This window comes from Clostridium akagii DSM 12554, from assembly GCF_000686725.1.
GTDB classification, from domain to species: domain Bacteria; phylum Bacillota; class Clostridia; order Clostridiales; family Clostridiaceae; genus Clostridium_I; species Clostridium_I akagii.
This window is the reverse complement of record NZ_KK366007.1, coordinates 478,323-593,665: the sequence shown is the minus strand read 5'-3', so window position 1 is coordinate 593,665 and position 115,343 is coordinate 478,323. Positions and strand designations below refer to the sequence as shown.

104 protein-coding genes, 3 pseudogenes and 1 riboswitch are annotated in these 115,343 nt (G+C 31.5%); of the genes and pseudogenes, 24 read left to right on the top strand and 83 right to left on the bottom strand.

What is annotated here, in order from left to right; translation table 11 throughout:
* Window positions 1-97 precede the first annotated feature (97 nt).
* From BR66_RS0118285 to guaB, 6 genes are all read right to left on the bottom strand, one after another.
* A complete protein-coding gene (locus BR66_RS0118285; protein ID WP_026884205.1) occupies window positions 98-286 on the bottom strand; it encodes a hypothetical protein in 189 nt (62 codons plus the stop codon).
* Window positions 287-480: 194 nt separating this feature from the next.
* Window positions 481-627 (bottom strand): hypothetical protein, encoded by a 147-nt coding sequence (locus BR66_RS25830; protein ID WP_156946323.1) that lies wholly within the window; start codon window positions 625-627, stop codon window positions 481-483.
* 15 nt (window positions 628-642) lie between these two features.
* On the bottom strand, window positions 643-1,920 hold the full coding sequence (locus tag BR66_RS0118275) for a helix-turn-helix domain-containing protein (RefSeq protein ID WP_026884204.1): 1,278 nt from the start codon (window positions 1,918-1,920) through the stop codon (window positions 643-645).
* A gap of 267 nt (window positions 1,921-2,187) precedes the next feature.
* Window positions 2,188-3,312, bottom strand: coding sequence for a radical SAM protein (locus BR66_RS0118270; protein WP_026884203.1), 1,125 nt, complete (start codon window positions 3,310-3,312; stop codon window positions 2,188-2,190).
* Between the two features lie 258 nt (window positions 3,313-3,570).
* Window positions 3,571-5,103, bottom strand: coding sequence for a glutamine-hydrolyzing GMP synthase (gene guaA, locus BR66_RS0118265; RefSeq protein ID WP_026884202.1), 1,533 nt, complete (start codon window positions 5,101-5,103; stop codon window positions 3,571-3,573).
* A gap of 25 nt (window positions 5,104-5,128) precedes the next feature.
* On the bottom strand, window positions 5,129-6,583 hold the full coding sequence (guaB, locus tag BR66_RS0118260) for an IMP dehydrogenase (protein ID WP_026884201.1): 1,455 nt from the start codon (window positions 6,581-6,583) through the stop codon (window positions 5,129-5,131).
* Window positions 6,584-6,682: 99 nt separating this feature from the next.
* Window positions 6,683-6,780, bottom strand: a riboswitch (purine riboswitch).
* A gap of 281 nt (window positions 6,781-7,061) precedes the next feature.
* Between guaB and BR66_RS0118255 the strand changes: the two genes are divergently transcribed.
* Window positions 7,062-8,816 carry a GGDEF domain-containing protein gene (locus tag BR66_RS0118255; protein ID WP_026884200.1) on the top strand — a complete coding sequence of 585 codons (1,755 nt, stop codon included), beginning with the start codon at window positions 7,062-7,064 and terminating at the stop codon, window positions 8,814-8,816.
* Between the two features lie 74 nt (window positions 8,817-8,890).
* Here the strand turns inward: BR66_RS0118255 and groL are convergent, their stop codons facing one another.
* Together groL and BR66_RS0118245 are read right to left on the bottom strand one after the other, a co-directional pair.
* Window positions 8,891-10,522 (bottom strand): chaperonin GroEL, encoded by a 1,632-nt coding sequence (gene groL / locus BR66_RS0118250; RefSeq protein ID WP_026884199.1) that lies wholly within the window; start codon window positions 10,520-10,522, stop codon window positions 8,891-8,893.
* Window positions 10,523-10,564: 42 nt separating this feature from the next.
* Complete coding sequence (locus BR66_RS0118245; protein WP_026884198.1) at window positions 10,565-10,852, bottom strand: co-chaperone GroES; 288 nt, start codon at window positions 10,850-10,852, stop codon at window positions 10,565-10,567.
* A 358-nt stretch (window positions 10,853-11,210) separates the two neighbouring features.
* On the opposite strand from BR66_RS0118245, the gene BR66_RS0118240 reads away from it, so the two are divergent.
* Window positions 11,211-11,810 carry a TIGR01906 family membrane protein gene (locus tag BR66_RS0118240; protein ID WP_278246824.1) on the top strand — a complete coding sequence of 200 codons (600 nt, stop codon included), beginning with the start codon at window positions 11,211-11,213 and terminating at the stop codon, window positions 11,808-11,810.
* A 224-nt stretch (window positions 11,811-12,034) separates the two neighbouring features.
* Here BR66_RS0118240 and BR66_RS0118235 read toward each other — a convergent pair whose 3' ends face one another.
* The 7 genes from BR66_RS0118235 to BR66_RS0118205 form a co-directional block, all read right to left on the bottom strand.
* Window positions 12,035-12,913, bottom strand: coding sequence for a DNA-3-methyladenine glycosylase family protein (locus BR66_RS0118235; protein WP_026884196.1), 879 nt, complete (start codon window positions 12,911-12,913; stop codon window positions 12,035-12,037).
* A 74-nt stretch (window positions 12,914-12,987) separates the two neighbouring features.
* Complete coding sequence (gene gltA / locus BR66_RS0118230; RefSeq protein WP_026884195.1) at window positions 12,988-14,379, bottom strand: NADPH-dependent glutamate synthase; 1,392 nt, start codon at window positions 14,377-14,379, stop codon at window positions 12,988-12,990.
* 1 nt (window position 14,380) lies between these two features.
* Window positions 14,381-15,238, bottom strand: a complete 858-nt coding sequence (locus tag BR66_RS0118225; RefSeq protein ID WP_026884194.1) for a sulfide/dihydroorotate dehydrogenase-like FAD/NAD-binding protein — start codon at window positions 15,236-15,238, stop codon at window positions 14,381-14,383.
* Window positions 15,239-15,542: 304 nt separating this feature from the next.
* Window positions 15,543-16,547, bottom strand: coding sequence for a 3-dehydro-L-gulonate 2-dehydrogenase (gene yiaK / locus BR66_RS0118220; RefSeq protein ID WP_026884193.1), 1,005 nt, complete (start codon window positions 16,545-16,547; stop codon window positions 15,543-15,545).
* 49 nt (window positions 16,548-16,596) lie between these two features.
* The gene (locus BR66_RS0118215) at window positions 16,597-17,067 is read right to left on the bottom strand and encodes a NanQ anomerase/TabA/YiaL family protein (RefSeq protein WP_026884192.1); all 471 of its coding nucleotides are present in this window, start codon (window positions 17,065-17,067) and stop codon (window positions 16,597-16,599) included.
* 170 nt (window positions 17,068-17,237) lie between these two features.
* Window positions 17,238-18,557 carry an MFS transporter gene (locus BR66_RS0118210; protein ID WP_026884191.1) on the bottom strand — a complete coding sequence of 440 codons (1,320 nt, stop codon included), beginning with the start codon at window positions 18,555-18,557 and terminating at the stop codon, window positions 17,238-17,240.
* A gap of 122 nt (window positions 18,558-18,679) precedes the next feature.
* Window positions 18,680-19,150: a NanQ anomerase/TabA/YiaL family protein gene (locus tag BR66_RS0118205; protein ID WP_026884190.1), complete on the bottom strand. Its 471-nt coding sequence runs from the start codon at window positions 19,148-19,150 to the stop codon at window positions 18,680-18,682.
* A gap of 428 nt (window positions 19,151-19,578) precedes the next feature.
* Here BR66_RS0118205 and BR66_RS0118200 point away from each other — a divergent pair, with 428 nt between their 5' ends.
* Window positions 19,579-20,568 carry a LacI family DNA-binding transcriptional regulator gene (locus BR66_RS0118200; protein ID WP_026884189.1) on the top strand — a complete coding sequence of 330 codons (990 nt, stop codon included), beginning with the start codon at window positions 19,579-19,581 and terminating at the stop codon, window positions 20,566-20,568.
* 83 nt (window positions 20,569-20,651) lie between these two features.
* Here BR66_RS0118200 and BR66_RS0118195 read toward each other — a convergent pair whose 3' ends face one another.
* Window positions 20,652-21,443 carry a Cof-type HAD-IIB family hydrolase gene (locus tag BR66_RS0118195; protein WP_026884188.1) on the bottom strand — a complete coding sequence of 264 codons (792 nt, stop codon included), beginning with the start codon at window positions 21,441-21,443 and terminating at the stop codon, window positions 20,652-20,654.
* A 214-nt stretch (window positions 21,444-21,657) separates the two neighbouring features.
* Here BR66_RS0118195 and BR66_RS0118190 point away from each other — a divergent pair, with 214 nt between their 5' ends.
* A complete protein-coding gene (locus BR66_RS0118190; RefSeq protein ID WP_035796530.1) occupies window positions 21,658-22,314 on the top strand; it encodes a TrkA C-terminal domain-containing protein in 657 nt (218 codons plus the stop codon).
* A 64-nt stretch (window positions 22,315-22,378) separates the two neighbouring features.
* On the opposite strand, the gene BR66_RS0118185 is transcribed toward BR66_RS0118190, so the two are convergent.
* The 6 genes from BR66_RS0118185 to BR66_RS0118160 all read right to left on the bottom strand — a co-directional run bounded on the left by BR66_RS0118185 (window position 22,379) and on the right by BR66_RS0118160 (window position 27,807).
* The gene (locus BR66_RS0118185; RefSeq protein ID WP_026884186.1) at window positions 22,379-23,227 is read right to left on the bottom strand and encodes a 3-hydroxybutyryl-CoA dehydrogenase; all 849 of its coding nucleotides are present in this window, start codon (window positions 23,225-23,227) and stop codon (window positions 22,379-22,381) included.
* A gap of 27 nt (window positions 23,228-23,254) precedes the next feature.
* Window positions 23,255-24,271 carry an electron transfer flavoprotein subunit alpha/FixB family protein gene (locus BR66_RS0118180; RefSeq protein ID WP_026884185.1) on the bottom strand — a complete coding sequence of 339 codons (1,017 nt, stop codon included), beginning with the start codon at window positions 24,269-24,271 and terminating at the stop codon, window positions 23,255-23,257.
* A 24-nt stretch (window positions 24,272-24,295) separates the two neighbouring features.
* Window positions 24,296-25,078, bottom strand: coding sequence for an electron transfer flavoprotein subunit beta/FixA family protein (locus BR66_RS0118175; RefSeq protein WP_026884184.1), 783 nt, complete (start codon window positions 25,076-25,078; stop codon window positions 24,296-24,298).
* Window positions 25,079-25,094: 16 nt separating this feature from the next.
* Entirely contained in the window at window positions 25,095-26,234 is a 1,140-nt protein-coding gene (locus BR66_RS0118170; RefSeq protein WP_026884183.1) for an acyl-CoA dehydrogenase, read from the bottom strand.
* A 13-nt stretch (window positions 26,235-26,247) separates the two neighbouring features.
* A complete protein-coding gene (locus BR66_RS0118165; RefSeq protein ID WP_026884182.1) occupies window positions 26,248-27,033 on the bottom strand; it encodes a short-chain-enoyl-CoA hydratase in 786 nt (261 codons plus the stop codon).
* A gap of 141 nt (window positions 27,034-27,174) precedes the next feature.
* Entirely contained in the window at window positions 27,175-27,807 is a 633-nt protein-coding gene (locus BR66_RS0118160) for a redox-sensing transcriptional repressor Rex (RefSeq protein WP_026884181.1), read from the bottom strand.
* Window positions 27,808-28,046: 239 nt separating this feature from the next.
* Here BR66_RS0118160 and abc-f point away from each other — a divergent pair, with 239 nt between their 5' ends.
* Entirely contained in the window at window positions 28,047-29,963 is a 1,917-nt protein-coding gene (abc-f, locus tag BR66_RS0118155) for a ribosomal protection-like ABC-F family protein (protein ID WP_026884180.1), read from the top strand.
* A 48-nt stretch (window positions 29,964-30,011) separates the two neighbouring features.
* Here abc-f and BR66_RS0118150 read toward each other — a convergent pair whose 3' ends face one another.
* Complete coding sequence (locus BR66_RS0118150; RefSeq protein ID WP_026884179.1) at window positions 30,012-30,347, bottom strand: single-stranded DNA-binding protein; 336 nt, start codon at window positions 30,345-30,347, stop codon at window positions 30,012-30,014.
* A 236-nt stretch (window positions 30,348-30,583) separates the two neighbouring features.
* Between BR66_RS0118150 and BR66_RS24240 the strand changes: the two genes are divergently transcribed.
* The 4 genes from BR66_RS24240 (at window position 30,584) to rfbD (ending at window position 33,836) form a co-directional block, all read left to right on the top strand.
* Window positions 30,584-31,870: an exosporium glycoprotein BclB-related protein gene (locus tag BR66_RS24240; RefSeq protein ID WP_051624296.1), complete on the top strand. Its 1,287-nt coding sequence runs from the start codon at window positions 30,584-30,586 to the stop codon at window positions 31,868-31,870.
* Window positions 31,871-32,322: 452 nt separating this feature from the next.
* Complete coding sequence (locus BR66_RS0118140; protein WP_026884178.1) at window positions 32,323-32,643, top strand: YbjQ family protein; 321 nt, start codon at window positions 32,323-32,325, stop codon at window positions 32,641-32,643.
* A gap of 5 nt (window positions 32,644-32,648) precedes the next feature.
* Entirely contained in the window at window positions 32,649-32,885 is a 237-nt protein-coding gene (locus tag BR66_RS0118135; RefSeq protein WP_026884177.1) for a hypothetical protein, read from the top strand.
* A gap of 60 nt (window positions 32,886-32,945) precedes the next feature.
* Window positions 32,946-33,836 (top strand): dTDP-4-dehydrorhamnose reductase, encoded by an 891-nt coding sequence (rfbD, locus tag BR66_RS0118130; protein WP_026884176.1) that lies wholly within the window; start codon window positions 32,946-32,948, stop codon window positions 33,834-33,836.
* A 108-nt stretch (window positions 33,837-33,944) separates the two neighbouring features.
* Here the strand turns inward: rfbD and BR66_RS0118125 are convergent, their stop codons facing one another.
* The 4 genes from BR66_RS0118125 to BR66_RS0118110 all read right to left on the bottom strand — a co-directional run bounded on the left by BR66_RS0118125 (window position 33,945) and on the right by BR66_RS0118110 (window position 39,141).
* Window positions 33,945-34,541, bottom strand: a complete 597-nt coding sequence (locus BR66_RS0118125; protein WP_026884175.1) for a YdeI/OmpD-associated family protein — start codon at window positions 34,539-34,541, stop codon at window positions 33,945-33,947.
* A 111-nt stretch (window positions 34,542-34,652) separates the two neighbouring features.
* Window positions 34,653-35,498 (bottom strand): polysaccharide deacetylase family protein, encoded by an 846-nt coding sequence (locus BR66_RS0118120; RefSeq protein ID WP_026884174.1) that lies wholly within the window; start codon window positions 35,496-35,498, stop codon window positions 34,653-34,655.
* A 75-nt stretch (window positions 35,499-35,573) separates the two neighbouring features.
* Window positions 35,574-37,310, bottom strand: a complete 1,737-nt coding sequence (locus tag BR66_RS0118115) for an ABC transporter ATP-binding protein (protein ID WP_026884173.1) — start codon at window positions 37,308-37,310, stop codon at window positions 35,574-35,576.
* Window positions 37,311-37,407: 97 nt separating this feature from the next.
* Window positions 37,408-39,141, bottom strand: coding sequence for an ABC transporter ATP-binding protein (locus tag BR66_RS0118110; RefSeq protein ID WP_026884172.1), 1,734 nt, complete (start codon window positions 39,139-39,141; stop codon window positions 37,408-37,410).
* A 164-nt stretch (window positions 39,142-39,305) separates the two neighbouring features.
* Here BR66_RS0118110 and BR66_RS0118105 point away from each other — a divergent pair, with 164 nt between their 5' ends.
* Window positions 39,306-40,175, top strand: a complete 870-nt coding sequence (locus tag BR66_RS0118105) for a LysR family transcriptional regulator (protein WP_026884171.1) — start codon at window positions 39,306-39,308, stop codon at window positions 40,173-40,175.
* Between the two features lie 101 nt (window positions 40,176-40,276).
* Here BR66_RS0118105 and BR66_RS0118100 read toward each other — a convergent pair whose 3' ends face one another.
* Window positions 40,277-40,840, bottom strand: a complete 564-nt coding sequence (locus tag BR66_RS0118100; RefSeq protein WP_026884170.1) for a TetR/AcrR family transcriptional regulator — start codon at window positions 40,838-40,840, stop codon at window positions 40,277-40,279.
* A 212-nt stretch (window positions 40,841-41,052) separates the two neighbouring features.
* Here BR66_RS0118100 and BR66_RS0118095 point away from each other — a divergent pair, with 212 nt between their 5' ends.
* On the top strand, window positions 41,053-42,495 hold the full coding sequence (locus tag BR66_RS0118095) for a DHA2 family efflux MFS transporter permease subunit (protein ID WP_035796527.1): 1,443 nt from the start codon (window positions 41,053-41,055) through the stop codon (window positions 42,493-42,495).
* Window positions 42,496-42,750: 255 nt separating this feature from the next.
* Here the strand turns inward: BR66_RS0118095 and BR66_RS24235 are convergent, their stop codons facing one another.
* From BR66_RS24235 to BR66_RS0118065, 6 genes are all read right to left on the bottom strand, one after another.
* A complete protein-coding gene (locus BR66_RS24235; protein WP_423219387.1) occupies window positions 42,751-43,488 on the bottom strand; it encodes a serine hydrolase domain-containing protein in 738 nt (245 codons plus the stop codon).
* A gap of 70 nt (window positions 43,489-43,558) precedes the next feature.
* Window positions 43,559-45,847, bottom strand: coding sequence for an excinuclease ABC subunit UvrA (locus BR66_RS0118085; protein ID WP_026884168.1), 2,289 nt, complete (start codon window positions 45,845-45,847; stop codon window positions 43,559-43,561).
* A gap of 32 nt (window positions 45,848-45,879) precedes the next feature.
* The gene (locus BR66_RS0118080; protein ID WP_026884167.1) at window positions 45,880-46,809 is read right to left on the bottom strand and encodes an AraC family transcriptional regulator; all 930 of its coding nucleotides are present in this window, start codon (window positions 46,807-46,809) and stop codon (window positions 45,880-45,882) included.
* A 298-nt stretch (window positions 46,810-47,107) separates the two neighbouring features.
* Window positions 47,108-47,785: a fructose-6-phosphate aldolase gene (locus BR66_RS0118075; RefSeq protein ID WP_026884166.1), complete on the bottom strand. Its 678-nt coding sequence runs from the start codon at window positions 47,783-47,785 to the stop codon at window positions 47,108-47,110.
* Between the two features lie 67 nt (window positions 47,786-47,852).
* Window positions 47,853-50,258, bottom strand: a complete 2,406-nt coding sequence (locus BR66_RS0118070) for a glycyl radical protein (protein WP_026884165.1) — start codon at window positions 50,256-50,258, stop codon at window positions 47,853-47,855.
* 40 nt (window positions 50,259-50,298) lie between these two features.
* A complete protein-coding gene (locus BR66_RS0118065) occupies window positions 50,299-51,054 on the bottom strand; it encodes a DeoR/GlpR family DNA-binding transcription regulator (RefSeq protein ID WP_026884164.1) in 756 nt (251 codons plus the stop codon).
* Between the two features lie 245 nt (window positions 51,055-51,299).
* Here BR66_RS0118065 and BR66_RS0118060 point away from each other — a divergent pair, with 245 nt between their 5' ends.
* The gene (locus BR66_RS0118060; RefSeq protein ID WP_026884163.1) at window positions 51,300-52,202 is read left to right on the top strand and encodes a glycyl-radical enzyme activating protein; all 903 of its coding nucleotides are present in this window, start codon (window positions 51,300-51,302) and stop codon (window positions 52,200-52,202) included.
* A gap of 124 nt (window positions 52,203-52,326) precedes the next feature.
* On the opposite strand, the gene BR66_RS0118055 is transcribed toward BR66_RS0118060, so the two are convergent.
* The 5 genes from BR66_RS0118055 to BR66_RS0118035 all read right to left on the bottom strand — a co-directional run bounded on the left by BR66_RS0118055 (window position 52,327) and on the right by BR66_RS0118035 (window position 57,451).
* The gene (locus BR66_RS0118055) at window positions 52,327-52,977 is read right to left on the bottom strand and encodes an MBL fold metallo-hydrolase (protein WP_026884162.1); all 651 of its coding nucleotides are present in this window, start codon (window positions 52,975-52,977) and stop codon (window positions 52,327-52,329) included.
* Between the two features lie 21 nt (window positions 52,978-52,998).
* Window positions 52,999-54,195, bottom strand: coding sequence for a multidrug efflux MFS transporter (locus BR66_RS0118050; RefSeq protein WP_026884161.1), 1,197 nt, complete (start codon window positions 54,193-54,195; stop codon window positions 52,999-53,001).
* A 74-nt stretch (window positions 54,196-54,269) separates the two neighbouring features.
* Entirely contained in the window at window positions 54,270-55,100 is an 831-nt protein-coding gene (locus BR66_RS0118045; protein ID WP_026884160.1) for an AraC family transcriptional regulator, read from the bottom strand.
* Between the two features lie 273 nt (window positions 55,101-55,373).
* Complete coding sequence (locus BR66_RS25825; protein ID WP_156946322.1) at window positions 55,374-55,565, bottom strand: hypothetical protein; 192 nt, start codon at window positions 55,563-55,565, stop codon at window positions 55,374-55,376.
* A gap of 5 nt (window positions 55,566-55,570) precedes the next feature.
* Window positions 55,571-57,451, bottom strand: coding sequence for a carboxylesterase/lipase family protein (locus BR66_RS0118035; RefSeq protein ID WP_051624294.1), 1,881 nt, complete (start codon window positions 57,449-57,451; stop codon window positions 55,571-55,573).
* A gap of 177 nt (window positions 57,452-57,628) precedes the next feature.
* On the opposite strand from BR66_RS0118035, the gene BR66_RS0118030 reads away from it, so the two are divergent.
* The gene (locus tag BR66_RS0118030) at window positions 57,629-58,216 is read left to right on the top strand and encodes a TetR/AcrR family transcriptional regulator (protein WP_026884158.1); all 588 of its coding nucleotides are present in this window, start codon (window positions 57,629-57,631) and stop codon (window positions 58,214-58,216) included.
* Window positions 58,217-58,245: 29 nt separating this feature from the next.
* Here BR66_RS0118030 and BR66_RS0118025 read toward each other — a convergent pair whose 3' ends face one another.
* The 7 genes from BR66_RS0118025 to BR66_RS0117995 form a co-directional block, all read right to left on the bottom strand.
* Window positions 58,246-59,448: a multidrug efflux MFS transporter gene (locus BR66_RS0118025; protein WP_026884157.1), complete on the bottom strand. Its 1,203-nt coding sequence runs from the start codon at window positions 59,446-59,448 to the stop codon at window positions 58,246-58,248.
* A gap of 270 nt (window positions 59,449-59,718) precedes the next feature.
* Window positions 59,719-60,549, bottom strand: a complete 831-nt coding sequence (locus BR66_RS0118020; protein ID WP_026884156.1) for an AraC family transcriptional regulator — start codon at window positions 60,547-60,549, stop codon at window positions 59,719-59,721.
* Between the two features lie 253 nt (window positions 60,550-60,802).
* On the bottom strand, window positions 60,803-61,756 hold the full coding sequence (gene fmt, locus BR66_RS0118015; protein WP_026884155.1) for a methionyl-tRNA formyltransferase: 954 nt from the start codon (window positions 61,754-61,756) through the stop codon (window positions 60,803-60,805).
* 447 nt (window positions 61,757-62,203) lie between these two features.
* Window positions 62,204-62,344 (bottom strand): hypothetical protein, encoded by a 141-nt coding sequence (locus BR66_RS26175; RefSeq protein WP_169738174.1) that lies wholly within the window; start codon window positions 62,342-62,344, stop codon window positions 62,204-62,206.
* 68 nt (window positions 62,345-62,412) lie between these two features.
* Window positions 62,413-63,021, bottom strand: a complete 609-nt coding sequence (locus BR66_RS24230; protein WP_051624293.1) for an MFS transporter — start codon at window positions 63,019-63,021, stop codon at window positions 62,413-62,415.
* A gap of 160 nt (window positions 63,022-63,181) precedes the next feature.
* Window positions 63,182-63,760 carry a TetR/AcrR family transcriptional regulator gene (locus tag BR66_RS0118000; RefSeq protein ID WP_207641268.1) on the bottom strand — a complete coding sequence of 193 codons (579 nt, stop codon included), beginning with the start codon at window positions 63,758-63,760 and terminating at the stop codon, window positions 63,182-63,184.
* A 225-nt stretch (window positions 63,761-63,985) separates the two neighbouring features.
* Window positions 63,986-64,729 carry a hypothetical protein gene (locus BR66_RS0117995; RefSeq protein ID WP_026884153.1) on the bottom strand — a complete coding sequence of 248 codons (744 nt, stop codon included), beginning with the start codon at window positions 64,727-64,729 and terminating at the stop codon, window positions 63,986-63,988.
* Window positions 64,730-64,946: 217 nt separating this feature from the next.
* Between BR66_RS0117995 and BR66_RS0117990 the strand changes: the two genes are divergently transcribed.
* Complete coding sequence (locus tag BR66_RS0117990) at window positions 64,947-65,168, top strand: hypothetical protein (RefSeq protein WP_026884152.1); 222 nt, start codon at window positions 64,947-64,949, stop codon at window positions 65,166-65,168.
* A gap of 8 nt (window positions 65,169-65,176) precedes the next feature.
* Here the strand turns inward: BR66_RS0117990 and BR66_RS0117985 are convergent, their stop codons facing one another.
* The 3 genes from BR66_RS0117985 to BR66_RS0117975 all read right to left on the bottom strand — a co-directional run bounded on the left by BR66_RS0117985 (window position 65,177) and on the right by BR66_RS0117975 (window position 67,276).
* On the bottom strand, window positions 65,177-65,809 hold the full coding sequence (locus BR66_RS0117985; RefSeq protein WP_026884151.1) for a hypothetical protein: 633 nt from the start codon (window positions 65,807-65,809) through the stop codon (window positions 65,177-65,179).
* A 217-nt stretch (window positions 65,810-66,026) separates the two neighbouring features.
* A complete protein-coding gene (locus BR66_RS0117980; RefSeq protein ID WP_026884150.1) occupies window positions 66,027-66,206 on the bottom strand; it encodes a hypothetical protein in 180 nt (59 codons plus the stop codon).
* A gap of 614 nt (window positions 66,207-66,820) precedes the next feature.
* Complete coding sequence (locus BR66_RS0117975; protein WP_026884149.1) at window positions 66,821-67,276, bottom strand: hypothetical protein; 456 nt, start codon at window positions 67,274-67,276, stop codon at window positions 66,821-66,823.
* A gap of 408 nt (window positions 67,277-67,684) precedes the next feature.
* Here BR66_RS0117975 and BR66_RS24225 point away from each other — a divergent pair.
* Window positions 67,685-69,282 (top strand): annotated as a pseudogene (locus BR66_RS24225) (IS1182 family transposase).
* A gap of 190 nt (window positions 69,283-69,472) precedes the next feature.
* On the opposite strand, the gene BR66_RS24220 reads toward BR66_RS24225, so the two are convergent.
* From BR66_RS24220 to BR66_RS25355, 17 genes and pseudogenes are all read right to left on the bottom strand, one after another.
* Window positions 69,473-69,859: a glycosyl hydrolase family 18 protein gene (locus tag BR66_RS24220; RefSeq protein WP_278246823.1), complete on the bottom strand. Its 387-nt coding sequence runs from the start codon at window positions 69,857-69,859 to the stop codon at window positions 69,473-69,475.
* Between the two features lie 313 nt (window positions 69,860-70,172).
* Window positions 70,173-70,244 carry a hypothetical protein gene (locus BR66_RS26920; protein WP_479723155.1) on the bottom strand — a complete coding sequence of 24 codons (72 nt, stop codon included), beginning with the start codon at window positions 70,242-70,244 and terminating at the stop codon, window positions 70,173-70,175.
* A gap of 138 nt (window positions 70,245-70,382) precedes the next feature.
* Window positions 70,383-71,510 (bottom strand): annotated as a pseudogene (locus BR66_RS25820) (InlB B-repeat-containing protein); the annotation flags it as partial.
* 6 nt (window positions 71,511-71,516) lie between these two features.
* A pseudogene (locus BR66_RS26510) lies at window positions 71,517-72,602 on the bottom strand (Ig-like domain-containing protein); the annotation flags it as partial.
* Between the two features lie 542 nt (window positions 72,603-73,144).
* Complete coding sequence (locus BR66_RS25810) at window positions 73,145-73,300, bottom strand: hypothetical protein (protein ID WP_156946321.1); 156 nt, start codon at window positions 73,298-73,300, stop codon at window positions 73,145-73,147.
* 880 nt (window positions 73,301-74,180) lie between these two features.
* On the bottom strand, window positions 74,181-74,531 hold the full coding sequence (locus tag BR66_RS0117940; RefSeq protein ID WP_026884146.1) for a hypothetical protein: 351 nt from the start codon (window positions 74,529-74,531) through the stop codon (window positions 74,181-74,183).
* Between the two features lie 19 nt (window positions 74,532-74,550).
* Window positions 74,551-74,793 (bottom strand): ribbon-helix-helix protein, CopG family, encoded by a 243-nt coding sequence (locus BR66_RS0117935; RefSeq protein ID WP_026884145.1) that lies wholly within the window; start codon window positions 74,791-74,793, stop codon window positions 74,551-74,553.
* Window positions 74,794-75,413: 620 nt separating this feature from the next.
* Entirely contained in the window at window positions 75,414-75,869 is a 456-nt protein-coding gene (locus BR66_RS0117930; RefSeq protein ID WP_026884144.1) for a P-loop NTPase family protein, read from the bottom strand.
* A 165-nt stretch (window positions 75,870-76,034) separates the two neighbouring features.
* Complete coding sequence (locus tag BR66_RS0117925; RefSeq protein WP_026884143.1) at window positions 76,035-76,412, bottom strand: hypothetical protein; 378 nt, start codon at window positions 76,410-76,412, stop codon at window positions 76,035-76,037.
* A gap of 96 nt (window positions 76,413-76,508) precedes the next feature.
* Window positions 76,509-77,654, bottom strand: a complete 1,146-nt coding sequence (locus BR66_RS0117920) for a glycosyl hydrolase family 18 protein (protein WP_026884142.1) — start codon at window positions 77,652-77,654, stop codon at window positions 76,509-76,511.
* A gap of 139 nt (window positions 77,655-77,793) precedes the next feature.
* A complete protein-coding gene (locus BR66_RS0117915) occupies window positions 77,794-79,071 on the bottom strand; it encodes a hypothetical protein (protein WP_242841182.1) in 1,278 nt (425 codons plus the stop codon).
* Window positions 79,072-79,157: 86 nt separating this feature from the next.
* The gene (locus BR66_RS0117910; protein ID WP_026884140.1) at window positions 79,158-80,111 is read right to left on the bottom strand and encodes an acyl-CoA dehydratase activase; all 954 of its coding nucleotides are present in this window, start codon (window positions 80,109-80,111) and stop codon (window positions 79,158-79,160) included.
* Entirely contained in the window at window positions 80,092-81,192 is a 1,101-nt protein-coding gene (locus BR66_RS0117905; protein ID WP_026884139.1) for a 2-hydroxyacyl-CoA dehydratase, read from the bottom strand. The genes BR66_RS0117910 and BR66_RS0117905 overlap by 20 nt, the downstream gene beginning before the upstream one ends.
* Window positions 81,192-82,085 carry an acyl-CoA dehydratase activase-related protein gene (locus tag BR66_RS0117900; RefSeq protein ID WP_026884138.1) on the bottom strand — a complete coding sequence of 298 codons (894 nt, stop codon included), beginning with the start codon at window positions 82,083-82,085 and terminating at the stop codon, window positions 81,192-81,194. The genes BR66_RS0117905 and BR66_RS0117900 overlap by 1 nt, the downstream gene beginning before the upstream one ends.
* 328 nt (window positions 82,086-82,413) lie before the next feature.
* Window positions 82,414-82,833, bottom strand: coding sequence for a hypothetical protein (locus BR66_RS25360; RefSeq protein ID WP_084156554.1), 420 nt, complete (start codon window positions 82,831-82,833; stop codon window positions 82,414-82,416).
* A 26-nt stretch (window positions 82,834-82,859) separates the two neighbouring features.
* Window positions 82,860-83,303 (bottom strand): cell wall hydrolase, encoded by a 444-nt coding sequence (locus BR66_RS0117890; RefSeq protein WP_026884137.1) that lies wholly within the window; start codon window positions 83,301-83,303, stop codon window positions 82,860-82,862.
* Window positions 83,304-83,321: 18 nt separating this feature from the next.
* Complete coding sequence (locus BR66_RS25355; RefSeq protein WP_026884136.1) at window positions 83,322-83,696, bottom strand: hypothetical protein; 375 nt, start codon at window positions 83,694-83,696, stop codon at window positions 83,322-83,324.
* 280 nt (window positions 83,697-83,976) lie between these two features.
* Here BR66_RS25355 and BR66_RS0117880 point away from each other — a divergent pair, with 280 nt between their 5' ends.
* Window positions 83,977-86,331, top strand: coding sequence for a hydratase (locus BR66_RS0117880; RefSeq protein ID WP_026884135.1), 2,355 nt, complete (start codon window positions 83,977-83,979; stop codon window positions 86,329-86,331).
* 116 nt (window positions 86,332-86,447) lie between these two features.
* Window positions 86,448-86,810: a hypothetical protein gene (locus BR66_RS0117875; RefSeq protein WP_026884134.1), complete on the top strand. Its 363-nt coding sequence runs from the start codon at window positions 86,448-86,450 to the stop codon at window positions 86,808-86,810.
* 219 nt (window positions 86,811-87,029) lie between these two features.
* Here the strand turns inward: BR66_RS0117875 and htpG are convergent, their stop codons facing one another.
* A complete protein-coding gene (gene htpG / locus BR66_RS0117870) occupies window positions 87,030-88,940 on the bottom strand; it encodes a molecular chaperone HtpG (RefSeq protein ID WP_026884133.1) in 1,911 nt (636 codons plus the stop codon).
* 370 nt (window positions 88,941-89,310) lie between these two features.
* On the opposite strand from htpG, the gene BR66_RS0117865 reads away from it, so the two are divergent.
* A complete protein-coding gene (locus BR66_RS0117865) occupies window positions 89,311-89,946 on the top strand; it encodes a cell wall hydrolase (protein WP_026884132.1) in 636 nt (211 codons plus the stop codon).
* Window positions 89,947-90,159: 213 nt separating this feature from the next.
* Window positions 90,160-90,837, top strand: coding sequence for a L,D-transpeptidase family protein (locus tag BR66_RS0117860; protein ID WP_242841181.1), 678 nt, complete (start codon window positions 90,160-90,162; stop codon window positions 90,835-90,837).
* A 19-nt stretch (window positions 90,838-90,856) separates the two neighbouring features.
* Here the strand turns inward: BR66_RS0117860 and BR66_RS0117855 are convergent, their stop codons facing one another.
* Window positions 90,857-92,149, bottom strand: coding sequence for an ABC transporter substrate-binding protein (locus tag BR66_RS0117855; RefSeq protein ID WP_026884130.1), 1,293 nt, complete (start codon window positions 92,147-92,149; stop codon window positions 90,857-90,859).
* A gap of 159 nt (window positions 92,150-92,308) precedes the next feature.
* On the opposite strand from BR66_RS0117855, the gene BR66_RS0117850 reads away from it, so the two are divergent.
* Window positions 92,309-92,638, top strand: coding sequence for a 5-fold beta-flower protein (locus tag BR66_RS0117850; protein WP_026884129.1), 330 nt, complete (start codon window positions 92,309-92,311; stop codon window positions 92,636-92,638).
* Between the two features lie 93 nt (window positions 92,639-92,731).
* On the opposite strand, the gene BR66_RS0117845 is transcribed toward BR66_RS0117850, so the two are convergent.
* The gene (locus tag BR66_RS0117845; protein ID WP_026884128.1) at window positions 92,732-93,655 is read right to left on the bottom strand and encodes an NAD-dependent epimerase/dehydratase family protein; all 924 of its coding nucleotides are present in this window, start codon (window positions 93,653-93,655) and stop codon (window positions 92,732-92,734) included.
* Window positions 93,656-93,847: 192 nt separating this feature from the next.
* Between BR66_RS0117845 and BR66_RS0117840 the strand changes: the two genes are divergently transcribed.
* Window positions 93,848-94,402, top strand: a complete 555-nt coding sequence (locus tag BR66_RS0117840; protein WP_026884127.1) for a GNAT family N-acetyltransferase — start codon at window positions 93,848-93,850, stop codon at window positions 94,400-94,402.
* A gap of 126 nt (window positions 94,403-94,528) precedes the next feature.
* Here BR66_RS0117840 and BR66_RS0117835 read toward each other — a convergent pair whose 3' ends face one another.
* The 4 genes from BR66_RS0117835 to metA all read right to left on the bottom strand — a co-directional run bounded on the left by BR66_RS0117835 (window position 94,529) and on the right by metA (window position 100,628).
* Window positions 94,529-97,672, bottom strand: a complete 3,144-nt coding sequence (locus BR66_RS0117835; RefSeq protein ID WP_026884126.1) for an AAA family ATPase — start codon at window positions 97,670-97,672, stop codon at window positions 94,529-94,531.
* A gap of 1 nt (window position 97,673) precedes the next feature.
* Entirely contained in the window at window positions 97,674-98,828 is a 1,155-nt protein-coding gene (locus tag BR66_RS0117830) for an exonuclease SbcCD subunit D (RefSeq protein ID WP_026884125.1), read from the bottom strand.
* Window positions 98,829-99,020: 192 nt separating this feature from the next.
* Window positions 99,021-99,371 carry a hypothetical protein gene (locus BR66_RS26505; protein WP_242841180.1) on the bottom strand — a complete coding sequence of 117 codons (351 nt, stop codon included), beginning with the start codon at window positions 99,369-99,371 and terminating at the stop codon, window positions 99,021-99,023.
* A gap of 339 nt (window positions 99,372-99,710) precedes the next feature.
* A complete protein-coding gene (metA, locus tag BR66_RS0117820) occupies window positions 99,711-100,628 on the bottom strand; it encodes a homoserine O-acetyltransferase MetA (protein WP_026884123.1) in 918 nt (305 codons plus the stop codon).
* Between the two features lie 326 nt (window positions 100,629-100,954).
* Between metA and dapG the strand changes: the two genes are divergently transcribed.
* Window positions 100,955-102,163 carry an aspartate kinase gene (gene dapG / locus BR66_RS0117815; RefSeq protein WP_026884122.1) on the top strand — a complete coding sequence of 403 codons (1,209 nt, stop codon included), beginning with the start codon at window positions 100,955-100,957 and terminating at the stop codon, window positions 102,161-102,163.
* 149 nt (window positions 102,164-102,312) lie between these two features.
* Here the strand turns inward: dapG and BR66_RS0117810 are convergent, their stop codons facing one another.
* The 9 genes from BR66_RS0117810 to ade form a co-directional block, all read right to left on the bottom strand.
* The gene (locus tag BR66_RS0117810; RefSeq protein ID WP_026884121.1) at window positions 102,313-102,579 is read right to left on the bottom strand and encodes a hypothetical protein; all 267 of its coding nucleotides are present in this window, start codon (window positions 102,577-102,579) and stop codon (window positions 102,313-102,315) included.
* Between the two features lie 35 nt (window positions 102,580-102,614).
* On the bottom strand, window positions 102,615-103,760 hold the full coding sequence (locus tag BR66_RS0117805) for an MGDG synthase family glycosyltransferase (RefSeq protein WP_051624291.1): 1,146 nt from the start codon (window positions 103,758-103,760) through the stop codon (window positions 102,615-102,617).
* 213 nt (window positions 103,761-103,973) lie between these two features.
* Complete coding sequence (locus BR66_RS0117800) at window positions 103,974-105,143, bottom strand: pyridoxal phosphate-dependent aminotransferase (RefSeq protein ID WP_026884119.1); 1,170 nt, start codon at window positions 105,141-105,143, stop codon at window positions 103,974-103,976.
* Window positions 105,140-105,619, bottom strand: a complete 480-nt coding sequence (locus BR66_RS0117795) for an Lrp/AsnC family transcriptional regulator (RefSeq protein ID WP_026884118.1) — start codon at window positions 105,617-105,619, stop codon at window positions 105,140-105,142. The genes BR66_RS0117800 and BR66_RS0117795 overlap by 4 nt, the downstream gene beginning before the upstream one ends.
* A 159-nt stretch (window positions 105,620-105,778) precedes the next feature.
* Window positions 105,779-106,156 carry a GerW family sporulation protein gene (locus BR66_RS0117790; protein ID WP_026884117.1) on the bottom strand — a complete coding sequence of 126 codons (378 nt, stop codon included), beginning with the start codon at window positions 106,154-106,156 and terminating at the stop codon, window positions 105,779-105,781.
* 50 nt (window positions 106,157-106,206) lie between these two features.
* Window positions 106,207-106,839 (bottom strand): hypothetical protein, encoded by a 633-nt coding sequence (locus tag BR66_RS0117785; RefSeq protein WP_026884116.1) that lies wholly within the window; start codon window positions 106,837-106,839, stop codon window positions 106,207-106,209.
* Between the two features lie 26 nt (window positions 106,840-106,865).
* Window positions 106,866-108,488 carry a PAS domain-containing sensor histidine kinase gene (locus BR66_RS0117780; RefSeq protein WP_242841179.1) on the bottom strand — a complete coding sequence of 541 codons (1,623 nt, stop codon included), beginning with the start codon at window positions 108,486-108,488 and terminating at the stop codon, window positions 106,866-106,868.
* A gap of 349 nt (window positions 108,489-108,837) precedes the next feature.
* Entirely contained in the window at window positions 108,838-109,704 is an 867-nt protein-coding gene (locus BR66_RS0117775) for a tRNA 2-thiocytidine biosynthesis TtcA family protein (protein WP_026884114.1), read from the bottom strand.
* 28 nt (window positions 109,705-109,732) lie between these two features.
* A complete protein-coding gene (ade, locus tag BR66_RS0117770; protein ID WP_026884113.1) occupies window positions 109,733-111,454 on the bottom strand; it encodes an adenine deaminase in 1,722 nt (573 codons plus the stop codon).
* A gap of 199 nt (window positions 111,455-111,653) precedes the next feature.
* Here ade and BR66_RS0117765 point away from each other — a divergent pair, with 199 nt between their 5' ends.
* Complete coding sequence (locus BR66_RS0117765; RefSeq protein ID WP_026884112.1) at window positions 111,654-112,139, top strand: QueT transporter family protein; 486 nt, start codon at window positions 111,654-111,656, stop codon at window positions 112,137-112,139.
* Between the two features lie 462 nt (window positions 112,140-112,601).
* Window positions 112,602-113,918 (top strand): FAD-binding oxidoreductase, encoded by a 1,317-nt coding sequence (locus BR66_RS0117760; RefSeq protein WP_026884111.1) that lies wholly within the window; start codon window positions 112,602-112,604, stop codon window positions 113,916-113,918.
* A gap of 158 nt (window positions 113,919-114,076) precedes the next feature.
* Here BR66_RS0117760 and BR66_RS0117755 read toward each other — a convergent pair whose 3' ends face one another.
* Complete coding sequence (locus BR66_RS0117755; RefSeq protein WP_026884110.1) at window positions 114,077-114,976, bottom strand: GNAT family N-acetyltransferase; 900 nt, start codon at window positions 114,974-114,976, stop codon at window positions 114,077-114,079.
* Window positions 114,977-115,343 lie beyond the last annotated feature (367 nt).

Here is a 115,343-nt window from a genome sequence, read left to right as displayed (position 1 = left end):
TACTGACTAGTTATTTTTTTGAAGATGCCCTAACATAAAAAAGACTATCTCTAGTCTTTTTTATGTTAACTCATCTGAAAATAAATAACTGTATTTATTAATTCGCTATATTATATTCTTCTGTAATTTTAGCATAAATAGGATCATCCTTAGCTAAAAAAACACAATTATCAGGTTCATCTCTTATGACAACTGTAGCAGCTTTACTATCAAAAATACAATAAGATTGCCCGTTGTATTTAAGTTTAGTACTCCCACAATGCCAACATTCTTTACTAATTTTCATAAATAACCATCTCCATAATTTAACATTTATAGAGTATTATTCGATAAAAAAGTAAATATTCCTTTTTTTATTAATGATTATTAATGTTTCCTTCGTATTTAGCATCCCTTTTATCAATTAACAACTAAAAGAAGTTGCATAAAAATGAATATAAATCATTTTCATGCAACCTTCTTTTTTAATGGTATTTTCCTTTAGCTGTTTGGCGAGTCCTGATCAACATGTACAACATGAGTATTTGTATTTGTCGTATTATTATTTAATACCCCTGTTGATATTGTTAGTGTCAGCATTAAACATCCTAGTGCCATAGCAAAAGTTTTAATTAGTTTGTTTTTCATAGTAAAAACCTCCAATTAATTTAATTTTTTTGATAATTTCAAATATTTTTTACATGTGTCTATCTTATTTTGATTTAAATACATAATGGCTAACTCATTGTAAACTGTTTTGAGCTTGTCATTATTTGCAGTATTCTTTATTAACTCAATAATCTCAAGATAAACCTTTTCTAAATTTTCAATATCTTTTATTTTATCGTAGATTTTTCCTAATAAATGATTGCCTTTTAGTAAATATTCTAAATATTTATATTCTTTTGCATATTTAATACCCAATTCAATAGTCTTAATTGCTTCGTCTATTAAGTTTTGCTTTAATAGAACTTCTGATTTTTCTATAAGTGTCGCCGCTAAGTTTGCTTTATCAATGTCATTCCTAAATTTTTCTGCCATTTCAAAATATTTTATACTTTCCTTAAAATCATTTTTATGACAATAATTCAAGCCCAAATTATTATATATGTAGCCTAAAAAAATACTTTTATCATCTGAAATTTTAGTAAGCAAAAATTTATATATCTCTATTGCTTTATCATATTGACCTATGGCACTATAGCAGGTGGCTTTAGTATTGTAAGCATAGACATATAGTCTATTATCTTCTTGTTCATCACATACGAATAAAAATCTCTCAATAGTTTCTAAAGCTAAATCTATTCTATTTAATTTTTTATAGCTATTTGCTAAAGAATATAAACATAATTTCCTTGTTTCACTGTCACTATATTGGGAGCAGTAATATTGACTTAATTGATAATATTCAACGGCTGCATCATATTTCAAATCATCTGCATTAAAAACTCCTAGTCTCCAATAAACATAACCTAGTTTTTCATTTTCCCCAATATTTATGTATATCTCCCTGGCCTTTTTATAAATATCGCAAGCTACCTCAAATTCTTTTTCTTTGAAGTAAATTTCACCTAGTCCACAATATGCTTTTGCCTTAACTTTTATTAACTCGTATTCTTCTGCTAATTGAAAAATTTCATCAATTGTACTTTTAGTTATGTCATCATTTTTAAGCTTGTTTAAACAATAAATTTCAGCATCTTCAGCTGGGGAACGCATTAAATATGCTTCGTCAATATTCATTATAATGTTAAGTTCTTCAGCTTTTTCGTTAAACTTCTCTGCAAGTTTTACGCCTGTAGCAAAGGTTACGTCTCTTCTTCCTGTTTCAATCATACTTATAAGTCCTCTTGTGACTTTTTCTGAGACTAAATCCTCTTGTTTCATATTTAATTGCTCTCTTAGTTTTTTAACCTTCTCTCCCGTCTTTAAAAATTTCATTTCATCACCTTTTCCCACAATATTCTATATATGTATAACATACAATGTTTTAATGAAAATAGCAACATCTTTTATTACTTAATGTTTTTATAATTTTATAAGAAAACGGAGTAACACCAATTCGTCAACATGATTTAATCTGCTCCATGTGTTTTTACTTATCGAATTGGGATTTACTCCACTTTTAATTTCAGAATATTAGGATATGAGAAAGTACAAACACTCTTGATGCGTTCCCGCATCTATTTTTTTACAATACAATACGCTCTAAAAAATCAGTTCTCCTGGTTTATAACCGCTCGGCAATTCTTCCTCACTTAAAAATTTAAAATTGTCATCACGAAGTATTGGTAAAAATGCTTCATATGGTATTGCATCGAACTCACAGGCATAATTACTTGCCCCGAACCATTTGCCCTCTTTGCTACTCAAATTTAAATCTCGTGCAAATTTTGTATAGTTTGAGCAATCATGAACTACCAAATCCCAATTTTCTTCATCTGCTATTTTCATGAATTTCAGAGTTAATTCCCTACTCCAAATTGGAGATATATAGCCATGTCTACAAATATACATGTTTTCTCCATAATAATTGTCTATGTTATTCTCATTTAAATGTAATTCCGCACAATTAATAAAATCCAGTTTTGTATCTAAGATTGCTTGTTTTTTCTTAAAAAAATCTCCGAAAAACTCTGGAGTCATTGGAGTTTCAATACCTACATTTTTAATATATTTTTTCGCTATTCCAATATTTTCAATAACTTTATCTGAACAACTAGAAGCACCCAGGTTAAAACGTAGTTCGTTAAGACCGGCTTCACCTAATGCTTTCAATGTCTCTTCTGTAGCTAAAGTGCCATTTGTATATAGATGTTGATAAACCTTAGCATCACTAAATTTCTTTATAACCGAATAATATTTTTCAATTTCCATAAATGGTTCCAAATAAACGTAGGCAACTCCAGTAGGTTTATTGTGACTGGAAAGAAGTAGATCAATATCCTTCTCATAAAATTTTGTGTCTCCAATTTCCCACATACCTTCGCCAATTGGAGGAATATTATCTAGATCTCCATAATTATAGCAGAACTTACACTCTACGTTACATTTGTTAGTTTTCCTAATTGCACCAAGTCCAGTGCCCAGTAAACAAGAACGGCATCCTCTAGGAAATTTACTTTCATTTCCCACAAAAATAGTTCTATTCTGTAAAGTTTTTAAACCTTTGATTTTTGAAATTAAAGTATCATTTCTATTATCGATTGCCGCCTCAATTTGCGCAAAGGTAGAATAAATGATTTCTTGTTGTTTTGTCATAATTCCCTCTTCCTCAGGCAATGATGAAAAAAATTCGAACCAACTTAGTGCATCTTTCTTTGAAATTTTCATAATGTATCCTCCTCATATAATTAATCTTATCTTTTGTGCATGAATCTATTTTTTCAAAACATTCTACTCCTGAAAACAATGAATACATTATATCCTAGAGGTTATTTGAAATCAACTTAAGTTTTCTGTTAATATTTATTTTTACAATAGTCAATTTAATAATTACTATAAATAATAAAGAGAAAAAGGGTATAATCATTTCTGACTACACCCTAAGAAAAAATTGATTCCCTAACATTTCATTACAACACAATCAGTTTATTCCCACTCAATTGTAGCTGGTGGCTTACTTGTTATATCATACACAATTCTATTTACGCCTTTAACTTCATTTACAATTCTTCTTGAAACTATGTCTAGCACTTCGTAGGGGATTCTAGCCCAATCACAAGTCATCGCGTCAGAGCTTGTTACTGCTCTTAAGGCTATTGTATGGCAATATGTTCTCTCGTCTCCCATAACTCCAACAGATCTGATATTAGGCAGGCATGCAAAGTACTGCCAAATACTTTCATCAAGATTTGCATTTGCAACTTCTTCTCTAAATATGGAATCTGCTTCTCTTACAATCTCTAGCTTTTCTTCTGTGATTTCACCAAGCACTCTGATTCCAAGACCTGGTCCTGGGAATGGCTGTCTCCAAACTAGTTTATGAGGAATTCCTAGTTCTTCACCTACAGCTCTAACCTCATCTTTAAATAGTTCTCTCAGTGGCTCAATAAGTTCAAATTCCATATCTTCTGGAAGTCCACCAACATTATGGTGACTTTTTATAGTAGCAGAAGTGTCCGTACCACTTTCAACTACATCAGGATATATGGTTCCCTGTACAAGATATGCTATATCACCTAATTTTTTAGCTTCCTCTTCAAATAATCTTATGAAACCTTCTCCAATAATCTTTCTTTTCTTTTCAGGCTCGCTTACACCTTTAAGTTTTCCAAGAAATTTTTCTTTAGCATTAACCCTTATAAGATTAATATCAAACTGTTCTCTAAATACCTTTTCAACCTGATCTCCCTCATCTTTTCTAAGAAGACCATGATCTACAAATATACACGTAAGCTGTTTTCCTATTGCTTTATGAACTAGTACCGCTGCAACAGAGGAGTCAACCCCACCTGAAAGCGCACAGATGACTTTTTTATCTTTAACTATATCTTTTATAGCCTGAATTTTTTCTTCTGCAAATGAGCTCATAGACCAGTCACCACTGAGCTTACAAACATGGAACAAAAAATTCGAAATTAATTTTCTTCCAAAAACAGTATGTTCTACTTCTGGATGGAATTGAACGCCATATATATTTTTTTCTTCATTTACCATAGCCGCAACTGGACATTCTTTAGTGTGTGCAATTGTTTTAAAACCTGCTGGTGCTTCTGAGACATAATCTGTATGGCTCATCCATGCAGTATTTTTCTTTTCAATTCCTTGGAATATATTGTAGTCTCCTGAAATTTGAAGTTCAGTTTTTCCGTATTCTCTAATTTCTGCATTTTCAACTTTTCCACCAAGTGCGTGAGTTATAATTTGATGACCATAACATATTCCAAGCACCGGTACTCCAAGTTCAAATATTTCCTTATCTATTTTAGGGGCACCTTCACCATAAACACTGTTTGGTCCACCTGTTAAAATAATAGCCTTTGGAGCCTTTTCCTTAATCTTATCAATAGTATAAGTATAAGGAACTATTTCACAATATACTTTGTTTTCCCTAACTCTTCTTGCAATAAGCTGATTATATTGACCTCCAAAATCTATAACTAAAACTAATTCTCTTTTCATAGTTTCCTCCCAAAAGGTATTTATTTTACTGATTAACGCTGTAATTTGGAGCTTCTTTTGTTATAGATATATCATGTGGATGACTTTCTCTAAGTCCTGATGAAGTTTGAACCACAAATATTGATTTTTCATAAAGATCATTAAAAGTTTTTGCTCCTAAATATCCCATACCTGATTTGATTCCGCCAACAAGTTGATATATAGTATCTAAAACAGACCCTTTGAAAGGTACTCTTCCTTCAACACCTTCTGGAACAAGTTTTTTGTTGCCTTCTTGAAAATATCTATCTTTGCTTCCATTTGCCATTGCAGCAAGTGAACCCATACCTCTATAAACCTTATAGCTTCTTCCTTGATACATTTCTATTTCTCCCGGTGCTTCTTCACAACCTGCAAATAATGATCCAAGCATTACTACCTTTGCACCAGCAGCTAGTGCTTTTACAATATCCCCCGAGAACTTTATGCCTCCATCAGCTATAATAGGTACTCCAGTTCCTTTAGCTGCTTCAACACAATCCATTACTGCTGTAAGTTGTGGTACTCCAACTCCGGCAACTACTCTTGTTGTACATATTGATCCTGGTCCTATGCCAACTTTTACAGCATCAGCTCCAGCTTCAATTAAATCAGTTACAGCATCTGCAACTGCTATATTACCTGCAATTATTTGAAGATCAGGATATTTTGCTTTAACTGCCTTTACAGCATCTATTACCCCTTTTGAATGTCCATGAGCAGTATCTAGTGTTATAACATCTACATGAGCATCTACAAGTGCCTCTACTCTATCCATCATGTCTTCAGTAACGCCTACTGCTGCTCCACAAAGAAGTCTTCCCTGTGAATCTTTAGCTGCATTTGGAAATGCCTTAACCTTTTCAATATCTTTTATTGTAATAAGTCCTTTAAGGTTATTATCATTATCTACTAAAGGGAGCTTTTCTATTTTATGCTCTTTTAATATTTTTTTAGCTTCATCTAAAGTAGTTCCTTCTACCGAAGTAATAAGATTTTTTTTAGTCATTACTTCAGAAATTAATCTTGTGTAGTTAGTTTCAAAAACTATATCTCTATTTGTAATTATTCCAACTAATTTACCCTGAACCGTTATTGGCACTCCAGAAATTCTATATCTAGCCATTAATTCTAATGCCTGTTCAATAGTGTTTTCTGGTGCTAGTGAAAAAGGATTTTTTATTACTCCATTTTCTTGCCTTTTTACCCTATCTACTTCAGACGCTTGTTCTGCAATACTCATATTCTTATGAATAATTCCTATTCCGCCTTCTCTTGCCATAGCAATTGCCATTTTAGATTCAGTTACAGTATCCATACTGGCGCTCATTATTGGAAGATTTAATTTGATAGTCTTAGTTAAATTTGTTCTAAGATCCGCATCTCTTGGAAGGATTTCAGATTTATTTGGTAATAGTAGTACATCGTCAAAAGTGTAAGCCTGTTTTAAAATTATAGCCATTTGTAAATAACTTCCTTTCTTTATATATAATTTTGGGTAAACAAAAAAGCGTACTAATTTCACGGAGTGAAGATTAGTGCACCTTAAAATGGGACAAAGGTATACGTAAAAATCACTCATAGTCGGAAATTTGCGGCTTCCGGTAGATACTCCTTGCCATATTCAAGGTATATACGAGTTATTCGTTGAGTTTATATATTAATATTAGTATAATTTTATGTAAAATATGCCGATTTGTCAATTGAAAATACTTCCATGTACTTATATTAAATGAATTAGGCAATGATATCTTTTCACAGTTTACTTAATTATTATAATGCTTTTTGTAACAATATTAAAGTTTTACATGATAATTTTGCGAAAATAATATTTTTTAGTAAATTAATTAGAAATTAATCAAAACTTAAAATAAAATTAACATAGTTGTTTTTACTATTAACTATAATTAAAGTAATATAATAACACATGAGGTGCTGAAATGAAGATTGATAGTGAACTTAACGCAATACTTAAAACTGGCGATATATCTACATTATATCAACCCATTGTACAACTAAATAATGGCGAAGTAATAGGATATGAGGCACTTAGTAGAGGCCCTAAGGATTCACCTTTATTCTTTCCAGATATGCTCTTCAATATTGCTGAACATTGTAATATGCTTTGGGAACTAGACTTATTATGTAGAACAAAAGCACTTGAAGGTGCCATTTCGTTAGACAAAAGCAAATATTTATTTATTAATGTAAGTCCATCAATAATAAGAGATTCTAAGTTTAAACAGAATTTTTCAAAAGAATTTATAGGGAAAAATAATATTGTTCCCTTAAAAATTATTTTTGAGATAACTGAAAAAACTTCCATTGGTGATTATATAAGCTTTAAGGATACTCTTAATAATTATATTGGACAAGATTATACTGTACCAATTAACCAATCAAATTCTAATTTAACTAACTTCACTGACCTAGAACCTCATTTTATCAAAATTGACATGAAACTTATTCGGGGTATAGATACAGATTCATTTAATCAATCAATAATTAAAAATTTTGTTTCCCTTTCCGAGAGTACAGGTACAAAACTCATAGCTGAAGGCATTGAAACGGAAGCTGAACTTAGAACATTAATTGAGCTAAAAGTTTATGCTGGACAAGGCTTTTTTTTACAGTCACCAGTATCTGGTTTCAATAATATACCAAAAAATATATATGAGCTAATCATCAACATAAATGGTAACGTAGGTTATTCCTTTGAATTCAACAAAAATCGAATAGGTCAAATTGCCTCAAAGGAACCTTCATTTATTGAATCAGTTTCCTGCAGAGTCATAAAAGATTATTTTTCTAATTCTAGGGCCACAGGAGCCTGCATTATAAATTCTAGTGGAGTTCCTGTAGGTCTCTTAATGGAACATACCTTAAACTCCATGTTAGCTACACAGTATGGTAATGCAATCTTCTATAAAAGACCTGCTTCTATTGTAATGAATAGAACTCCTTTAATCGTTGATTATACAACCCCAATTAGCACCGTATCAAAAGTAGCTATGCAGCGAGATGACAATACTCTTTATGACTATGTTATCGTAACAAAAGATAAACAATACTCTGGTATTGTTACAATAAAAAAGCTATTAGAATATACAACTACTATGGAGACAAACTATGCCAAAGAATTGAATCCATTAACAGGACTTCCTGGCAATGCAATAATATTTAGTGTTCTAAGGGATGTAATAACTAGTTGTAAAGATCATTGTGTTTTATATTTTGACTTGAATAATTTTAAAACTTACAATGACACCTACGGTTTTGAGAATGGAGATAAGGTTATAAAATTTACAGCAAACTTACTAGAAAAATATATAAAAGGTGCCTCTCCTTTTAATAGTTTTGTTGGTCACATTGGTGGAGATGATTTTATAGCCATATTGCAGGCTCCCTTTGAAACTTGCATAGATGTGTGTAAAAATTTTAATAATAAATTTGATCATGGTATTCTTAAATTTTTCAATAAAACTGATAGGGAAAATCGTTATATTTTAGCCACCGACAGAAAAGGAAATAAGGATATATTTGGGCTTACTTCTATGAGCATTGCAGGTATGTATGGTAATTTTGAAAAATTTTCAGATGAAGATAGCATATCTCAATATATAACTTACATCAAAAAGCAGGTTAAAGCTGAGAAAAAGAGTGCTTACTTTATTGAAAATCTAAATTTCATCTGAAATTTTTCCTAGAATTAAAAATATAAAAAAAGTGCCTCGTAAAAAATCTACGAGACACTTTTTTATTGGGAGAATTAGTACATTCCTTCCATTCCGCCCATTCCTGGTGCTCCGCCCATTGGAGCTGGATTCTTATCAGGAATATCTGCTACAACACCTTCTGTTGTTAAGAATGTTGAAGCAACAGATGCTGCATTTTGAAGTGCTGATCTAGTAACCTTAGTAGGATCAACTATACCGGCACCAATCATATCTACATATTTTTCACGTAGAGCATCAAAACCAATTCCTTTTTCACTGTGTATAACTTTTTCTATTATAACAGAACCTTCAAGTCCAGCATTAGTAGCTATTTGTCTAACTGGTTCTTCAAGTGCTTTTATTATTATGTTAATACCAACTTGAATATCTGGTTCTTCATCAGTAAGTTTACTGATTTCTGGTAAAATATTAACATAAGCAGTACCACCACCTGGAACTATACCTTCTTCAACAGCAGCCTTTGTAGCAGCAAGAGCATCTTCTATTCTAAGTTTTCTCTCTTTAAGTTCCGTTTCAGTAGCAGCTCCAACTTTAACTACAGCTACTCCACCTGCAAGTTTAGCAAGTCTTTCTTGAAGTTTTTCTTTATCAAAATCAGAAGTTGTATCTTCAATCTGAGTTTTAATTTGTGCCACTCTATCATGGATTGCAGTTTTATCGCCTTTTCCATTAACTACAGTAGTATTTTCTTTAGTTATTTTAACACTTTCTGCTCTTCCAAGAAGATCTAAAGTAACATCTTTAAGCTCTCTTCCTAGTTCTTCAGAAATCACTTCTCCACCTGTTAAAGTAGCTATATCTGTAAGCATTTCTTTTCTTCTATCGCCAAAACCTGGTGCCTTAACAGCAACACAAGTGAAAGTACCTCTTAATTTATTAACAACAAGAGTTGCAAGTGCTTCTCCTTCTATATCTTCTGCTATTATTAAAAGTTTTTTACCTTGTTGAACTATCTGCTCCAAGATTGGAAGTATATCTTGAATACTAGCTATTTTTTTATCTGTTATTAATATAAATGGATCATCTAAATTAGCTTCCATTTTTTCAGTGTCAGTAGCCATGTATGGGCTTAAGTATCCTCTATCAAATTGCATTCCTTCAACTATGTCAAGTTCTGTTCCCATAGATTTTGATTCTTCTACGGTAATAACACCTTCATTGCCGACTTTTTCCATAGCATCTGCAATAAGTTTTCCTATTTCAGGATCTGCTGCTGATATTGCTGCAACTCTAGCTATATCCTCTTTACCATTTATAGGTTTTGATAATTTTTCTAGTTCGCTTACTGCTGCAACAACTGCTTTCCTTATTCCTGTTCTAAGAAGTATTGGGTTTGCTCCAGCAGTTACATTTTTAAGTCCTTCTCTTATTATTGCTTGAGCAAGAAGTGTTGCTGTAGTAGTACCATCTCCAGCTACATCATTTGTTTTAGTAGCTACTTCTTTTACAAGTTGTGCTCCCATATTTTCATATGGATCTTCTAGTTCTATTTCTCTAGCAATACTAACACCATCATTTGTAATTAATGGTGACCCGAATTTCTTATCAAGGACTACATTTCTTCCTTTTGGTCCTAAAGTAACTTTGACTATATTAGCAAGTTTGTCTACGCCTTTTTGCATAGCTCTTCTGCCTTCTTCACCTAATAATACACTTTTAGCCATCTCAAAATCCCTCCAATAATATTTAAATTTATATTTTTCTAATTATTCCTCAACTACTCCTAATATATCATCTTGCTTTAATATCAAGTATTCTTCACCATCTAGTTTAACTTCATTTCCACCATATTTTGAAAAGAATACTCTGTCATTAACCTTAAGTTCCATTTTAACTTCTTTTCCATCAACATATCCACCAGGTCCAACTGCAACAACTTCAGCCATTTGTGGTTTTTCCTTTGCAGCTCCTGTTAGAACGATTCCGCTTTTTGTTGTTTCTTCTGCTTCTAATCTTTTAATAACAACTCTGTCTCCAAGTGGTCTAATTCTCATCTCAAAACCCTCCTCATATATTAAAAAACAAATCATATTTTCTGTTAGCACTCATCATTGTTGAGTGCTAATACAATTATTATGATAATTAATACCATGCAAATAATCAACTTCCTTATTTTAACCAATACAGCTGATTATAGCAATGTAGTCTATTTATATTCCTTACAGTAGGTATATTAAGTATTTACTATGTATTTCTTGAAATTCCTAAAAAAGTTATATATAATAATATCATTAGTCTATATTAACCCTATTTATGATATTATTTTTAAATAATTGTCAATAATTATAACTAGATGCACTGGAGGTAATTATATTGAAGAAATATTTTTTGTTCCACTCATTAATAGCTATTGTGCTTGTTATGTTTACTATTACTTTTTCCACAAAAATTGTCTATAACTTTAAACCACTTTATTATTATGATATCGTTAATTTAAATATAGAAGAAACCTCAAACCTATCCTTAACTTCTATAAAAAGTAACTACAACTATATTATTGATTATTTAAATGAAAATAATACACATGAGTTTAAATTACCTTCTCTCCCATCCTCAAAGGACGCTATAACTCATTTTTCTCAGGTGAAAAATGTTTTTAAAATTCTTAATTATATATTTTATTTTTCTATGCTACTTTTAATACTTGTTATAATAATTACAACCAAACTAAAACAATTTTTATATTTAAAAATATCTAGTATTTTAATATTGGCAATGCCAATATTACTATTACCCTTGTCCCTTATAAATTTTGATACGACATTTACTCTTTTTCATAAAATAATCTTTCATAATAGTCTTTGGTTATTCAACCCTGAAAAAGATCCTGTAATACTTATGCTACCTCAGAATTTTTTCATGCATTGCTTCATATTCATAATTCTACTTAACTTTTTATGTGGGCTACTATATATTTTGATATATAAAATGACACTAAAAAATAGCCAGTAAATTATGCTACAATTACTGACTATTTTTTTAATTAGGCATCTGAAAGAAAATAACAAGTCAAAGATGCAACGGATATTTTGCGCCAGACAAGGCGACATGTCCCGCTAATAGTGGTGCTATTTAAGGGTTATGTCAACGCAGTATGGCACAAAATAGACTAGCATACTGACTAGTTATTTTTTTGAAGATGCCTTAAGCATGCTAATTATATTCATTTCATCAAATTATACTTCTATATTGTTTTCTCTTGCATAATAGAACAAATACTGCTGTGCAAAACCTGACAATTCACCAAATTTATCTCTTCCAAACTCTCTTATCTTTTTAAGTGAAACATCTGGTGCTACATAAAAATGCATCATTGCTCTTTTAACCCATACATCCACAGGAAATGCCGAATATTTTTGCATGGAGAATAACATTATGCAATCTGCTACTTTTGGACCTACACCCATAAATTTTTGAAGTTCAATATGACACTCATTGTCATCTAATTTAAATATCTGCTCCAAAATTCCAGTGTTTTCATAAACTTTTTGACATGTGTTAAAAATATATTTGGCTCTAAAACCAATACTACAATTTTCAAAGTCCTCTAAGGTTTTAGTGTGAAGCTCTTCTATTGTAGGAAATGAATAGTATATCTTCCCTTTATATTCTATTTTTTCTCCCCACTTCTCACTTATAGTTGCTATTGCTCTCTTAATCATAGGAATCCTATTGTTTGAGGATATTATAAATGATAATAAAAGCTCAAAATGTTCCTGTTTTAATAATCTTATACCTTTGCCAAAGTCTACAGATTTTTTTAAAAGGGCATCTTTACTAAGCTCCTTTTTTATTTCTGTATAATCTCTGTTTAAATCAAAGTATTCTTGCCAAATTGTTTTAAATTCTTCTATGTTTGTGTTATAAATTATTAAGTCTTCGCCGTTTTTTTCAACTTCAATCACTTTACCATATGCAATACCAATAAATTTTCCTGTTTCAGTTTTATTCCACCTAAAACATTGACCACATTCAAAAACATGATCTAATTCAAAATTTTTAACTTTTTTTACTACCACATAATCGTTAAAACCTTCTACTTGTTTAAAATCCATATTTACCCTCTTTTTCTGCCTTACGCTAAAATACAACATATTTTATAAATTAGCTTGCATAGTTTATATGGCTGCTATTTATTTTCACCACTTAAATCTTCATGTATTGCTTTTGCCGCTTTTTTTCCAGCACTCATAGCAAGTATTACTGTTGCCGGTCCCGAAACTATATCTCCACCTGCATATACGTGACTTTTAGATGTTCTTCCTGTTTCCTCATCAATTTTTATAAGATTTTTTCTATTTACCTCTAATCCTTTAGTAGTATCTTTGATTTTAGTGTCAGCTCTAGATCCTATAGCCATAATCACCATATCTACATCTAGTACAAACTCAGAATTTTTAATTGGAACAGGACTTCTTCTCCCTGATTCATCTGGCTCACCTAGTTCCATTTTAATGCACTTTATTCCACTAACCCAACCATCTTTATCACCTAAAATTTCAGTTGGGTTTGTTAGTAGATGAAATTCAACGCCTTCATTTTTAGCAAATTTAACTTCCTCAACTCTTGAAGGTAGTTCCGCTTCTGACCTTCTATATATTAGATACGCCTCTGATCCAAGTCTAATTGCAGTTCTAACTGCATCGATTGCTACGTTTCCACCGCCAACTACTGCTACTTTCTTGCCAACAACTAATGGAGTTTTGTAGTCATCTCTGTAATCTTTCATTAGATTATTTTTTGTAAGAAATTCATTTGATGTAAGTACTCCATTTAAATTTTCACCAGGTATGCCCATAAAGTTAGGGGTTGCTGCTCCTGTCCCAATAAACACAGCCTCAAAACCTTCTTCACCTAAAAGCTCATCTATTGTAACTGTTCTTCCAACTATAACATCAGTTTCTATCTTTACACCAAGCTTTTTAATATTATCTATTTCATGTTTAACTACAGTACCCTTTGGAAGTACAAACTCTGGTATTCCCCATGCAAGTACTCCGCCTAGTTCATGTAAAGCTTCAAAAACGGTGACTTCATAACCAATCTTGGCCAAATCTCCTGCACATGTAATTCCCGCAGGTCCACTTCCTATTACTGCAACTTTTTTGCCATTACTTTCAGCCTTAGTGCTAAAATCAATTTCATTTTCTCTGCACCAGTCTGCTACAAATCTCTCTAAATTACCAATAGCTATTGGCTCACCTTTTATCCCTAATACACAACCTCCTTCACATTGAAGTTCTTGTGGGCATACTCTTCCACAAATTGCTGGCAATGTGCTGGTCTCTGCTATAATTTTTGCTGCGTATTCAAAATCATTGTCCCTAATTGCTTTAATGAAGCTTGGTATCTTATTATTTACAGGACATTTACCGATACACATTGGTTTCTTACATTGAAGGCATCTATTTGCCTCAGTAATAGCCTCTTCTTCATTATAGCCAAGTGATACCTCATTGAAATTACCTATTCTTTTAGCTATGCTCTGTTCACGTACAGGCGTCCTTTTCATTCTATCCATTTTACTCGACCTCCAATCCTGTTGCTGCTTCGTTTTCTTTACCATTTTCTAATCTGAATTTTTCTTTTTCCTCGTAGGAAGAATAAAACTTTTGCCTTCTTTCAACTTCATCGTAATCAACAAGATTTGCATCAAATTCAGGACCATCCTGACAAACAAATTTAACTTCATTTCCAATTGTAAGTCTGCACGCTCCACACATTCCTGTTCCATCCAATATCAATGTTGTCAAACTAACTATAGTATCCACATTTTTTTCTTTTGTAATCTTAGTTACTTGTCTCATCATTTCAGTAGAACCCACTGCAACTACCATATCATATTTAGTATTACTATTTAATTTTTCTGCTAACTTCTCACATATATCAGCTGTATCACTTTTTGCCTCTGTTAAATTTCTACAAACTACACTTATTTTATCTTTAAATTCTAATTCATCATTTGTATCAAAGCTGATTATAGCATCACTTGAAATATTGTTCTTATTTAGCCAATATATTTCTGTATAAATTCTTGCAAAACCTAAGTCATCTGCAACAAATAATACATTTTTTAATTCCTTGATTTTATCCACAAGATGAGACGCGTGTCCAATGGGTCCTACAAAATCTTTTATATTATCCCCAACATTTAGATTTATAAGATCATTTGCTGTATTCCCGATAGCTTTAAAAACAATACTAACCGTTCCCTGTTCTCCATCAAATTCGCATACTGGAAATGGTGTTCTCTCACCTTTGTCATCTACCCTAACAATTACAAATTGCCCAGGTAATATTGCTCTTGAAACTCTAGGTGCTTGAATTTTTATTATGTATACATTTTTTGTTATATTCTTTTTATTTAATATTTTAAACATATTTTAACCCCCGTACATTTTAAAAATTAGTGTTAAAGCTAACTCTACAAATTAATATACAATTAATATCTACTTAATTATATATTATAATTAGTCCTTAGTATAAGTAAAATACTTTTATATTTTGAAGTCAATTATAAAACATTATTTTACGTTTAGTCAAACATATTTTATTGACAAATCATTAACATAACTTCCAAAGTATTTAGGCATCATCAAAGAAATAATAAGTCATTATTTCTTTGAAAAAATAAGAAAGAAGAATTGTAAACAATTCTTCTTTCTATGTTAATTTTATTTATCATTATATATTTTTAATTTTTTCCCATATTTTTTCATCTACTGGTATGCCATTTTTTTTATTTTTCTTCCTAGTGTTTAATGTTCTCTCTCCAGGATAAAAAATTTCTTTATTCTGATCAACTCTTTCTGAGTTTTTAACATTATTAATCACTTCATTAACTGCTGTTTTTAAAAATTCATTATCTGATATTGTTTTGGTATCAATAGCTATAAATATTTGTGACAGTTGATATTCTGCTTTTCCATCTATCATACCAACTTTGTATGAGGAATTACCTCCAGATAAGATTGTAGCTATTAAATCTAATAATATTGAGAGACCTGATCCTTTCCAATAACCAATTGGCAGTACTCTAGAAGTTTTTTCAATTTCTGATGGATCCATAGTAATATTTCCATTTGAATCATATCCACCTGGCACTGGTAATTGTTCATTATTTAATTTAGTTACTTCTATTTTACCATAGGAAAACTGTGCCATGGCTAAGTCTACTACTACATTACCATCTTCCCTTGGAACCGCTAATATAAGCGGATTATTCCCAATTCTTGTGTCTTTTGCTCCCCAAGCTGGCATATTAGGAAGAGTGTTTGTCCAACAAATACCTATACATCCTGAATCAGCTGCTTGCCAACCGTAACTGCCACCCCTCATCCAGTGGTTAGTATTTTTTAATGCTACACATCCTATTGCATTGCTTTTTGCCAATTTGATGGCTCTGTCCATACAAAATTCGGCGTTTAAATTTCCCATACCTAAATTTCCATCCCATTTTTCAAAAGCTCCTATTCCTTCAACTTTACTGGGAACAGCATTTACATCTATGTATCCTTTGTCTATATATTCTATTACTCTTGGAAATCTAACATATCCGTGAGAATAAACGCCATCACAACTAGTTTCAGTGAATAATTTTGCTGATGCCTCTGCTCTTTCTTCGCTGAATCCTTTTTTTATAAGTACTCTCTTAAACTCATTTCTCATATCTTCAAAAAAAACTCTCATAATAATATCTCCCTCATAATAATATTTTTTTTACAACCTTAATGCTAAATTAAATCACAGACCTGTTAATCTTTATATTAACTTTTCTAACTTTGCACGGTTCATTATATGCACACCAAGGTCTGTGAACATCTTGCGGAAAAAATACAGCAAAACTTCCTGCTTTCATTATTAAATCCATTTCATTCTCCACATCACTATAGAAAATAGAATCTTTTTCTTCTAATAATTCTTCTGTGACAATGTTATCACCAGTGTCCCTAGCATATCCTATTATTTCATTACCACCTACTGAAAATTGTATTTCCACATATTTTCTGTGCACTTCGGCTTTTGCGTCACATTTTAATTTTGTTGTCCTATCAACTATTTGAGCATATATTTCATCTCCCATAATGCTATATACACCAGGTTTCATACTTGCAAAATCATTATCTTTCAAATAATTGATAGCCTTTATTATTGATTTAGAACATATTTTTTCCACATAATCTGTGTTATCTATATTGCCAAATATCATAACTTCGCCTCTTATAATCTTATTTTGTTCTAATCATTTTGCTTTATGAAAGGGCTTTCATTTATGATTTTATTATAGTATATTTAAAACAATATTTCAATACCAATTACCTTTGCTTATATTGCACATCCAATATTCATCTGCTTAAATTTATAAAATAATTCAATATATTATGATTTAACAGTGTTTTCTGCCTTTACTTGTAATGCAGGATTTTCGCATTTCTCATTTTCCTTTGGTAAGGTAGTTGTAATTATAACTGCAATTACTAAAGAAATAACTAAACTATATATGCTGACATTATAACTGAATGTTTGCATTAATAAACCTACCAAAAACGGTCCAATAAATCCGCCAAGATTACCCAATGCATTTATAATCCCAGTCGCTCCACCAGCTACTTCTCCACTAAACACTGCCGGTGGAATAGTCATAAATACTGCCGAAGCTGCTTGCAAAAAGAATCCACATCCAACTAACATGGTGAATGATAACCACACTGATTGCTGAAGTCTTACCGATAGATATAAAAATATTGCAAAACCTATAATTGGCAATATAACGTATCTATTTCTCTTCATAGTTTTATCCGAAATAGAACCAAATACAAATAATCCTATTATAGTTGCTATGTATGGGAATATAGATAGAATTCCAACTTGAGCCATTCCTGTTTGTGTTAAATTTTTAAGTATTGTTGGAAGCCATAGCGTATATCCATATACACCTGTTTGATAAAAGAAAAATATAAATACTAGTTTCCATAAAGTCTTATTATATATAATCTCTTTTAAAGAAGCTTTTTTACTCTCACTATTATCCAAACAATTTTGTTCTGCGTCCAATCTTTCAACAAGATAATCTCTTTCCTCTTTGCTAATCCATTTAGCTGTTTCAGGCCTATCGCTAATTAAAGGCAGCCAGACCAAAATAAGTACAAGTGATATTATACCTTCAACAATAAATACATAATGCCAATTATATTTAACTATGATAAACCCCGAAAGTGGTCCTGTTATAATTGATGCTATTGGATTGTTCATTATAACAAAAGCAGTGGCTCTACCACGTTCCTCACTGGGAAACCAATGACGTACTATTGTAAGTACTGCTGGCATAACACCGCCTTCAGCAACTCCTAGCAAAAATCTAAGGACAAGTAGTTGGGCTACATTTGTTGCAAAGCCAGACAATATTGCGAGGATTCCCCATACTATTATAGTCCATGCAATAAATTTTTTGGCACTTCCATGTTCTGCTATTTGTCCCCCTGGAACTTGCAGAAATAAATAACCTACAAAGAATATTCCTGCTGCTATTCCTGCAACACTTGATGACATCCCAAGTTCTTTACTCATTCCTCCCGCCATTGCAAACCCTATATTTGTACGATCCATAAATGCCACTATATACACTAACAGAATAGGCGGAATGATATGTATCCAACGTTTGTTAGGTATTTTAATTTTAGAGCTTATATTTTCACTCATATTTACACACTCCTACTTTTATATTTAAAGTAATCGTTTACTTGTTGTACTTAGTTCCTTATAATCAGATTATAATCCAAGATATTATATCATTTGAATTCTTCATGTAAACAATTTTCATATTAAACTATGTCAGTATTTATCTTTACAATTACTTTTCTTATTGCGCAGGCTTCTCCTAATGAACATCCGGGTCTATGAACATCCTTTGGAAAAAATACTGCGAAATTACCAGGTTTCATTATCAGATCTATTTCATTTTCCATTTTTTCATAGAACTTAATGTCATTCTCCTCAAACAAATCCTCTAATACCTTATTATTATCAGAGTCTCTTGCAAATCCAATTTTTTCTTTACCTTCTACAGAAAATTGTACATCAATATAATTTTTATGAACTTCAGGCCTTACATCATCTTTTTCCTTTGTTGTTGTATCTATTACTTGAGCAAATATATCTTTGCCCTGAATATCATAGACTCCAGCTTTCATATCGAGAAAATTATTATTTCTTAAATAGTTAATCGCTTTGATTACTGCCCTAGGAAGAACTTTTTCCATATCCTCATTATTATTAATATCACCAAATATCATTGGTCAACACCCCTTAGACTTCACTTTTATTTAAAATAAATATATTTTTGTTTATATTTCTCCTTATATAAGCTATATGTGTTTCTTTATGAAAGCGCTTTCATATTTGTTGATTTGATTATATTACACTTTAGAAAAAATTTCAATGATTATTTTATTTTTATTAGTATTTTTAGTGAAATATTTATTTTATATGACATTGTTATCTTCTATGCATACTAGTAATATCAAGCTATATGATGTACTTATAATAAATTTGACATTACTTGAAATTATAAATATAATTAAATTAGTCTATTAACAAATAACTTTAAAAGTCTAAATTTTATAGTATATATTTACATATATATTTTTTTAATATTGTATGCGCTTTCATTATTAAAATTTCACTTTAAAATTGGGATTTAAATTTATATGGAGGAATTAATTTGAACATATATGATATTGCAAAAGAAGCCGATGTCTCCATAACCACTGTATCTAGAGTTCTTAACAATAAAAATAACATTAGTCAAAAAACTAAAGATAAAGTTGAATTAATATTAAAAAAATACAATTATACCCCTAATGCTATTGCTAGAGGTTTAGTAGCTAAATCTATGAAATCTATAGGTGTACTCACTACTAATATTACTGATATGCATCATTCTAATTCTGCTTACATAATAGAACAAGAATTTAACAAGCTAGGTTATTCCGTTATTCTTTGCAATACAGGTGATAAGACTGAAGAGAGCATAAAATATATTAAAATGTTATCTGAAAGAAATATAGATGGGATTATTTTGATGGGATCAGTATTTAATAATGATGACATAAGATCCTCTATTTCATCTTATATAAAAAACATTCCATTAGTGCTTCAAAACGGATCTTTAGATATAGAAAATACTTATTCTGTGTTAGTTGATGACTCCTACGGTATATCCATTTGTGTGGATCATTTGTTTGAAAAAGGTCATTCTGAGATTGTCTATGTGAAGGATTCTGATACCTACAGTGCTAGACAGAAAAAAGATGGCTTTATCATTGGTATGAACAAGCATGGTTTGAAAATAGATGATAATTCCATAATAAATGTTAATTATGGATTAGATGGTGGTAAAGAAGCCGTTGAAAAACTTATTAAATCAAATAAAAAATTTACTGCCATAATATTTGGTGAGGATCTCACTGCAATTGGCGCAATGAAACATCTTAGAGAATTAGATATTAACGTACCTAAAGATGTGGCAATTATAGGTTTTAATAACTCTATCTTAGCCAAGTGTTGTTATCCTGAATTAACTTCTGTTGACAATAAATTTGAAACGACAAGCTATTTAAGTGTTAAATTATTAAATGATCTTATTGAGAAAAAAAATGTAACATCAAATATATTAGTTCGTCCAGAGCTGGTAATTAGGCAAAGCACCTAATTTAGTACTACAACCTTGCGGCAATAGACCTAAAAAATATGTGTACAATATTAAGGCCTACTGTCCATTTTCTTTATAATATATTATATTAGCCTTAGTTTATCTAATGCATTATAAATCCCATCATCTAGTACGTTATTTGTAATAAACGTTGCGATTTCTTTTAGTTCATCTACTGCATTTCCCATGGCAACTCCTGTTCTCACTGTTTTAAGCATGCTTATATCATTTTTACCATCACCAAAAGCAATAGTATTTTCAATATCTATTTTCAAGTAATCTATAAGATATTTCACTCCGTCTGCCTTGTCCCATTCCTTAAATGAAACATCTGCTGAAGTATGCTCGCCATGTGAGTTGAATATTAAATCCGTTCCAAAATGCTCAATGCATTTTTTTAAATGTTTTTTGTCTTTCAAAAATATATCAAGCATATTTGCCTTTACCTCACTTACCTCCCATTTTTCTATCATATATGGTTCACCACTATCATAAAAAGAGTTCATTATTGAAATTTTATCATTATCCATATTGTAAGCATATCCATTGTAAGCTCCACTAAAACTACATCCTAAATCAAGTTCATTAAAATCTTTTATTAAACTTACTAGTGTATTTTCATCTATGAGTCTATTATAAATACACTCACCTTTATAAATTATATTTGTTCCATTTCCACAAATGAACCCATCAAACATTCCATCAAACTCTTGAAGAATAAATCTTACTGGGCGTCCACTACAAATAAACACAATGTGACCATTTTCTCTTAGCCTTTTTACAGCCAGTTTTGTACTTTCTGGCATTACTGACTTTTCTCCATCAAATGCTATGAGTGTTCCATCAATATCAAAAAAAACAATTTTATTTTTCATCACCATTATCGCCCCCATTATTACGTTACTACATAACCTATTCAGTGAATTATATCATAGAGAAATCATAAATAATAGATTATAAATCATGAACCTAATCTAATGAAATTCTCATATAATACTATTTTATAAATCTTGTTGTAAATGCTTTTTTCTAATAGTACACTGTATATATGTATATTTTAAATAATTATAATTAAGTAGGTGCATCTTCATGATATTATATTTTTTATTGTTATGCTTAATATTTTTCCTGATAATTGAAATTGCAACAGTTATGTTTAAACTCACAGGATTATCAGAAGAAAAGTCAAGATTCCAAGTTATATCATTACTAACAAGTTCAGGTTTCACAACAAAGGAATCAGAGCTGATAACACAACATCCCTCAAGAAGAAAACTAGCACAATACGTTATGATTATTGGTTATATTGGATATCTAACAGGTATTTCATTTTTAATTAACATAATCAGGACTTCACTATCCGCGGAAAATATTTTAATTTTATTAGGCTTTTTTATAGTTGCTTTGTTTTTATTAAAGAATAAAATTTTCCTAAGAATTTTAGATAATTTAATTGAAAAAATCATCTTAACAAAACCTTTCAAATCACCCCATAAAATGTACAAATTAATCAATCGTGCAAAAGGATATGGTGTTTTTAATATTACCTTAGACGAAGATTCTCCATTAATAGGAATTCCATTAATGAATTCAAATTTAAAACCCCATAAAATAATAATATTAAACATTGACAAAGGAAACCTTTTTATAGGTTTTCCTAAAAGAGATTATATCTTAGAAAATGGTGACAATCTATTATTATATGGAAAAGTTGAAGAAGTTACTAAAGTATTTAACCTTAAATAATCCAAAGTTTTTAGATTAGAAAAAGAGCACTACCTTGCGGCAGTACTCTTTTTTGTGTTTATTACTATCTTGTATATTCGAAGAAACCTTTTTTAGATTTTCTTCCAAGCCATCCAGCTCTTACGTATTTTCTTAGTAATGTATGAGCTCTGTATTTTGTATCTCCTGTTTCACTATATAAAACATCCATTATAGCTAAACAGACATCAAGTCCAATAAGGTCTCCTAAAGCTAAAGGTCCCATTGGATGATTAGCACCAAGTTTCATGGCAGTATCAATATCTTCTGCAGATGCAACGCCCTCTGAGAAGATACCAATTGCTTCATTAATCATTGGTATTAATATTCTGTTTACAACAAATCCTGGAGCTTCTTTAACTTCAACTGGCTCTTTACCAATTTCAGTACTGATATTCTTTACAGCTTCAAATGTTTCGTCTGATGTAGCCATTCCTCTTATAACTTCTACAAGCTTCATTACTGGAGCTGGGTTGAAGAAATGCATACCAATAACCTTATCAGGTCTCTTAGTTGCTGCTGCAACCTCAGTGATTGACAATGAAGATGTATTTGAAGCTAAGATTGCTTCTGGTTTACATATGTTATCTAGTTCAACAAATATTTCTTTTTTTATCTTCATAATTTCAACAGCGGCTTCTACAACAAGATCGCAATCAGCTGCCTCATTAAGGTCAACTGTTCCAGTAATTCTTGTTAATATTTCTGCTTTAACTTCTTCTGTTATTTTTTCTTTTGAAACTAGTCTAGTTAAGTTTTTATCGATTGTTTTTAATCCTCTATCAACAAATTCATCCTTAATATCTCTAAGTACAACTTCAAAACCCTTTGCTGCAAAAGTTTGGGCAATTCCTGCTCCCATTGTTCCAGCACCAAGCACACATACTTTTTTCATAGTAATTTGCCTCCTAAAAAATTTTATTTATTTAGCTTTAGCTACCTTAACTTGAGCTATTAGTTCGGGGATTACTTTAGTCAAATCTCCAACTATAGCAAGATCTGCTAGTGCCATCATTGGTGCACCTTCATCTTTGTTTATTGCTATTATGTAATCACTTTCTTCCATTCCAGCAAGATGTTGAAGTGCTCCTGAAATACCACAAGCTATATAAAGAACTGGTCTTACAGTTTTACCAGTTTGACCAACTTGTAAATCTTTATCAACCCATTCCTTTTCGATTGCTGCTCTTGAAGCAGCTATTGATCCACCAAGAACTTTAGCAAGTTGATTTAATAGTTCAAAGTTTTCTTTAGTTCCAACACCTCTACCACCAGCAACGATAATTTTAGCTTCTGATATATCTTCTATATCCTTAGCAAGTTTTACAACTTTTTGAACTTTAGTTCTAATATCGCTGTCTACTAGATCAAATGATACCTTTTGTATTTTGGATTCATCAATCTTTGAATCATCTTTTTCAAGTTTAGAGAAAACTCCTGGTCTAACTGTAGCCATTTGTGGTCTATGATCAGCACAAACTATTGTAGCCATAAGATTTCCACCAAAAGCTGGTCTTGTAGCCAAAAGGTTACTATTTTCAGGGTCTATATCTAGTGCAGTACAATCTGCTGTTAAACCAGTTGTAAGTTTAGCTGCAAGTCTTGGTCCTAAATCTCTTCCTATAAATGTAGCACCTATTAATACTACTTCTGGTTTTTTCTCATTTACTAGTTCACTGATAACTTTTGCATAAGCATCAGTAGTAAAGTGGCCTAGAAGTTTACTATCAGCTGATAAAACTTCATCTGCACCATATGCTAATAGTGTTTCAGCAATCTTCTCAGTTTCACTTCCTAGTAATACTGCAACAAGCTTAGTGTTTAATTTACCTGCTATTTCTTTACCTTTACCTAAAAGCTCTAGCGATACTTTTTGAAGCTGACCATCTCTTTGTTCTGCAAATACCCAAACTCCGCCTTTATAATCTGTTATATTCATTTTTGAGATCCCTCCTACATCATATTAAATATAGTGCTTTTCCTGCAATTTTGAAACAACGTAATTTACCGCTTCTTTAACAGGCTTATTAACAATTTCTCCCTGTCCTTTAGCTGCTTTAGTCTCAGATTTTTTAACCTTTGTAGGTGATCCTTTAAGTCCAAGAAGGGCTTTATCTACACCTATATCATCTGCAGTCCATATTTTAATTTCTTTATCAAAAGTTCCAAATATATTTCTAATATCCATATATCTTGGCACGTTTAATTCTTTTATTGCTGTAAGTAGTACAGGTGTCTGAACTTTTACTATTTCATATCCATCTTCCCATGCTTTTTTAACTGTAAGTTCTTTATCTCCAGTTACATCAACTTTTTCAACATATGTGATTTGAGCAATTCCAAGATGTTCTGCAATTTCAGGTCCAACCTGAGCTGTATCTCCATCTATTGCCTGTCTTCCAGCGAATACTACATCATAATCAAGCTTTCTAAGTGCTCCTGCTAGTGCATTTGAAGTAGCTAATGTATCAGCTCCAGCAAATGCTCTATCAGTGATAAGTATAGCTTCATCTGCACCCATAGCTATTGCTTCTCTTAAAGCTGATTGTGCTTGTGGAGGTCCCATAGTTATTACTGTAACCTTTGCACCAGCATTTTCTTTTAGAACCAATGCTTCTTCTAAAGCGTTTTTATCGTCTGGATTTATTATTGATGGAACTCCTTCTCTAATAAGTGTTCCTGTTTTAGGATCTATTTTAACTTCTGTTGTATCTGGAACTTGTTTTAAACAAACAACTATATTCATAGCATTATCCTCCTTATTATCTGAATATGTTTCCTGAAATAACCATTTTTTGAACTTCAGATGTTCCTTCGTATATTTCAGTTATTTTTGCATCTCTCATCATTCTTTCAACTGGATAATCTTTTGTATATCCATATCCACCGAATAATTGAACTGCTTTAGTTGTTACATCCATAGCTACATTTGCAGCATGAAGTTTTGCTCTTGCTGCATCAACTGTATATGGTAGTTTTTGATCTTTTTTCCAAGCCGCTTTATATACTAGAAGTTTAGCTGATTCAATAGAAACTTCCATTTCAGCCATCATCCAAGATAATCCTTGGAACTTGTCTAAACTTCTTCCAAATTGCTTTCTTTCTTTCATGTATACTTTAGCTTCGTTAAATGCACCTTCTGCGATTCCTAAAGCTTGAGCTGCAACACCAATTCTTCCTCCGTCAAGAGTTTTCATTGCTACTACGAATCCTTTTCCTTCTTTTCCAATCATGTTTTCTACTGGAACAATCATGTCTTCAAATATAAGTTCAGTTGTTGATGAAGCTCTTATTCCAAGCTTATCTTCCACTTTACCTATAGAGAAACCTTTGAATCCTTTTTCTATTATAAATCCTGTTATTCCTCTTGTTCCCTTACTTTTATCAGTCATTGCAAATATTACAAATGTATCTGCAACTCCTCCATTAGTAATAAATATTTTTGAACCATTGATGACGTAATGATCTCCATTAAGAACTGCTACAGTTTGTTGTCCTGCTGCATCTGTTCCTGCGTTAGGTTCAGTTAATCCAAATGCTCCTAATTTTTCACCTTTAGCAAGTGGCACTAAATATTTTTCTTTTTGATCCTGTGTACCAAATTCATTAATCAATGACGCACAAAGGGATGTATGAGCTGAAAGTATAACTCCAGTTGTACCACACACCTTTGATAATTCTTCTACAGCTATTATGTATGACAATACGTCACCACCAGCACCACCAAGTTCTTTAGAAAATGGAATACCCATCATGCCACACTTTGCCATTTTTTTAACGTTTTCTATAGGAAATCTTTCTGTTTGGTCAATTTCAGCTGCAATTGGTTTTACTTCTGTTTCAGCAAATTCTCTTACCATCTTTTGTACTAATTCTTGTTCTTGAGTCAATGAAAAGTTCATTTAATATACCTCCTTATTTGTTCTTAAAATTGCCTACTAAGCTTTTTTTGTTTAAGAAAGCGTCCATTCCTTCTTTTTGATCCTCTGTGGAGAAACATGATCCAAACACTTCTGATTCATAAGCTACTGCTGTATCTATGTCAGTTTGAATTCCTCTGTTTATAGCTACCTTACAAAATTTAACTGCAACAGGTGCATTATTTGCTATTGTATTTGCAAGAGCTTTTGCCTCATCAATAAGTACTTCTGGTTCAAATACACTATTTACTAGACCTATCCTGTAAGCTTCATTGGCATTAATAATCTTAGCCGTATATATTAATTCCTTAGCTGCTCCGATGCCTACTGTTCTTGCAAGTCTTTGAGTTCCCCCAAAACCAGGAGTTATACCAAGACCTGTTTCTGGTTGACCAAATTTTGCTTTTGTTGAAGCAATTCTGATGTCACATGCCAAAGCAAGCTCACATCCACCGCCTAGTGTAAACCCATTAAGTGCAGCTATAACAGGTTTCCCTAAGTTTTCAAGTCTTCTAAACACCTTGTTACCTAGTATTCCAAATTCTCTACCTTCTATTACGCTCATGTCTTTCATTTCTGAAATATCTGCTCCTGCAACAAAGGATTTACCAGCTCCAGTTATTACAACTGCCAGTATTTCGGAATCTTTTTCAAGTTCGGTAATCACATTATCAAACTCTGCCAAAGTTTCTGTGTTCAAAGCATTAAGAGCTTTTGGTCTATTGATTGTGACTAAAGCAATTTTACCCTCTTTTTCAAAGGCAATATTTTTCAGATTCATGACTAATCCTCCTAAACCTCTTATTCATTGTTATAATATTAACAATGAAGTATAAAAATTTTTAAAAGCAAAACGCTTTCGTAACTATTATAACCTGTTCGTAAAGCATTTTCAATATAAAAACAGTTAACTTTTAATTTATTAATTTATTTCATTCATGAGACAGCTAAGTGTAAGTAAACTTTCGCTTAGATGCACATTTTCAACAATGATTCCTTCTGGAATTGTTAAATCAACTGGTGCAAAATTCCAAATTCCCTTTATTCCATTCTTAATTACAATATTACAAATACTCTGTGCACTTTTCCGTGGAACGCAAATTATAGCTATATTTACATTATTGTCCTTTAAAAATCCTTCTAATGAATCAATATCCTTTATTTCTATGTCATTTATCTTTAGTCCACATAGTTTGGGATTAGTATCAAAAATTCCTACTAGGTTGAAGTTCATCTTTTGGAAATTCGTATAATTTGCTATTGCCTGACCTATATTTCCTGCTCCCACAATAATGGTATTGTATTCTTTTGTAAGTCCAAGTATATTACAGATTTCACTGTATAAATCCTTAACATTATATCCATAACCCTGCTGCCCAAAATCTCCAAAACAATTTAAATCTTGCCTTATCTGGGATGCAGTGAAACCGATCTTCTCGCTAAGTTCTTTTGAAGATATTCTATCTATATCATTTTTTAATAATTCTTTTAAATATCTTTGATATTTTGGTAACCTTTTAATTACAGCCATTGATATGTTTTTTTTTCTTTCCACCTGTTGCACCCCTCAATTTAATATTACATACGTTTAATTGTACCACATATTTAAAGTTCTACACTTTTTAAAACAATTTTATATGAATAATTCTTCTTAAATATCTATATGTTAAATTAATATTTTATTTAAACACATCATAGTATACAATAAAATATTAATTTTTATAAGCTTTTTCTTTATAAAATGTAATGAAAATGGTAGAATATTATGATATAACACACGAGGTTGGTGATTTTATGATAGTTTTAAGTGCAAAAAACATAGAAAAATCTTATGGTATTGATACTATATTAAAAAATATAAGTTTCAGCATAGATGAAGGTGAAAAGGTTGGTCTTATTGGTGCTAATGGTACTGGTAAATCCACACTTTTCAAAATTTTAACTAATCAGCTTGAACATGATAATGCTGAATTATTTATAGAAAAAGGACTAATTTTAGGCTATCTTTCTCAGAACTTATCCCTAGATACCTCTAAAACCATATATGAAGAAGTGTTGTCAGTTTTTCATGAACTACTAAATATGGAAAACAAACTAAAAAAATTAGAGATGATTATGAACGAACCCTACGACTTAAAAAATGAAGTATATCAAACTAAGATAATTAAAGATTATACCACATTGTCAGAAATTTATAATAACAAGGGGGGTTATGTTTATAAGGGTGAAATAAATCGAGTATTAAAAGGCCTTGGCTTTTTAGCTAATGATTACAATAGAAATATTGATATTTTAAGTGGCGGTCAAAAATCCCGAGTAGCCCTTTGCAAGCTTTTGCTTACAAAACCGGATATTTTACTTCTTGATGAACCTACAAATCACCTGGACTTAGATGCAATTGAATGGCTTGAAGAATACCTTATTGGCTATAAAGGAACTATCCTGCTAATATCACATGATCGATATTTTTTGGATGCTGTAACAGAAAAAACATTAGAAATATTAGGTGGCCAAATATACACATACAATGGAAATTATACTAATGCTTTAGAATTCAAGAAAAAAAACTATGATCTTCTAATGAAAACCTATAAATTGCAGCAGTCAGAAATCAAACGTCAGGAAGATATTATAGAAAAATACCGTTCTTTTAATAGAGAAAAGAGTATAAAAGCTGCAGAGAGCAGACAAAAATCCCTGGATAAAATGGAAAAAATTGAAGCACCACCTAAGGAATCTAAGGCTTCCCGAATAGAGTTCGAAACCTCAATTAAAAGTGGAAATGATGTGCTACATATTGAAAATCTGGCAAAAAGCTTTGGAGATAAAGTTCTTTTCAGTAATCTTTCCCTTGATATAAAAAGAAGTGAAAAAATAGCTCTTATTGGTGAAAATGGTCGTGGGAAAACAACATTATTTAATATATTATTAGATAATGTTAACAGCGATAAAGGCACAGTGGTTCTTGGTAAAAATGTGTATATAGGTTACTATGACCAAGAACAATCAAATTTAAACGATGAAAATACCATAATAGATGAAGTGTGGAATCATTTTCCTGATTTGACTACAACAAAAGTAAGAAATGCCCTTGCTGCTTTTCTATTCATAGGTGATGAAGTGTTTAAAAAGATTGGTCTCTTAAGTGGTGGAGAGAAGTGTAGAATTAACTTGTTAATTCTTATGTTGTCTAAAAGCAACCTATTGCTTTTAGATGAACCTACCAATCATCTAGATATAGTTTCAAGAGAGGCTCTAGAAGATGCTCTTTTAAGCTATGACGGTACCGTTCTCGTAATTTCTCATGATAGATATTTTTTAAACAAAGTTGTCTCGAAAATACACGAACTTAAAGAAGATGGAACTAAAGAATATTTTGGCAATTATAATTATTATGTGGAAAAGAAAAAAAATCCAAATAGATTTCAAGATGAAGTTGAACAACTTCTAGGCAAAACAAAAACTCAAATTAACGTTGATAAAAAAAAGAGAAAAGGATTAGAAAAACAAGCACGAGATGAAAAACAAAAATCCAAAGAAATTGAGAATAAAATTTTGGAAGCTGAAACTAAACTCCAGAAATTACAGAATGACCTTTGTCTAGAGGAAGTTTACTCTAATCCAGAAAGTAGCAAAAAAATTAACTATGATATAAGTAGACTACAATCTGAGTTAGACGATTTGTATGAAGAATGGGAAATAACGCTGTAAATAATTAGGCTTAAATGGTTATTTAAGCCTAATTATAATTTAAATAGTTTATTCTGCTTTTTCTTTATTTGAATCTAGAAAAGTAACTTCTTCTCCAACTACTTCTGAAATATATCTTCTATTTCCATCCTTTCCTTCATACCTTTTTATTTGCAGTCTTCCAATAACACTAATAAGTCTGCCTTTTTTCATATAATTACATATTGTTTCAGCAATTCTTCCCCACACAACCACAGGTATATAATCTGCTTCTCTTTCTCCATTGGCATTGGTAAAATTTCTATTTACAGCTATTGTGAAATTACATACTTTTTTATCTGTTTCCTCAATACACTTTAACTCAGGGTCCTTAACCATACGACCTACTAATTCAACTTTATTCACAAACATGCCTCCCTATACTACTAATTTATCCTCTAAATTATTGACATGATTTTATTAATATATTCACTGAATTCAATATTTTTATTTTTAACAAATCATATTTTAATTATTTATCAAATTGTATGATTTAACCATATTTTGAATTACAGTTTATATCATTGCAGAAAATTGTAATACACTACTTTAGTTGCCAAACATATAATAATGTGAGTAATCATTATAAGGAAGGATTAACCATGAAAGTTGATAATGTAAATAATGCTATAGACCATATTAATAATGATATTTCTTTCGTAATTAATGCGGGAGGAACGCCTTCTATTCAAGAAGGGCCTTACATCCAAAGACCTGCTGCAGGTATAATTGGTAGACTGTTTTTAGATACAGACAATGGTATCCTATACAGAGATACTGGAACTAGGTGGTTACCTTTGCAATTAGGACCTGAAGGTCCTAGGGGTCCTAGAGGTTCTCAAGGACTTCCAGGATATTGGGGTCCTCAAGGGCCTCAAGGTCCTAGAGGTGTTACCGGTCCCACTGGCCCTGATAGCGGTGCTACTGGTCCCACTGGCCCTACTGGTCCTGTTGGTGCTACTGGCCCTACCGGTGCTGACGGCATCACCGGTCCTACTGGCGCTACTGGTATCACCGGCTCTACTGGTTCTGTTGGTGCTACTGGCCCTACCGGTGCTAACGGCATCACCGGTCCTACTGGTCCTGTTGGTGCTACTGGTCCTACCGGGGCTGACGGTATCATCGGTCCTACTGGTCCTACTGGTCCTACTGGTATCACCGGCTCTACTGGGCCTGTTGGTGCTACTGGCCCTACCGGTGCTGACGGTGTCACCGGTCCTACTGGTCCTGTTGGTGCTACTGGTCCTACCGGTACTAACGGCATCACCGGTCCTACTGGTCCTGTTGGTGCTACTGGTCCTACCGGGGCTAACGGCATCACCGGTCCTACTGGTCCTGTTGGTGCTACTGGTCCTACCGGGGCTAACGGTGCTGGTGCGATCATACCGTATTCATCAGGGCTTCCTGTTTTATTAACTACTATTGTAGGTGGCTTAGTTGGTTTACCTGGTTTTGTTGGATTTGGAAGTTCGGCCCAAGGCATTGCTGTACTTGGAGCTACAATAGACCTTACTGGTGCAGGAGGTACACTTCTTAATTTTGCTTTTTCAGTACCTCGTGATGGAACTATCACTTCAATAGCCGCTTATTTTAGTACTACTGCAGCTTTAAGCCTTGTAGGTACAACAATAACTGTTAATGCACAGTTATATAGTTCAACTACACCCAATAATACCTTCGTCCCTATAGCCGGAACTCTAGTAACATTATCTCCATCAATTACAGGTATTGTTGCAATAGGAGCAATTAGCAATGGAATACTCACTGGATTATCAATACCAGTTTCTGCTCAGACTCGATTATTAATGGTATTCTCTACAACAGCTACAGGATTGGCCCTTATAAATACAGTAGCTGGGTATGCAAGCGCCGGTGTTACAATATCCTGATTTTATGGTATCTGTAGTCGCATAATGAGATTTAATAAAAATCAGAGATCTTATTTTAGAATGGTAAATAATTAAATAGGGCTGTTGTACTATAAAGATTAGTACAACAGCCCTATTTATGATAAATTTTATTATATCGACTGCATTCTCAAAGCATTTAACTCATAGCCATGTATCCTTACCGTTGTATACAATACAATTTAATTTTGCATTGCAGGTTGTTTTGCCATAATTTAATGGATTTAGTACATTATACCGACAAAATATGACAAAATAAATAGTCTATAAGCATGCTAATAGTGTTGGCTTATAGCCTATTCATTTGTTTTATTAATACTTATAAAATTGTACGACTGTCATTAAGTCTTATTGTTATGTATAATAAGAATATACTGATTGGTGTTATTATATCTAATAAATATATGAAATTTTTATCTAGGGAGGTAATTTATATGATAGTTGTTACCACTGAAAACATTGTTGGTTTTGCAGTAAAAGAAGTAAAAGGTGAAGTTTTTGGATTAGTAGTAAGAAGCAGGGGGCTTGGAGGTACATTGATGGCTGGCTTAAGAAGTCTAGTTGGTGGAGAAATCCACGAATATACATCTATGCTTGAAGATGCTCGTAAGCAGGCAATCGACCGTCTTGTAATAAATGCAAATGCAATGGGTGCCAATGCAATCATAATGATGAGATTTGATTCTAGTGAAATTGGGCAAAACATGAGTGAAGTATTAGCCTATGGTACTGCTGTAATAATTGAGAAGGATTAAAGGCTATGGGTACAATAGTTAGTTTCTATGTTCTTATCCAGGTTTGTGTAGTAATTTTCGTAGTAATAGCATTTGTAATTTGGGATAAAAGATATGGAAAAAATCATGGTTTAGATGTTCCAAAAGATTTTGAAAAAACCGATGAGGTAACCATAGATCCCAGCGATGGAAGAAGACTCAGAGTTTACTACAATAGAAAAACTGGTGAAAGATTTTACCACGAAGAGAAGATTGATACTTAATCCTCTCTTTAATTTATCTAATTAATTACCTCATGCTTAAAATTAGAAGGTGAAAACAATATGAAAATTTTAATAACAGGTTCAAAAGGACAATTAGGTTCTCAGCTTATAGATGTTATAAATAATGGGAAGTCAGAAATAGGTAAAATACCCAAAGACGTAAAAAATGCAGAGGTTATAGCGAAATGTTCACAGGAACTTGATATTTCTGATATTGATAATGTAATGAGCATTATAAGTGAAATTAAACCAGATGTTATAATAAATGCAGCTGCTTATACAAATGTAGATGACTGCGAGACTAATGAGGAAAGAGCATTTAAAGTAAATGCTTTAGGAGCTAAGAATCTAGCTATTGCCTCTGAAAGTATAGGTGCTAAACTAGTTCATATTTCTACAGATTATATTTTTAGTGGAGAAGGAAATAAACCATTTAAAGAGTCTGATGAGGCCTTACCACAAAGTGTTTATGGTAAGAGTAAAAAAATGGGTGATGATTTTGTTAGAAAGTTTTCTTCCAAATATTTTATAGTAAGACCCTCATGGGTGTACGGATATAATGGTAAAAATTTTGTTTATACCATTATGCGAGCTGCTAAAGAAAGTGAAAGCTTAAAGGTTGTGAATGATCAAATAGGAACGCCTACTAATGTTGAAGATATAATACATCATATCTTCAAGTTAATAGTTACAGAGGAATATGGAGTTTACAACTGTGCTGGTCATGGTGAATGTTCATGGTATGATTTTGCATGTAAAATAGTTGAGCTAGGTAAAATACCTTGTAAGATAACTCCATGTCCCACTCATGAATATCCAAGTCCCACGAAGAGGCCTGCATATTCGTCATTAAATAATGGGAAGTTAAGAACTACAGTTGGTGATGAAATGAGAAATTGGGAAGATGCTTTAAAATGTTTTATTGGAAACACATTTTTAAAACAGGGCTGAAAAATTGTAAAAGCACTTTTTTAATCATTTGATTATAGGAGTGCTTTTACTCATTTTCCCCTGTTAGCAATACTTGTCCAATTTTGTTATTTTATTTTTTCATGGAATTTACTGATCATTCAATCCTTTTCCATTGAGAATTTTCTCCATACATTTTTCAACCCTTGACTCTCGAGTTTTAGATTGTTTGGGTTGAGAGAAATAAAGAATGTATGCTCTTTGCCGTCCAGGTGTCAATGCTTCAAAAGCAGTTTTCAGGGCAGCGGTTTCATGGAATTTATTTTGAAATTCTTCTGGAATTATTAATTCTATATTCTTTTTAAAATTCACTTCCAAACCGGCTTTTTCAATTTCAATGCCTTCATAAATATAGGCTTTCAAGATGGGTTCCATTTCAACTATTTCTCGAACATTGGTGAACCGAATCTGTCGCCCTGCCTGTACATTTTCAGTTTGTTTGATTAGAATACCATTTACATCCTGTAACAAGGCACCTTTAATAAACAGAATTGCACAGTATTCTTTAAATCCATGTATTAAAACTATGTTTTTTTTCTGAGACGTGTAACAAGGAACACCCCACTTCAATTCTTCGCTCAGCTGACAGTCAAGAATGATCATTCTCAATTTTTCAAATTCTTCCTGCCACTTTTGGGCTTTACTTAAATATTCATCTACCTTAGGATTCATTCCACTATTTGTCATCAATGAACACCCCTCTTTAATTTTTTAATCAAAATGATACATCTCGCTTGAGTATTTGTTATGAATAATAACAGTATACATAATATTGCTCTCACTTTTCAACTCTACACTTTACTTTATTGTGTCAAAACTAAAACCTTGAGACCTTAAATACGTTATCACCTGTGGAAGTGCTAGTACTGTATTTTTTTTTGCCCCCGCATCATGCATTAAGACTACTACCACATTTTTTCCTTCAGTGTTTTTTGTAAGTTGATTTAATAAATATGGTGCACTAGGATCGAAACTTTCAGAATCATTTGTTTCATCATTCCAGTCTATATATCTGTAGCCTGCTTTAGTAGCAGCATCTCTAAAAGGTGATAACCTAGTACCAAATGAACCACCTGGAAATCTAACTAGTTCAGAATTATATTTTTTGCCTAATATTGATTTTAAAATTCCATCACATTTATCCAAATCTTTAACAAAATTTTCTGGTCCTTCCTTATAGTTTAGCTGATGACTATAAGTATGATTTCCTATAATTTCGCCATCATCTGATTCTTTTTTCACAAGGTCCGGATATCTCTCTGCATTTGATCCTATTATGAAAAAGTTAGCTTTTATCTTATTTTGATCTAAAATTTGTAGTATTGATGTAGTATTGATAGATGGTCCATCATCAAATGTTAGATAAGCCATCTTAGTGCCATCAGTTCTTTTAATATTCCAAGGAGCTACTTCACCTACTACCATTTTTACATTTTTATTAGGCACTATGCTTTCCCTTTTATTCATAGATGATTTTTTATGCGTTGTTTTGTAACTTTTTTTTATTGTATTATTATTTTGAGTTTTGTTATTCAAAATAAATATGCTTGTTAATATCACAACTATAATTAAACTAGCAAATATAATCACATGCGTCCCGTTCATAATCCCGCTTTTATTTTTAATTTTAGTAAATTTTAGCATAATATCGGTCTCATCTTCCAAATAATTATTGTTAATGAATTATACAAAAGTTTTACATGTATAATCATTTTAAAGTTACACCGGAGCAAACTGGCTATTATAAAGTTCTGCATATTGACCACCCTTTTCTAACAATCCCTCATGGGTTCCACTTTGAACAATATTACCGTTATCCATAACTAAAATTATGTCAGATTCTTTTATAGTGGAAAGCCTATGTGCTATAACAAAGCTGGTTCTTCCTTCTAGCATTTTAAGGAATGCCTTTTGGATTTTAAGTTCAGTTATTGTGTCAATATTGCTTGTAGCTTCATCTAAAATGAGCATTGGAGGATCAACAAGCATTACTCTTGCAATAGTAAGAAGTTGTCTTTGCCCTTGGGAAAGATTTTCACCTAGATCAGTAATTATAGTGTCATAACCCTTAGGCAAATGGCGTATGAAGCTAGAAGATCCAGAAGCTTTAGCAGCACTAATTATTTCTTCTTCTGTAGCATTAGGTTTACCATAGGCTATATTTTCTTTTATAGTTCCACAGAAAAGCCAAGTTTCTTGAAGAACCATTCCAAAATTAGTACGCAAACTATCACGACTTATTTCATTTATATTAGTGCCATCAATAAATATGCCTCCACTGTTTATCTCATAAAATCTCATCAATAAATTTACAAGAGTTGTTTTTCCTGCACCAGTTTTACCAACGATGGCTACTCGGCTACCCTGATTAACAGTGAGATTGAAATTTTTTATAAGTGGGTGCTCAGGTGTATATGCAAAATCCACGTTTTTAAAAGAAATCACGCCTTCTTTGTTATGAACATCAATATCAATTTTCTTGTCACTAACTTCAGATTCCATGTCCATAACATAAAATACACGTTCTGCAGAAGCTGCTGCTGCTTGGATCTGTGTGAATATTGCGGTTATATCATTTATAGGTCTTGAAAACAAGGTGGAATATATTAGAAAACTTGATATATCACCTATGGTAAGTTTACCTAAAATAGCAGCAAAACATCCTATAACACCAACAATTGAATAAATTATGTTATTCACAACCCTTGTACTCGGACCTGACAGTGAACCATAAAATTGTGATTTAGTTCCTACTTTGCATAAATCATTATTGATATCCTTAAATTTCTTAATAGTATGATCTTCATAATTAAACGCCTTTACAACTTTTTGACCTTCAATGATTTCTTCAATATAAGCATTTAAATTACCCAAAATTTTGGCTTGTTTTTTAAACATTTTTTGGGATCTTTTCGTAATAAATCTTGCCATAAAGTAAGAAGCTGGAGAAGAAATCAAAACTACTAAGGTCATAGCATGATTTAAGTAGAACATAAATCCTATGGCCCCTACAATGGTAACAATACCTGTAAGAAGTGTTGATAAGGTTTGAATCATACCATCTGAAATTGTTTCTATATCGTTGACAAACCTGCTTATGGTATCACCATGAGGACTATTGTCAAAGAACTTTAATGGTAGTGTACTTATCTTTTTGAAAAGATCATGTCTAATAGTGTTAACTGAAGAAAAAGTGATTAAATTGGTCAAATATGTCAAAATCCAATTAAAGACGTTTCCAACAATATAAACTAGAGCTATTATAATTATCACTTTGAACACATATCCAAAGTCTACAAGACCTTTACCTGTCATCTTATCTATAGTTTTACCTATGAGCATTGGAGCAATAAGACTTGCTATAACAGTTATAGTTGCACTAAAAAGAGAAAGCACCATATATAGTTTGCTTTTTAACATATATTTTATGACTCTTTTAATAATATTTTTATTCATTATTTATCCTCCTCATATTCCTCATACTGTCCTAAATAATCATTTAGATTATTTATCCCCCTAGTATTCCTCATGCTGTCCTAAATAATCATTTAGATTATTTAGTCTCCTTTTCTGAAAGCTGTGAGAGGCATATTTCTTTGTATACTTCACAACTTGTCATAAGATAGTCATGTTTGCCTACTCCCACTATCTTTCCATCATCAAATACAATAATTTTATCTGCATATTTTATAGAACTGGCACGCTGAGAAACAATAAGCACGGTCATGATATCACTGCAATTTTTAAGAGCACTTCTAAGTGCTGCATCTGTTGCAAAATCAAGTGCACTAGAGGAGTCGTCCAATATTAAAATTTCGGGTCTTGCGATTATTGCCCTAGCAATTGTAAGTCTTTGTCTTTGACCACCAGAAAAGTTATTGCCACCACGGGATACCATTGTACTATAGCCATCAGGCAGTTTTTTGATGAATTGATCTGCTTGAGCTATTTTTGCTGCTGCTACAATTTCTTCTTCTGTAGCATTTTTCTTTCCCCAACAGATATTATCATTAATGCTACCCGTAAAAAGCACAGATTTTTGAGGAACCATGCTGATTTTATTCCTAAGATTTTTCAGTGAATAATCTTTAATGTTTACTCCATCTACTTCTATTTCACCTTTAGTTACATCATAAAATCTTGGAATTAAATTTATAAAAGTTGATTTACCAGAGCCTGTACTACCAATAATACCTACTGTTTCTCCTTTATTGATGCTTATGTTAATATCCGTTAGTTCTGGATCACTTGTACTATTATAAGCAAAATCAACTTGATTGAACTTAATTGAAGGAACTTCATCATAAGAATGTTTTTCTATGTAACTACCATTGTCTTCAATTGAGACTACAGTATCTAGTATTTCGTTAACACGATTTGCAGAAGCAAAGGCTTTTGTAAAAACAATAACAAGATTTGATACTACAACAAGTGACAATAATATTTGTGTTACGTAATTTACAAATGCAATAATCGTACCTTGAGAAAGGGTACCAGCATTAATATGATAGCTACTAGCCCATAAAATAGCCACTATTGCTGCATTCATAACAAGCGTTGTGAGGGGGTTTAGTAGAGCAGATGTTTTACCAACTAAAATTGCCGTTGTGGTTAAATCATCATTTGCGGTTTTGAATCTTATTTTTTCATTCTTTGTCTTTGCAAAAGCACGAATTACACGTATACCAGAAAGATTTTCTCGAAGAACTAGACCAAGTTTATCTAACCTTTTTTGATATTTACGGTAAAGCGGGGAAGTTTTACTTATGATAAGATATATAATAATTCCAAATATGGGGGTAGACGCAATCAATATAAGTGCCAACCTAAGGTCAAGTAACATTGACATAATAATAGCACCAATACATATAAAAGGCGCACGAAATGCAAGACGAATAAGCATGGCAACTGCCAATTGAAGTTGATTTACATCACTAGTAATACGATTTGTTAGTGATGCTGTACCAAATTTATCTATTTCCACATAAGAAAATGTAGATATATGCTTAAACAAATGGTTACGCAAATTTGTGCCAAACCCTTGAGAAGTACGAGCCGCAAAATATTGGCATGTCATAGAACTGCAAAAGCCTAAAATTGCCATAACACACATAATGCCTCCCATTCTTAATACATAGCTTGTATTATGTGTTGTTACACCATTATTTATAATAAGTGCCATAAGTGTTGGAAGCAATAGCTCTAATAGTGCTTCTGTAAGTTTAAAGGTTGGACCTAAAATACACTCTTTTTTATATGGTTTTAGAAATCTAAAAAGTTTAAACAAAAATTATCACTCCAGTATAAAAAGTATTGCATGTTTCGCTTCATGCGAATATTATTATATCATGGAGATTACCATATTAATAATATATGTTTTATATATGTGGCATACGATAATCGTATACTTAAGAAACAAGTTTCAGTTTAGCAGCTATAAGGGGGAAATGTATGGATATCAAACAACTTAGGTACTTTGTTGCAATTGCAGAGGAAGGTCAAATAACAGCAGCAGCGAAAAGACTTCACATTGCACAACCACCATTAAGTCAACAGCTAAAACTTTTGGAGATAGAACTAGGAATAAAACTTGTGGTGAGAGGCCCAAGACATACTCATTTAACTGATGCTGGCGAAATATTAAAAACTAGAGCTGAACAAATATTAGAACTTACGGACGCAACAATAAATGAAATAGATGACTTTAAAAAAGGATTAAAGGGAACATTGTCCATAGGAACGGTTTCGTCCTCTGGTGCACTACTTATAAAAAATATTCTGAATAAATTTCATAAAGAGTATGACGGGGTGAAATTTCATTTGCAGGAAGGCAACACATTTAAGGTAATAGAACTATTAAATAGAGGGGTTATAGAAGTAGGAATTGTAAGAACTCCCTTTAAAGCTTTAAACTGTAATCATAAATGTATGAAGAAAGAACCTATGATAGCCGCAATGACAAAGGAATATTGTTTAGATTTAGAAGGCCCTTATATAGCATTGAAGCAATTAGTAGATAAACCCCTGATTTTTTACCGCAGATATGAGCAATTGATAATGGAAACTTGCCAGGAAAGTGGCTTTGAACCTGAAATATTTTGTAAAAATGATGATGCACGAACAACACTTATGCTAGCCAATGCAGGCTTTGGAGTTGCAATAGTGCCAAAATCCTCCTTTGATCTTTCCTGTAATGAGAATCTAATTTATAAGGAGATAAAAAATGAGAAATTGGAAACATCGATAGTTGCAATATGGATAAAAAACAGATACATGTCTTCACTGGCACAAAAATTCATTAAAAGTTTTAAGGAAGAATAATCCTCCTTCCTCATGGTCATAAATCATTCTACCATCTCGCTTTAGTGAGGAAATCATGGATTTTGTATTTTGAAAACCTCACTTATCAACAGTATTATATATCAGATTGATTTTTCCATTACGCCATTATACATAAGGTTATATATAAGCTGAATAAGTTTTTCTATGGGTGGATTCTTTTCACGTTTAAAACCATAATTTAGAACTCCTATCATCGCAGATATTGTGTATTCAATTGTGTAATCAAGTATAAAATCATCAACATGACTTTGTGTGGAAAAAAGCTCATCTAGTGCACTTCTAAGGAGATTCCTTATTTTACCTTGAAATGATGGATCACCGTTGTCGCCCAATAGAATAACATAGTATTTACTCCTCTCCTGATATATTTTCACAAAGTGATTAATATGTAGCATAACGTCAGATTCCGGCAAAATGTTTTTTGGATGATGATTGCTTAGATTTGGTAAAAGTGAGTTTTCAATCCGTTCTAAAATGTCATAAACATCCGTAAAATATTCATAAAATGTGCTTCGGTTATATCCGGCTTTGGTAGTAATTTCTCTCACTGTAATTTTTTCAATTCGTTTTATACAGTACAATTCCCAAAACGAGTCGATTAAATTTTGCCTTGTTTGTGCAGTAATTTCAAAATGTTCCTTCATATAAATTATTCCTTTCCTATTTCTGCTCTCAAAAACCGACAAACCATATGAGATTGTTGGTTGAAGAAGAGTTAGAAAATAATTATAATAAAACAATACAACAAGTTGTTGGATAAGTCAAAACCACTACTAATGTGTAATACACAATTATCTTAATTGGCAACTAAATATAGGTATCTATAATACATTATTATACAAGGAGTATTTTCTATATGAAAAAATTAAAAACTAATGTATCATTGCCTGAAAAAGAGACTATAGATCCAGCGATACTTAAGGTAGCAGTCATCTTGGTGATTGGAGCCCTGGCACCATTACTGGATTCGACGATGGTAAATGTAGCAATAAAAACAATAGCCGGTGATCTCAAAAGTACAGTTTCAGTCATACAGTGGGTTATCACAGGCTATGTGCTGGCAATGGGTATGGCAGTACCCATTTCAGGATGGGCAAATAATCGTTTTGGAGACAAGCGACTATATATATTTTCACTGGCATTATTTTTAATAGGTTCAATTCTTTCATCTCTGTCATGGAATATAGACAGCTTAATTTTCTTCAGACTCCTACAAGGTATTGGTGCAGGTCTAATTATGCCAACCTTGACCACAATGCTTGTTCGGATAACTGGTGGACAGAATATGGGACGCCTTATGTCAATCGTAGGATTACCAATGCTATTGGGACCGATTCTTGGTCCAGTGCTGGGAGGAATTATTGTCAACACCCTAAGCTGGCGTTGGATTTTCTATGTTAATATTCCAATAACAATTATTGCTTTAGTGCTAGCAGTGTGGGGATTACCCAAGGATAAACCATCTGTCAGCAAACAACCCCTGGACATAATAGGATTTTTGCTGTTGTCTCCTTCATTTACTATGCTAATATATGGTATATCACAGATAAGATCTCATGGTGGTTTAGTTAGCAGTGCGGTTATTATTCCACTGGTTATAGGTATAACCCTGCTGATCGCATTTATTTTTTACGCCTTACGTACGAAAAATGTTGTAATTGTTGACTTAAGTCTATTTAAATCGCGTAATTTTTCCGCTTCCTCTATTTTGCTTTTCTTGTCAGGTATCATTACAAATGGAGGTATGCTCCTTTTGCCATTATACTACCAACAGGTGCGTGGTGAAAGTGTGTTATTTGCAGGACTTTTGCTTATTCCACAAGGAGTTGGGATGTTACTTACCAGAAGCTTGGTGGGTAGACTCACTGACAGTATAGGTTCGCGACTAATAATTATGATAAGTCTTGTTATAACAATTGTTGGTACATTGCCATTCGCATTTGCAGGTGCTAATACAAGTCAGGTATTACTGGCATCTGCTATGCTTTTACGAGGAGCGGGTCTTGGTGGATTATTCATTCCCATTATGGCCTCTGCATATCTAGGATTAAGTGGAGATCAAGTTCCTGATGCCAGTATTACCACCAGAATTTCACAGACAATTGGTGGGGCATTCGGTCCGGCCATTCTTGCAACAATCCTCCAACATCAACTTTCCAGTCATGGGGTAAGTAATATCCAAACAGTTACAGGTGCATACAATGTTGCGTTTGGGTGGTCGATTGGATTTATCGTAATTGCAGTTATTCCCACAATATTGCTGTCAAAGCATAAAGATGTGCCGGTGACAGTGGAGTAATTATTATCAATACTTTAAAATAACCTTTTCAAAAAACCTTATAGCCATCAAATTGATTATTTGATGGCTATAAGGTTTTTTATATCTTAGTTTTTATCTATATTTTTTAACTCTAAATGTTTGATTCCCCAGTAGTACGGTGGAGCAATCAGTCATTTACCGGCAAATGCTCATAATCTCCCCGAAATTGAAATTCACTATACATAATTCTCAAACATTGGCTCAATATATTCTTTAATAAGTTTTATTCTATCCTTAGCACGTGGCATAAAAAGAGAAGCAATAGAAATCACCATTTAGGTACAATTGACCTATTTTTGACATATCCCCAGGTGTCAAGAAAAGTCCCCAGCTTGCCGGGTTTATCCCTTGTGGGTCAACAACCCAGCCACTGGTGTTTTTATCTTTCATAAGGGCGATGTACTCTTCTTTATTACGTATCACCACATTGTGCGTAACATTGATTCTCAGTGGCGAGAATAGATTTTCCGTAGCGAAATCAAGTACTGGTTGACCCGTAGCTTTTACGAGAATTCCTGACAAGATATGTGTGCCTATGAGGGGAGTATACCTAAAATCGCCTATCTTCCCTTTACCTCCTAATAAATCCAATGCAGCTTTTATCCAGTTATCGCTGGAAAAAAACTTTTCGTATGGTTCCACCTTATATTTATACGGGGCTGTCATAGTCAGCATATCCTTAATCGTAACGATCTGTATCGTTTTTTCACCTCTATTAACAGTGTAATCCGGAAAAAAGTCCAATACTTTCTGGTCTATACTTTTAATATCCCCATTATCTATTGCGATACCAATCAATGCAGAAAAAATACTCTTTGTTACCGACGCTACATGAACGGCGTTAGCAGCAGTATATCCATTATAGTAGTTTTCATATAATATTTTACCATTTTTTAGTACAATTATGCCAGCAATATTGTTATAACTACTGTTTATTATCTTTTCTAACCATATCTTTTTTCTTTGATTCATATGCTTCCCTCCTTACCAATAAAGAAACCATCTGTAATACTTATTTCCTTTTCCACCAGTGTTTTTAAGTTCATGCAAGATACCTTCCTGTCTTGGAATTCAGATTGTCTCTCAGCTTCTCTGTTGTTCCTTTGGCAATGATCTCACCGCCCTTGTCCCCACCTTCCGGACCAAGTTCAATGATATAATCACAGCTTTTTAATACATCTACATTGTGTTCGATGACAATCACCGAATTGCCACTGGCAACCAGCTGATCTAATAGCTTTATTAACAATGCTGTATCATAAAGGCTAAGTCCTGTGGTTGGTTCATCTAACACATAGAGCATATTGCCAATTAAATTCCGTCCCAGCTCTTTGGCAAGCTTCACTCGCTGTGCCTCCCCACCGCTTAAAGAAGAAGATGGCTGACCAATCCCTAAGTACCCCATGCCTATTTGCTTTAATATACGAAGAGGTTTCACAATGCTATTCTGATCTGTGAAAAATAAAAAAGCTTCGCTAATACTCATCTCTAACACATCGGAAATCGTTTTTCTTTTATAGTATATAGAAAGACTTTCTTCATTAAACCGTTTGCCATGACACGTCTGGCAGAGCTTATCTACGGAAAAATCAGCAGTCAGAAAGATCCTTTCATAACCACTACCCGTACAGTCTGGACATGCCCCTTTAGAATTAAACGAAAAATGTCCGGCATCCATGTTTCTTATTTTTGCTTCCGGCTGTTTTGCAAAGAGTTCCCGAATCTTATCCCAGATACCAATATAAGAGGCAGGCATAGAACTGGCACTTCTTCCAATGGGCTCCTGGGATATCTTTGCAAAACCACTAATCAGTTCTACTCCTGCTATACCAGTTGCATGTCCATATTTCTTAGCGCTGGCGAGACGTTTCAAAAGTGTATCATCAATCAAGGAACTCTTACCACTTCCAGATAATCCAGCAATACCAACCATAGCATGAAGTGGAAATGCTACTGTTAAGTCCTTTAAATAATGGGTACTTACATGTTCCAAGGTAATAGAGTCTTTTTCATTAAATCTATGCTTTCTCACCGTCCGTTTCGGCATCAAACGTTTACTGAAAAGATACTGGCTAAGCAACGTGTCCGCTTTCTCGTATCCTTCATAATCACCCTGGTAGACCACTGTTCCTCCGTATATTCCTGCCTTAGGGCCAATCTCAATAATATGGTTGGCATGACGAATTACCTCTTTATCATGCTCCACCACAATCACTGTATTACCCAGGTCTCTTAATTCCTTTACCGCTTGGATCATGCTTTGCTTCTCTGATGGATGTAAGCCTGCCATTGGTTCATCAAAGACATAGATCAGAGAATCAAGTCTTGACTCCAGATGGAGATGGAGAAAGATGCGTTGCATTTCGCCACCACTTAAAGAAGGCATCTCCCTGTAAAGAGTCAGATGTCCTAAACGAAACTGGATTAGATGCTTTAATTTCTCCATCACATTTTTTACCACATTGTTGCCAAATTGTGATAGTTCTTCCTCGGGCATTCCATTTAGGAAATCAAGAAGACCTGTAAGTGTCATCTGTCCCAGTTCACCGATCTGATTTCCATGAAGGAAGACTTTTCTTGATTCTTCGCCGATTCGATCACCATGACAATCTAAACAAACGGTATTCACATAGACTTTCTCTACATCCTCCTCTTTTTCATAAGCATTTCTTAGTATCCGCTCCAAGCAGTAGCTTTGTTTGCCATTGTCATAGGTTCCATAGACCACTTCACCTCGGATATCTTCTGGTAGTTCCCAGAATGGGGTCTCAAAATACATACCGTATTTCTTCTTTAGATTACGCAAGAAACCAGCTGTTACCTTCAAACTCTCGTAGACCTCCAAAAGGAGAGTTGTTTTATCTGGAATGAGTTGCTCAAGATTGATATCATAATAAGAACCTCTGCCTTGGCAGCTGAGACACATGCCATCGGGCGTTGTATAGAGAAAGAAGCCTGGTGAGAAATGTTCCGTATGTTCATCCAAAGTTTTTCCATCACTAGCATAAACAAGAGCCAGCTGTCTTAGAATTCCGGTCTTTGTGCCGACTGTAGAACGAGGATTGCTCTGCCGAATTGTATTCTGCCGTATCTCCACCGTTGGACCGATGCCTTCCATTGCATCGAACCGATCCTCGCAATCTAGTCCAGTCAAAATGCCAATGGACCTTAGATACTGATTCTTACCTTCTTCAAACAGGATATCAAATGCAAGACTGGATTTTCCTGAACCACTGATACCGGTAATGACCACCAGTTGATGCTTAGGAATGGTTAGATTGATATTTTTTAGATTATGGATTCGTGCTCCTAGAATCTTAATTTCTTCCATATGTTCACCTCTCTGAATCGATTTGCAGCATGTTAGAAAAGAATGAGCTCAATGGGAACGTAGATGTCTAACTTAAGGATATGGCTCTCACTTACATACGGATCGCTAAGATACACTTCAAATGGATAGGAGTTTCTTGGAACATAACCACTGCTCGTGAGCCACTCATGATACATGTAATTCCAGGCATCGCTGCAGTGCTCCTGATGAATTTGAAAATGTCCCACCGCATACAGACCACCTTCTAACCTCATCGTTCCAAGGATTCCGTCTTCCTGAACCACAATGTTCTTTGGCACCGTAAGACATATACTGGTACGGAACTGGCTCGCCTCTCCGAATTCGGGATTGTCATGATACATGGCAAGTAGCAAGTTCTGACCATCCACAAGAAAGTTCTGCTCCTTTGCATAATCAAATAACGTCTGCATCAGATTATCATACTCTTTTGCTAATGTCTCATAGGTACCTGTATGTCTCACATAAGCCACCTGTTTTTCCTCAAGATTTGATATGGTAATCTGCCCGGTCACGGGAAACATATTGCCTGCCCATTCTTTCTTTGCCGTGTTCTTATTGTACTCAGACAATAAAAAAGAATCTTTGCAATTCTTGCTATATTCCTTCCTGTATTCTCTTGGACTGGCGCTATAATAATTCCTAAATGCACGGGAAAATACGGCTGAATCCGTATATCCCAGTTCATAGGCAATGTCTGTGATATTTTTATCTGCCCGGTGTGCCAGCAAAAAAAGTGCCCTCTCCATACGGATCCGGTTCACATAATGGGCTAACGGCTCATGTAACAGCCCCTGAAAGATCCTGCTGAAATGATATTTGGAAAACCCGGCGACACTGGAAAACTCCTCAATTGACATGGACTTTCCTAAATTATGCTCTAAGTAATCCTGTACTTTATGAATTCTTCGTATGTACTCTTCCTGGCACTTCTGCTTTGACATATGATTCCCTCCTGTTCCTATTAATCCCAGTATACCATGAATGTTATTTATAAGAAATCTCTCTATAGCTTACTATTCATTTAATTATTTCCCATATTTTGATATAACATTTTAATATAATAAATAAGACATCAAATTTTATATTTGATGTCCATAACCCTAAATATATATTAAATTCTCACCTAAACCTTTTTGACTCTAAACATTCTATTAAGTAATGACCAATTCCTTGGAAATGGCTTGCCCTGAACGAATGGAAGTTTCAAATCGTATCCATGTATATTTAAAATACCATATACTACAAATCAGCAATAGACACTTTACCAAATATAGTTTCCCAGTCAGTTGTAAAATCATCAACTGCTTTTTGAATTGCTGGCATTCTTAATGCCGTTTGTAAAATTTCAGGTGCTACTGTGGCCGTTTGTGCTCCACACTCAAATGCATCGTTCACCTGTCCTATATTTTTGAAACTTGCTGCAAGTATTTTTGTTGGATAGTTATACTTTTCAATCATATTTGCGAAAGTTGTTATAACTTCACGGGGATCAATATCCATATTTTCCATACGATTAAAATAGGGTGCAATAAAATCCGCACCTGCTTCCATTGCAAATAGCCCTTGTGCCTTTGTATAAATTGCTGTTGCTGTTACAGAAATTCCTTTTGATTTAAGTATTCTAATTGCTTTTAATCCTTCTTCATTAACTGGAATTTTAATGCTTACTTTATTATCAACATTGTCTAAAATAGCCTTTGCTTCTTTTAACATGCCTTCACAATCTTTTGCAGTAACTTGAATATGGAGAGTTTTATCCATTCCTATGATTTTACGAATTTCTCTAAAGTGCTTAAAGAAATCAATTTTCCCTTCTTTTTTTACTATACTTGGGTTACTTGTAATTCCCTCTATTGGGAAAATCTCACTGAGGTCCTTAATAGTTTTAATATTGACTGTATCAAACATGTATTTCATTTTTATTCTCCCCTTATTATATATTTGAGTTCCCAAAGGCAACATTCACCTTGGGAACCATTTTATATTATAGACCTTGTTCTGTTCTATCTATTATATCGTCTTGAGTCTGTTTGGTTAGTACGTTAAAGAAGGCACTGTATCCTGCAACTCTAACGATTAAATCTCTATATTCTTCTGGATTTTTTTGTGCATCAAGTAAAGTTTCTCTAGATACCACATTATATTGTACATGGAAACCTTCCAAACGATTAAAGAAAGTTCTAATTAATGAAACTAACTTTAGTCTATCTTCTTTTTTTGATAACATTTGAGGTGTAACTTTTTGATTTAATAACACTCCGCCAGTAATATCATGAGTTGGTAATTTTGAAACTGACTTAAATACAGATGTAGGGCCATTTTTATCCATGCCATGAGAGGGCGAACATCCTTCAGCTAAAGGCTCTCCAGCCTTTCTCCCATCTGGAGTTGCTAAAGTTCCGGCCCCCTGTGGTACATTAGCTGAAATTGAAGATGTTCCTGCATAATAGACTCCTCCAATTGGGCCTCTGCCATATCTAGTATTTTTGTATTTTTTTATTTCATCGATATAAATGTTATAGGCATCTTTTAATAATAAATCTATATAGTCATCATCATTGCCATACTTAGGAGCGCCATTAATTAATATATTTTGAATCTTTTTACCATCTTCTCCCTCAAAATTATTAGCTAAAGCATTCCACAATTGTTCTGGAGTGAATTTTTTTTCTTCAAATACACATTTTTTAATAGCTGCTAAGGAATCACCAAGGTTTGCAATACCTACTTGAAGGTCACTTATAAAGTCATATACTGCTCCACCTTCTTTTAAGTTTAATCCTCTTTCGATACAATCATCAGTTAAAGCTGAACATAATACATCGGCAGTAACTTCCTCTATAGCCATATCAACACTGCTATCTATAATTACACAATGTCTTGTAAATTCACGAATAATCTTGTCCCAAGCTTTCATAACTTCATTAAACGATGTCATATACTTAAAGTGACCTACACCTTCACAAAGCTTAGTTCCTGATTCAGGATCAACTCCATCATTTAATGCAATTAATAAAGATTTAGGGAAGTTTAAGAAACTCATACCCGTACATCTATAACCCCATTTACCTGGAACTGCAACTTCAACACATCCAATTGCACTATAGTTATATGCATCCTCTTCTGATACTCCCTTTTCTATAAAGGATGGAATAATAACTTCATCATTATTAAATGCAGGCATACCAAATCCTAATCTTACTACTTCAATACATTCCTTCATAAAAGCATCAGATAATCCTTTGTGATAACGTACTGTTAAGTTTGGTTGAGGTAATTTTGTTTGTGCAACACTCTTTAAAATTAAATAACTTAACGGATTTACTGCATCTTTTTTATGAGCGGTTTGCCCACCAACCGTAACATTTTGATATAATGGACTTCCTGCACTAAACCTTGTATGAGACCAACTTCTTATTTTATTTATTGTAAATGTTTTAAGCCATAGGTTTGTTAAAATTTCGCATGCACCATCTTCAGTAATTTCTCCAAGTTTTAAATCTTTTTCATAAAAAGGATCCAAATATTGATCCATTCTTCCATATGATAGTGAATGTCCATTTGATTCAATTTGTAAAACTAAGTGGATCATCCACATTGATTGTACGGCTTCATGGAAAGTTTCTGCTGGATAATATGGAACCTTATTTAATATTCTTGACATTTCTAATAATTCTGTTTTTCTTGAATCATTAGATTCTTTTTCTGCAAGGCATAATGCCAAATCTGCATAACGTCTTGCAAAAGCAACAACTGCATCAAGTACAATTAGAATTGATCTATAGAAATACGACTTCTTTAAGTTCTTATAATCAGTAAAATCTAATTCTTTTAACTTCTTTTCTGTTCTTTCTTTATAGTTAATTAGTCCAAGCTTTAATACAGTTTCATAATTTACAGCTATATGAGCATCACCTGAAGTAATGTTACCTTCTGCTTTTATAATCCCTAAATCATAGAAAACTCTACTTTCAGCAGGGATTCCTGCAAGTCCTCTATCACTTAGTGTCTTGTGTTGCCAAAATGGCGCAATTTTCCTTAATTCATCTTTGCTTTCTTCAGTAATGTAAAATACATCACCATCACGTTTCTCAAATTCATCAAGTTCATTAATAACCCAATCCATTGCATATTCAGGATAAATAGGTGCCGACCGATTTGATGATGCTTGATTACCTGCAATCATTGTGTCATTTTCAATAAATATACTCATATTTTGCAATATATTTTCTAAGCATAAAGCTCTACGTAAAACCATTGGCTTATCAGCATGTTCTCTGTAACTTTCTGTGGTATACTTAGCTCTCTCCACACACACCATAGGTTTTGCATTTAATAATTCCTCTCGAAAATCATGCATTCTCACTGTCAATTCACCAAAATAACTCATTATTATCATCTCCCATGTGATTATTTTACATATATAATAGTTAATTTGTAGAAACCATTTGAACGTCTATATCATCTTTTTTTAATAATTGTAAGATTTCCACTGGAATATTATTATCTGTTATTACATAATCAACTTCTTCTGTTTTAAACTGAGGTACAACACCTTGCCGTGAAAATTTTGAAGACTCTGTTAGTACAACTATTTTATTAGAATTTTTAGCCATAGCCTTTACTATTTCTGTACGCATGTGATTATTACCAGTAAAACCAATTTTAGAAATAAATCCATCAGTTCCTAGAAATATTTTATCTGCAAAAAATTCTTCAGCACATTTTCTAGCAATAGGTCCTACTAAAACTTGCGACTCAGGCTGGAAATCGCCACCCAAAAGTACAACCTTAACAGATGGTGCAGCCCTAATATAAGAAGCAATAAATACTGAATTTGTGATAATTGTTACATCTCGTTTGTTGTAAGCAAGTTCTTCTGCCAGTAGAGCGCAGCAAGAACCGGATTCAATCATAACAGTTTCTCCATCTGAAACAAGTTCCGATGCTAAACATGCTATTTTCCGTTTTACATCATAATTAAAAGCTAGCCTGCTACTAATGTCATCGCTTGAATTAATGAGAGCATATCCATGTTCACGACGTAATAAACCTTTTTCTTCTATTATACTTAAGTCCTTACGAGCAGTAACTTGTGAAACATTTAAAAGTTCAGCTAATTTTGTTACTTCAATACGTTTCTTTTCGTTTACTATCTCAAGAAGTTTTATATGTCTTTCTATCATGCTTGTTCACCTTATCCCTTGATTTTGTAAAAATAATTTATTGCAAATTTTCCATAATAGGTACGATTATTTTTCACCAGATTCAATTTTTTATACCTTCATTATATGTTCGTAATCTATGATTGTCAATGTTCTTCTTTCATTCGTAACTATATTATTTACTAAAATACTATTATGTTTTACACATGAATACTATTATGGTAAACTAATGTTTAAAATAATCTATAATTTGAGGAGTTGTTCCTATGAATGATATGAAAGCTTGCATTTTTAATATACAAAAATACAGCATACATGATGGACCAGGAATTAGAACAATTATATTTTTTAAAGGTTGTCCATTAAGGTGTTCATGGTGCTCTAATCCGGAATCGCAAAAAAGCACATTTCAAATCACATGGGATAAATCAAAATGCATTAACTGCCTCCGTTGTTTAAATGGTTGTGAGCGTAAAGCAATTTTTTTAAACCATGGTAATATTCAAATTGATTATAATAAATGTACCTCTTGTTTTAATTGTGTGAAATTTTGTCCAAACAATGCATTGAAAATAGAAGGTGAATATTTAACCCTTAAGAAAATCATGGAAGAAGTTCTAAAAGATCAAGATTTTTATGAGGAATCTAATGGAGGAGTCACACTATCTGGTGGTGAGGTATTACAACAACACGTATTTGCCATTAAGCTTTTAGGACTTTTAAAGGAAAAAAGCATTCATACAGCAATTGAAACTACTGGTTATACAACTGAGAAAATTTTCTGTGATTTTATAAAAAATGTTGATTTATTATTATTTGATATAAAACACTACAATAGGCAAAAACATTTTGATTCTACTAATGTATATAATGATATAATCATAAAAAATCTTAAAACAGCCATAAATATGGGCAAGCATGTTATTGTGCGTATTCCTGTTATACCAACTATTAATTCAAGTTTAAATGATGCAAGAGAATTTTGTAAATTATTAAAAACAGTTGGTGCCCATGATATTAATCTTTTACCTTTCCATCAATTTGGGGAAAAAAAATATGAACTATTAAATAAAAAGTACGTATTTCAAAATATAGATCAGCTACATGAAGAAGATTTGTTAGAATATAAAAATATATTTATTGAGAATGGTTTTAACTGTTATTTTTAATAAAAATAACATAGACATCAAATAATTATTTGATGTCTTCAGAATTTAATGTATATTAAATTTTCACCTAACCCTTTTTAACTCTAAACATGCTATTAAGTAATGCCCAATTCTAAGGTGAATCTTAATTATATTTAAGGACAGCAATCCCTGAATAATCTTTCATATTTGCTTTATTTAGTTCCAGTTTCTCATACTCTTTTGCTTTCAACCCTGAAACCGAGATAAATTTGTCCACCGTTCCAAACAACAAATAACCCGGTAGCCCTAATGCCTTTGTTCTATAATGCATTGGGATAACAATTGTTGGATTTAGCTGTTTCATTACTTCAGTAGCATCAAATGCATCAATGGTGGCTGATCCGCCAATAGGAAGAAGAAGTATGTCCACCTTTCCTATTTCTTCTATCTGTTTAGAATTTAAAATATGTCCTAGATCACCGCAATGACAAATATTTATTCCATCGATTTTAAAGTTATATACTGTGTTTTCCCCTCTCTTGGCCCCTGAGACTTTATCATGAAATGTTCCAACACCGTTTATCTCTATTACATCTTTTGAAAAAATGCCTAGTTCATTTATACATACAAAGTTAGACTTGACCGCGTTTATATTACTATGATCACTGTGATTGTGACTTACAGATACTATATTAGCATCAATTTGAGGCGGCAATTTATAACCCAACATTTTTTTGAATGGATCTGTCAGTACTTTTGTTCCATTCTCGGACGTTATCATAAAACATGATTGACCAAACCATTTAATTATCATTTAATTTCTCCTTTATTCCCCTCAATTTTGAATAACATTTAGTTTCTTATAAACCCTAAAATAGACCCACACTGCATTTATGAATAACAAAACACTTGTAATAAAAAACACATATCTTATTCCAAAGTACGCTGCTACTTGCCCACCTAAAACTGCACCTGCAAATACGCCTAAATACCCTGCTGACATATTAAAACCAAAAACTTTGCCTGTAAGAGAATTTGGTGTGATTTTCTTGATTAAAATACTAACAGAAGGCGTTAACCCAGCCGTAGTGAGTCCTAATAAAAAGCGAAGTCCCATTAACTGCCAAGGATTTTTTACAAAGGCTTGGGGTATAAAAATGATTCCTGCCATTATAAGTGCGACTAACATAACCTTATGTGCTCCAATTTTATCAGAAAGCCTTCCTAGTCTTGGAGCAGCAATTATATTGGCCAGCCCAGCTGCTGAGAATGCTAGTCCAGCCAGCAGCGCGATATGGCTCGTATTACGTGATAATTGCGTAATATATACTGTTATAATGGGTTCTACGCTATATAATGCCACTGATAATACAAAAAAGGTTACAAACATGGTAATAGTTAAACTTTTTTCGGGGACACTACTCCATGTCTCCTTGAGACTAAGTGCTTTTTTATTTTCACGAGTAAAAGATTCTTTTACAAATAAAGCTGTGGTAATAAATGAAATCAGTAGCAATGCACCTGTTATAAAAAATACAGGTTGAAAGCCAAGAGTCTCTTCTATATAACCTCCAATCATTGGTCCAATCAAAGAACCCGCAATACTTGCTGTTGAAAGTGTACCTAAAGCCTCCCCTGCATGTTCCTTATCCGTCTGAGTTGCAATAAGCGTAGTGCAGGCCGTGCTATAACCGGTTATAGCTCCTTGCAATAATCTTAATCCAATCAGTTGATATACATTTTGTGCTAGTCCCATAGTACCTATTACAACAGCCATTCCAAGGCTTGCACGTAAAATCATAGCTTTTCTTCCATACTTGTCTGCCGCATAACCCCATATTGGTGAAAAAATCGCACAAATTATATAGGTAACACCAAAAGCAATTCCTGATAATTGTGCAATTGAAGCTGTATTAGTAACTCCAAGGTGCCTTATATAAAGTGGCAATACTGGTGCAATCTGACTCATTCCCATACTTGCTACAAATATCCCAAACCAGCAGACAATTAAATTCTTTTTCCATATTTTCAAAAGTATCTTCCCCCTTGTGATCACAATTATGACTTAATTATAATCTTGAGAAGATCCTTACTCCATGGAATATTTCAATATCCATGGACATTTCTGCGGTAAAATTCTGTAGGACTAATGCCCTCAATTTTTTTAAATATTCTACTAAAGTAAAATTCATCAGTAAATCCAAGTATTTGTGCTACTTCTTTTATCTTTTTATCATCTTCAATAATCAGTTCTTTAGCCTTATCAACCTTAATTTTATTAAAAAACCCGATTATAGAATATCCTGTAGTCGATTTAAAAACTCTGGATAAATATGATGATGACAAGTGCACTAGTTCTGATAAATCCTTCAAGATCAGTTTATTGTTTATATTACTACGCATGTATTCAATAATTTTTTCAACCTTTAAGGAAGTTGAGTAATTTGGGCTATCCCTTTTTTTACTTTTATAAATCTCTATTATCAATTGCTGAAGTAAAGTTTTCGTAAAAAATTCATAACCTGGCAATTTCAGAGTCCAATTTTCAACCAATTTTTCAAATATATTATTAAGCTGATAATAATCTTTTAAAACTTGAACAGAATCTAGTGGTAAAGTATTAGTTCCCTCTGTAATAATCCATTTATCACTATTAAATCCCACATTTACGTAACTAAAGTGTACTACAAAAAAACAAAACGGATCCTCAACATGAATATTTACAGAATATTGTACATTGGGGCGGAGGTATAACAGTACACCGTCTTTAACCTCATATCTTTTATGTGGGAATATAATATGTCCCTTACCTCCAGTAATAAAAACGAGTTCATGATACTTAAGTGTTTTATTGATTTTTTTTGAATAGTTCAATACCCCACCAGATAACCTGGTATTACAGTAATGAACATGAAAAAATAAGTCCTTTATATTCATAATTTCCTCCAAATTTTAAAACAAAGCCCAAAAATAAATACACTTGAGAATATACTTTTTATTCTTTTGATTTATGTAAAGTTCGACATAAAATATTTATTCAATTATACTACTATTGCGTTGTAACTTTATATATTATATTATCATTCTCTTGCATTCTTTGGAATGACGTTTTCATTAAACAAATAAGACATCAAATAATTATTTGATGTCTATGGTACTAAATATATATTTAATTTTCACCCTAAACATACTATTAAGCAATGCCCAATTCTATGGGGATTGTGAAATTACATCATATTTAATATTTGCTCCATATTTTTCAGCTCTTATAACAGCTTCTTGATTGTCTAGCGCCTCTGCAAATGGTCCATCCTTAACGAATGGAAGTTTCCAATCGTATCCGTAGTATGGTAATCCCATAATTATTTTATAACTTGGGATTACTGAAACCGCATAATTCAAAACTTTTACTTTAATCTTTGCCCGGCTTCATAGATATCAAAAAAGTTTAAAGCAGTCTTATCTGGAGTTTTCATCATTTTGACCTTATTACCTAGTTCCATAGTCAGATCATTTTCCACATTATATTGTGTCCATAGAGGTAATGTTTTACCGTTAGGATTACCTGTTGTAGCAAAATTAATCCAGTATGAAGACATTATATCAGATAGTTTTTTATCAGCATCTGTATATGGTAGGTCCAATTTATCTAAATTATTGTAAGCATATGCTATTTCTGAGGAGTGATATGCTCCCAATTTTCTGAATTTGGACGGCCCAGGCTGTACCTTGTCAAAATAATAGTAATACACCTTTGATTTTCCTGTTTTACTCTGCAACTTTGCCCAGGTATTCATTTGCCAAGTAAACAATTGATCCCTAGCTATATTTAATTGGGATTTCACGGCTTCGCTATTAGTATCTGACGGATAAAGTTTTAGCACTTCATTTGCTTTATCTCCATATCTTTTCATAACTATGGCTTTAAATTTATTAGCATTCACAGCGCTATATGCTGGCCAAGGCAATGTTAAAAGAGATCCTTCGTCAGAATTACTACCAATTAGAATAGGTACATCATTTTGTTTACCAGCTGCAAAAATATTATAAACTGTATCTGGTAATACATATCCATCTATATTGGGGACTATAGTCTCATCCTTGGCAGCTTTAAGCAAATCCTCTGCTGACATTTTACGTAAATCAACTAAGGAAGCTTTTTTCAGAGATTTTTGAAATTTGTTCCCAGCCTGTTCTGCCTGAGCTAGAGTTTCCGTTGGATTCCCACCTGATTCCTTACCTTCCATACTGAAAAATGAACCACTTTCACCAATAGCACGTTGAAATAATCCTTTTGCAAGGGGTGATGCTGTGAGAATGTTAACAGATCCTGAACCTGCTGACTCACCAGCGATTGTAACATTGTTTGGATCACCACCAAATTCCGCAATGTTCTTTTTCACCCACTTAAGAGCAGCAATTTGATCTAGAATTCCATAATTTCCTGATGTGTTGTATCCCGACTCTTTTGTTAGCTCTGAATTCGCCATGAAACCGAAAATACCAAGTCTGTAATTTATATTAACAAATATCGCTCCTTTTTTAGCCATATTTTCACCATTATATAGATCCATAGAACCAGAACCATTTTTAAATGAACCTCCATGTATGTACACTATGACAGGTCGTGGTCTATTACTTGATTTTGAACTCGTCCAAACATTCAAGTATAAACAATCCTCACTTAGTTTTTCATTATTCTTCACAGTCGAATTGCCTAATAATGCATCAGTGCCAAGTGATAGACTTAAAAACTTTGATAAAACAACTGGCATTTTACTCTGCATTGCAGCATCTGAAAAATGATTCAATTGGCGTACTCCATTCCAAGCCTTAACCGGTTGTGGAGCCTTCCATCGTAGATTACCTACTGGTGGGGCGGCATATGGTATTCCAGCAAATTCCTTTATAGATTTATCATTGTTATAAAACCCTGAAACATAGCCATTATCGGTTTTTACCACCTCAGTAGACACTCTTCCCTCCATAGAATCCAATGTTCTGTCTACAGAAGCTTGCTCAGTAAACGCAGCAGCTACACATAAAACAACTGCTATCATCACCAAATACAAAACCGTTAAAATATGTTTCATTTTTAAAATAAACTTCTTTATGAAAATCGTAACAATAATGATGATTATTAATATTATCCAACCTACTGCTGTATTTTCGTTAAGAAATAAAAATAGCGTACATAAAACTACAATTAATGTAAATGGAATCCAGAATCTTAAGTGGATAGATTTTCTCTCTTTTACAATAATTTTATTATCAGTAACTTTTGTCATAAAATCCCCCCCTTTGTTTGCTCATATATGAATTAGTAAACATATGTATGATAATCATAACATTATGATAACTTTTTGTTCATTATATACAACACTTGCCTCATATCTATTTGAATTATATAATTGACAATATACTAAGTCAATATATTCTACAGATGTGAACCAGGAGGGATATTTATGTATCATATAAGCAATGATAAAAGGTCATTTCAATCCAGTGAATGGATCTTTGAAGCTTTAAGAGACCTTATAATAGAAAATGGCTATGAAAATATTAATATAACTGATATTGTAAATCTAGCTAATATAGGAAGGTCAACATTCTATAGAAATTTTGACAATAAGGATGATGTCCTAAGATTTAAATGCGACCAAAAATGCAAGGAATTAAAAGAATTCCTTTTAGAATATCAAAACAAAAATAAAATACCAGCAGGCCCACTCTGCACTAAGCCTTTTTTTACATTTTGGTTTAAAAACTCTATTGTTATTGAATTGTTAATCAAGATCAATAGAGTAGATCTTTTGAATGAATCTTATGCAGATATTTTAAGAGAATATTATAATGAAAACACAACTAGTCTCGATGAGATGCCTTTAAAGTATGCAGATTACATACTAGTGGCGAATGTAGGCTCTTCTATCAGTGTATTGGTACAGTGGATTAAAAGTGGTAAACGTGACTCTCCTGACGATTTATCAAAAATAGTTATCTACCAACTTATGCAAAATTTGTTGAGACTAAACATTGATACTATAAAGTAATTTGTGCAAAAATATTTTTCATAAAATAATTATTCTATTTTAGGAATTAAATTTAATTTTTTATACAATTTTTTATACACCCATACTGCATTTAAAAGGAGCAAACTACTTGTAGTAAAAAACACTGCTTTCATACCAAAATGCGCTGCTATTTGTCCTCCAAGCACCGATCCAGCAAAGGTACCTAGGTAAAATGCAGATATATTAAAACCAAATACCCTTCCTGTAAGTGCTTTGGGTGTTATTTTCTTTAGTAGCGCATTAATTGATGGATTAAGTCCCGCCGTTGCAAATCCAAGTAAAAATCTTAACCCCATTAGTTGCCATGGGTTTTTTACGAATGCTTGAGGAATAAATATAATGCCCGCCACAATAAGTGCTACAAGCATAACTTTTTGAGGTCCAATCTTATCTGATAGTTTTCCAAGTCTTGGAGCTGCTATTATACTTGCAAGTCCAGAGGCTGAAAATGCCATACCAGAAATAAGTGCAATATGAGTTGTACTAGTTGATATTTGAGTTATATATACCGTTATTATAGGTTCAATTGAGTAGTATGCAAGTTGCAATACAAATGAAGTCACAAACATAGTTATAATAAGACTAGGATCAGGCAACTTTTTCCATACCTCTTTCATACTTAAAACCTTTTTATCTTGTGGTACAAATTCCTCTTTAACAAATAACAAGGTAGTTATGAATGTAATTATCATTAGCCCCCCAGTTAAAAAGAATGTAAATTGTAATCCTAGAAATTCATCCAAGAATCCGCCAAGTGATGGCCCAATAAGTGACCCAGTAACAGCTGCTGTTGAAATTACTCCCAGCGCCCACCCTGCATGCGCTTCTTCTGTTTGAGTTGCTATAAGTGTGACGCAAGCTGTTGAATATCCAGTTATAGCTCCTTGAAGTATTCTGAGACCAATAAGCTCATATACATTTTGTGCAAAACCCATACTTCCAATTACAAGAGCCATTCCAAGGCTTGCCCTCAGAAGCATTGGTTTTCTTCCAAACTTGTCTGCTGCGGCGCCCCATATTGGTGAAAAAATTGCTGATATAATAAAGGTGACCCCAAAAGCAATTCCTGATATTTGCTCAATTGTAGATGTATTGTGGATTCCCAGCTGCCTTATATAAAGAGGCATGATAGGAGCTATTTGGCTTGCTCCTACCCCTGTAACAAATACCCCGAACCAACATACAAATAAATTCTTTTTCCACATCTTCATTAGTTTCTTACCTCCTTGATGATTTACTATTATGAATTAATTATAACTTTGAGAATGTCTTGAATCCATGTGATATTTTAATATTCATGGATAATTTTACGATAGAATTTTAAGAGACTTATCACTAACCATGCCGAAGATTTATATTAAAAAAAGAGCATCTTAAAAGATACTCCTAGTAACTAATATTGAATTTTAATAAATTATACTTTTGCCAGCCTAGCACCTATATCAAATGCTTTTTCACAATCAATAGGATATTTTAATATTTTAATACACTTGGACATTTTTACGATAAAATTCTGAAGGACTTACACCCTCGATTTTCTTAAATATCCTACTAAAATAGAATTCATCAGTAAATCCAAGTACTTTTGCTACTTCTTTTATTTTTTTATCACCTTCGATAATCAATTCTTTGGCTTTATCAACTTTTATCTTATTAAAAAATCCAATTACAGAATATCCTGTAGTTTCTTTAAAAACGCTAGATAAATATGGTGATGACAGTTGCACTAACTGAGATAATTCTGCCAATGTCAGTCTAGTATCTATATTTTGGCGCATGTATTCAATAATTTTTTCAACCTTTAATGATGTTGAATAATTTTGGCTATTCTTTTTTATATTTTGAAAAATTTCGAATAATAATTCCCTAAGTAAAGTTTTTGTACTAAACTCATAACCCGGCAATTTAGATGCCCAATTTTCGACCAATTTCTTAAATATATTATTAATCTGATAGTAATCCTTTAAGATTTGCACAAAATCTAGTGGTAACCTATCAATTTCCTTTGTAATATTCCATTCGTCACCACTAAAGCCCACATTTGCATAACTAAAATGTACTGTCATAACGCAAAGAGGATTTTCAGAATCTATCTCTATAGAATATAGTACATTAGGGCAAAGGTATAACAGCGTACCGTCTTTAAGCTGATATCTCTTATTTCCAAATAAAATATACCCCTTGCCTCCAGTAATAAAAATAAGCTCATGATGGTTAATTGTTTTATTAACTTTAAATGAATATTTTAATACTTGATTCTGTTGCCTATTATTGCAATAATAAAGATGAAAAAATAAATTGTTTATATTCATACTTGCCTCCATAATTTAAGCAGTCTTTTATGTATTCCACTAATTCTATTATATCTTAGAACCTTTTCTATACGGTTTCTTGATTTACTACTGCCTCTGCAAATTGTACTCCCATCATTTTATATTAATATTGATGGCAAAACAAAAATATCACGTTTAAAATGTTCTTATGTTGACTTCGTCTAAGACGAATATTACGAACCAATAATCATAAGTGATTATTAGTCCTATATAGACTATTAATCACTTATGATTATGATAATACAATGCCTTTTTCTATTTTATTTCCTTTTAAAAATTCTTTTACCTCAAGGGGTTTCCCCCCTGGAAACTGTAATATTTCTATAATCAGAATACCGTTATTGGTAGCGACTGTAATTCCTTCATTATTTGCATCTATGATATAACCAGGTGGTTTAATAATATTTGCATCTAATGACTTGGATTTGAATATTTTAATTGGAATATCTTTATAATAGGTATAAGCAGTTGGCCATGAGTTTATATTTTTATATGGCCAAGAACTCAATCCTCTTATTAAATTATGTATGTTAATACTACTGTCATTCCAATTAATCTTTGCCATTTGTTTGTTTAACTTCTGTACATAAGAACTTCCATCACTCTGTTGTTTTACCCCACAAATTTTACCTGTGATAATTCCATTTATTGTTTCATCTAACAGTTCAGCACCATTTATTTTTAATAAGTTGTATAATTCTCCTGCTGTCATAGATTCAGATATGTCAAACTCACTTCTCATAAGCATATCACCCGTATCTATACCAGTATCCATTAGTATAGTTGTATTTCCAGTTGTTATTTCCCCATTTATTAAACTCCAATTTATTGGTGCCGACCCCCTATACATTGGTAGAAGAGATGCATGTAGACAAATACATCCGAGTCTTGGTATTTCAAGTATATGCTTAGTTATTATTTGACCATATGCTACAACAATAATAAAATCAGGTTTTATTTCTTTTAATTTATCAATAATTACAAAGTCTGTTTTTATTTTTTCGGGCTGAAAAATCGGAATTTGATTCGATAGTCCGACCTCTTTGATTGGTGAAATTGCTACCTTTTTCCCTCTTCCACTTGGTTTATCAGGTTGTGTTACAATCGCACTTACGTTATATTTCTCTATCATTTTCTTCAATGAGGGAACTGCAAAATCAGGAGTTCCCATAAAAACTATTCTCATTATTGATACCTCCCTTTGATACTACAAAATATATTTTGTAGTTATTAATTCGTTATACACTAATTTACTGTTGCGTTGTAACTTTATATATTATATTAGCATTATTTGACAAACTTTGGAATGATATTCTCAAAAAATAAACAAGACATCAAATAATTATTTGATGTCTATAGTACTAAATATATATTAAATTTTCACCTAAAGCTTTTTAACTCTAAACATACTATTGAGCAATACCCAATTCTGTGCAAATCGTCCACCCTGAACGAATTGAAGTTTCCAGTCATATCCTTAATATGGTACTCCCATGATTATTTTATAACTTGTGATTACTGATACTTCATAATTTAATACTTTAATATTGGCCCTACAGCTTACATATCAACAGTTTGGGCATACAATTAGTTCTTTGTTTCCTTCGTCTAATATGAAGATTACGCAGTAAAATTATTTATTACCTAGCTTTGTTTTTTTACAATAAGGTAGCTGTTCTAATTTTCTATGGAACTCAATGCACTCACTACACTTTCCGTGTCTTATACACTTTTCATTTTTACAATCACAAATATTTTTTCCATTTTCTAGCATATGAATATTCCTCCTTTAATAACTAAATTTATAGTCAATACTTAATGTACTTTCTTTTCTAATGTTCATTATCCTGTTAATGACTGTTTATTAGAATTACTACTTTTAATGATATTAATAATATGAACTACTAAGGCGATTAGTGGAAGGACTAATCCAATCATTAACGCAGTGTTAATACTGAATTTATAGTAACTATAGGTTCCTATGAATGAACCAAACGCACCTCCTAAGAAGAAAATAGTCATATATAAACCATTTAATCTACTTCTAATAGAAACATCTAAGCTATATATTACTTTTTGACCTAATAGTAAATTACCTGAAATACCCACATCCAAAATAATTCCAGAGATAATTAATAGAATGATTGTTAATATAGAATGATTTTTTACAAACAGTAAAAGTAAAACTGATAAAACAACTAATAACATAGATATAGTTGTTAATGAGTCAATCATACTTTTATCTGCTAATTTTCCAATTGTAGGAGTAAATAAAACACCTGCAATTGAAACAAAACCAAATAATGCAATTTCAGTATTAGTAAAATACAATAAACTTGTTCTAAGTAAAATTGGTACTACTGTCCAGTAAAGACTAAATGTTGCAAATAAGCAAGCATGATAAAAAGCTCTTTGTTTTAAATGGGTTGTATTTTTAAGAATCGTAATCATAGAGCTTATTAATTGAGAATAAGTTATTTTTTTGGTTCAACATCGAAATCCGGTAAAAATTTTATCATCATCAGAAATATAAATAAGAGAACGACAAATGAAAATAAATACTAGTCCTCCTTTTGGTACGTTCGTTCCTAAATGTTCAAAAAAGAAAAGACTATAGACACTCAATAGTCTTATTCACTAATTTAATAGCTAAATCTTTATCTTTTTTAAATTGTGACATCACATTAATACTGTGATTTAAACTTAACAAAGCGTAAGCAATCATTTCACAATCATTCTTCTCAGAAATTTCTCCGCTACATTGACCTTTTTTAATGACTTGTTTAAATGATTTTTCTAGTTCATTAAAATCATTTATTAGCATTTCCTCTATAGATGAATCAACATGACCAATCAATATTGATGAATTAGTAATAATGCAACTTTCTGGTGTATCATTAGAATATCGTTCCCTTATATGTTTATAAAAATAAGATTTAAGAGATTCCTTAACGCTGTTGCTACTAAATAGTAGTTCCTTCTTGTTAAAATTATATTTCATATAATTTTCTAAAACTAGCTTAAAAAGTTGTTTTTTATCACCAAAACTGTCATAAAGCGTTGAACGACTTATACCCATCCTTTTAATTAAATCTGAAATACATGTTGCATCATAACCTTTTTTCCAAAATAGGTACATGGCTTCATTTAAGGATTTTTCCTTATTAAAGCTAATATTTCTTCCCACCATCCAACACCTCCTACTGTATAAAAATATTATAGCATTTTTGGAACGATAAGTCCAAAAAATCCAAATATAATAAACAATATGCCAAAGGGAATTGAAAATATTTTTGTGAATTTATTTTTCGAGTTAAAAGTTAAACCATTAAATAATTGGTGACACCCTATACAGGTAACCATAACTGGAAATGCAATTTTAATTTTAATCTTTATTATAGCCTACTTTTTTCTTTCATTTTATTTTCCTCTCACGCATTTTTAATAAAATGCTCTTCGCCAATTTTAAATAGTTTATCTTAGTCGGTTGAAATTTTTTATAAATATTATCTTCTAAATATATATGATTTCTTGCTAATTCATAAATTGCTTCTTGGGATATAAAATGTGGAATTTTTCTTGATATGTATTTTTCAACACCTAAAATGTTTTTAAAACTTGTAACTTTTCGAGTGCCAAATTTCCCTTTGTGAAGTTCCATAATGTTTAAATCTATTTTATTTCTATTGTTAAATATTAGATAATATCTAAGAAAAATTAAACCTCTTGCACTTTTAAAGGTATCAATTCTAACCTCGCTTATTTCTTCATATGAAAATGATTTTGGTTTAAATAGATGCAGAAGGCTTCTCTTATAAATCGTATCTTTACAAAACTGTGTATACGTACATAAAACTATAGCTGATTGAATTATTAAAGTAGTTATTAAAACATTTAGTAAGAACTCAACATTTTGCATATTTATGTCACTAATAGCAAATAATAAATCGTATTTGCTATTTATTATCATAATAATATTCTGAAACACTAAAAATGAGGCAAATCTAAATACAAAAAACGGTGGTACTATTAGTATTTGTTCTTTGCGTCCCCATAATTTATTTAGAATATTATATAACATATATCCCCCTGCCAAAAACAGTACTATAGAAATACAAACATCTAAAATTAGCAATATAATTCCTATATAAACGCTCATATATACCTCCATTGAATTTTATCCTACATTGATATTACTGGGATTTAGCATAGTGATACCTAAGTAATTTTTAAACTCTATACCGTTCTTTTGTTGTATTTACATAGATTTTAAAGGCGATTCTTCAAAGTCATATACATCTTCCCAACATTAAAACTGTAACTACCACAAAATAATTTGAATACAATATAATATAAAAAATTTGAGATGAACTCCAATGTCATATCTTGATTCATTGATCCCTAATGATCTCGCTGTTCTTGCAACCGCAATTTCTATTGTTCTTACAGAAGATAAGTCTGCATCTGAAAATAATGTATTGGGTAATTTTATATCTTCTGTTGGCGCCAGTATAAGTACTATTGCTTCCAAACAAGAACTTGTTGAATCTTTAGAGGATAAGCAGAAAAAATTAAATCAACTTAAAAGTGGTTCATAACTCTTATATTACTTGTTTGGAAATAACTCTTTAATATCATCTGAATCTAAACGTTTCATTATATCTGGATTAATATATGTATTATGTTTACCTTGGAGAAGTATAAGCTGATCATTTTTTACATTGTCAAAATTATCTATATTTACTAGTGCAGTTTGATCAAAGGTAAGAGACATTCCTAATTCTCTAGCATAAGTAGCACTTCTTTGGGGCATTTTTGTCATGGCTTTTATAATAACGGTATGATATTTTTCAAATTCAATATGCTTACAAATTTTTTGAAGTCCACTTCGTACATACATATCTATACTTACTATACAACGCCCTTCACCCAATAGATCATCGTCAAATGTAATAGTTAAAATATTTCCGGAAATAGAAATTTGACCATTTGGGAAAGCATTTGATACTAACTGCTCTAATTTACTATAATCTTCTGCATCTACTCTATTAGCTTGTATAGAGTTCACCACTGTTGGAAGATTACCAATACTAATAACAAATAAAACTAAAAATACTGTAAATATTGGTATTGCTATCTTTAAACTTATTTTAGACTTATCATTTTTTATTATTTTTTGTGCTATTAAAATAATAGAGATAGTAAGTCCTGTTAATCCGATAACTGTTAAAATTTTCATAGATTTTATTCTCCTCCAATTATATTTCACCATTGCAAACCTATCTAAGCATAATTATATCATGTTTTACATTTAATCTTATTATGTTTTATATTTACTGAAGTATTAAAGCCCCTCATCATTAAATTTTAAAAGAACATTGTCCATATTCTCATTTACAATAGTCATTTGTATTACCTTTTGAGCCTTTGTTGAACATATATTTCAACTTGAAGTCTTACCTCAATAAACTAAGTCTCTCGAATGAACTTATTTTGCTATCTATTTTAAATTCATTAAATGAAAAACCTTGAATATCTTTCTCTTTGGTATAATCCAATACAATTGTGTCTTCTTTAGGCAAAGAGTTTATTATATCCTCTGATAATTCACAATTCTTTATAAAATCTATTGCCACCCCTCCCTCTTTTCTAGTATTAGCGAACCTATGACAATTACTAGTAAACTTTGATTTACCAGAACCTTGATCTCATTAACTTCTTGTATCCATGTATCTTTTATGCCAACTAAATTGACTTTTGGGGATAAAACTATAGACTAAATTAACACGATCTTCCCCCTACATTATTTCCATTACCGCTAAAATAGAGTTTAATGGTTCGTTACTTTTTTTATTTACCTTAAGACTTAATGCATCTTCCTCATTTAATTAACATTTTTTATAATTGTGCAATAACTTTATATATTGTATTATCATTATTTTGATATAACCTTTTAATAAAACAAATAAGACATCAAAAAATCATTTGATGTCTATAAAAATTGATATATATTAAATTTTTATCTAAACCTTCTTAACTCTAAACATACTATTAATTAATGCCCAATTCTGCGGAAATGGTTTGCCTAGAACCCAATAGCTTAACACTGGTAATCCATATTTTGCTGCTCTTATAACGGCTTCTTGATTTCCTAACGCCTCTGCAAGTAGATCACCTCACCAATCTAAACAGTAGCTATTTTGACTTTATTTTTTATTTTTTATTTTTTATATTTTATTTTTCTATTTTTCTATTTTTCTATTTTTTCAAACTTTAATTTACCAGTAGGTAGGAATACATCTTTGTTATGCGTTACTTTGATGACACGCATAATTCCTCTTGTTTGCCCAATTATATATCCTATACAAAGTCCCAAAACAACTCCAACTACAAGAACTGTTTTTGGTGACATTTGAGATAATGAAGGTGTGATTCCACTAATCCAATATCCAAATCCGGCTCCCAATATCATTATAGATCCAATTATTAATGAACGCGTAAAAACAGATTTAAGCATAATCTCATTTAATTTATTAAGCATAATTATAATCTCCTCCACTAAATTTAAAAATTGTGCATCAATTGCATTAATAAATATGTCAATTACTTCCTTGAAAGAAATCTTCCTTCTCTCCAAAATATATAAAAATTCATCCTCATATCGTATTCTCCATTTTCTTGGGTATAACCAAACAAGCCATTTCATATCATACTTAACCTCTTGATATTTGTCAATATTAGGATTGCTAAAATATCCATAATAGTAATCTTATAGATAGCATTAAAAAGACATAAATTGTTTTATATCAACGATTTACGTCCTTTGGGCTACCTAAAAATATAAATTCTGAAATTCAATTCAATATGCTATTTAAATAAATGCATTATGTTTATATACACAATTTTCTAAACAAATATGTTAGTAAACTATTTGTCTAGACTCCCTTTATAATTTATAAATAATAATTTGTACAAATCCTTTGTTTCTAACAAAACAAACAGTTAATTGAAAAAATGAATGGGGCTGTCGCACTAAAAAATCAGTGTGACAGTTTTTTGCATAAAAATAAATCTCCCACTCGGAAGAGTGAAAGATTTATGGTAAAATTAACATATGATCAAACACATTAATTTACATAAAAATTATACTTCAAACCGTGGAAATTATCAATTGAAACTTCCACTAAATATTGAGTACATGATTCCACATAATAATTCGGTGCATTTGCTAAGTCAATTTATTGAGGAGATGGATTTAACAGATTTGTATTCGCTTACTCCCGTATAAGGGAGAATTAAGCAACACCACGTCAGATGTTAAAAATTGTACTTTACTCTTACATGAATAAAAACTATGCATCAAGATCAATGGAACTATCCTGCAAGCGAGATGTCAACTTCATGTATCTTTTAGAAGGTTCTCCAGTGCCAGATCATTCTACATTTGCCAGATTTCGTAGCCTTCATTTTGCTCAATGTTCAGAAACAATAATGGCTCAAATGACAAATTTTCTTTATGAAATTGGAGAAATATCAAGTGATGCTATATTCATTGATGGTACAAAAATAGAGGCAGCTTCAAATAAGTATACCTTTGTTTGGAAAAAATCTGTTACAAAAAATCTTGGAAGACTACTTTCTAAATTAGCTGATTTTGTAGCCAAATGTGAAGAAACATATGGATTAAAGCTTATATATGAAAATTGCGTAAAAATAAAGCATGTAAAAAAACTTCGTAAAAAACTTTACGCTTTGAAACTTCAAGAAAACATAAACTTTGTACATGGATGCGGTAAACGAAAAACTCCAATTCAACGTTCTATTGAAAAGCTTGAAGAATTTCTTAATAAATTAAAAGAATATACTCAGAAAATCCACACCTGCGGTAGCCGTAATATTTATTCAAAAACTGATAATGATGCAACCTTTATGAGAATGAAAGAAGATGCTATGAAAAATGGTCAATTAAAACCTGGCTACAACGTTCAGCATGGAGTAGATTCTGAATATATAGCATGGCTTACTGTTGGTCCTCATCCTACGGACACAACAACATTGATTCCCTTTATAAAAAGCATGGAGAACTTATTGTATTTTAAGTATTTTAAAATTGTTGCAGATGCTGGTTACGAAAGTGAAGAAAATTATGTTTATGTTAAAGAGAATGGACAGCTATCATATATTAAACCTTCAAATTTCGAAATATCTAAGACAAGGAAATATAACCAGGATCTAAGCAAAATACAAAATATGGATTATAACCAATTTGGTGATTATTATACTTGTAAAAATAATCGGAGACTAACAGTAAATAAAATATTAACAAGAAAAAGTAAGACCGGTTATCTTAGTGAGAAAACAATATATACCTCTGAGGATTGCAGTAACTGTCAGTACAAGATCAAATGTATAAAAGGATATAACTGCAAAACATCATTAGAAGACAGAGTTAAAAATCTTGAAACTTCAAAGCTGTTCACCATGCTTCGCAATGAGAATCTTGAAAGAATTGTAAGTGAAGAAGGCTACAAGCTAAGAATGAATAGAAGTATTCAAGCCGAAGGCTCTTTTGCACAGATAAAACAGGATATGGGATTTCGTAGATATTTAAGTAAAGGCAAAAAGAACGTTTTGGTGGAAAGTATTATGTTAGCCATGGCACATAATATAAATAAGCTACATAATAAAATCCAGTCAGATTTAAAATCTTAAAAATCTTTAAATCAAAAAAAGCCTTAATAGCGAAGGCTTATTAAATGCCCAATTTTTTAGTTATAGGAATTCTTTAACCTTAAATTAGCATAAAATTTTTTATAAAATGTCAAAAAAACGCTGCCGCGTCAGCATATTTTTTATGCTAATGCGACAGCCCCATGGTCCTAAATATATATTAAATTTTCACCTAAAGCTTTTTAACTCTAAACATACTATTGAGCAATACCCAATTCTGTGGAAATGGCTTGCCTAGAACCCAATAACTTACCCCTCGTAAACCATATTTTGTGACTAAGTTAAACTTTGACATCATGCTTCTAGAATCTTCAAACCACACCACTCTCATAACTCTATTTTCATCCATGTAGTTATAAAATGGGGATTGTGATATTACATCATATTTAATATTTGCTCCATATTTTGCTGCTCTTATAACGGCTTCTTGATTTCCTAGAGCCTGTGCAAATGGTCCTCCCTGGACGAATGGAAGTTTCCAGTCGTATCCGTAATATGGTACTCCCATCATTATTTTATAACTTGGAATTACAGATACCGCATAATTTAAAACTTTTATAACTTCATTTATTGGAGCTACAGCTCTTGGTGGCCCACCTGCCCAGTCTAAATAGTAGCTGTTTTGATTTATTTAAGTTTAAATTGCAACTATTAAAACATGACTTTATTTTAGCTATACCTTACATATAGCAATCTTGAGTCACAAGTTTAAAATATGGCTAAACATACTATCGCATGGAATAATTTTTATTGCTTAAACCCTTAAATCTTTACAATCTGTCCCAGGTTACCACCCATCAACAATTATATTTTTGAACCTATATTTTGAACATTACCCTGTACACCTACATGAACACCCACTGAAGCATTTTTTAATTAACTTTAAGTGTCTCAACTCTAAGTGCCTTTCCAACTATTCCTGCTTCTATCCCATTGTTAACCAATGTCTGTCAACCAATGTTTTTGGGTGGCTACCAAATATGATGCCTACAGTCGTAGTTTTGTCGCCATTGCATGTTGTCCTTTCATTAACACTAAAGTTGATACATATAAAAAAGTTCCAAGTGTTAGTGCTTTGTATATGTACTTATTGTTTTATTTAATGCTACTGATGTTACGTTCTTTATAAATGATACTGGTGTTGGAGTACTACCATCTACTGTTTTTACTATTCTAATTTCAATAGCTTCAATTCTTAAAGCCTTTCCATCTGTACCAGCTTCTTGTCCATCACTGGCCCATGGTTGCCATCCAATGCTTTGTACATGCGCTCTATATTGGACAGAATAACCTGGGAGATTTTCTAAAGCTATTTTTATAGCTTCAACCCTTAAAGACTTCCCATCTGTACCACCTTCTGCATTATCAGTCACAGGTGTTTGCCAACCTATCTGTTGTACATGTGTTTGATATTCTATCTTAGCTCCTACTGGAGCGTTTAATAAACCTATTTTAAGTGCTTCTACTCTAAGTGCTTGACCTTCTGTACCTGATATCTGGCCATTAGTTACTGAAGTTTGCCAACCTATCTGTTGTACATGTCCTTGATATTGTACACCCACTGTAGAATTATCTGATATTTTTACTAACTTAATTTCTATAGCTTCTATACGTAGTGATTTCCCATCTGTACCTGCTTCCTGTCCATCACTAACCCATGATTGTCAACCTATATTTTGAACATGAGTTCTATACTGTATTGAGTAGCCTGGCATATTTTCTAATGTTAATTTTAAAGCTTCAACTCTAAGTGCCTTAGCATCAGTTCCTGCTTCCTGTCCATCTTTAACTATGTTTTGCCAACCTATACTTTGCACATGTGCCTGTACATCTACATGAGCACCTGCTGGAGCATTTGTTAAATTAACTTTAAGTGCCTCAACTCTAAGTGCCTTACCATCAGTTCCTGCTTCTGCACCATTGCTAACCAATGTTTGCCATCCAATGTTCTGTACATGGCATTGATAAGAAACTGATACTACATTAGATGTCCACTTAGCATACAGTGCTGTATCAGAAGTTACTTTATCTGTTTCAAAGTCCCATGCATTTATACAACCCGCCTCTTTGTACCAACCTCCAAATATATAGCCCTTCCTAGTTGGAATTGAAGGTGCTGTTATTACATTATTATAGTTTACTATCTTACTTGTTAACGAATCTCCATCCTGACTGTTAAACGTAACTGTATAATTGCTTACTGTTACTATGCAGCTTTCTGTATATCCTCCATCTGCAGTTATTGCCTTTATTGTTGCCGTTCCTTTACCGACTGCAGTTACATTTCCTGCATTATCAACTGTCGCTACTGATGTATCACTGCTTGACCAACTAACATCACTATTGGTTGCATCTATTGGACTTACTGTCGCTATTAGATTCATGGATGCACCTGAATTCAAACTCTTTTGAGACTCACTTAAACTAATACTCATTACTGGGTTTGTTTGTCGAGTTACAAGAGCAGAATTAATTAAAAATGGTTTGAATAATACTTTTGTCCTATCAAAATCATCATAAAAGTCATATATAGAACTATTAATTTGATTTTCGTCCAAAGTTCCCCAATAATTATTATTTGCATATATTCCCAAATCATTATGCCCAGACATAAGATTATATTGATAGTTATTACATATGTTATTATTGTTAATATTAGTTAAATTAGATGACTTCCACCCGTAATTTTGAAAATTTATTCCTATAGTATTCTTTTGGATATCATTATTTGTAATAGAATTATCTGTGCAATCTGGATAAAAATCGACTCCACAATTATTCCCAAATATAAAACTGTTTTTTACAATATTATCGTTACTCCCATAATCAAAATGAATTCCACATCCAGGATTCATGGAATCAGTACTCTTTTGGTTAAATATAGTACAATCATCTATAACATTATTTGTACAAAGTTTAAAGAACTGTATGCCTGTACTAGAATTTTCGCTAATAGAGCAATTCTTAATTTCATTAAACGAGTTATTATAATTTGAATATATTCCAAAAACATTGTTTCTAATTACGCAATTATCAATTTTGTTATATGAACTATTATCACATAAAAATACTCCCCAAACCATGCCGCTCATTGAACTATAATTCAATGAATTATTATCACTGTCAAGCATTATTTTACCGCCATTATTATTAGAAATAAATTTGATACGATTTTGAGATATACCATTAGCATTAATCGTTCCATCTACTTTTAAGTAATAATCTCCATTAAAAATTATCTCTGTTCCCGCTTCAATATTTAAAATAGCCCCTTTATCAACACAAACATCGCCAGTTATCATGTATGGCCCATTTTGTGGACTCCAAGTTGTATTCACAGAGATAAGTCCAGAAACTTCTGTGCCTGTACTCGCATTTACTTGATAGCAACTAATAAAACTAATAACAATTAGCCCAATAAAGGTAATCGCAATTAGGTGAAGTTTACCATGATTTCTTTTCATTTTTTCATACTTCCTTTTTAACTTTATTTAAAAATAAATTATTATATAGAAAAGGTTAAATATTGTTTTGAACTATTACATATTTCAATGTTTTGCATACAATCTTTTCCTTAGGTTAATGTAGCCATTCAAACAATGAGATTTCATACAGTTACACAATAATAATTCTTAATAAAATCATCTTTGTTTCTCACCTGTTAAGAACAAAGGGAGTTGCTTACCTAGAACCCAATAACTTAACCTTCGTAAGCCATATTTTGTGACTAAGTTGAACTTTGGCATCATACTTCTGGAATCTTCAAACCAGACAACCTTCATAACTATATTTTCAATCATATAGTTATAAAATGGTGATTGAGATATTACGTTATATTTAATATTCACCACATATTTTTAGCTCTTATTTCAGCTTCTTGATCTCCTAAAACCTCTGCAAATATTCCACCATGAACGAATGAAAGTTCCCAATCGTATCTATTATATGACACTTGCATCATTATTTTATAGCTTGGAATTACTGCAACTGAATAATTCAAAACTTTTACGCCTTCATTTATTGGTGATACAGATCTTGGTTACCAACTATGTTCGTAGACATCCTATTCTTGTTTACTTTGTCAATATCGGTATTTCATTTAGTATATTAATTACAACTATCCTTTAAATCCAAACATGCCTAAAATTTTCCTAGTACTATGCCTTGATGGATTATCTTAATGATATCTTGTTATTCTTTGAATATTTTCACACCCATATGTAGCCATATTCCAAATTCAACTAACTCGTACTGTTGGATCTGGTTTTTATGTATTCCTTGTTTTACTTAATATATGTTCTATATTATTATATATGAAATTTCACAATATAAATGTTTTTTGTGATTTTCTCCTAATCTATTATTACAATAAAAGATATCTGCAATTATTACTGCAAATATAAAACTAATGGTTTTTGGTTTCATATTTCCATCTCACTTATCACTAAAAATTATTTACTATTGTATATATTTCTACATGTTTTTGAATATTCCTCCTAAAATGATATTATTTCCACTATTATAATTCATAAAAAAAATTACTTCAAATGATAGATTCTTAGGTCTACCTTTTATATTATTACTAGACTTAACATATTTCTTTCATTCATCACTTAAGTACTATTGGGAAATTTACAATAGTTGTTCTATAAAATGATCATAATATCAATACTGTTTTCCAATTTGTATTTTATGAATAATACAAAACAATCTATCTATAGAACCATGTTATAACAAAATTATAAACCATAACCGCATTTATTTTGTTTTATTTCGGGATTATTAATAGCTGTATTTTTATGAGTCTACCTGAAAATTTTTTTAATTGTCCTTGGTAACCAATTTCGAAATATGACTGCACCTATCATATTTTCTCCTCATTATCTATTGAACTTTTTAATGCTTTCACCAGCAATTTTTTTGTACTTCCTCGTAAGCTTTTGAAAGCAAATCACATGTAAAATCTCGTTTTGATATGAATAATTCTCCTTTAAACAAACGGAGTTACTAATCTCTAGTTGAATTTCTGATAGCTTGTTTATTTTGTTTACGCCTAACAATATTTTTTTCATTGTGTTTTCCATTTTATTTGCATCAGGATCTTTATGTTCACTTATAATTTTTGACAATGCATCGGCTGGTCTAATTCTATACTTTTTAGCAATTTCATTTATGTAATCAATATCCTCCTGCATTAATTGATATTCTTTTCTTTTTCTTTCAGTAGCCATATACCTATCCTCCAATTTATCAATCTTCTAATATAAAATCAATTCTAATTTGTGATAATACATTGGTATTTTCTTTAATTACAAAGGCCATTTGATTTACTAAATCTATATATCTATTATCATTTTCTCTTATGGTATCTAGTACACTTAAAGTCTCAATATAATTTTTCAAAAACTCTTGGCGTGATATTCCTTTCTTTTTTGCCATTTCATCCAACTTTGCCACAGACTTTACATCAAGATTTCTAATTATTATATCCACTTTTAAACCTTCCTTTTAATTGTTTTTTTACTTTGTTACTATTATAAATTTTATTAATAAATTTAAATGAAAAGCTATACCCCAAGAATCCTGATGAGCATAAGGAGTTTTTGCTATCACAGGGGTGCTAGGCTAGGCAAAGCCTAGCCTAGCAAAATAGTGGTATCATATTTTAGTGAATTTTCGTATGTTTTCCGTATTTTATTTTGAATTTTCGTATTTCTTCCGTGCCATATTTTAACGCTTCCGTATTTCCTCCGTATACTAGAAATATATATTGTATTAAAATATCAACTGTCTTTTGCAGTATTTTCTACTCCTTATTCTTATTTTTTATTAGCCATTTTAACAAAATCCTTATTATGTTTTATATTATTTATTTCTGCTTTAACTATGTTAATCAAGCAGTATTTTATAGTTTATACTTTAAATTTTAATATTAATTTTAACTTAACTTTTTCACAGAACTTTAAAATAGAAAATCTAAAAAAGCTGTTATTTCCAATGTAATTTATATATATTATGCTATTTAATAATTCATAAATTTCTTATAAAACCACACAATTTTAATTAGCCAAATTTAGGGCTTTAAAAAATGAGTATAAAAATAATCAATTTAATTATTTTATTGATGGCAATTTAGATATAAAATTAGCATAACCACCTGAGTAATATACTAAGTTTAAGCTATGCCATTTTTCCATATCTCTCAGATCCTCAAATTCGAATCCATCCAATTTACTCTCAAATTTTTTAAAATCTTTTTCTGAAGTACCACCCATAAACATGAATGAAGCACCTGCTCCAACTAGAGTTTCCATAAGTATGTCTATCTGATCTGTGTACTGACAACTTAAAATAAACTTACATCCAAACTTTCTTGTTTGAGGTAATATTTCATCATTGGCTAGCATTTTCATAGCCGTTTTAGTCTGGAATATTTCATCAATACTGATATGTGTTGCTCTAGGTTGTTTGTTCCACTTCCCTCTTATTTCTGTAGCTATCCATATTTTACTTAATAAAAACGTTACAATTACATTCTTAGAGTGCTTTTTAAATGCATCCTGTGGCATCCTAATTATTATAGTTTTGCCTTTCTATAATTCTTCAGCAAAATCCATATTACCTTTTGATCCTTTGTTGAACATATACTTCAACTTGAAGTCTTCTCTCAATAAACTTATTCTATCTAATATACCGTGGATTCTATCGTCTTTGGTACCTATAATCTTAGCTATTCAATTGTTTTTAGTTGTTTTTGAATATTCATCTAAATCCTGTAGCAATTTTATTTTATCTTCCAGATATTGTTTTTCTTCATCTAAAAGTTTACTAATATAAAAAGTTCTTGTTACATGGTCCTCCAAGCATTTAACAACTTGCTTAAGACTATTTTCTCCAGTTGCAAATACCACGTTGGCTGCAGCACTTAAATATTTTCTCATTCTTGCCTGTAATGGCTGAACTTCATTAATTGAATCCACAAAAGTTAGTATTTGTTCGGCTTGTAGATTAGTTAAACTAATTTTTTCTTGTGTCCATATATCTTTTATGCCAGCTAAATTGACTTTTAGGATGAAATTATAGACTAAAGTAACACGATCCTCCCCCAGCATTATTTACCAAGCTTTGGAATAACATTTTCAAAAAATAAACAAGACATCAAAAAATTATTTGATGTCTTCAGAACTAAATATATATTAAATTTTCACCTAAAGCTTTTTAACTCTAAACATACTATTAAGTAATGCCCAATTCTGTGGAAATGGTTTGCCTAGAACCCAATAACTTACTCCCCTTAAGCCATATTTTATGACTAAGTTGAACTTTGCCATCATACTTCTAGAATCTTCGAACCACACCACTCTCATAACTCTGTTTTCATCCATGTAGTTGTAAAACGGAGATTGAGATATTACATCGTATTTAATATTTGCTCCATATTTTTCAGCTCTTATTACGGCTTCTTGATTTCCTAGAGCCTCTGCAAAGGGTCCTCCCTGAACGAATGGAAGTTTCCAATCGTATCCGTAATATGGTACTCCCATCATTATTTTATAGCTTGGTATTACTGAAACTGCATAATTCAAAACTTTTATAACCTCATTTATTGGTGCTACAGCTCTTGGTGGGCCACCTGACCATCCCCATTCATATGTCATGAGTATCACAAAATCCACTATTTTGCCGTGAGCTTCATAGTCATGAGCTTCATACCATGGTCCTGTCTGAACTGATGATTGTTTTGGTGCCAATGCAGTTCCTACTAAATACTTACCAGCTGCATGTACTCTTCTAACTAACTCTTGCAAAAAGTCATTATAATTTTGCCTATCCTTAGGTGGAATTCTTTCAAAATCAACAATTACTCCACCTAAGCCTTTTCGCTTTAAAGTATTAATTATATTGTTTATTAAAGTATTTTGTATGTTCTTATCATTCAGTATTCGTCCTATTAGTTCTGTATCAAACCCACCACTACTAGAAATATTTGCAACACATAACATTGGGGATACATTATATTTTTTAGCCTCTTTAATTATGGTATCATCCCTTAAATCTGTTAATGTTCCATTCTCATTCACATGATAACTAAATGGCGTTATAAGGGTTAAATATTTTTGATTCTGATCAACAATCTCTTTATCTCTAGCAGTTGTAGTAGGAATAATAAATCCATTTACTTCAATTTCTTCCCTGTATTTACTCTGATTTATAGGTATAAGCAGGCTCTCTCCAATAACCAAATTTTTTCTATTGGTAAGTCCATTAATAGCAACGATATCGTTATAATTTACACCATACTTCTTTGCAATAGACCATGGTGAATCTCCTGCTTTCACTACGTAATTTACCAAAATATCCACCTCAATTTATTATTAACACTTTACAGTATATGAAATTTATAAATCATATGTGAATAATATCGAATAGATTTAGGCATATTCAAAAGGAACACTAGAATACTCACTAGCTATCCTTTTGAATATGCCTAATTTACAATATGGACATTGCAATAATTACTGTAGCTACTAACCCTAAAGACACAGGCAATATATTTTTTTTCACCACATCAAAAGGTTCCACATTACAAATTGCTGCGGCAGGAATAACACTCCATGGAATTATAGTTCCACCACCTACCCAAATTGTTATTATTTGACCAAGGGCTGCCATGCCTGCTCTATTAACATTCACAGCTGATGAAAATACTTGTGCTAAAGTTCCTACTAATGGTAGACCTGAGAATCCTGATCCTCCAACTCCTAAAAGACCACTAATTAAAGCTTGAATTATTACTACTGAAAATTTATTCATTGGAATGTTTTGTGATACATACATACCTACATCCGTTAAGATTCCATTTGTTCCTGAGCCTAGAATTTCTTGCGCCGTCTCTTTGCTACCTAGAAAGAAAAATGCCCCTATTATAATAATTGGCGAAAAAATTTTTATACTGAACATGAATCCTTCCCTTATAAGCACCGTAATTTGCCCCAATGAATTTTTTATGCCACACTTTATAAGAACACATAATAACATTATAACTATAGCTGTGCCACCAATCAAAGAAGTTGCTTCACTACCCTTTAATTTGTATACATACATAATAACAATATCTACTGCAAAAAACACATATGTAAATATTGCAATAAATCTACTGCTAAAACTGTGTTTATATGTTGTGGTAACTTCGTTAATATTGTTATTTTTCCCTCTGCCTTTATTACTTCTGCTCATTATAATGCTGGAAGTAACCAATACTACAATAGAAATTACCATCCACATTAAAAATTCGGCTTTCACTATTTCAAATGGGTTTTTAATTCCTGCGGCTTTAGCTGTTATTGAAGGTGCCCCTTGTATGAAATAATCACTTGATAAAGCTATTCCATTACCAAATAAGTCCAAGCTAACTGCTGCCCAAATTGGTTCTAGTCCGCTTTTTATTGCTGCTGGAACCATAAGTGGGCCTATGAAAGCTATTGCCGGAGATGGCCATAGAAACCATGAAAATCCTAACATTGTAAATCCCAAAACAAAAAAAGCTATTTTTTCATTAATCATAAGTTTGCTTATGGGTTTTATCATTATTTCATCTGCACCTAGACTATTTATAGCCTTAGACATTGCATTAACTAATGCTATAATTATTACAATTTCTATAAATTCTCTTCCAGAAACAACTATGGCTGTATATACAATTTGTACTGATGACACAATACTACCACTATATATAAATCCAATTATTAGGATTCCTAAAATACATGGCAAAATTACATCCTTTTTTGAGAACATTATGCCTATTATACATACTATTAGTCCTAAATAAACATAATGAACTAGCCCTAAGTGCAACATTAGCTACAGTTACTCCATTTCCCACATCTGTCACCAAAAAAGCCACTATTATTATCTTTATTTGCTATTTTTACTACCTCACATCTGTTAGAGCAACCATTACATTCAAAGCTTTTAGTGTTAATTTCTCCACTTACTACTTTGAATCCCTTAAATTTCGTTATTAAATTCTGCTTTTCTATCCTATTTCTAGCTATAATTGCAGCACCTATAGCCCCCATAACATCATAATGCTTTGGTATACATAGCTCCATTTGTAGCTCATTTTCAAAGGCAAATTTCATTCCTTTATTTGCAGCAACTCCTCCTTGGAAAAATATTTTAGACTGAATTTCTTTGCCCTTTCCCACATTACTTAAATAATTTCTTACTAATGCTTCACATAACCCTCTTACTATATCCTCTTCGCCATAGCCTACCTGTTGCTTGTGTATCATATCTGATTCCGCAAACACAGCACACCTTCCTGCAATTCTAACTGGATTTTTAGATTTCAGTGCCAGTTCTCCAAATTCTTCTATTGGAATAGATAATCTTTCTGCTTGCCTATCTAAAAATGACCCTGTTCCAGCCGCACATACAGTATTCATTGCAAAGTCCGTAACAATGCCATCTTTAATTATTATAATTTTTGAATCCTGTCCTCCAATCTCAATTATAGTTTTCAAATTTTTATCAACTTCAAGGGATGCAACTGCATGTGCTGTTATTTCATTTTTAACTGCATCCGTGCCAATTAGAAACGATGCAATTTGCCTCCCACTTCCAGTTGTACCTACAGCCTTTATTTGTTCATCCTCATATTTATCACTCAATATCTTAAAACCCTCTTTTATAATATCAAGTGGTTTTCCCTTGGTTTTCAAATACATTGATTCCACAACCTGCATATTGTCATCTAAGAGTACAATATCTGTACTTACTGATCCAACGTCAACCCCTATATAATACATTTTGTTCCCTCCTCCTCTCAATCAAATCGATAAATGCTTCTATCCTTGTAGAATATCCTGCTTCTCCTGTCATCTCATCCACAACTAAACTCATAATCGGAAAATTTCTGTCCCTTGAAATTTTAGGTAGTATTGCTTTTGCCACTATTTCAGGCATACAACCAAGGGGTAATATCTGTATTACTCCATCTATCCCTTCTTCACTTGCCATTACAGCCTCACCGATACACTCCCTTGCATGCCCACCAATATATTCTGAAAGGTATTGCCTTGAAGCTAATCTAATATGTAATGAATTGAGTTTAAATGGAGATAACATAGCATTTTTAACCCACCAACTAGGTGTTATTTGCTTTTTTACAGACACTCCTAAATCCATAAGTTTATCTTCTATATAAAGATTCGCAAATGGTTCAAGGATGGTATATATTTCTCCTATGATTGCAACGGTCATTGGTTCTTTATTCTTATCAATTGGGATTTTATCTAATTTCGCTTTATATTCATGCAACACCCGTACCATTTCAGTTGCACTTTCACAGTTAAATGTTGCCCTTTTACATTCATATAAAAATTTTTTAAAAGTTCCTTTTACTATTTCATATCCTGCTAAATTTCTTGCCTTCATTTCTATGTAGTCTATAAGTTTTATAACTTTAAGTGCATTATATACAGCTGTGATTTTTTCGTTTTTTTTCTTACTACTTGCCATAGATATATTGCTAATTCTGTTAACCAACTCTTTAAATCCAATATCCTTTGGATAGTCAATAACAATCAACTTAATGTTATATCCAAGTTTTTTAAATGTATTTTTAAATAATTCACAGTATTCACCATATCTGCAAGGTCCACAACTTCCCGTAATTATAGCTGTATCTGCTCCTGCTTTGTAACTTAGGATAATGCTCCCAAGCATTATTTTATATGGTAGACATATGTCTTCTGGAGCATATTTTGATCCTAGTTCTAGTGCTTGTTTATTACTAAACTCAGGTATTATAAACTCAATACCAAGATCAAGAAATAATGCCTTTGCTGCCAAATATACATTTCCCATATGTGGAAGTGTTATCTTCATTAGCTACACCTTCTCTCTAGCATATCTAAAAACGCCTCAATTCTTGTATCAAAGCCTGCTTCTCCTGTTTGCTCATCTATTTTAAGAACCAATATTGGAATATCTTTTACTTTGTCTTTTATGAGTTCTATAACAATTGAATCAATGCCACAAGCAAATGAGGACAAATATATTATTCCATCCACTAAGTTATTTTCTTGTGCATAAGATGCAAAGCCATATGAATTTCTTGCAAAATTCCAAAATGGTCTTTTGAATAAATCTTTTATTTCTTCATTTACAATACTATTATCTATCCTTTCTTCTGTGATGACACAAATCCCATCTTTGTTTAGTTTGTTAATGATATTCATGTTTAGGTAACTATCATAGACATTATATGGATGACCCAAAAGTGCTATTTTATATTTATTGTTTTTACATGTATTACCTAAACCAAAGTTTTTTTGTGCTTCAATGGCAGTAAAAAATGCATTTTCCATTTTATGATTTTTACATCCTACCCTCTTCCCTATTTTTTTTACAAAATTATATAGTTGTTTTTCATTCAAACTACTGATTTGCTCTGTTAAAATAGTTGGTAAATTTGGTATACTATACTTTATCATCTCTGGAAGTCCACAAAATTTAGGGCATATATACTCTCCTTTTGATACACTCATAAATCGTGGTACAAGTATTGAGTCACATTTCCCTCTTAATGATGCTACATGTCCGTGAAATACTTTTATTGGCAAACAAGCATCATCTACAGCATATTTCACTCCTAAATCCAATATTTCCTTGTCAGTATCCTTGGAGGTTATAAATTCTACATCTAGTGCTTCAAAAAAAGCATTTATGAAAAGGTGATATTTGTAATATAAAAGACCTTTTGGTATACCTAGTATCATGTTTAAACTCCTATCATAAATTTATTATATTATCTCAATACTTAAATTTTTAACATTTAGTGCTAGAAATATTCACGCAAATTTATGGACTTTTTAGCTATATATGGATATAGCATTAGGGGAAGGTGGTATTTAGATGTACTGGCAAGTTACAATTCACTTAAAATTTTCTTTTAATCCAGAAAAATAGACAAAAAATAGAATGAGCAGATTGGTTTGCAAATCTACTCATTCTAAACATTTAAACAATTATGAAATACCTTTTTCACTTGCCTCTTAATTTTAAACATGCATGATTTTCTATGTTATTAATCCCAATTTTTTATATTTAATTAAATATCACAACAAATTTTATTGAATAAATATCACATAATGTATTCAAATTTGAATTTGTATCTCTTAGTACAATAAAACTAATACCTACCTCCTGAAGTATTCCTGTTCTATCTGTAAGTGAATCTGTCCCAATTAAAAAAGTAACTCTAACCCGCCGTCCTATCATTGTCTTTAAAAATCCTTGAGTATACTCAATTCCAAGTACGGTTGGAGATCCTGGTGCAACTATAAATTGGTCTTCATCGGCACTTGTGTTTGGTGCACTTACAGTCTGACCCGTTTGCATTTGTGGCTGCACTACTGGGTTTGCAGCAATTACAGACGAATGTGGTGTTGGATTGGCATCAAATTCACTAGACATATATGGATTTGCATTTCTATTAATGCATTGTTTACAATATTCTGGTATCATTAATTTTCTCTCCTTTATTATATTTATTATGTTTGCGCATATAATTCCGTCGGATTATAAAAACAATGTTGCCCCACGGTTACTTGAAAACTTCCTGTTCCATTAAATGGGAATAGATAGGGACACCCAGGATTAAATGGATTAAAATACCAAAGTGAAAAGCCTATATTATAAAGTCTATGTCCTGCGAGTGCCCAATCTGCTATATTATAATGTATTTGCTCTGGGGGATTTGCCCAAATAGTTTGTGGATTCGCAACTCCTCCTAAAACGGACCTCATACAATCAAATTGTCCTTTCTGATATAATACCTTTCTTACATCCCCTTCTCCAACTCTTTGATATTCACCATATGGAACCCTTACTCTATTCATTATGACTGTGGCAACACCCTTCATTCCATTTTCACCTTCACCACCAGCCTCACATTTTATAATTCTAGCTAGAAGTTCTCGATCTGAATAAGACATTTCTACACCTCATTTATATTAATAAATATCAACAAATTTTACTGAATAGAGATCACATAACTCTGCCGTATTTGTATCTTCATTTTGTATAATTATATAGCTTATTCCAACCTTGGTTAATATTCCAACTCTATCCTGGGTGGAATTACTACCAATTAAAAACTGGGCTCTTATTCTCTTTCCAATTTGAGTTTGTAAATATCCTTGAGTGTATTCAGGTGACATAGTTGGTGATGTTGGATTAGTTGACCCAGGTGAATTTGTGCCTGCCGTCCCTCCTGGTTGCTGTCTATTATCAAATATTTCATCATCATTTTCCAAAGGTAATATTGGAGTTTCTGTGGATAATGGCATTTGTCTACTTAGTGAATTAAAATAATATTGTGGAATCATTCTTTTCCTCCTAAAAAATTCGAACTCATATTATTAGTCTATTCATTAAAATTTAAAAATGTGCATAATATATATAACTTCCTATGATTTTATTGAATTTTTTTATTTCTTGTTTCTTATACAAAATCAGTAGATTTTAAAAAACAAATTTACAAAACCAACAAAAAAATATATTATAGTAACATAGTGATTAATATATTTTTAATTTGCTAACTGCACAATACTCATTTGTGTTAATTAAATAGCATTCGATAAACAAAATTGATATGGAGGTACACTAATGGTAGAAATAATTAACAAAGGTGCATATTTATACAAAAATCAAGGTATTTTAGGTTATGAAGATAACTTAGTAATAGATGATATCACATCATTTCTGAAAGAAAAAGGAGAAGTTACCCCAAATTTAAATAAAATTCTAAATAAAGATTATGCTCGAAAAAATACTATTTCCTATGACATTTTAACTAGACACAATACAACTGACAATACTGAAAAACTAAGAATAAAATTTGATGCATTAGCTTCTCATGATATTACCTATGTTGCTATAACTCAAACAGCAAAAGCAAGTGGACTAAAAGAATTCCCTATTCCTTACGTTTTAACAAATTGCCACAATAGTCTTTGTGCCGTTGGTGGAACAATAAATGAGGATGACCACGTTTTCGGGTTATCTGCTGCAAAAAAATATGGTGGAATTTATGTGCCACCTCATGAAGCTGTTATTCATCAATACATGAGAGAGATGATGAGTCAATGCGGAAATATGATTTTAGGTTCAGATAGCCATACTAGATATGGTGCACTTGGAACAATGGCTATTGGTGAAGGTGGCCCAGAACTTGTTAAGCAACTTCTAAGCAAAACTTATGATGTGGATTATCCTGAGGTTATAGCAATATACTTAGAAGGCGAAACAAAAGCTGGTGTTGGTCCTCAAGATGTAGCTCTTTCAATTATTGGTACTGTATTTAAAAACGGTTTTGTTAAAAATAAAATAATGGAATTTGTTGGTCCTGGAATCAAAAATCTTTCTGCTGATTTCAGAATCGGTATAGATGTTATGACTACAGAAACTACTTGTCTTAGTTCTATTTGGTGTACAGATGATAAAATAGAAGAATATTACAGTATTCACGGACGCCACGAAGCATATTCCAAATTAGAACCAACAAATGTTGCTTACTACGATGGCCTAGTAAAGGTTGATCTTACTAAAATAGAACCTATGATTGCTCTTCCATTCCATCCAAGCAATGTGTTTAGCATAGCAGACTTAAATAAAAATCCTAAAGAAATTTTACAAATGGTTGAAGAAGCAGAAAGGGCAAAAATAGATAATCCAAATGTACAATTTAATCTAACAAACAAAATAGTAGATGGTAAAATTAGAGTTGATCAAGGTATTATCGCTGGTTGTGCTGGTGGAACTTTTGAAAATTTACGTATAGCATCAGAAATAATTAGCGATCATTCTCTTGGAAATGACTATTTTAATTTAAGCGTTTACCCAGCAAGTCAACCTATCTATTTAGAACTAATAAAAGATGGTGCTATAGCAAAATTCATACAGGCTGGTGCTGTAATTAAAACTGCATTCTGTGGTCCTTGTTTTGGAGCTGGTGATGTACCTGCTAATGGGGCATTAAGCATAAGACACACTACTAGAAACTTCCCAAGTAGAGAGGGTTCTAAGCCCGGACTTGGTCAAATTTCATCTGTAGCTTTAATGGATGCGAAATCTATTGCTGCCACTGCAATTAATGGTGGTATTTTAACGCCAGCTACTGAAATTTCTATTCCTAGCGTTGATCTTTCATATCATTTTGATTCTTCAATTTATAATAATAGAATTTATAATGGATATAAAAAGCCTGAAAATAGTAGTGAACTAAAGTATGGTCCAAATATAACTTCTTGGCCAGAAATGTTACCATTACAGGATAAAATTTTATTAAAGATGTGTTGCGTAATAACAGATCCAGTTACAACTACGGATGAACTTATGCCATCAGGTGAAACTTCATCTTATCGTTCAAACCCACTAAAGCTTGCGGAATATACTCTTTCTAGAAAAGATCCTCATTATGTGGAAAGAACTAAGGCAGTTCAAGTAATAGAAAAAAACAGGCAAGCATTTTTACATGGAGATGCAGCTGCTGATATTAGTGAGCTAAAGACGATTTGTTCAAAAATCACTAATGTGGAAATCACTGAAGAAACTTTAACAAGTATATCAAAAAAGATTCAATTTGGAAGTGTAATTTTCGCTGTTAAGCCTGGTGATGGCTCAGCAAGAGAACAAGCCGCTTCTTCTCAAAAAGTATTAGGTGGTCTTGCAAATATTGCTGAAGAATATGCTACTAAAAGATATAGAAGTAACCTAATAAACTGGGGTATGATTCCTTTTACAATAAACGCTCAAGATAAAATCACCTTTGAAGTTGGTGACTACATTTATATTGAAGGAATTATTGATGCTATCAAGACTTCTAAATCTGAAATTCCTGCACTACTTATAGGCAAAAGCACAAAAAAAGATATCAAACTTAAAATTGGAGAACTTACCGAGGATGAAAAGAGCATAATTTTAGCTGGTAGCTTAATCAATTTTTATGCTTCAACAAAATAGAATGTAAATTACTTGAATTCAATAGCTATCCTTTTCATGACGATGCCTTAGTATAATCCATCAAATATATGGTTAAATTATATTTGTATAATGCTAAAAATATGGAGGCGTCATAAATGAAAAATGTTGGAGAAAAAGATAACTGTGAAACTAAAAATAGAATAAAAGAATTAGAAAATCTAGTTGAAAAAAATACGAGAACTGAAAGACATCTTGAAGAATACAGTGACTTATCAGATGATGAATCCGTTGAAATGGCAAAAGATAAACAGAACAGAAGAGAGAACACCATTAGAAACCTTGAAAACACAATAATATATGGTGATGGCGGACCAACTCCTGAAAAAGAAAATTTAGAGAAAAAACTCCAGTATTCAGAAGGTTACCTGAACCAAAATGGTGAACACATGGATGAAACTGATTTAGAAAATTTAAAAAATAAGATTGAAAATAAAAAAGACACACTTAAAACATTTTGATGAAGTTATATCAAAATGTAATGCATCCTAATAGGAAATAATTTCTATTAGGATGCATTTACCTGAACAATTATTTATCCCATAGCCAAATTTAAAAGTGCAACACCACATAAAAATTTTATTTTTATGTGGTGTTGCACTTCATTTAATTCATATTAAGCAAAGACAACCATAAAGTCCTTTACTTTTTTTCAATTGCCAACTATATATTGTGAAACCTTATATCAGTTTTGATAATATTTTATTACTTCTTGCAATGAATTTGGCCATAGATTCGCTATCAAGTTGTTTTTGGCTCATTCTTGCTAAATCATAAATATGTTCTTCAACAAGCTTTAAATCTTCCTTTTTACTTTCATCCGGCTCATTATTCAGTATGGCCTGAACTAAAGTATTCTTCCTATTAAGCACAAGTGTTTCCTCACTTTTAAACATATCCTCTACGTTCATTCCAGGGAACATACCTCGCATTTGTTGCATCCTTCTTGATTCCTCAGAAAGTAGAATTAAAGCAGGTATTTCCTCATTTTTAAGGCTTTCTACTTGAACCTTTATCTTATCATTATTTAAAATTTCTTTAAAGGCATCACCTAAGGTTTTATTTTCTTTTTCTACCTCTTCTTTACTTGCTTCTATAGCATCCTTATCTTTAAGAGTATCTGATATATCTGAATCAATTCTATTAAACTTAACGCTACTCTCTTTGCTCTCCATAAAATTAATAAATGGGCTGTCTATCTTTGAATCCAATATTATTGCTTCTGAACCATTTTCTTTGAACATTCTTATATATTGACTCTGTTGTTTTTCATCATCAACATAAAATACTTTATTTTCATATTTATCTTTATTTCTTTCTAAGTATTCTTTTAAGTTAACATAGTCACCATTTGTTGTTTTAAATATGATTATATCTTTTACTTTATCATAAAAGTCATCCTCTTTTAGGCAACCATACTTAATAAATACGTCTATATCCTTCCAGAAACCAGTGTATTTTTCTCTTTCCTTTTTATATAATTCATTAAGTTTATCCGCAACTTTTTTACTTATATGTTTTGAAATTTTTGATACATCTCTGTTGTTTTGCAAAAAGCTTCTAGATACATTAAGTGGTAAATCCGCACAATCTATAACACCCTTTAGAAGTAGCAAAAATTCTGGAATTACTTCTTTAACATTATCAGCTATAAATACTTGATTATTATATAATTTTATTTGTCCTTCAATTGCATTCATTTCATGATCAATTTTAGGAAAATAAAGAATTCCCTTTAAATTAAAAGGATAATCCACATTTAGATGTATCCAAAATAATGGCTCATTGAAATCGTTAAATACTTTTTTATAAAACTCCTTGTACTCTTCGTCAGTACACTGATTAGGTGCTTTCATCCAAAGTGGATGAATATCATTTAATGGAGTAGGCTCTTTTTTCTCCTCTACCTTATCCTTATCATCACCATCACTTTTAACTTCTGGTTCCTCTTTGGCATTTTCATCCTCTAGATATATCTCTGTAGATAAAAAAGCACAATGTTTATTTATTACTTCGGTAAGTTTGTGTTCATTTAAGAATTCTTCACTTTCTTCATTTATGTGAAGAATAATAGTAGTACCTCTTTCTTTTTTTTCTGATGAAGATATTTCATACTCTGTTCCGCCAGAGCAAACCCATTTTACTGCTTCAGAGCCTTCCTTGTATGACTTAGTTTCTATCTCAACATTTTCTGCTGCCATAAATGCTGAATAAAATCCTAATCCGAAATGTCCTATAATTTGATTTTGTTCATCCATTTTTTCTTTATATTTTGAAATAAAATCTTCTGCACCTGAAAATGCTACTTGATTTATATATTTTTTTACTTCCTCTTCATCCATTCCTAACCCATTATCTATAAATGTAAGTGTTTTCTTTTCTTTGTTAGTTTTCACAGTGACACAATATTTTTCTTCGTCACTTACCTTTGCTTCTCCTATTGAAACAAGCTCTTTTAGCTTACTTATTGCATCACAGCCATTACTTATAAGTTCCCTAACAAAGATATCCTTATCAGAATATAGCCATTTTTTTATTATGGGAAACATGTTTTCTGTGTGAATTGATATACTTCCTTTTTCATTATCCATATAAATTCCTCCTAGAGTTTCTTTATAATATTTTTTTATTTAAACACGCTAAAGTAAGTTTTAGATTACCTAAAATAATGAACTGTAACTAAATCTTCCTACATAAGATATTTTAGTATTTTATGGAATACAAGTCAATATAAATAGCAAAAATATAATCAACTACCTAATTAATGTAATTCTATATTGTTGTATAAATTTTCCATAAGTTATTGTCCTATGATACTTACCAAATAATTCATGTAGCTTTGCTATGTACTCTCTGTTACACTGTACACTAAGTCATCTAAAAGAAAATAAATGTCAGATGCTTAAACAAGCCTATCTAAACTACATTGGCTTACCCCAAAAAAAATTAGGAGGCATATTTATGCTAAAGTTCAAAAAATTCAGAACCATCTTATTCGCAGTAGGTATATCATTAATGGTATCAACAACCGCACACGCAGCTACTTCTAATGTATCTGTTTCTACTTATAAGATACAATCTGGTGACAGTCTTTATAAAATTTCACAAAAATTTCATACATCAATTGCTTGGTTACAAACAACTAACAATATTAAGACAAGCCTTATTTTCGCTGGACAAACAATTAGTGTACCATCTCAAAACACAACTACTAAGACTACACAAACATATACTCAAAGTGATGTGGATCTTCTTGCAAGGCTTATCCACTCTGAGTCTCAAGGTGAACCATACAATGCACAAGTTGCTGTTGGTGCTGTAATTATGAACAGACTTAAAAGTCCTCTGTTCCCTAAAACAATTACTAATGTGATTTATGAAAAAGATGGTCCATATTATCAATTTACACCAGTATTAAATGGGGCTATAAATGAACCCGCTGACTCAAGTGCTTTAAGTGCTGCTAAAGATGCCTTAAGTGGTGTGGATCCAACTAATGGCGCTCTATATTATTTTGATGATTCTGCAACAAATGCATGGCTTAGAGCTAAGCCAGTAGCTCTTACTATAGATAAAATGATTTTTTCTTACAGATAGTTTTTCAAAATGACAAGTTTCAAATTTCAAGCTAAGTTAATGCCTTAGAATGATATATTAAATCATTCTAAGGCATTAACTTTTTTAGCTGCATATTTATGAAGGGCTATGGAGACAATAATAGGGCATATTAAACAAATAGGCTAGAATTCTGTTACTTGTCATTTATAAATATACCTTATTAATTATTTATATTTTAAAGAGGTGTTTCCCTTGCATGTAAAAAACACAATTATATTTACCATAATTTTTTTATTTATAAATTATAATTTAACATTTGCAGTTAACCTTAATACTAATTATGAAAAACCCTATGTGATATTGATAGATTTAAATGAAAGATGCCTTTTTTTAATTAAAAGTAATTCTAAAAAAATAATAAAATCCTATCCAATTGCATCTGGTAAAAATAAAACTCCCTCTCCCATTGGTACATGGAAAATAATAGATAAAGGTGCCTGGTCAAACGCTTTTGGAACACGATGGATGGGTCTTAATGTACCTTGGGGCAATTATGGAATACACGGAACTAGCAATCCTAGCTCCATTGGTACTCCAGCTTCTATGGGCTGTATTAGAATGAACAATGGCGATGCTGAAGATTTATATGATAGAGTAAGTCCTGGTACTGTAGTAATAATATATGGTGGTGCCTATGGTCTTCAATATAACCATTTTAGAACCTTATCCCCAGGGAATACTGGTACAGACGTATTGGAGGTTCAGCGAGTCTTAAAAAACAAAGGTTATTACCCTTATAATTTAGATGGTATTTATGGTGATTGCTTAAAAAAATCAGTTATACAATATGAACTTGATAACCATTTAACTATAACCCATGACATAAATCATGAGTTATACAATGCCCTGAATATGTTACCATTTGAATAATTTCAAAATTAAATGGTAATTATTCTCCTGTATTTTTAATTATATTTCTAGATTCCCCCGCTGCCTTTTTTATTGCAGACTGTGGGGTTATTTTATTTTTTGACATATAGTAATCAATATAATTTTTCTGAATACTTAATGTAACCTTGTCAATTGATATAAATGATTCTAATGGCACTGAATTATCTAACTGCTTAATATATTTTTTATTAATCCCTGAGTTAAAGTATTTATTTTTCATCAGATTTGATAAAACCGGTAATTCTTTAAGAGTTTTGCAAGCCTCCAAATTTTTTTCTTCTCCCATAATGTATTGTACAAATTCCCAGGCTATATCTTCTCTATTTTTATCACTTTTAAATATCATAATATTTTTGCTTTTTAAAGTTGAATAAGATTCCCCTCCTGCTTGATTTACTGGAATACTATCAATACCTATTTCTTTATTTGTTGTATTTTGTTCATCTCCATATTGTAACCAGATTCCTACATTATTCAAATTAGTATTCTTTAAATCAGTAGTTCCGAGGCTTTGTACACTAGACAAAAGTCCAAATACTTCCGCAAGTTTTGCCTCAGGTTTGTCAAAAACTATGTCCGTTCCAGTATTGTTATAAAGTCTGTACTTACTGTTATTCATATTATAATAAATAGGACTTATTGTCTGCCAATTCAAAATCGCCTCTGCCTTGAAATCTGCATCTGTGCCTATTCCATATACTTTACTTCCATCTACTCGGCTCGGTAATCTATATATTTTGTCTGCATAATTTAACAATTCATCAAATGTCTTAGGTGGCTTGTTTTCGTCTAGCCCAGCCTCTCTTAGAAGGGCTTTGTTATATGCCATAAGTTCTGTAGTTACAAACCATGGTATAGAATATATGTTATTATTATTTTGCTTTTTTGTAATATATTTTTTCTGAATCTTGCTAGATAAATCCTTAAAACCTTTTAACTTCTCAAAATCAATAAGTTTTCCCATTTCTCCATATTTTGTTGCCTCATATAGTTTATCTCCAATATATATGTCCGGTGTTTTTCCAGAGTTTACTCTAGAGTCTATATCACCAATATTGCTTATATTTACTTGAATATCCGGATATTTCTTTTTGAAACTTGAAATTATATCACCTTGGATATAATCTCCAAACTTATCCCTTGAAACTGAAATTTCTATATTCCCTCGTAAATCCTTATTAGCTGTTTTTTCTTTGTTTTTTGCTGTACTTTTACTTTGAGAGCAACCTGCAAACACATTTATTGAAATAATAGTAATTAAAACAATAGCTGTTAGTCTTTTGTACTTCATATTTCCACCTCGTGCTGTTTTTTTATAATTATCATGTGCTTTTTGCTCTTTATTATTCATTTTAGAAAATATGTTAGATTAAAATCAATGCCATGAAATAAAAATCAGCATATATTATTATTGGATAAGAAAATACTTTAACAAAGGAGTGTGAATTCATTGGAGAGAATTTATGATAATAAAAATTCAACCTGCGGATATTTGAGGGGAAACAAGATTTATTGCCGAAAAAACAAACAATTAGGTTTTATTTATGGTGCTGGCTTTTATTATACTAATGGACAATTAGCAGGTTATGTTGATAATAATGTTGTATATAGCAGCTTAGGATATCCTATTGGATACCTAAATCTAAACCAATATAGAGTTTATGATAGAAACCGTAAGTATGTTGGTCATGTAAATAGCACTTTTGGATCCTTAGTTGCAGCAGCAGGACTTTTACTTTTACTCGGTGGTATTAGTTTTAACAATTCTTTCTTTTTTTAAAGATTATTAATAAACAAAGTGAACTATTTTACGCCACAAAAATATGCGTAAAACAGTTCACTTTTAATTGTACAGCTCTGTTTATATTATTTTTTATCTAGAAAGCTTATTTTTGTAATAATTTAAAGTTTCTTGAAGTCCCTTTGTCAAATTTGTTTCCGGCTCCCAACCAATTTTTTTATTTATTTTATCATAACTCATATAACTTTCTCTTATGTCACCTCTTCGTTCTGGTGCATATGTACAAACAATATTCTTATGTAAAATAACATTTATCTCTTTATAAAGCTCGTTTATACTTATCTTTGTGTTAGTAGCTACATTATAAATTCCATTAATATTGGATTTTAGTGACATCAAATATGCATCGGCCACATCTTTAACATATACAAAATCTCTTATTTGCTCACCATCACCATATATACAAGGGATTTCATCATTTAGAAGTTTTTCACAAAATATAGCAACTACTCCACCCTCACCTGATGAATCTTGTCTTGGACCATAGATATTAGAACATCTTAGTACAACGAAATCAATATTATATAATGATTTGTACACCTTTAAATAATGTTCCACAGTATGTTTGGTTATTCCATAACCTGATAACATTTCTAAAGGGTGCTGCTCATCGATTGGTAAGTAAGATGGTTCACCAAAAATAGCTGCTGAAGCTGGATATATGATTTTTTTTACATTAGCTTTTCTTGATGCTTCAAGTATATTTATTGTTCCTAAAATATTTATACTTGCATCATTCATAGGATCGTCAACTGATGCAGGAACACTTATCTGAGCCGCATTATGAATTACAAAATCTGGTTTTTCCTTAATAAACACCTCAGTTATTCCAGGATCTCTTATGTCCATTTTATAAAATTTAGCCTTCTTATTTATATTTTCAGTATTCCCATGTTCTAGGCTATCAATTATGCATATCTCATAATTATTTTCTATTAACAAGTCAACTATATGTGAACTGATAAATCCAGCTCCTCCAGTCACCATTACTTTCATGTAAAATTCCTCCTTATTTACTTATAACTTCTCATATATTCTTATTTATCAGTAATAGTTTTTTACCGTCATTTAATATAATATGCTAATTATAAACGTTTTTTGCTTGTAACTCAACTTTTCTTCATTGACAAACAACCTATAAATACTTAATATTAACTTAAAAATATATACAAGTTCGGGGATGATTATATGCTTATTAACGGATTATTAAAAGGTAACAAAATAAGATTAACCTCATTAAGAGATTCAGACATAATAGATATAACTACTTGGTATGAAGATGCTCATTCCTTAAGATTATTTGATACTATGCCCAGCTATCCATATAGTGAACGGCATATAAGTACTTGGATAAGAAACAGACAGGAATCAAATGAAAACTATATGTTTGCTATAAGACCTATTGATAATGATAGTTTTATTGGCTACATTGATTTAAACGATATTTCTTGGAATAACAAAGTAGGAAATCTTTCCATTGGTATTGGTGCAAAAGATGCCAGGGGTAAGGGTTATGGAACCGAAGCTATGAATCTAATTTTACAATTTGGCTTCCATGAGCTAAACCTTCATAGAATACAGCTTAATGTTTTAAGTTACAATGAACCAGCAATTGCACTTTATGAAAAAGTTGGTTTTACCCGTGAAGGTTCTTATAGAGAATTTGTTCAAAGAGACGGTAAAAAGTTTGATATGTATCTTTACGGTATATTATATCCTGAATGGCTAAAAAATCAAAAATAATGGATATAACTTTTTATATGCTCTCTTTAGTTTTAAAAAGTTATATCCTTCAAATTTAGGCATCTGAAAAGAAATAGCAAGTCAAAGATTCTGAGGATACTGACTTGTTATTTCTTTGATAATGACTTATTTAACAATAAATCTGGTGGTGCTACCTTGTGAATCTGTTTCAATTTCAAGTCTAGCATCAATCCTATCCTTAAGTTCCTGCACGTGGGATATTATTCCTACAAGTCTACCTGTATTTTGAAGATTGATTAGACATTGTATGGCATTATCCAATGACTCTGTGTCCAACGTTCCAAATCCTTCATCAATAAACATTGTGTCTAGGCTTATGCCACCAGCATAACTCTGCACAACGTCACTTAGTCCAAGTGCTAGGCTTAGTGATGCTTTAAAGCTTTCCCCTCCTGATAATGTTTTAATATGTCTATACCTTCCTGTATAGTTATCAAACACTTCAATTTCAAGTCCACTTTGTGCTGCTCCCTTACCTTTTGCCTTTATCCTGCTCATTTCATATCTATTAGCTGTCATCTTTGAAAATCTCATGTTAGCAGCATCTATAATCTGATCAAAATATGAAGCTAACACATATCTTTCAAAGGTTAGTTTTTCTGTATTTTTACCATTTGCTACATTGCTTAGTTCCCCTATATTTCTGTATTGATTCTCAATTTTTTCTATATGGTCATTAATTGTTAAAATATTTTTTAGAATGCTTTCATTATGTTCTATTCTTGAAAACAATTTAGTATTAATTTCATAAATTTTCTGTTTTTCATAGTTTCTAACTTTTAGTTTTTCATTTAATTCATCAATATCTACTATATTTTTTTCATTTAACCTTATAAGTATATCTTTATATCTATCCTCATTTGATTTAACTTTTTCGTTATATTCCTTTATTTCATTTTCTAAATTTTCAATGTTTTCTTCTGATAACTTACTGCTTAAAAAACTTTCCATATGCATAAATCCAGCTAGTTTTATTTTTTTATCAAAATTAATTTTAGAGTTTTCCCATTCCAAATTAGCATTTTTCAATTCAATTTCACTAATTGCTAAATCTCTTAAAAGATTTGAATGCTGAATCTTACAATTTTCAAGTTCCTTTTGTGCATTCTCAAGAGCTTTAGTAATGTCATTATGCTCTTTTGTAAGTGATTCTATTTTTAATTTCAGACTTTCTTTGGTTCTTATATTTTCAGGGAGCTCATTTTCAAGTTCTAGTATTACCCTTTTTTCGCCTTGAACTTCTCCATAAATTTCAGTGTAATTAATATTTATTTTTTCTAAACTTGTTCTATGTTCCACCAAATTTTTGTTGTTGGCTTCATAATCTAGCTGTAATTTATCCACAAGTTTTTGCTGCTGATCAAGTTCTTTATATCTCTTATTCATTTCATTAATTTGATTTTTAATATTCACAATACTTTTTCTAACAAATGCTGTTAGTTCCGTTTTTTGTAGCGTGCAAAGTTTACTATCATAACTCACTGCAAGTTCATCTTTAGCATTATCCACTACACTTTTCTGTGCTTCACCCTCTACTTTAAATCGTTCTAGACTTTTACTGTTATCATTGAAACTTTTTAAAGTTATTTCTAAATTTTCTGATTTAAGCTTTAAATCTTCCTCGGATAATGTTACAGCAACATTTTTTGCCTTTTTAGTGTGATGAATTGAACCACAAACAGGACAAGGTTCTCCTTCTTTTAAGTCTTCAGCTAATTTCCCTGCAAAACCTCTTATAAAATCCCATTGAAACTTATCATATTCTTTTTTTTCATGGTCATAAAGTAGCCCATATTTTTTATTCTCCCTATTAGCATTTATGTATTTTTCTCTTATCCCATCCAATTTCTCTAGCTCAAGTAAAAGCTTATTTAATCCACTATATGTATTTTTTATACCCTCTAGTTCAGAGGAAAGTTTTAGAAATTCTAGTGCAGCTTTACGTGATTTTTCAATTTCAAGAAAACTATGCTGACTCACCTTTTCTCTATTTTCAATATCAATCTTAATGGTATTTTTTTGTGTTTCACAGTTGTTTAAATTCCTTTCTAATACATTTATCCTTGATTTTTTTTCTTCATAACTAGCTACTTTATCATAATATCCTTTAAAAATAGTAAGTTCACTTAAAATTCTATTTCCTTCTTCACTTTTTCCCTGCTCTTTTTCATAATTATCTTTTGATATTTTTAAATCCTTTTGTTTATCTTTAATACTGTCTTTTATCAATAATTTTGTCTTTTCTCTATCCTTAACTGCTTTTCCATTACTAAAAAATAGCTCTTCTTCTGATTTTATACTTCTCGCATTCTTTGCATTTTTAAGAGACTGTATTTTTAAATTCACACTTTCTTTTTTAGCTTCCAATACACTTTTTTCTTGTTCAATTAAATCTTTTGCCATAAAATTTTGATTTATTTGAATTCCCAAGGTGATTTCATCTTTAATTTTATCCACAGACTCTTGCATAACTTCAAGCTCTTTGTCCATAGTTTTTTTATAGATCTTATCTTCTATAATATAATGTTTTAATTCTTCCAATGCTTGCAAAGTATTTATACTATCCGAAGTTACTATATCTCTAAGGTTCCCATTATCTCCGCTGTTAATATTTTGAATATTTGTAATTCTACTTTTTTTAAATCCATCTACTTCATAAAAAAGCTTTTTAGCCATATCATCCAATTTGTATTGAATTTTCAAGAACTCATCTGTATTAAAAATTTTTCCTAAAATCTCACCTTTGGACTTACTATCTGCAATTAAAAGTTCTTTAAATTCTCCCTGTGGAAGCATTACAAGTTGCTTAAACTGTCTATAATTTATACCCATAACCTGAATTACCTTGGTATCCACATCTTTTACACCACTTATGATTTTTCCTTCAGCTATATCTTTAAATTCTGCATCTGATTTCTGCTCAGTATAACCATTCCCTCTTGCTTTTTTTTTCTTTTGATTGGGTATCCTTTTTATATAATAACTTTTTCCATGAAGTTCAAATAGGAGTTCAACATAAGTTAAAACATCATCACTTGCGAAATCACTTCTAAAGTTTTCTTGTTTTCTATCTGAACCACTAGCTTCTCCATATATAGCATAACTTATAGCATCAAATATAGTAGTTTTCCCCGCACCAGTGGGACCAGAAATAACAAATATATTTTTGCCTTGAAGTTTAGTGAAATCTATTTCTTCAACACTTGCATAAGGTCCAAAAGCAGACATAATTAGCTTAAGTGGTCTCATTTTATCTTTCCCCCTTTTCTACTTCCTCAATAACTACTTTTATAATTTCTTCCTTTTCTTCTAAAAATTCATTTCCCGTGATATTGGTATAAAAAGTACGAAAAAGTTCTAATTTGCTTTTTTCTTTCACTGATATACCTGCTGAAGTTCTAGTGATTTCACTACTTTTTTTTCTATCAAATCTTTCAAGAGATAATACATTGGGATATACCTCTCTAAGCTTGTTTATTGGATCAATAAGTTCACCTTGGTCTGTTAATACCACATGCAAATAGTCTTGTACATTGGTATCTTTGTAAATATTGAGATCTAAGAGTTTACTTAGCTCACCCTTAATCCTTCTCATATCTCTTAATGGTACTAGTTCTTTAAAACTTATTTTAGCACTGCCACTACCATCTAAGTCTACAATAGTTACACCCTTTTTATGATTCACCTCTGAAAATGAATACTTTAATATAGAACCAGAATATCTTATGTATTCTTTACTTACCTTCTGATTTCCATGTAAATGCCCCATTGCTACATAGTTAAAAGATGAAAGATAATTTACATCTACAAAATCTGTGCCTCCAATTGACAATGGTCTCTCAGAGTCACTTTGCTCAAGAGCCTCGGCTCCTGTTATATAACCATGTACCACCGCTACATTTCTCTCTGAAGTATCCAACTCAATTCTATTAATTATAGCTTTCATAGCATCATCATGAGTTTTTATGCCTTCATCCCGAAGAGTTTCTCTCACCTCTGCAGGATCGGAATATGGAATTAAATAAAAATTCAAAGGGCCATATTCATCTTTTAATGTTACCTTAGCCGCAGTTCCATTATATTTTCCTTCTATATAAAGTCCTTTGTCCCTTAAAATTTTATTAGCAAAACTTACCCTATCAGCACTGTCATGATTACCGGCAATGGCCAGAATAGGTACTTTAAGTTCCAGCAATATTTTTGAGAATGTAGAATCTAGTAGTTCTACCGCATCCACTGGTGGTATACTCCTGTCATACAAATCTCCTGCGATAACAATTACATCTGGCTTTTCTTCTTTTATTATCTGGATTAGTTTTTCTAGTATGTACTCTTGATCTTTTGTCATATGTACCCCATTAACAATTTTACCTATATGCCAATCCGCAGTATGTAGAATTCTCATAAAAACACCTACTTTTAATATCTAGTGTATTAACTTGTACACCGAATGATTTTACCAATTTTTTAATAAAACTTGCCTCTTGATATTTAAATATTCATCTAAAGTCGTAGGCATCTTCAAAAAACAATGACCACCTATGCTGTCCTGTTTTTTTCAGATGCCTTAGTTAGCCTTTTATGCCATACTATATTTTTAAAGACTGTTTATATATTTATATATTTTTTTATTCCACATTCTATATTTTTCAGGACACTCATTTTTTAGAACCTTCATAAAGTCGTCAAGTACCCCTAGTCTTTTTAGTCCTTTGGATAGATGTCTTGGAAAATCTCTATACTTTGAAAAACTTTTTTTGGGATCAATTATTCTAAGATTCCCATCTGGCTCCACAAATATATCCTTACAGCGTATATCTCGTTTGGTGAATTTTAGTTTATCAAATTCTTCAAGTAACAAAATCATCTTACTAGCCAAACTTTCACTAAATCCATATTCTTTAACATAATCGCTTAGTGATTCACCACCAACATAATCTCTAATCATATAGTTTCCACTCATTCCGTATACTCTAGGAAAATATTTATTTCCATTAACCTTGTTTAAAATATAATATTCCCCCCTACAGCTACTTTCCGTGATACATACCTTCATCACTTTTCCATCAGGTAGTAAGTATACAATTCCATTATGTCCTTTGCCTAAAACGGTGCATTGTAAAAGATTTATATTAAAATCTTTTATATATTTTTGATAAGTGCTTATGATAAAACACTCCTTTTTTTATTGCTATGTACTTTTAATCTTATTGCATCATAAACTTTCTCTATTAAATATTATATTCAAATTTTATTATTGTGTTATCCCAAATTTTATAGTACCTAATTACTCAATTTCATTTAATTTATAAGGCGTTTCCTGATAAACATAATAGTTAAGCCAATTAGAATACAATAAATTAGCATGTCCTCTCCATCTTACAACTGGTGCCAAGGTAGGATCATCATTAGGAAAATAATTTTGTGGTATGTTTATTTTAAAACCATTTGAGATATCTCTATCATATTCTTCTTTCAATGTCAGTGCATCATATTCCGAATGTCCCATGACAAAAATTTGTCGTCCATCTTTTGATGCAACTATATACACACCTGCCTCTTCAGATTCAGAAAGTATTTCAAGTTCAGGCACTTTTACTATATCCTCTCTTCTTACCTCTGTATGTCTAGAATGTGGTACATAAAAAGTATCATCAAATCCACGAAGCAGTTTAACATTTTTTTTGTTTATGCTATGTTTAAAAACGCCATTTTTCTTCTCACAAAGTGGATATTTGGGTATGCCATAGTGGTAATAAAGTCCTGCCTGTGCACCCCAGCATATATGAAAAGTAGAATAAACATTTGATTTGCTCCATTCCATAATTTCTTCAATTTCATTCCAATAATCCACATTTTCAAAATCCAAGTGCTCTATGGGAGCTCCTGTTATTATAAGTCCATCATATTTATTATCTTTTATATTATCAAAGGTTTCATAATATTTTATTAGGTGTTCTTCAGATGTATTCTTTGAAAAATGAGTTTTTGTATTGATTAAAGTTATATCTATCTGAATTGGTGAATTAGATAAAAGTCTTAATATTTCAGTCTCAGTAGTTATTTTAACCGGCATCAAGTTCACTATAGCTATGCTCAATGGTCGTATATCTTGCTTAGACGCACGTGCCTCATTAATAACAAAGATGTTTTCACTATTTAAAATTTCAGTTGCAGGGAGTTCATTTGGTATATTTATTGGCACAAAGACCCATCTCCTTTCAAACATAAATTGATTTTTAATTTATAATAAATGTATACATACCTAAAATTATAAATCAAATCATTAACTACTTCAATACTGCCCTGACTTCTTCACAAAAATAACTACTGAAAATCCTATATTTTTTTCAGATTTCAAAAAGCATTATTTGCAATATTTATAGCATTATATGCAACTCATTTTACATGGTTTGCATATATAATAATATAAGAAGAAAATAAATATTAGGCATCATCCGAAAGAAATACTCATTATAATAGTATTTTTTGTTTAAGTGATGCTCTATTTGAAATAATTGGAGGTTACCTATGAAAATAGTGGTACAAAAATTTGGTGGCACTTCTGTGTCCTCTGAAGATAGAAGATTTATGGTAACAGAGAAGGTTTTAGAAGCTATTGCAGATGGTTTCATGCCCGTGGTTGTAGTTTCTGCCATGGGAAGGAGTGGTGACCCTTATGCCACTGATACGCTACTTTCCTTACTAGATAATAATTTTAAAAATGATAATTTACAAGCATGTGATTTACTTATGAGTTGTGGAGAAATTATAAGTACAGTAGTAATGAGTAATGATTTAAATAAAAAATCAATTAAAGCTGTGCCACTTTTAGGCGGTCAAGCTGGAATAATTACAAACAGTAACTTTAGCAATGCTACTGTTCTCAGAGTTAATCCTGAAAAAATACTCGAAATCTTAAATGAAGGTAAAGTCCCAGTAGTTGCAGGCTTTCAGGGTTTAAGTGAAGATGGATATTTAACAACCTTAGGTAGAGGTGGAAGTGATGTCACTGCGAGCCTCATTGGCTTAGCTATAAAATCAAAAAAAGTTGAAATCTACACAGATGTAGATGGAATAATGACAGCTGACCCTCGAGTTGTAAAAGAAGCTTCCCTAATTGAAGAGATAAGCTACTCAGAAGTTTACCAATTTGCAGACCAAGGTGCTAAAGTTATACACCCAAGAGCAGTTAAAATTGCTGCACGTGGAAATATACCTTTGATTATTAAGAATACCCTTAATAGTAGCAATGGCACACTAATAAGTGCTACTTGTAATGATAAATGTAATAATTTCATCGATGGAATAACTCAAATGGACAATAGAGTCCAAATTAAATTTTCTGCCTCTTGCAATGATGAAAATGAAAATTATTCTACTATACTTGATTTGCTAGCTGAAGATAAAATAAGCATAGATTTAATCAATGTATTCCCTAAAGAAAGTATTTTTACCATAGACAAAAATGATTTTATTAGATTTGATAAAGTTACTAAAGTTTTAAATTTAAAATACTCTTGTGAAAAAAATTGCAGTAAAATTTCTCTTATTGGAAATAAAATGGCTGGTAAACCTGGTGTCATGGCAAAAATCGTAAAAACCTTAAGACATGAAAATATTGATGTTTTGCAAACCGCCGACTCCCATGAAACAATATGGTGCCTTGTAAAAACTGATCTTGCTCATAAAGCCGTAAATGCACTTCATAGGGAATTTTGCACTAGTAGCCAAAAATAAGTGACAATTTTGCCTTTGCACGTACAGGTTCTGATGATTGTTTGGTAACTTCACAAAAATTGATCAGAAAAGAAGATACCTCCCAATGATTAAAAAATCATTGGGAGGTATCTTCTTTTGTTTGATATCTGGAACCTTACAAATGCCCCTTAGATGAAGTCTATTTGTTGAATTATAAATTTATCAAAGTCAATTTGGTCAATAAAATGATTTTGGTTGAATGTAGTTCTTCTTCTATTATTATATTCTTTAACATTTGGGGACAACCAATAAGGTTTTGAAATATCAAGTTTATAACACAGTTCTTTAATGCAGGCTTTCAAATTCTCCTGGTAAGACCCTTCTATATCAGAAATTACCACAGTTTCTTTTATCATTCTGTTGTTTTTTATAACCTTTCCCCATATTTTCAGCATATTTTCTCCTGTTCGTAAATAAAATTTTTCTTACACTATCCCAGTTTAGCACTATATTTCTCACTTTGACCAATTTCTATAGCAAGCCTCACCACAAAGTCCACAGTTTTTTTTGTTGATTCTTTATCTGTATATTCCCTCTGTGATTTTTTTATATCATCGATAAGCTTACCATCTGAGGCAAACAAGTCTTCAACTGTAGCTTTTATATTATTATAATCACGGCATACTATACCCAAATTATTTTTTTCTATATAATAAGAATTCTCCTCTTCTTGCCCAAGTAATGCCCCTGTTATTATTGCAGGTAAGTTTGAAGCAACAGCCTCCATCAAAACATTAGGACTTCCCCTGGTAATCAATACATCAACATCTTGCATAAGCCTATTGACAGTTGTAACATATCCATAAATTTCAAGTCTATCCCCATACTTATTAGAATATTTGTTTTCAAGTTTATTTTTTAATATTGTATTTTTTCCAGCAATAATTTTCACCTTACAATTAAAGTTTTCAAGAAGTATTTCTGCTATATTACCTAAATTTCCAACACCTTCTCCTCCACTCATAAGTAAAAATTCTATGTTTTTTTGAAATTTATCACTAATAATAATATCATTTTTATGTTTCAAGTTGTAAAATCTTGAACGCACAGGAAATTTCACAACTTTAATTTTTGATTCTAAAGCTCCAAATCCAATACACTTATCTTTAGCTTCTTCTGTTGGACATATTATAAGATCTGCCCTTTTATCTACCCATAAGGGAGTTATACTTATTAAATCAGCAATTAACGTAACAAATGGTACTCTATAACCGTTTTTATACAATATATTTAAAACTGGGCCATTAAAATTAGGATGAATTGATAAAATGAGATCAGGTTTTTCCATGTCTAATATCTTTATGAAGTTTTTTTCCATAGTTTTTTCAGTCAATTTTATTATAAGTTCTGGCCTTTTTAATGAAATATTCCAAACAGCCTTCCACAATACTCTTGCTCTCCTAGTTAAAAATCCATATGATTTACTTACTGTATTTCCCAAAGTTCCATTTGTGTTAAATCCTTCAATAACCTTTGCATTAACATTTTCAAGTTTATCAAATTGCTCCAATAATGCTTCAGCTATGCTTTTATGTCCAGATCCAGTGTTATTTGAAGATATAATTAATATATTCACGATTTCTCCTCCTTGTTTTATGGGGATAAATGAATTATTAAACAACACATAAATAAATTTAGCTTTAATTAGCCAATCCTTATACATTAAACCTTATGCAAAATACAAAGTTAAAATGCACCCAAAAGTTAGTATTCAAAAATATAGATCTACTTTGCAAGTACTTTCTGCTTATCTGTAATTACTTCATTCATACTACCATGTGCTCTCATGTCATCTCTTTATTTGTTTTATAAATCTTTCAATTCTTGTCATGGATTCTAATATGTTATCCATGGAAGAAGAGTAACACACTCTAACAAATCCTTCTCCACATTCACCAAAGGCATTTCCTGGTATAACTAAAACCTTTTCTTGCTTTAACAATTTTTCACAAAATTCATCAGAGTTTAGTCCCGTGGATTTTATACATGGGAATACATAAAATGCACCTAAAGGCTCAAAACACTGAAGCCCCATTTTTTTAAAACTTGACACAATTACGCGTCTTCTTCTGTTATATTCGCTAGTCATTTCGTAAACTGAGGTTTCACCATTTTTCAAAGCTTCAATGGCTGCATATTGAGCCGTAGTAGGTGCACACATTATTGCATACTGATGTATCTTTTTCATTGCATCTATTAATATTTTATTTCCACATACATATCCAAGTCTCCAGCCAGTCATAGCATACGCTTTAGAAAACCCATTTATCACTAAAGTTTTATCTCTTACTTCTGGAAAACTTGCTATAGATACATGTTTATTACCATAGGTAAGTTCTGAATATATTTCGTCTGACAATATTATTATATCTCTTCCTTTTAATATATCAACTATCTTGCTTAGTTCTTCTCTTGTCATAATAGCTCCTGTGGGATTGTTTGGGAAAGGAATTATTACTACCTTAGTCCTTGAAGTTAATGCAGCCTCTAAAAGTTCCGGTGTAAGCTTAAATTCATCTTCTGCTCTTAAATTTATAATTTTAGCTTTAGCTCCAGTAAACGCTGTACATCCTTTATAGGCTACAAAGCTAGGCTCTGGAATTATTACTTCATCCCCTGGTCCTACAAGTGCTCTTAAAGCAATATCTATACCCTCACTTCCACCAACGGTTACAATAACTTCTTCATTATAATCATAATTTAGGCCATAATTTTTACTTAATGATTTACATATTTCCTTTCTAAGTTCAGCAATACCTGCATTAGCAGAGTAATGGGTATGTCCTTTCTCTAAGGAATAAATACCTGCTTCTACTATATTCCAAGGGGTTACAAAGTCTGGTTCACCTATGCCAAGTGATATGGCATCATCCATGTCATATATCATATCAAAATATTTTCTTATTCCTGAAGGTGGCATATTATTTACTCTGTTTAATATCATATCTTCTAGCTTCATATAAAAGTAACCTCCCTATCATCTTCTGGTTTTTCCTTAAATATTATTCCTTTGTCCTTATATTTTTTTAAAACAAAATGGGTAGCTGTACTTAAAACATATTCTTGAACTGCAAGTTTTTCTGCTACAAAAAGGGCAACTTCTTTAATAGTCTTTCCCTCGATAATAACTGTTAAATCAAAACCGCCTGACATTAGATAGCAGGATTTAACCTCTGGAAATTTATATATTCTTTCAGCAACTTTATCAAAACCTACCCCTCTTTGAGGTGTTATTTTAACTTCAATAAGTGCAAGTACTGATTCTTTACTAGTACTATCCCAATTTATTAATGCAGAATATCCCGCAATAATATTTTTTTCTTCATATTCTTTTATTGCCTGGCTAACTTCCTCCACAGTTCTACCTGTCATTTTTCCTATTTGTTCTACAGTATAATTACTGTTTTTTTCAAGAATCTCAAGAATCTCATCCATCGAATACAACTCCTAATTTATTATTTTATAAAAAAAATATACTTTCATCCTATTAAGTGGACAAAAATATATTCATAATGCCACCATAATTTCTCCATAGTGTTCACAATTTCAAACTATTATACCAATATAAAATTATTTGTTCAAGGTCTTAGTTATCTATTTATTATTTACTTCTGATTTTACTTTTTCCGGCTTCTTTGTTTTAATTTTTGAAAGTATCCCTGGAACCATATCAAGTAAATTATCTAAATTGCTTTTACCATTAATAGGTAGCAGTGTAACTTTATCATCTTTAATCACAACTATAGCATTCGGAGTAACTTTTGCTGCCGCGCCAAGTCCGCCTCCTGCCCCTTGCTTTTTATCAGCTTGCCCCTCACCTGTTCCACATCCAAACACCACACTAATAATTGGTACTAATGTTATGTCACCAACCACAATTGGTTCACCAACCACAGTTTCAGTTTTTAAAAATCTTTCCAAGTTCTTAAATAGAGAGTCCACATTATCTTTTATCGATGATATATTTTCCATTTTCTATTCCTCCTAGCATATAAGATAGTTTTATATTATTTGTTATTTTATTAAGCTTCCTTAAAAATTTTTCTCACATTATTTTTAAGCACAAACCTTAAAGTTTTAAAACCAATAATAAAAATACTTAATTTTCCTTCGCAGTTAATGTTTATATTTATATTTTCATCTAAAAATGATGGGCTGAGATCAATATCTACTGGTGATACTATAGTCTTTACAATAGGAACTAGCGATGCTATAACACCTGTGACTAATGGATCATCAAACCCATATGTCCCACGTATTACAAATTTTTTTGGTTTTATTAGATTACCAATTTCATAAAGAAATCCAACTGTTTTTTTAATTAATTTATACCCAATATATTTTAAATTCAATGTTTTTTTTACTTTAGAATTTGTTTTTTCACCAACCGCAACTTCTTTTTCTTCTTCACATTTCTTGTTATATATTCTCAAATTAAACAAATATATTTTGAAGTTATTTTTATTCTGAAATCTCTCATGCTGGAATTTCACTAATCCCCAAAAAAATTTTACACTTACAATCCCATTTATATCATTACTTATATTGTAATTTATATCATAGGTATAAGGAACTACTAATACTATAATTGATATTGTTATAAATACAATTAGTATTATTAATAAAATTTTAAAAAACAAAATCAACACAAACATAATATCAACCTACCTAAACTATTTGTCTATATATCAGAGAATTCTATATTGATTCTTTCTGTATCCGTTTCAAAAAATGTTTTGTTTTCTTTACTGCTTTTTATGTGTTTAACTGGAAGTTTTACAATGAATTCACTACCTTTACCTATTTCACTTTTAACCTTTATATTACCTCCATGAAGCTCTACAAATGATTTTACTATAGATAGTCCTAGTCCTGTGCCCTCTTTGTTTCTACTTAAAGTTTTGTCTACTTGTCCAAACTTTTCAAATATAACCTTTTGTTTGTCTTTTGGAATACCAATACCTGTATCTTTTACTGAAATCACAATATAATCTTTTCCATCTTTAATATTAACATATATCTCCCCACCTGAGTTAGTGAATTTAACAGAATTTGATAGTAAATTTAAAATAATCCTTTCAACTTTATCACAATCAAATGCCATATTTTTTTCTTCTACGTCAGTATCAAAAATAAGCCTAATACCTCTACTTTCAGCATAATATGCTACTGATAAAGTAACATCTTCCACAAAACTAATAATATTTTTATTTTCAAAATGAAGTTTTGAAAACCCATTATCTGTTTTAGTTGAATCCAATAGGTTATTTATCAATTTTAAAAGCCTGTAACTGTTATTTTTTATAATTTTTACGTAGTTACTTCTCTTTTCAATGTATCCATCTTTGTGTTGATTGTACAAATTTATCATCTGTAATGAAGAAAATATAAGGTTAAGAGGAGTCTTTAATTCATGAGATATATTGACAAAAAATTCCATTATTTCTTTATTCGATTTTCTTGATTCCTCTAATAGTTTGGAATTCTTTTGTATGTCTCTTTGTAATTGTTTCACTTGTTTTTCTGCACTTATATTTCTAAAAACACTTAAAATTGTAGCCTTCCCTTGATAAATAAAAAAGGCTGAAGTATTTTCTATATTTATAAGTATATTATCATAATTTAGTATCCTATGTTCAAATACAGTTTTAATATTTTTTTCTTCATAAATTTGTTTAAACTGTGTTTTAATTTTTTCATTATCCTCATTTGGGAAAAAAGAATAAATAGATTTAGAAATTAAACTTGATGTTTTTTTAACCCCTAAAAGTTTAGTTGCACTCTCATTTGCAAATATCAACTTATCGAAATGATGAATTAATATAGCCTCATAGGAATTTTTGATAAATAAATTATAACATACTTTATTTGTCATAACATATTTTTCCATTTCCCTGTTTTGCTCATCTTTTTTTTCTATTTCACTATTTAAAATCATTAATTGATGATTTTTTTTCTTTATGCTATTATCTATAATTCTTATATAACATAAAATTGGCCATGCAAGTAACATAAACACAACAATTAAAATTAAATCATTCCGGAAATAATAATTTACACTTGTTATAGGCTTGTATGTCAAATCTATACACAAAATTATTACAGATGAAACTACTGTTATAAAAGTTCCAAACTCTACGCTGACTTCTATAGTAGAAGAAATAATCACCAGTGTTAAAAAATATTTAAAATAATTTCCATAGGTGTTTGTAATAATTATAAGTACGGATATAATTATAATAAACATTAGATTATCTGACATTCTAATTTTTTTACTATAACTATATCCTAATATTTTTATCATTATATGCCATATCATCCAAAAAACTATTGATATTTGAAAACATAATAGTAATATAAGTCTAATCCTAAAATCAATATTGTAAAAGTTTATAAAAATTTCATTACATATGGATATACTGCTAAAAATTAATATTCCTATTCTTATAATCCATATAAATTTATTTATCTTGATTTCATCACTAATATTCTTCCATTGCTTCATTATAATCCATCACGTCCAATTTAATTTATAAAAACATAATATAGCAACTTAAAAGATGTAATTATATATATTAACAGTTAATATTATTATACTATAAAAATAAAGGCGTAATAATTAATATATACCATATTTCAATTATAAACTAAAATTATTCTTCGTCATATATGTCCAAGAAAGAATGCTTAATACCATCTTTTTCCCATCCTACAATTGAATCCATATTAACATTTTCCCCAGCTTTAAAAATTGATTTATCCACATCCTTAAAACTTTTTTTAAGCTCCGCAATTAAATCCTTAATTTCTTTTCTCTTACTAGAAGTTTTATTGGCAGCAACTATACATCCACAGTTCATGGTGGAGAGTCCATTATTCCTAACAAATGCTTTTATATCATCTTCTTCTATATAATACAATGGTCTTATTAGCTCAATTCCTTCAAAATTCGTAGATTTAAGTTTTGGTTTCATAGTTTTAAAATTTCCTGAACAAAATACATTAAGCATTGTAGTTTCAATGACATCATTAAAATGATGCCCAAGTGCAAGTTTATTGCAACCAAGTTCCTTGGCTTTATTATAAAGCGCACCTCTTCTCATTTTGGCACACATATAACATGGATAATCCTTTGCAATCTTCTCCACAACTTCAAAAATACCAGACTCAAATAATTTCACTGGTATTTTTAAATACTCACAATTATTTAGCAGTAATTCCTTATTACTCGCATGGAACCCTGGATCCATAGCAATAAATTCAAGTTCAAAATTAACTTCAGTATACTTCTTTAATTCTTGAAACATTTTAGCCATTAAAAGACTGTCTTTTCCACCAGAAACAGCTACTGCAATTTTGTCATCCTCTTCAATTAAATTAAATGTTTTAATTGCATTTATAAATTTGGTCCATGTACTTTTTCTATATTTTTTAATTATACTGCGCTCTATTTCTTCCAATGGTTTTATGTCACACAATGGGGTAATAACTTCACATCCACTTCCTGCAATAATACTCAAATGATTCACCTCACTTAAAATTCAATTTTTATTCATTGTATTTTATAAATTGAAACTTTGTAACATCAAACAATCCTTGATCCGTAATTCTAATCTCTGGTATAACTGGTAGTGCAATAAATGACAATGTAATAAATGGATCTATATTTTCATTTATATTAAGTTTTTTAGCTTCTTGAAGCATCTTGTGTAATGTATTCATAACATATTCAGAAGATTTATCACTGATTATTCCTGCAATTGGTAACTCTAAAGTTCCTTTCACTACTCCATTACTTACAACTGTATAGCCACCATTAACTTTTTTAAGTTCCTCTACTGCTATCAACATGTCTCTATCATTATCGCCAATGACTATAAGATTATGTGAATCATGTGCTACTGTGCTTGCTATAGCCCCACCTTTAATGCCGAAATTTTCCACTATCCCAAGTCCAATGTTCCCAGTTGCTTTATGTCTTTCTATCACCGCTACCTTTGAAAAATTTTCATCTTGTATAAATTCTCCATTTACTAAGTTAACCTTTTCTATTTTCTTTTTAGTTGTAAGTTCATTTGCAATAAGACTTATTACAGGAACTCTATCCGTTTTTAATCTTATTTTTAAATCTTCCGCTTTTACACTTTGAATTCTCACTGTATTAAAAACGTTTTTATCATAAATTTGTGTAGATATATTAGCTATTATTTTTTCATTATCATATACCAAATTCCCACGATATAATACTTTATGTACAATAAAGTCTTCAAGACTATCCAATATTAAAATATCTGCTGAATATCCTGGTGCTATGGCCCCAAGCCTTTTAAGTTTATAACAATTTGCAGCATTTATCGTAGCCATACAAATTGCATCTATTGGATTAACTCCAAGTTTAATTGCCTTTTTAACATTATAGCTTATATGTCCATTTTTTTTGATATCATCAAGATGCTTGTCGTCTGTACAAAATATACATCTATCAAGATTAAATTTATATTTTACCAGTCCACTTACGAGTTCTTCTAAGTTTTTTGCTCCAGACCCTTCTCTGATTTGAACATACATTCCAAGTCGCAATCTCTCAAGAGCCTCATCAATTGTTGAACATTCATGATCCGTCATTATCCCAGCTGCTCTATATGCATTAAGTTCTTTACCTTTAAGATTTGGAGAATGTCCATCAATTGTTTTTTCATCAAATAAATCTATTTTTTTAAGTATTAATTCATCTGCTTTAACTACAGATGGATAATCCATTACTTCCCCAAGTCCTAGTATCCTATCATTTGATAAATGAAGTGCCATAAGTTCTGCTGTTAAATCCGCACCATTATTTTCAAAAGGAGTACTAGGTACACATGAAGGCATCATAAAGTATATGTTAATTGGTAAATTTTTAGCTTCATTAAGCATAAAATTAATACCATTTATCCCGCAAACATTGGCAATTTCATGGGGATCTGCAATAATAGTTGTAGTTCCATGTGGTATCACCGCCTTAGCAAATTCTCCAGGCGTAACCATTGAGGATTCTATATGAACGTGACTATCAATGAGACCTGGACAAACAAATCGTCCTTTTGCGTCGATTTCTATATCACCGTTATAATCTCCAATTCCTACAATTTGATCCTTACATATAGCGATGTCACCCTTGATAATTTCTTTTGTAAACACATTTACAATGTTTGCATTTTTAATTACCAGATCTGCCTTATGCCTTTTCATTGCCACATTTATTCTTTTTTGTTTCATTTCCACACTCATGTTTTTGCTCCTCATATATATATTAATTATATTAATATTACGACATCCTAAAATAAATAACAAGAGAATTAAGCTATAATGCCTATCTGTTACAGTATTAAATTATATATTGATATATTTATGACAAGCTGATAAAATGGTTAAGTCAGACAGTTCGTAAGCTTCCTGTCTATAAATAAAACTACGCGAGGAGAATAAAATGAAAAATTTTTTTACAACAAAAAACTTAGTAAAAACGGCTATGGTAGCTGCTATCTATGGTGCACTTACACTTTTTATATCACCAATTGCTTATGGTCCAATACAACTTAGGTTAACTGAGGTCATGGTACTACTGGCTTTTATTGATTTTGGTTATGTACCAGGTCTAGTTTTAGGTTGCGTTATTGCAAATCTATTTAGCCCAATTGGTATTGCCGATGTAGTATTTGGGAGTTTGGCAACTTTTATAGCTGTTATTATGGTAAGTAAAACAAAAAATCTTTTGCTGGCAACGCTTTGGCCTAGCATTGTAAATGGTCTTATCATTGCTCTTGAACTTTATTTTATATCCAAGGTTCCATTTTGGTTAAGTTTTGGCGAAGTGGCTATAGGTGAATTTATAGTAGTAACATGTATAGGATATCCTGTGTTTAGATCATTTTTAAAAGATGAAAGATTAGTTAAATTTCTTAAATTTGATTAATTTTTTAAAGGGAAGTCATTTTTGACTTCCCTTTAATTTGCATTTTATTAGATAGTATTATTATTTTAAAACCAGCCTTATTTAAAAATTTTTAATATAAAAAATAGCAAGCTCCGTCCTATTCCTTAAATTCAATTTTTCACTTCAACAATCATACAATCACATCCTAAAGTATTATAATAACTTAAATTTGTTGAACTTTTTAGTAACATGAGGAATAAAATATATATGACAAATGTCATAGCAAATTAAATGGAAACTCGATTCGCTGTGCTCGCTGAGTAAATTCGAATAGCAAAATGTGAAATTTTGATTCTCATTCTATGATATTTCGTTTTTTGCTAGTGGCATACACTTGTATAGATATAGATTATTTTTTTAATGGAAACTCAACTCACTGCGTTCGCTGAGTAAGTTCCACTGGCAAAATTAAAATTTTGAGTGTCACTTAGGGGAGATATTATGAGTTTTAATGAATTAACAGGTAAAGTTATAACTCCTTCAGATAAAGAGTATGATATTTTAAGACTTGAATACAACCTAGCAATTAACAAATTTCCTCTGGCAATTGTTTATTGTTATGATTATGTGGATGTATCTAATGCTATAAAATGGTGTAGAAGAAACCATGTGAGACTGCGCATTCGTAATGGAGGTCATAATTACGAAGGTTATTCAACAGGTACAGGTATTTTAATAATCGATACACTTTATATGAACAAAATTGATATTGATACTGAACAAAATATCGCAAAAATTCAATCTGGTGCACTACTCGGAAATATTTATTCAAAACTTTGGGATCAAGGTTATGGTTTCTATGGTGGAACATGCCCTTCAGTTGGAATATCAGGTCTAGTATTAGGTGGTGGAATAGGTTTATCCTGTAGAAATTTTGGTTTAGTAACAGACAATCTTTTGGAACTACAAATAGTGGATGAAAGTGGCAAACTACTAACTGTAAACCGCAATATTAATCCCGAATTATTTTGGGCTTGTAGAGGAGCAGGTGGTGGGAATTTTGGCGTAGTAATCTGCTACACTTTTAAAGTTTATAAAGTGGACAAAATTACTCTTATACAACTTAGATGGGATGGATCTTCAAGAGATAAGTTCTTTGATTTATGGCAAAGATGGTTAAAAACCGCACCAATAAAGATTAGCTGTTTTTCTGGTTTTAACAAAAATAGCATATATTTAAATGGATTTTTCTATGGAAGCAAATCAGAGGCCGAAAAGATTTTGGAAAAGTTTTTACTACTTCCTGGGTTATTAGACGATTCTTCAATAGAACATGTACCTTTTATTGATGCAGTGGGAGCTATTGGTTCTTTTTATGGACCACCAAATAGATTTAAAGCCACAGGTAGATTTGTATACAGAACCTTAACTAAAGGAAATATAAAAAATTTAATTGAATATGTGGACATGAGTCCTGGAGAAGATAGCTGCTATATTAGACTATATTCTTTGGGTGGAAAAATAAAAAATTTACCTAATAATTATTCTGCATATTACTACAGAAGTGCAAAATATATTATTGGTATAACTGCAGATTGGGAAAAAGATGAAAATGCAAAACTCTATACTAGCTGGGTTGAAGAGGTTTTTAAATATGTTAAACCACTAACAGATGGCTGCTATGTAAACTTTCCTTATGCTGAGCTTAAAAATTATGGTTATGCCTACTACGGCGGCAATTATCATGACCTAAAGAAGGTAAAAAGAACCTATGACCCAAATGATATATTTAAATTCCAACAATCAATAAAACCTTAATATGTAATGATCAGCAATGCCTTATATTATATTATATTATATTGTTGTATTGCTGATTATATACATTTTTATCTATATAGCCCTTATTTTAATGGAAACTCCACTCCCTACGCTCCCTGAGTAAGTTCGAATGGCAAAATTAAAATTTTGAGTGTCACTTATGCATGAGATAGCAAAGGAAACATTAATTTATTATCTTGCAATAATTCTGCTTTATCCTCCATAACAAATAAGGTTGTGTCATCCTGACGAAATAATTTTATATCATAGTTATTTACATCATTAGGTGTAAATCCAAAATCTACAGTTTTTACTTCTTTATTTGTAAGCAATTTAATAATAATGTCTAAATCAACCTCTGAATCTGAAAATATATCCTGTAAATGTAATGTATCACCATGAAACTCGGCAATTACAATTACATTTTCTTCTCTTAAGTAGTAAACATTGTCACTCATAAAGGAAGTACAATAAAACATGACCTGTGCTACATTCTTTAGTATTGTTAACTTTGACATTGAAATTGAATTATTAGCTTTTTCAACAAGTAATTTTTTGTTATTTTCTAAAGACATGTCTAGCTTTTCTGCGACTATATCTTCATTCTCATTTATAATTGTTTTAGAATATTGATATTCACTAGTAGAAGTAAATCCAAATTTCGGATAGAACTCTAATGCACCATCATTAGCAAATAAATATATCATATCACATTTATTATTATATTCTTCTATGACTTTTTCCATAAGATATCTAGCTAGTCCTTGGTTTCTATATACAGAATCAGTCATCACTGTTCCTATTTGTATATATCTTTTCCTTTCTCCTAAAACCAAACAATTAACAATACTAGCTGCAACACTGGCCACAATATTTTCACCATCCATTAGTGAATAAGGTCGGTATCCACTTCCCCAATATCCCCCTTGATACCACTGTTCAAAATCAAATCCATATATTTTTTGTGTTAACTCATTGTAACTTTTTCTAAGCAAATCATTGTGTTTAAAATCCTTTATATAGGTATACTTTTTACCGTTAATTAGCACTTGATCCATGGTTATCATCCTCTCAATATCATTCTCATAGTACATTAACAATATCATTGGACTTTTATGAAGACAACCTTAGATTTAGTTCTTAAATAAAAATTAGTAGATAAAATAGATAAATAATAGCATGATCCAAGTTATATTAGTATTAACAATTCAAGCTATAAACAACTTAAATAACTTCCCAATATAAATAGACCATATTGGAAGTTATTTATTTGTGGTAATATACTCCTTTTCTAGCTAGAAATTATGATTTTTTAAGGAAACTCCACTCGCTACGCTCCCTGAGTAAGTTCGAATGGCAAAATTAAAATTTTGATTATTGTCGATTATATATCCTTTTCATGATAGAAATCATGATTTTTTAAGG

What these genes read in the sequence shown, in the direction of transcription:
- BR66_RS0118195 (WP_026884188.1), bottom strand. Translation starts at nt 21,443, where the DNA reads ATGAAAAATAAAATTGTTTTTTTTGATATTGATGGAACACTCATAGCA.
- BR66_RS0118105 (WP_026884171.1), top strand. Translation starts at nt 39,306, where the DNA reads ATGGATATCAAACAACTTAGGTACTTTGTTGCAATTGCAGAGGAAGGT.
- guaB (WP_026884201.1), bottom strand. Translation starts at nt 6,583, where the DNA reads ATGGCTATAATTTTAAAACAGGCTTACACTTTTGACGATGTACTACTA.
- groL (WP_026884199.1), bottom strand. Translation starts at nt 10,522, where the DNA reads ATGGCTAAAAGTGTATTATTAGGTGAAGAAGGCAGAAGAGCTATGCAA.
- htpG (WP_026884133.1), bottom strand. Translation starts at nt 88,940, where the DNA reads ATGGATAATGAAAAAGGAAGTATATCAATTCACACAGAAAACATGTTT.
- BR66_RS0118115 (WP_026884173.1), bottom strand. Translation starts at nt 37,310, where the DNA reads ATGAATAAAAATATTATTAAAAGAGTCATAAAATATATGTTAAAAAGC.
- BR66_RS0118125 (WP_026884175.1), bottom strand. Translation starts at nt 34,541, where the DNA reads ATGACAAATAGTGGAATGAATCCTAAGGTAGATGAATATTTAAGTAAA.
- BR66_RS0117930 (WP_026884144.1), bottom strand. Translation starts at nt 75,869, where the DNA reads ATGCCACAGGATGCATTTAAAAAGCACTCTAAGAATGTAATTGTAACG.
- BR66_RS0117975 (WP_026884149.1), bottom strand. Translation starts at nt 67,276, where the DNA reads ATGAAATGGCTTGTTTGGTTATACCCAAGAAAATGGAGAATACGATAT.
- BR66_RS0118000 (WP_207641268.1), bottom strand. Translation starts at nt 63,760, where the DNA reads ATGGTGGGAAGAAATATTAGCTTTAATAAGGAAAAATCCTTAAATGAA.
- BR66_RS0118120 (WP_026884174.1), bottom strand. Translation starts at nt 35,498, where the DNA reads ATGCTAAAATTTACTAAAATTAAAAATAAAAGCGGGATTATGAACGGG.
- BR66_RS0118185 (WP_026884186.1), bottom strand. Translation starts at nt 23,227, where the DNA reads ATGAAAAAAGTATGTGTGCTTGGTGCTGGAACAATGGGAGCAGGAATT.
- fmt (WP_026884155.1), bottom strand. Translation starts at nt 61,756, where the DNA reads ATGAGAATAGTTTTTATGGGAACTCCTGATTTTGCAGTTCCCTCATTG.
- BR66_RS24230 (WP_051624293.1), bottom strand. Translation starts at nt 63,021, where the DNA reads ATGATTACGATTCTTAAAAATACAACCCATTTAAAACAAAGAGCTTTT.
- abc-f (WP_026884180.1), top strand. Translation starts at nt 28,047, where the DNA reads ATGATAGTTTTAAGTGCAAAAAACATAGAAAAATCTTATGGTATTGAT.
- BR66_RS0118285 (WP_026884205.1), bottom strand. Translation starts at nt 286, where the DNA reads ATGAAAATTAGTAAAGAATGTTGGCATTGTGGGAGTACTAAACTTAAA.
- BR66_RS0117995 (WP_026884153.1), bottom strand. Translation starts at nt 64,729, where the DNA reads ATGAGCGTTTATATAGGAATTATATTGCTAATTTTAGATGTTTGTATT.
- BR66_RS0117800 (WP_026884119.1), bottom strand. Translation starts at nt 105,143, where the DNA reads ATGAAGCTAGAAGATATGATATTAAACAGAGTAAATAATATGCCACCT.
- BR66_RS0118065 (WP_026884164.1), bottom strand. Translation starts at nt 51,054, where the DNA reads ATGATAGAAAGACATATAAAACTTCTTGAGATAGTAAACGAAAAGAAA.
- dapG (WP_026884122.1), top strand. Translation starts at nt 100,955, where the DNA reads ATGAAAATAGTGGTACAAAAATTTGGTGGCACTTCTGTGTCCTCTGAA.
- rfbD (WP_026884176.1), top strand. Translation starts at nt 32,946, where the DNA reads ATGAAAATTTTAATAACAGGTTCAAAAGGACAATTAGGTTCTCAGCTT.
- BR66_RS0117910 (WP_026884140.1), bottom strand. Translation starts at nt 80,111, where the DNA reads ATGTATTATATAGGGGTTGACGTTGGATCAGTAAGTACAGATATTGTA.
- BR66_RS0118070 (WP_026884165.1), bottom strand. Translation starts at nt 50,258, where the DNA reads ATGAGTTATTTTGGTGAATTGACAGTGAGAATGCATGATTTTCGAGAG.
- BR66_RS24235 (WP_423219387.1), bottom strand. Translation starts at nt 43,488, where the DNA reads ATGAATCAAAGAAAAAAGATATGGTTAGAAAAGATAATAAACAGTAGT.
- BR66_RS0117760 (WP_026884111.1), top strand. Translation starts at nt 112,602, where the DNA reads ATGAGTTTTAATGAATTAACAGGTAAAGTTATAACTCCTTCAGATAAA.
- BR66_RS0117900 (WP_026884138.1), bottom strand. Translation starts at nt 82,085, where the DNA reads ATGATACTAGGTATACCAAAAGGTCTTTTATATTACAAATATCACCTT.
- BR66_RS0117855 (WP_026884130.1), bottom strand. Translation starts at nt 92,149, where the DNA reads ATGAAGTACAAAAGACTAACAGCTATTGTTTTAATTACTATTATTTCA.
- BR66_RS0117865 (WP_026884132.1), top strand. Translation starts at nt 89,311, where the DNA reads ATGCTAAAGTTCAAAAAATTCAGAACCATCTTATTCGCAGTAGGTATA.
- BR66_RS0118075 (WP_026884166.1), bottom strand. Translation starts at nt 47,785, where the DNA reads ATGAAATACATGTTTGATACAGTCAATATTAAAACTATTAAGGACCTC.
- BR66_RS0117925 (WP_026884143.1), bottom strand. Translation starts at nt 76,412, where the DNA reads ATGCTGGGGGAGGATCGTGTTACTTTAGTCTATAATTTCATCCTAAAA.
- guaA (WP_026884202.1), bottom strand. Translation starts at nt 5,103, where the DNA reads ATGAAAAGAGAATTAGTTTTAGTTATAGATTTTGGAGGTCAATATAAT.
- BR66_RS0118175 (WP_026884184.1), bottom strand. Translation starts at nt 25,078, where the DNA reads ATGAATATAGTTGTTTGTTTAAAACAAGTTCCAGATACAACAGAAGTT.
- BR66_RS0117845 (WP_026884128.1), bottom strand. Translation starts at nt 93,655, where the DNA reads ATGAAAGTAATGGTGACTGGAGGAGCTGGATTTATCAGTTCACATATA.
- BR66_RS0118275 (WP_026884204.1), bottom strand. Translation starts at nt 1,920, where the DNA reads ATGAAATTTTTAAAGACGGGAGAGAAGGTTAAAAAACTAAGAGAGCAA.
- BR66_RS0118140 (WP_026884178.1), top strand. Translation starts at nt 32,323, where the DNA reads ATGATAGTTGTTACCACTGAAAACATTGTTGGTTTTGCAGTAAAAGAA.
- BR66_RS0118020 (WP_026884156.1), bottom strand. Translation starts at nt 60,549, where the DNA reads ATGAATATAAACAATTTATTTTTTCATCTTTATTATTGCAATAATAGG.
- gltA (WP_026884195.1), bottom strand. Translation starts at nt 14,379, where the DNA reads ATGGATAGAATGAAAAGGACGCCTGTACGTGAACAGAGCATAGCTAAA.
- BR66_RS0117810 (WP_026884121.1), bottom strand. Translation starts at nt 102,579, where the DNA reads ATGCTGAAAATATGGGGAAAGGTTATAAAAAACAACAGAATGATAAAA.
- BR66_RS24240 (WP_051624296.1), top strand. Translation starts at nt 30,584, where the DNA reads ATGAAAGTTGATAATGTAAATAATGCTATAGACCATATTAATAATGAT.
- BR66_RS0118190 (WP_035796530.1), top strand. Translation starts at nt 21,658, where the DNA reads ATGATATTATATTTTTTATTGTTATGCTTAATATTTTTCCTGATAATT.
- BR66_RS0117790 (WP_026884117.1), bottom strand. Translation starts at nt 106,156, where the DNA reads ATGGAAAATATATCATCGATAAAAGATAATGTGGACTCTCTATTTAAG.
- BR66_RS0118270 (WP_026884203.1), bottom strand. Translation starts at nt 3,312, where the DNA reads ATGAAAATTTCAAAGAAAGATGCACTAAGTTGGTTCGAATTTTTTTCA.
- BR66_RS0118215 (WP_026884192.1), bottom strand. Translation starts at nt 17,067, where the DNA reads ATGATATTTGGCAATATAGATAACACAGATTATGTGGAAAAAATATGT.
- BR66_RS0118095 (WP_035796527.1), top strand. Translation starts at nt 41,053, where the DNA reads ATGAAAAAATTAAAAACTAATGTATCATTGCCTGAAAAAGAGACTATA.
- BR66_RS0118210 (WP_026884191.1), bottom strand. Translation starts at nt 18,557, where the DNA reads ATGAGTGAAAATATAAGCTCTAAAATTAAAATACCTAACAAACGTTGG.
- BR66_RS0118030 (WP_026884158.1), top strand. Translation starts at nt 57,629, where the DNA reads ATGTATCATATAAGCAATGATAAAAGGTCATTTCAATCCAGTGAATGG.
- BR66_RS0118225 (WP_026884194.1), bottom strand. Translation starts at nt 15,238, where the DNA reads ATGTTTAAAATATTAAATAAAAAGAATATAACAAAAAATGTATACATA.
- BR66_RS25830 (WP_156946323.1), bottom strand. Translation starts at nt 627, where the DNA reads ATGAAAAACAAACTAATTAAAACTTTTGCTATGGCACTAGGATGTTTA.
- BR66_RS25355 (WP_026884136.1), bottom strand. Translation starts at nt 83,696, where the DNA reads ATGATTCCACAATATTATTTTAATTCACTAAGTAGACAAATGCCATTA.
- BR66_RS0117875 (WP_026884134.1), top strand. Translation starts at nt 86,448, where the DNA reads ATGAAAAATGTTGGAGAAAAAGATAACTGTGAAACTAAAAATAGAATA.
- BR66_RS0118060 (WP_026884163.1), top strand. Translation starts at nt 51,300, where the DNA reads ATGAATGATATGAAAGCTTGCATTTTTAATATACAAAAATACAGCATA.
- BR66_RS0117985 (WP_026884151.1), bottom strand. Translation starts at nt 65,809, where the DNA reads ATGAAAATTTTAACAGTTATCGGATTAACAGGACTTACTATCTCTATT.
- BR66_RS0118135 (WP_026884177.1), top strand. Translation starts at nt 32,649, where the DNA reads ATGGGTACAATAGTTAGTTTCTATGTTCTTATCCAGGTTTGTGTAGTA.
- BR66_RS0117795 (WP_026884118.1), bottom strand. Translation starts at nt 105,619, where the DNA reads ATGGATGAGATTCTTGAGATTCTTGAAAAAAACAGTAATTATACTGTA.
- BR66_RS0117785 (WP_026884116.1), bottom strand. Translation starts at nt 106,839, where the DNA reads ATGTTTGTGTTGATTTTGTTTTTTAAAATTTTATTAATAATACTAATT.
- BR66_RS0118100 (WP_026884170.1), bottom strand. Translation starts at nt 40,840, where the DNA reads ATGAAGGAACATTTTGAAATTACTGCACAAACAAGGCAAAATTTAATC.
- BR66_RS25360 (WP_084156554.1), bottom strand. Translation starts at nt 82,833, where the DNA reads ATGATACCAGAATATTGTAAACAATGCATTAATAGAAATGCAAATCCA.
- BR66_RS0118025 (WP_026884157.1), bottom strand. Translation starts at nt 59,448, where the DNA reads ATGAAGATGTGGAAAAAGAATTTATTTGTATGTTGGTTCGGGGTATTT.
- BR66_RS0118205 (WP_026884190.1), bottom strand. Translation starts at nt 19,150, where the DNA reads ATGATATTTGGTGATATTAATAATAATGAGGATATGGAAAAAGTTCTT.
- BR66_RS0117835 (WP_026884126.1), bottom strand. Translation starts at nt 97,672, where the DNA reads ATGAGACCACTTAAGCTAATTATGTCTGCTTTTGGACCTTATGCAAGT.
- BR66_RS26175 (WP_169738174.1), bottom strand. Translation starts at nt 62,344, where the DNA reads ATGCTAGAAAATGGAAAAAATATTTGTGATTGTAAAAATGAAAAGTGT.
- BR66_RS0117990 (WP_026884152.1), top strand. Translation starts at nt 64,947, where the DNA reads ATGTCATATCTTGATTCATTGATCCCTAATGATCTCGCTGTTCTTGCA.
- BR66_RS0118035 (WP_051624294.1), bottom strand. Translation starts at nt 57,451, where the DNA reads ATGACAAAAGTTACTGATAATAAAATTATTGTAAAAGAGAGAAAATCT.
- BR66_RS0118180 (WP_026884185.1), bottom strand. Translation starts at nt 24,271, where the DNA reads ATGAATATAACAGATTATAAAGGCGGAGTTTGGGTATTTGCAGAACAA.
- BR66_RS0118080 (WP_026884167.1), bottom strand. Translation starts at nt 46,809, where the DNA reads ATGTCAAAGCAGAAGTGCCAGGAAGAGTACATACGAAGAATTCATAAA.
- BR66_RS0117780 (WP_242841179.1), bottom strand. Translation starts at nt 108,488, where the DNA reads ATGATAAAAATATTAGGATATAGTTATAGTAAAAAAATTAGAATGTCA.
- BR66_RS0118055 (WP_026884162.1), bottom strand. Translation starts at nt 52,977, where the DNA reads ATGATAATTAAATGGTTTGGTCAATCATGTTTTATGATAACGTCCGAG.
- BR66_RS0118085 (WP_026884168.1), bottom strand. Translation starts at nt 45,847, where the DNA reads ATGGAAGAAATTAAGATTCTAGGAGCACGAATCCATAATCTAAAAAAT.
- BR66_RS0118255 (WP_026884200.1), top strand. Translation starts at nt 7,062, where the DNA reads ATGAAGATTGATAGTGAACTTAACGCAATACTTAAAACTGGCGATATA.
- BR66_RS0118165 (WP_026884182.1), bottom strand. Translation starts at nt 27,033, where the DNA reads ATGAATCTGAAAAATATTGCCTTTGAAAAAGAGGGTAAAATTGCTTTA.
- BR66_RS0117765 (WP_026884112.1), top strand. Translation starts at nt 111,654, where the DNA reads ATGAAAAATTTTTTTACAACAAAAAACTTAGTAAAAACGGCTATGGTA.
- BR66_RS26505 (WP_242841180.1), bottom strand. Translation starts at nt 99,371, where the DNA reads ATGATTAGAGATTATGTTGGTGGTGAATCACTAAGCGATTATGTTAAA.
- BR66_RS0117755 (WP_026884110.1), bottom strand. Translation starts at nt 114,976, where the DNA reads ATGGATCAAGTGCTAATTAACGGTAAAAAGTATACCTATATAAAGGAT.
- ade (WP_026884113.1), bottom strand. Translation starts at nt 111,454, where the DNA reads ATGAGTGTGGAAATGAAACAAAAAAGAATAAATGTGGCAATGAAAAGG.
- BR66_RS0117840 (WP_026884127.1), top strand. Translation starts at nt 93,848, where the DNA reads ATGCTTATTAACGGATTATTAAAAGGTAACAAAATAAGATTAACCTCA.
- BR66_RS0117880 (WP_026884135.1), top strand. Translation starts at nt 83,977, where the DNA reads ATGGTAGAAATAATTAACAAAGGTGCATATTTATACAAAAATCAAGGT.
- BR66_RS0117905 (WP_026884139.1), bottom strand. Translation starts at nt 81,192, where the DNA reads ATGAAGATAACACTTCCACATATGGGAAATGTATATTTGGCAGCAAAG.
- BR66_RS0117940 (WP_026884146.1), bottom strand. Translation starts at nt 74,531, where the DNA reads ATGGCTACTGAAAGAAAAAGAAAAGAATATCAATTAATGCAGGAGGAT.
- yiaK (WP_026884193.1), bottom strand. Translation starts at nt 16,547, where the DNA reads ATGAGAGTTTTTTTTGAAGATATGAGAAATGAGTTTAAGAGAGTACTT.
- BR66_RS0118170 (WP_026884183.1), bottom strand. Translation starts at nt 26,234, where the DNA reads ATGAACTTTTCATTGACTCAAGAACAAGAATTAGTACAAAAGATGGTA.
- BR66_RS0118045 (WP_026884160.1), bottom strand. Translation starts at nt 55,100, where the DNA reads ATGAATATAAAGGACTTATTTTTTCATGTTCATTACTGTAATACCAGG.
- BR66_RS0118245 (WP_026884198.1), bottom strand. Translation starts at nt 10,852, where the DNA reads ATGAGAATTAGACCACTTGGAGACAGAGTTGTTATTAAAAGATTAGAA.
- BR66_RS0117830 (WP_026884125.1), bottom strand. Translation starts at nt 98,828, where the DNA reads ATGAGAATTCTACATACTGCGGATTGGCATATAGGTAAAATTGTTAAT.
- BR66_RS0118235 (WP_026884196.1), bottom strand. Translation starts at nt 12,913, where the DNA reads ATGGATTTTAAACAAGTAGAAGGTTTTAACGATTATGTGGTAGTAAAA.
- BR66_RS0117890 (WP_026884137.1), bottom strand. Translation starts at nt 83,303, where the DNA reads ATGTCTTATTCAGATCGAGAACTTCTAGCTAGAATTATAAAATGTGAG.